57 protein-coding genes, 1 tRNA gene and 1 pseudogene are annotated in these 90,005 nt (G+C 68.3%); 27 read left to right on the top strand and 32 right to left on the bottom strand.

The window, feature by feature from the left end:
* Positions 1-189: 189 nt before the first annotated feature.
* From G6O54_RS18910 to secA, 7 genes are all read right to left on the bottom strand, one after another.
* Positions 190-4,281 carry a protein kinase domain-containing protein gene (locus tag G6O54_RS18910; RefSeq protein WP_165227218.1) on the bottom strand — a complete coding sequence of 1,364 codons (4,092 nt, stop codon included), beginning with the start codon at positions 4,279-4,281 and terminating at the stop codon, positions 190-192.
* A gap of 100 nt (positions 4,282-4,381) precedes the next feature.
* Positions 4,382-6,439 carry an endo-beta-N-acetylglucosaminidase gene (locus G6O54_RS18905; RefSeq protein WP_165227217.1) on the bottom strand — a complete coding sequence of 686 codons (2,058 nt, stop codon included), beginning with the start codon at positions 6,437-6,439 and terminating at the stop codon, positions 4,382-4,384.
* A 467-nt stretch (positions 6,440-6,906) separates the two neighbouring features.
* Positions 6,907-7,869, bottom strand: a complete 963-nt coding sequence (locus tag G6O54_RS18900; protein ID WP_165227216.1) for a DUF1559 domain-containing protein — start codon at positions 7,867-7,869, stop codon at positions 6,907-6,909.
* Between the two features lie 1,247 nt (positions 7,870-9,116).
* Complete coding sequence (locus G6O54_RS18895; protein WP_165227215.1) at positions 9,117-13,799, bottom strand: hypothetical protein; 4,683 nt, start codon at positions 13,797-13,799, stop codon at positions 9,117-9,119.
* Positions 13,800-14,289: 490 nt separating this feature from the next.
* On the bottom strand, positions 14,290-14,673 hold the full coding sequence (locus G6O54_RS18890; protein WP_250846975.1) for a DUF3467 domain-containing protein: 384 nt from the start codon (positions 14,671-14,673) through the stop codon (positions 14,290-14,292).
* Positions 14,674-14,815: 142 nt separating this feature from the next.
* Positions 14,816-16,120 carry a 3-deoxy-D-manno-octulosonic acid transferase gene (locus G6O54_RS18885; protein ID WP_165227214.1) on the bottom strand — a complete coding sequence of 435 codons (1,305 nt, stop codon included), beginning with the start codon at positions 16,118-16,120 and terminating at the stop codon, positions 14,816-14,818.
* A 314-nt stretch (positions 16,121-16,434) separates the two neighbouring features.
* The gene (gene secA / locus G6O54_RS18880; protein WP_165227213.1) at positions 16,435-20,088 is read right to left on the bottom strand and encodes a preprotein translocase subunit SecA; all 3,654 of its coding nucleotides are present in this window, start codon (positions 20,086-20,088) and stop codon (positions 16,435-16,437) included.
* 371 nt (positions 20,089-20,459) lie between these two features.
* Here secA and G6O54_RS18875 point away from each other — a divergent pair, with 371 nt between their 5' ends.
* The 9 genes and pseudogenes from G6O54_RS18875 (at position 20,460) to G6O54_RS38005 (ending at position 30,151) form a co-directional block, all read left to right on the top strand.
* Positions 20,460-21,284 (top strand): menaquinone biosynthetic enzyme MqnA/MqnD family protein, encoded by an 825-nt coding sequence (locus tag G6O54_RS18875; protein ID WP_165227212.1) that lies wholly within the window; start codon positions 20,460-20,462, stop codon positions 21,282-21,284.
* Complete coding sequence (gene mqnC, locus G6O54_RS18870; RefSeq protein ID WP_165227211.1) at positions 21,244-22,365, top strand: cyclic dehypoxanthinyl futalosine synthase; 1,122 nt, start codon at positions 21,244-21,246, stop codon at positions 22,363-22,365. Before G6O54_RS18875 ends, mqnC begins: the two co-directional genes overlap by 41 nt.
* 73 nt (positions 22,366-22,438) lie before the next feature.
* Positions 22,439-23,215: an ABC transporter ATP-binding protein gene (locus G6O54_RS18865; protein ID WP_165227210.1), complete on the top strand. Its 777-nt coding sequence runs from the start codon at positions 22,439-22,441 to the stop codon at positions 23,213-23,215.
* A gap of 48 nt (positions 23,216-23,263) precedes the next feature.
* Positions 23,264-25,447 carry an ABC transporter permease subunit/CPBP intramembrane protease gene (locus tag G6O54_RS18860; protein ID WP_165227209.1) on the top strand — a complete coding sequence of 728 codons (2,184 nt, stop codon included), beginning with the start codon at positions 23,264-23,266 and terminating at the stop codon, positions 25,445-25,447.
* A 75-nt stretch (positions 25,448-25,522) separates the two neighbouring features.
* Complete coding sequence (locus G6O54_RS18855; RefSeq protein ID WP_165227208.1) at positions 25,523-26,788, top strand: amidohydrolase family protein; 1,266 nt, start codon at positions 25,523-25,525, stop codon at positions 26,786-26,788.
* A gap of 22 nt (positions 26,789-26,810) precedes the next feature.
* Positions 26,811-27,557 carry a DUF1559 family PulG-like putative transporter gene (locus G6O54_RS18850; RefSeq protein ID WP_165227207.1) on the top strand — a complete coding sequence of 249 codons (747 nt, stop codon included), beginning with the start codon at positions 26,811-26,813 and terminating at the stop codon, positions 27,555-27,557.
* A gap of 114 nt (positions 27,558-27,671) precedes the next feature.
* Positions 27,672-28,055, top strand: a complete 384-nt coding sequence (locus tag G6O54_RS18845) for a BlaI/MecI/CopY family transcriptional regulator (protein ID WP_165227206.1) — start codon at positions 27,672-27,674, stop codon at positions 28,053-28,055.
* A pseudogene (locus G6O54_RS38875) lies at positions 28,052-29,002 on the top strand (M56 family metallopeptidase); the annotation flags it as partial. The gene G6O54_RS18845 and the pseudogene G6O54_RS38875, both read left to right, overlap by 4 nt.
* A 6-nt stretch (positions 29,003-29,008) precedes the next feature.
* Positions 29,009-30,151, top strand: coding sequence for a hypothetical protein (locus G6O54_RS38005; protein ID WP_250846974.1), 1,143 nt, complete (start codon positions 29,009-29,011; stop codon positions 30,149-30,151).
* 12 nt (positions 30,152-30,163) lie between these two features.
* Here the strand turns inward: G6O54_RS38005 and G6O54_RS18835 are convergent, their stop codons facing one another.
* The 7 genes from G6O54_RS18835 to G6O54_RS18805 form a co-directional block, all read right to left on the bottom strand.
* Positions 30,164-31,396, bottom strand: a complete 1,233-nt coding sequence (locus G6O54_RS18835) for a cofactor-independent phosphoglycerate mutase (RefSeq protein ID WP_165227204.1) — start codon at positions 31,394-31,396, stop codon at positions 30,164-30,166.
* Positions 31,397-31,442: 46 nt separating this feature from the next.
* Positions 31,443-32,762, bottom strand: a complete 1,320-nt coding sequence (locus G6O54_RS18830; RefSeq protein WP_250846973.1) for a homoserine dehydrogenase — start codon at positions 32,760-32,762, stop codon at positions 31,443-31,445.
* Between the two features lie 117 nt (positions 32,763-32,879).
* The gene (tatC, locus tag G6O54_RS18825; protein ID WP_165227203.1) at positions 32,880-33,905 is read right to left on the bottom strand and encodes a twin-arginine translocase subunit TatC; all 1,026 of its coding nucleotides are present in this window, start codon (positions 33,903-33,905) and stop codon (positions 32,880-32,882) included.
* 166 nt (positions 33,906-34,071) lie between these two features.
* Positions 34,072-34,980 carry an alpha/beta fold hydrolase gene (locus G6O54_RS18820; protein ID WP_165227202.1) on the bottom strand — a complete coding sequence of 303 codons (909 nt, stop codon included), beginning with the start codon at positions 34,978-34,980 and terminating at the stop codon, positions 34,072-34,074.
* Between the two features lie 36 nt (positions 34,981-35,016).
* Positions 35,017-35,691, bottom strand: coding sequence for a Uma2 family endonuclease (locus tag G6O54_RS18815; protein ID WP_165227201.1), 675 nt, complete (start codon positions 35,689-35,691; stop codon positions 35,017-35,019).
* A 126-nt stretch (positions 35,692-35,817) separates the two neighbouring features.
* On the bottom strand, positions 35,818-38,478 hold the full coding sequence (locus tag G6O54_RS18810; RefSeq protein WP_165227200.1) for a U32 family peptidase: 2,661 nt from the start codon (positions 38,476-38,478) through the stop codon (positions 35,818-35,820).
* A gap of 30 nt (positions 38,479-38,508) precedes the next feature.
* Entirely contained in the window at positions 38,509-39,441 is a 933-nt protein-coding gene (locus tag G6O54_RS18805) for a bestrophin family protein (RefSeq protein ID WP_165227199.1), read from the bottom strand.
* 263 nt (positions 39,442-39,704) lie between these two features.
* Between G6O54_RS18805 and G6O54_RS18800 the strand changes: the two genes are divergently transcribed.
* The 4 genes from G6O54_RS18800 (at position 39,705) to G6O54_RS18785 (ending at position 46,304) form a co-directional block, all read left to right on the top strand.
* Positions 39,705-41,243, top strand: coding sequence for a trypsin-like peptidase domain-containing protein (locus G6O54_RS18800; RefSeq protein WP_165227198.1), 1,539 nt, complete (start codon positions 39,705-39,707; stop codon positions 41,241-41,243).
* Positions 41,244-41,784: 541 nt separating this feature from the next.
* Positions 41,785-43,734, top strand: coding sequence for a DNA primase (dnaG, locus tag G6O54_RS18795; protein WP_165227197.1), 1,950 nt, complete (start codon positions 41,785-41,787; stop codon positions 43,732-43,734).
* Between the two features lie 31 nt (positions 43,735-43,765).
* Positions 43,766-45,436 carry an RNA polymerase sigma factor RpoD gene (rpoD, locus tag G6O54_RS38655; RefSeq protein WP_165227196.1) on the top strand — a complete coding sequence of 557 codons (1,671 nt, stop codon included), beginning with the start codon at positions 43,766-43,768 and terminating at the stop codon, positions 45,434-45,436.
* A gap of 127 nt (positions 45,437-45,563) precedes the next feature.
* On the top strand, positions 45,564-46,304 hold the full coding sequence (locus G6O54_RS18785; protein ID WP_165227195.1) for a zinc ribbon domain-containing protein: 741 nt from the start codon (positions 45,564-45,566) through the stop codon (positions 46,302-46,304).
* A 6-nt stretch (positions 46,305-46,310) separates the two neighbouring features.
* Here the strand turns inward: G6O54_RS18785 and cax are convergent, their stop codons facing one another.
* Complete coding sequence (cax, locus tag G6O54_RS18780; RefSeq protein WP_205678913.1) at positions 46,311-47,588, bottom strand: calcium/proton exchanger; 1,278 nt, start codon at positions 47,586-47,588, stop codon at positions 46,311-46,313.
* 99 nt (positions 47,589-47,687) lie between these two features.
* On the opposite strand from cax, the gene trxA reads away from it, so the two are divergent.
* The 5 genes from trxA (at position 47,688) to G6O54_RS18755 (ending at position 52,183) form a co-directional block, all read left to right on the top strand.
* A complete protein-coding gene (gene trxA / locus G6O54_RS18775; RefSeq protein WP_165227194.1) occupies positions 47,688-48,035 on the top strand; it encodes a thioredoxin in 348 nt (115 codons plus the stop codon).
* 12 nt (positions 48,036-48,047) lie between these two features.
* Complete coding sequence (locus G6O54_RS18770) at positions 48,048-48,782, top strand: phosphoribosylanthranilate isomerase (RefSeq protein WP_165227193.1); 735 nt, start codon at positions 48,048-48,050, stop codon at positions 48,780-48,782.
* Between the two features lie 68 nt (positions 48,783-48,850).
* Positions 48,851-49,576 carry a ribonuclease III gene (rnc, locus tag G6O54_RS18765; protein WP_165227192.1) on the top strand — a complete coding sequence of 242 codons (726 nt, stop codon included), beginning with the start codon at positions 48,851-48,853 and terminating at the stop codon, positions 49,574-49,576.
* Positions 49,577-49,591: 15 nt separating this feature from the next.
* Positions 49,592-50,857: a hypothetical protein gene (locus tag G6O54_RS18760; RefSeq protein ID WP_165227191.1), complete on the top strand. Its 1,266-nt coding sequence runs from the start codon at positions 49,592-49,594 to the stop codon at positions 50,855-50,857.
* A gap of 3 nt (positions 50,858-50,860) precedes the next feature.
* Positions 50,861-52,183 carry a YcxB family protein gene (locus G6O54_RS18755; RefSeq protein ID WP_165227190.1) on the top strand — a complete coding sequence of 441 codons (1,323 nt, stop codon included), beginning with the start codon at positions 50,861-50,863 and terminating at the stop codon, positions 52,181-52,183.
* A 22-nt stretch (positions 52,184-52,205) separates the two neighbouring features.
* Here G6O54_RS18755 and G6O54_RS18750 read toward each other — a convergent pair whose 3' ends face one another.
* On the bottom strand, positions 52,206-52,562 hold the full coding sequence (locus tag G6O54_RS18750) for a CoA-binding protein (protein WP_256368992.1): 357 nt from the start codon (positions 52,560-52,562) through the stop codon (positions 52,206-52,208).
* A gap of 35 nt (positions 52,563-52,597) precedes the next feature.
* On the opposite strand from G6O54_RS18750, the gene G6O54_RS18745 reads away from it, so the two are divergent.
* Both G6O54_RS18745 and G6O54_RS18740 read left to right on the top strand, forming a co-directional pair.
* Entirely contained in the window at positions 52,598-54,508 is a 1,911-nt protein-coding gene (locus G6O54_RS18745) for an RNA polymerase sigma factor (RefSeq protein WP_165227188.1), read from the top strand.
* The gene (locus G6O54_RS18740) at positions 54,505-55,521 is read left to right on the top strand and encodes a DUF1559 family PulG-like putative transporter (RefSeq protein WP_165227221.1); all 1,017 of its coding nucleotides are present in this window, start codon (positions 54,505-54,507) and stop codon (positions 55,519-55,521) included. Before G6O54_RS18745 ends, G6O54_RS18740 begins: the two co-directional genes overlap by 4 nt.
* A 129-nt stretch (positions 55,522-55,650) precedes the next feature.
* Here G6O54_RS18740 and G6O54_RS18735 read toward each other — a convergent pair whose 3' ends face one another.
* A complete protein-coding gene (locus G6O54_RS18735) occupies positions 55,651-56,034 on the bottom strand; it encodes a CoA-binding protein (RefSeq protein WP_165227187.1) in 384 nt (127 codons plus the stop codon).
* Positions 56,035-56,219: 185 nt separating this feature from the next.
* On the opposite strand from G6O54_RS18735, the gene deoC reads away from it, so the two are divergent.
* Entirely contained in the window at positions 56,220-56,909 is a 690-nt protein-coding gene (deoC, locus tag G6O54_RS18730) for a deoxyribose-phosphate aldolase (protein ID WP_165227186.1), read from the top strand.
* Positions 56,910-56,937: 28 nt separating this feature from the next.
* On the opposite strand, the gene rpiA is transcribed toward deoC, so the two are convergent.
* The 4 genes from rpiA to G6O54_RS18710 all read right to left on the bottom strand — a co-directional run bounded on the left by rpiA (position 56,938) and on the right by G6O54_RS18710 (position 59,961).
* Positions 56,938-57,657 (bottom strand): ribose-5-phosphate isomerase RpiA, encoded by a 720-nt coding sequence (gene rpiA, locus G6O54_RS18725; RefSeq protein ID WP_250846972.1) that lies wholly within the window; start codon positions 57,655-57,657, stop codon positions 56,938-56,940.
* Positions 57,658-57,747: 90 nt separating this feature from the next.
* A tRNA-Pro gene (locus tag G6O54_RS18720) sits at positions 57,748-57,822 on the bottom strand.
* Positions 57,823-57,840: 18 nt separating this feature from the next.
* Positions 57,841-58,587, bottom strand: coding sequence for an ATP-binding protein (locus G6O54_RS18715; RefSeq protein ID WP_165227184.1), 747 nt, complete (start codon positions 58,585-58,587; stop codon positions 57,841-57,843).
* 492 nt (positions 58,588-59,079) lie between these two features.
* Entirely contained in the window at positions 59,080-59,961 is an 882-nt protein-coding gene (locus G6O54_RS18710) for a ParB/RepB/Spo0J family partition protein (protein WP_165227183.1), read from the bottom strand.
* Positions 59,962-60,345: 384 nt separating this feature from the next.
* Here G6O54_RS18710 and G6O54_RS18705 point away from each other — a divergent pair, with 384 nt between their 5' ends.
* Positions 60,346-61,170: a phosphohydrolase gene (locus tag G6O54_RS18705; protein ID WP_165227182.1), complete on the top strand. Its 825-nt coding sequence runs from the start codon at positions 60,346-60,348 to the stop codon at positions 61,168-61,170.
* 35 nt (positions 61,171-61,205) lie between these two features.
* Here the strand turns inward: G6O54_RS18705 and G6O54_RS18700 are convergent, their stop codons facing one another.
* The 7 genes from G6O54_RS18700 to G6O54_RS18670 form a co-directional block, all read right to left on the bottom strand.
* A complete protein-coding gene (locus tag G6O54_RS18700) occupies positions 61,206-66,326 on the bottom strand; it encodes a carboxypeptidase-like regulatory domain-containing protein (RefSeq protein ID WP_165227181.1) in 5,121 nt (1,706 codons plus the stop codon).
* Between the two features lie 112 nt (positions 66,327-66,438).
* Positions 66,439-71,646 carry a hypothetical protein gene (locus G6O54_RS18695; protein WP_165227180.1) on the bottom strand — a complete coding sequence of 1,736 codons (5,208 nt, stop codon included), beginning with the start codon at positions 71,644-71,646 and terminating at the stop codon, positions 66,439-66,441.
* A 244-nt stretch (positions 71,647-71,890) separates the two neighbouring features.
* Positions 71,891-73,948 (bottom strand): hypothetical protein, encoded by a 2,058-nt coding sequence (locus G6O54_RS18690; RefSeq protein ID WP_165227179.1) that lies wholly within the window; start codon positions 73,946-73,948, stop codon positions 71,891-71,893.
* Between the two features lie 190 nt (positions 73,949-74,138).
* Positions 74,139-75,341, bottom strand: a complete 1,203-nt coding sequence (locus tag G6O54_RS18685; protein ID WP_165227178.1) for a HEAT repeat domain-containing protein — start codon at positions 75,339-75,341, stop codon at positions 74,139-74,141.
* A 243-nt stretch (positions 75,342-75,584) separates the two neighbouring features.
* Positions 75,585-75,920, bottom strand: coding sequence for a hypothetical protein (locus tag G6O54_RS18680; RefSeq protein WP_165227177.1), 336 nt, complete (start codon positions 75,918-75,920; stop codon positions 75,585-75,587).
* Positions 75,921-75,974: 54 nt separating this feature from the next.
* Positions 75,975-76,964: an ROK family protein gene (locus G6O54_RS18675; RefSeq protein ID WP_165227176.1), complete on the bottom strand. Its 990-nt coding sequence runs from the start codon at positions 76,962-76,964 to the stop codon at positions 75,975-75,977.
* Positions 76,965-77,058: 94 nt separating this feature from the next.
* Positions 77,059-77,850: a class I SAM-dependent methyltransferase gene (locus G6O54_RS18670; RefSeq protein WP_165227175.1), complete on the bottom strand. Its 792-nt coding sequence runs from the start codon at positions 77,848-77,850 to the stop codon at positions 77,059-77,061.
* 222 nt (positions 77,851-78,072) lie between these two features.
* Here G6O54_RS18670 and G6O54_RS18665 point away from each other — a divergent pair, with 222 nt between their 5' ends.
* Positions 78,073-78,828 (top strand): radical SAM protein, encoded by a 756-nt coding sequence (locus G6O54_RS18665; RefSeq protein ID WP_165227174.1) that lies wholly within the window; start codon positions 78,073-78,075, stop codon positions 78,826-78,828.
* A gap of 24 nt (positions 78,829-78,852) precedes the next feature.
* On the opposite strand, the gene G6O54_RS18660 is transcribed toward G6O54_RS18665, so the two are convergent.
* Complete coding sequence (locus G6O54_RS18660) at positions 78,853-79,083, bottom strand: hypothetical protein (RefSeq protein ID WP_165227173.1); 231 nt, start codon at positions 79,081-79,083, stop codon at positions 78,853-78,855.
* Between the two features lie 212 nt (positions 79,084-79,295).
* The gene (locus G6O54_RS18655) at positions 79,296-80,126 is read right to left on the bottom strand and encodes a TatD family hydrolase (protein WP_165227172.1); all 831 of its coding nucleotides are present in this window, start codon (positions 80,124-80,126) and stop codon (positions 79,296-79,298) included.
* A 567-nt stretch (positions 80,127-80,693) separates the two neighbouring features.
* Here G6O54_RS18655 and nusA point away from each other — a divergent pair.
* The 4 genes from nusA (at position 80,694) to G6O54_RS18635 (ending at position 87,551) form a co-directional block, all read left to right on the top strand.
* Positions 80,694-82,400 (top strand): transcription termination factor NusA, encoded by a 1,707-nt coding sequence (nusA, locus tag G6O54_RS18650; RefSeq protein ID WP_165227171.1) that lies wholly within the window; start codon positions 80,694-80,696, stop codon positions 82,398-82,400.
* 290 nt (positions 82,401-82,690) lie between these two features.
* Positions 82,691-85,927: a translation initiation factor IF-2 gene (infB, locus tag G6O54_RS38545; protein ID WP_165227170.1), complete on the top strand. Its 3,237-nt coding sequence runs from the start codon at positions 82,691-82,693 to the stop codon at positions 85,925-85,927.
* A gap of 114 nt (positions 85,928-86,041) precedes the next feature.
* Positions 86,042-86,500: a 30S ribosome-binding factor RbfA gene (gene rbfA, locus G6O54_RS18640; protein WP_165227169.1), complete on the top strand. Its 459-nt coding sequence runs from the start codon at positions 86,042-86,044 to the stop codon at positions 86,498-86,500.
* 118 nt (positions 86,501-86,618) lie between these two features.
* A complete protein-coding gene (locus tag G6O54_RS18635) occupies positions 86,619-87,551 on the top strand; it encodes an endonuclease III domain-containing protein (protein ID WP_205678911.1) in 933 nt (310 codons plus the stop codon).
* Between the two features lie 207 nt (positions 87,552-87,758).
* On the opposite strand, the gene G6O54_RS18630 is transcribed toward G6O54_RS18635, so the two are convergent.
* Together G6O54_RS18630 and G6O54_RS18625 are read right to left on the bottom strand one after the other, a co-directional pair.
* Positions 87,759-88,112, bottom strand: a complete 354-nt coding sequence (locus G6O54_RS18630) for an ATP-dependent Clp protease adaptor ClpS (RefSeq protein ID WP_250846976.1) — start codon at positions 88,110-88,112, stop codon at positions 87,759-87,761.
* A gap of 411 nt (positions 88,113-88,523) precedes the next feature.
* Positions 88,524-89,825 carry a DUF1015 domain-containing protein gene (locus G6O54_RS18625; protein ID WP_165227168.1) on the bottom strand — a complete coding sequence of 434 codons (1,302 nt, stop codon included), beginning with the start codon at positions 89,823-89,825 and terminating at the stop codon, positions 88,524-88,526.
* Positions 89,826-90,005 lie beyond the last annotated feature (180 nt).

Genomic DNA, 90,005 nt, shown 5'->3' with positions numbered 1-90,005 from the left:
CACGGCATCAAGGACGAGGCGCTTGTCCCTGGCGACCTTGCCGTGCTGGCCAGGCTGTCCGGGCAGGAGGTCCTTGATCCGGGCCCAATCGTCGTCCGAGATCGCGTGGCGATGTCGCATGGCGGGGCCTCCGTGGTGTCAACGCGTGACCCTCATAAACCGAAATCAGCCAACCGTTGTCCACAAGACCTAACCTGGGGGCATCGCTTTTCGCAACTCGTCCCGGCGTAGCAGGTCCTCGGCCTCTTTGCGAAGTAGGTGGCACTGGACGTAGTAAATCCAGTCGGACCAGATCTTGCTCTTGGGGTCACGAGGCATCTCCTGATCCATGTGGTCGATCGCCGTCGATTCGTCCTCGAGGATCGAGCGAGCTTCTTCACGGCGGCCGGCCTGATGGTGCAGCATGCACTGAAAGAGCCATTCCCAGCCGATGTGGGAGTACTTGGTCTGCTTACTCCATGGGCGCTGAAGCGCCTCGGCAAGGCGGCCCGCACGCAGGAGCGCGGCCACGTGGATGCGAGAATCGCCGTCGTAGCCCTCGGCGGCTCGGACCGCCAGGCGGATCACGGCGTCCCACTGTGGCACTGTGTTTGCTTCGAGCACACAGGTCAGCGCGGTCATCTGTGCCGCCCCTGGGTCCTCGGTGGCCTCGGCGAGCTCGATCATGCGCGCACAGGCATTCCGGTAGCCTGCCTGGTCGTCCAGAGCCAGCCGGGCCATTGCCAGGTCGCGGCGGTAGCCGATGCGATCGGGGGCCAGCGTCACGGCCCGCGTGAAGTGGTCGCTGGCCTCGGCGAAACGGCCCAGGCGCGCTTTACAGTGGCCGATTGCGTCGTGGGACTCGGGGTACTTCGGGTCGGCGGCGACAATCCAGTCGTGAAACCAGAGCGACGCCTCGTGCCGGTGCACGCGCTCGAGGTTCTCCGCACGCTGGGCGCACCAGCCGCGCGCGGATTCGAGCCCGCCGAGTTCACGGGCCCGGTCGAGCTCTCCCCTCGCCTCGGCATCGCGGGAGCTGCGGTGCAACACGGCGGCCCGCCGGGCGTGCAACGACCAGTCGGTGGGACGGGCCTTCGACAACCAGTCGAGGTGGGACAGCGCCGCCCCAGGAGGCCCCGCGACTTCAAATGCCCCGGCCATCCCATCGTGCCAACTGAGGATCGCGTCGGCGCCTGGTTCGAGGTCCGCCGCCAGCGGGCTGCCCATGACCTGTGCGCGCCGCTCACGCCAGGCTGGGGCGTCGAGGACCAAGCCAGCCTTGCCCGTGTCCTGCTGCTCGCCGGTGATCGTTTGCACCCACAACTTGACCAGGGCCGGGTCGCCGGCAACCGGTTGCGGTAAGGGCCAGCGCCGGGCGGCACCGTCGTCGCACAGGGTCAAGAAGCTCCGGCGATCGTCGGCGAAACGGACGCTTGTGACGGCGCCCTCGTGAAGAGCGGGCGGGCCGATGGGGAGGGCGGTGGCCGAGTCCCAGAGCACGACCTCGCCGTTCAATGTGCCGGTCAGCGCGAGGGCCCCATCGTCGCTGAAGCTCACCGAGAGCACTTCCCCGACGTGCCGCATCGGCGGGCCGATCGGTTGGCCCGTCTGGAGATTCCAGAGCCGTGCGGTCTTGTCGCCGCTGCCCGTCAACGCCCTGGTCCCGTCGGGGCTGACCGCCACGCTGACAATTCCCCGCGCATGGTGCAGGGTCGGCGCGGCTCGTTCGCCCGTGTGAATGTCCCAGAGCTGGGCGGTGTTGTCGTGGCTGCCGGTGAGTACGTGCTGGTTGTCCGGGGCAAAGGCCACCGTGCGAACCCAATTGTCGTGCAACAGCGGCTTGCCGATCAGCCGCCCGGTCGCCACCTCCCAGACGCGAGCCGAGTTATCGGTGCTCCCCGTGACGACGTAGCGTCCATCAGGACTGAACGAGGCACAGAGGTACTCCCAGACCCAGTGCGGGATCGGCCGGCCCCGGTCGCCGGTGATCCGGGTCCGGGGGCGACCCGAGACGAGCGATGGGTCCAGGCTGCTCCGGGTCAGGGCGGGATCGCTCTGAGTCAGCGGAATGGCCGTGAGCGCGTGGAGGGGCAGGTCCCAGATGCGGGCGAGTTTGTCTTCCGAGCCGGTGATCACGCGACGGCCGTCGGGGCTGAAGTCCACCGCGATCACGGAGTTCTGATGGAGGAGCGGCGGTCCGACCTGTTTGCCCGGTGACCAGTCCCAGAGGCGGGCAAGGCTATCCTCGCAGCCGGTTGCCACCAGGCCGCCATCGGGGTGGAAGCCGATGGCCTTCAAGAGTCCAGGATGACGCATGGGCGAGCTCACCAGCCGGCGGTCCGGGACCGAATAGACGAACGCCTCGTTGCTGTTGCAGGCCACGGCCAGGTACAGGCCATCTCGGCTCAGGGCCATCGCCACCACCTGCGTCGTCTTGATCGGCTCTCCCGAGAGCTTCCAGGTCGAGGTATCCCAGAAGCGGATCAAGCCGTCGTAGGCACCCGTGATCGCCAGCCCGCCATCCGGTGTGAACACGCCGCCTCGGATCGTCGCGGGATGGGGCAAGGGCGGACTGACCGGCTTGCCGCCGGCAACTTCCCAGACCCGCGCCGAGCTGGCGACCGAGTAATCGGGATAGCCCGTTGCCGCCAGCAGCCAACGACCGTCCGGGCTGAACTCGACGGAGTTCACGAAGTCCGGTTGCGGGATCGGTGGACCGCTCAGCGTTCCTGTGGCGATATCCCAGATCCGCACCGACTTGTCGTCGGTCCCCGTGGCGAGGAGCCGGCCGTCCGGGCTGAAGGCCATCGCGAGGACCTCCCCAGAATGGACCAGGGCCTGGCCAACCGGCTCGCCGGTCAAGGCATCCCGGCGGCGCACGGAGTTGCCCACGGCGGTGGCATAGGTCGCACCATCCGGGCTGTAGGCCACACACGTCACCCATCCTTCGTGGCCGATGAGGGATCGCTGGACGGTCATGGTCGCCCGCCAGGCGGCGAGATTCAAGCGCACCAGGTCGGCAAAGCCCCGGTCTTCCTCCGGATTGACAGCGAGGCTTTCCGGCATCCAGAGCAGCCCCTCGGTCACCTTGCCCTCCAAGCTGAGCTGCAAGCCGCGGTCGAGGGCCAGGCCGGCCGACATCCGCTGCGACTTGAGCTTCTCCGCGTTGGCATCGGCGAGGGCCCGGTTGATCTCGGTATACGACCAGATTCCCAGGCCCAGGAGAGCCGCCAGGCACAGGTGCACGAGGACGACGAGCGCGGCCAGGGCCGGACGGCGCCACGCCCACAGGAGCAATTGCTCCCACAGGGGAACCGGCCGGGCCCGGATCGGCTCCCCGCGCTGCCAACGGCGCAGGTCGTCGGCCAGGGAGTCGGCACTGGAGTAGCGTTTCTCCGGCTCCTTCCGCAGGCACTTGAGGCAGATCGTCTCCAGGTCGGCCGGCACCCCGGCGCGGAGGAGATGAGGGGCGACCGGCTGCTGGCTGCGAACCATGTCCAGGGTGGCGACGATGCTGCTGGCCTGGAATGGCGGTCGCCCCGTCAGGCACTCGTACAGGATGGCCCCCAGGGCATACACGTCCGCCGCCGGCCCGACGTGCTTGGATTCGCCGGCGGCCTGTTCCGGCGACATGTAACTGGGCGTGCCGAGCGTCGTTCCCGTCTGGGTTTGACCGATGTCGCTGTCGAGCTGTCGGGCAAGGCCGAAGTCCGTCACCTTCGGCGAGCCATTGGCGTCCAGCAGGATGTTCGCGGGCTTGAGGTCGCGGTGGATGATGTTGCGGGTGTGGGCCAGGTGCATGGCCCCTGCGAGGGTCGCGATCACCTCGGCGGCCTCGCGCGGGCTCACCGGGCCCCGCTTCAGCCTCTGGGCGAACGTGCCGCCCTCGACGAACTCGAGCGCGGCATAGGGCAAGCCCTCGTGCTCGCCGACCTCATGGACCTGCACGATGTTCGGGTGCTGCAAGCGAGCCACCGCCTCGGCCTCGGCCCAGAAGCGTAGCCGCTCCACCTCGCCGGCATGGCCGCCGCTGAGGATCATCTTGAGGGCGACCACCCGCTTCAGGGCAAGATGCCTGGCCTCGTAGACCACGCCCATCGCGCCTCGGCCGAGCACACCGACGATCTCGAAGCCGGGCACGACGGGGGTGGCTGCGTTGGGGGCCGTGGCAATCGGGCGCTTGTCCTGGCCTTCGGGCCCGAGGGAGGTTCCTGTCACCTGCCGAACGGTGAAGAAGCGAGCAACGTCGTCCGGAGCCGTCTTCTCGAGCTCGTCGATCGGCTCGTGAGACACTTCATCCATGGTTCGCAACGGATCGTCGGGCTCTGACGGTGGCATTGGCTCCCCCGCCCACACAAAGTTCCCTCTTGCCTGCGACGACTGCCCCGGCGGCCCTTCTCTTCTAAGGGTTCCCCTCCCCGGGCCGGACAAGGAGGTCGACATCCTGCGACTGTCCCGCGGCGTTCACCTCCTGGACGGTATATTGACTGAAGTCTGTATAGTGGAAACGAGTGTTGAAGATGTTCTGGTACGTGCTGTACACCGAGTTGTAAGCAACCCCGAGCAGATGCTTCTTCAAACCTTCGCAGTTGCCCCAGATGCGGTAGTGGGACTTCTCGGGGCACTTGTCGGACCAGTTGAGCATCCCGCCGGGCCTGTCGGGGCTCAGGCACCGGTTCTGGGGGGGCTGCGGCATGGTCGCGCTGTCCAGGAGGGCGAGCTTGCCCAGCGAGCAAGAAAAGTTCGTCGACGACGTCCCGCCGTTCCGGATGCTTATTCCGACCGCCGTAATCTGCATGCCGATGTATTGGGTCGGCAATTTGAGGTCAACCTGGGTCCAGCCATTGGTCCCGACGTGGCGATACTCCTTGACTTCCCCCTGCGGGAACGAGAGCATACCACTGATCAGCAGATTGCTCGATTCCTCGACCCTTACGGTCAGCGACAGCGTCTGCGTCCCGGTGGCGGTCACGTCCGTCTTGTAGAGCCAAAACGCGACAAACCCCCCGTTCGGTTCGGCCGTGCCGGTGATCAGGAGACGAGATCCGCCGGTGAAAGCGTCCCCGTAGTCGAGTTCCGCCTTTCCGTCGGCTTTCCTGGCGTGACGGACCACCTGCCATGTGGGCAGCACGCTCTGATCGCTCAGATTGTTCCAGGGCGTGTCGGCCTCCCGCCTGCCGTCCACGTTGTAGAAGTCCCCCTCGCCGGTGTTGAAGGTTGTCACGAACGGAGTGGCACGGACGACGGATCTGAGTTCCAGATACCGTTCCATGAACTGGTCGGGATGGGGATCGAACGCTTCGCCGTCCGGTTCGAAGTCTGGCGGCCCCTTGTCTCGTTGGAATTTGGCCGAACCCGTCCAGAACGCCCGATCATTCTGATGGAAGCGCTCGCGGTCCCGCAGCTTCTTGTCGTTCTCCGTGACTCCCCGGAACAAGGTCCAGCCCGGGGCGTAACACCCAAGGCCCGTGTAGGAGCTGGTAGGTATCGGTGACCCTTGTGTGACGCAGCCGAGGGCGGAGAAGAAGACGTCCTTGTAGTTGCCATTCTTGTCCTTGTGATAATAGGGCTCTGTCTTCCTGTAGCAGTCCATCATCATCGTGACGTCATTCTTGGGACGGCCCCAACTCCGTGCCAATTGCCCGGATTCCTTCGGATAATTCTCCGACTCTTTCTCGTAGGCCGGCCCCCAGGAGTAATTGGATTGAAAATGCCCCGCATCCTCGAAGAACTTCCTGGCGGAGTTCGTGAGCCGGTTTTGAAACTCTCCGTTGCCGCTGATCTTCGAATCGTACCACAGAATCTTCAGTTTATTTGCCCCGGCCGTACTCAGTTGCTTCATGATCCCGCACACGCACTCGCCGATTTTCTCATGATTTAGGCCGGCCCCCCTCCAGGCTTCATAATGCATCAGATATCCGTCAAATTTGAAATAGTTTGCAATGGCATGCATTCTTAGTGCAACATTATCCTTGTCTTGCACGAATTTTAGGACTGATTGGTCATATCCTGGTTTTCCCGGGTCTTCTCCGTTCAGCAGGCTATCCAGATTCAGGGTCGCCAGGCAGTCCACGCCGTTCTTGTGAGCCGCGTTCGTCCACACGGTCGGGGGGATTGTAAGAAGTGTGTCGCCTCCGAAGTAGTAACAGATATCGAGGTACTGCCAATAGCTGAAGTTGTAGACGTTGGCCGCCGTACGATTGCCGTCCGGGGATGTTCCGTGCCCGCCCTGGCACCACTTCGTGAACCAATGATCGTACACCCACTCCCCGTTGTCAAAACCGGCCATCGAGCTCGCAACTTTGTACGAGGATAGGGGGATACGCTCGGCCCTGGGGACGCGAGCCACGCACGCCCGTGTCACCCAATCTAATCCATCAGGACATCTGTAGAAGTCGTCGACGCTCGTGATGGGCTGGATGTACGGCTCGAACGGCTCGGTGGAATTGCCGTAATTCATGGGCTTCCTCTCTTGCCGAGGTGACAACGACGCCGATGCCACCATCGCATCAGCGGGCCATTTTCTGCGGAATCGCCGCACTCCGTGAACCCGATGACGCAAGTCGAATCCGCCAAACATCAAGCGGAGAGGACGAGATTCGAACACCACCCTGCATTTCCAGGGCTGAAGGTGTCGTGCCCCTAGCCCTCTCGCCTATCGCTTAAGCCGTTTGGGAGTTTCGGGTTGCGACCTATCGGATTGGTAAGACCCCCATCTCCTCTTCCTGTAAACCGCAGGTGCGGTTAACGGTACGGCAGATTGTAAACCGCTCGGCCCTTCAAATCACGGAAAGAGTTGGATTTCTTGAGTAACCGTCCGACCAGCCGCGTCCTGAAGAGATGACGCGCAAGCTGGTATCGAGGGCACGGACGAGAGGACGCCGGGCCTCCTCGAAGTCATGGTTGAGCAGGATCGCCCTCCTCCCCTCAGTAGGCGTCGGACGAGATGACCTCGCCGCCGTTGCGAGTTCCCAGCGCCTGCCAGGCAGCGAGGCTTACGGAGTTCATCACGAAGCGGACGCTGCCGTCGGCCAGCGCGATGTTCACTCCGCCGGGGTGCAGGCTGCGAGCGGCTGTGTCGAGCGAGAGGCGATCCCAGGCCGCGTTGGTGGCGTCGCCGAACGGGTTACCGCCGCGGCAGTCGGGTTCGGTGTGATTGGGTGTGCGGTGGTGGGAGTACATCGTATGGTTTGGTGCCCCGTAGATCCAACGGTTGCCCCGCGCCCGGGGGACTGCTGGGCCGTTGGAGCGGCAGGTCACTTCGTAGCTGAGGATGACCTGGTTGACGGTCTCGATAATGTGATTCGTCGTCAGGGTTGACGACCGGGCGAGTTCGCTGAGCATGACCGTCTGCGACGCACCGTCGGGGATGCTGGCAAAGCCAATTCGCGAGTTTTCATAGAGAATCCCGTTGTTGTCGATCACCGAGTGACGGCTCCCGACGCACATCTGGTAATTCGTCGGCGACTGCTCGGGCGTGTCGAACTGCGAGGAGGTATCACTCGGGCAGAGGAACTGGCTGATCCGAACGCGGCGGGCGGTGTCGTTCTGCGGACCGCCGATGCCGCGATCGGCGTTCAGTGAGAAGTTGATCGAGTTGTAGCAGGCAATCTGTTCGATTTGGGGCAGGATCTGCGCGAAGCAACTGTAGACCAACCCCAGGCCCTCGACGCGGCTGCGGACGCGTCCGGGCGGGAAAGTGGCGTGCGTTTCCTGATAGGTGTGCATTCCCAGAACGATCTGCTTGAAGTTGTTGATGCACTGCACACGCCGGGCCGCCTCGCGGGCGGCCTGGACCGCGGGCAAAAGCAGGGCGACGAGCACTCCGATGATGGCGATGACCACCAGTAACTCGATCAACGTGAAGCCACGAGCCGTTCGGCGCACCATGACTCGATTCTCTCCCCCCCTGGGCCGAACCAAAGGTCGAGGCTGGCTGGTGATGACGGAATGACGATGCAACTCAATCTACCTCACGAAGCAGCCTGAATCCACTCTCCGCGCAGCGAGAGCAGCGAGTGGCCCCTCACCCAAGATCGGGAAACCAGGGAGGCGGGATAAGCAGGCTCTCGAGCGGTCCATCAATTATGAACAACATAATGAACAAATGAGTATTATCGAGCCGGTCTCCTTCCCTGGGAGGTCAGGCCGATGGCCACGACGCTTTCCCGGGTCGTCGATGAGTCCGCCACGCCCTGGTATCTCGGCATCTCGCGGTGCGTCCGGTGGGCCAGGCTCTGCGGCGAGGCGACGGGCATCGCAAGGCGTGGATGGTCGACAACCGGCGCGAGCGCGGCGGGCTCTTCGCCGTCGATTGCCGCGGCTTCGCGGTGCGGTGCCCCGTGGCTATTGATGTCGCCCCTTGGATGACCGGCCATTGATGCCAGGTGCCTGGCGATCCATGTTCAGGAGCAGAGATTCGCAGGGGGATTGACCTCTCCGGTCGGACTATGTGGGCGATATAGCCCATTTTTCCCATTTTTGTGAAACCGGCGGCGTCCTTTCAGGGATTGTACTTGGAGAAGGAGGAGCCTTTGCGCGCGGTCGGTGCGCTGATCTCGAGTCGATCTTTGGAAATTCGGTGGTCAGTGGTCCATGAAGCCCGCGCCGGCCTGCGTGGAGGGCGCAGGCCGGCGGGAACTGGGCGAAAAGCGGCCGGCGAAGCGGCACCGTCCCGAGATGGTTAGCTTGAGGGTCCGACGAGCCTGGCAGCTGGCACGGAGCTGCGGGCGGGTGGCCGTGGTGGAACACCACGGGAGAGCAAGCCGTTGCGCCGGACGAGCTTTGCTGTCAGGCCCGGGCGGTCCCGTGGTGTTCCACCACGGCCACCCGGAGGCTTTGCGTGCGTGCGAGGAGTGTCAAGATCGGCCTTCGCGATTGGGGACGGTGCCAACAAAGCCAGTCCTGGATCTGAGCGTAAGGTCCTTAATAATAGGTATATGTGGACTGTCTGCCTGGGTGGCGTGATGACGAACAAAGCCAATGTCCCGGTGGCTGGCCGAAGTGCGTTTGTGGTGGGCTTGGAGTCGGCAGGAAACGAAGAAGCCGGCCTTCACCGAGTGGGGTGAAGGCCGGCCTCGAAGTGCGGCTCAATGACGTCCCGGGCCGAGCCTGAGGGCCCGGCCCGGTCGCTCGTCTCAGTGGAGCGAGCTCCAGAGCTTGTCCCAGAAATTGGTGCTCTTCTTGGCCGCGGCCTTCTGGGCCGCGGCCTTCTTGGTCGCCTGGGTTTGCTGCTGAGCGGCCGCGGCCGTGTCGGTGGACGACGTGCTGCTGGTCGTGCTCGCCGAGGTCTCCGTGGTCGTCGCGGCGGGCGTGGTCGTCGTGGTCGCGGCGGCGGCCGCTGTCGTGGCGGCTGCGGTCGCCCCGGTCGTGTCGGTCCCGAGCGTCCCGGCCGGCGTCAGGCTGGACGGGGTCGTCGTGGTCGACGTGCTCGACGCGTTCGAGCCGCTCTGGGCGAGGTTCTTCAAGGCCTCCAGGATCGCCGCGCTGTTGTCGGTGGACGTCGTACCCGAGGCGGTCGTGGTGGAACCGGTCGCGGTCGTCGTCCCGGACGAGGTCGCCGTCGCGGCCGGGGTCGTTGTCGGGGTCGTGGTCGTCATGGACGACGACATGGTCCCCGTCGTGGTGGTCCTGGTGACGGTGTTCGTCGTCGTGGTCCCGGAGGTCGTCGAGTCGCCCGTGGACGAGGGCGAGTTCACGACCGCGATCGGCGTGGTATAGGCCACCGACAACTTCTGCCCGTTCACCGTCGTCGTCTTCACCTGCGTGCTGCCGGCCGTGTAGCTGACCGTCGAGGTGGAGTTGAAGAGCGTGTAGAACGGCAGGAACGTCCCGGGGACCTTGTTGCGGTCGACGCCGAACTTGGCCGGCGACGTGTTCAGGTACTTCGCCAGCGAACCCCACGAGGCCCTGGCCGACTTCGGCACCCACTGGTACGACGGCAGGATGTGCTGCAGGTTCACGAAGTTCCGCTGGGCCGTCGGATCCACGAGGAAGCCGTTGTAGGAGGCTCGCTGACGATCCACGATCACGTAGGAGTCCGGCTGCGGCAGGAGCGTGTTCGCCAGCATCTTGAAGGAGTTGATGGCGATGCCGCCCTTGAGCTGGCCGTTGGCCAGGTAATCGAAGTAGTTGAACCGCCGCTGGAGGGCGGCCGGCTGGTCGGGGTTCTCGTTGAAGGACGTGTTGTTGACCCCGGTCTCCACCTGGGCATAGCTGGACGTGCCGCCGAGGAGTCGGGCCATGGCCCCGGCTTCCGGCAGGCCCTTGGCCAGCGACGTGTCGGTGAAGTCCTGGATCTCCTTGGCCGTGATCAGGCCGTCGCTGTTCGAGTCGATGATCGGGAAGATGTTGTTCTTGAGGAGGTAGTTGATCGCGATCGTCCCCTCGATGGAGGCGACGGCGTTGCCCACGTCGACGCGGGCGTACGACGGGGCGCTCGTGCTGCCGGTGTAGCCGTACTGCCGGTCGGTCGTGCCGACGAGGTTCGGCGTGGAGAGGGAGCCGCCATCGTTGACGTCCGCGACCGGGACGGCCGTGTACGCCAGGATGCCGTTGATGCCGTCGGGCGTGGCGTAGGCGGAGAGGTCCTTGATCGAGTGCTTCCCGAAGGTAAGCTGATTGGCACCGACCGGCTGGGTCAGGTAGGCGTCCTGGGTCACGCCGCTGGCGCTGTGGGACAGGTTGGTCCAGTAGTCGAGCGCGGAGGCCACCAGGGCATAGGACCCGGTCACGATCGCGGACGACATCGAGGTCCCGACCTGGGTGAAGGTCAGGTGGTTGTTCGGGTCGCCGGCGCCGCTGCTGGTGGTGGTGGTCCCGCTCGACCCGATCAGCGAGAAGGTCCTGCGGAAGGTCGGGACGTCGATCGCGGGGGCCGCGAAGTCGGTCGCCACGCTCCGGTTCATGGATCCCAGGATCCGGTCGCTGTAGAGCGTGAAGTCGGCCGCGGCGATGGCGGCGACGTTGGGATCGACGCCGGTCGCGGTGCCCCCTCCCCCGCCGGCGTTTCCGCCGCCGCCGCCGTTGTTGCCGCCGCCACCGCCGCCGGTGCCGTTATTGCTCCCCGCCGTCCCGCCGATCGTCAAGTTATTGCCGAACACGAGGACCGGGCCGAGCGAGTTCGGGATCACGCTGACGACCGGGTCGTTGGGCGTCGAGCTGGCGTCGAGCGTGTACGGGAACGGATAGGTCCCGGTGACCGAGATCGTCTCGTTGAAGATCGCCGGCATCGACATGCCGTTGACGTCGCCCAGCGACGCATTGTCCGAGTTGTTGTATCCGCCGGCGAGCGTGCCGCTGTTGTTGCCGCCGGTGTTGCCGCCGGTGTTGCCGCCGCCGGTGTTGCCGTTGGAGCTACTCCCGCCGGAGCCGAGGGGGGCGCCGAACTGGCCGGCCGCGGCCACCGGGGCGATCCCGAGCTTGCGGAACCGGCGGAGCTGGTTCTTGAGGGCGATGACGATCTGGGGATATTCCTTGAAGGCCATCGCCTCGCTGGTGAACGTCTCCGGGGTGCCGAAGGCGAACGTCGTCGCGATGACGCGGTTCTGCCGCCCCGGGCGGATCGGGTCGGCCACGTAGGGATGCTTCGTGACGTACTGCATCGCCTGGTAGAGCACCTGGCTGGTCGTCAGGGCATTGGCGGTCTGGCTGATCGTGCTGCTCGAGTTGTTGCCGCCGCCGTTGTTGCCGCCGCCGTTGTTGCCGCCGCCGTTGTTGTTGCCGCCGGTCGTCGTCGAGCTGAGCGTGACCTGGCCCAGGAACGGCTGGAAGATCGCGATCGGCTCGATAGTCGCCTGGGGCACGAACTGGGCCACCACGCCGGCGACTGGCGTCCCGTGGCCGTCGGCCGTGTTCGACAGCGTGTTGCCGCTACTCGTGTTGCCGTTATTGCCGCCCCCCGTGTTGCCACCACCGCCGTTGTTATTGCCGCCGGTGGACGATGTCCCACCGCCGGAATTCGCGGCCAGGTCCTGGTTCCCCTTGCCGCCGGTCCAGAGGCTCTTGCCCTTGGTGACGCGGCCCCGGAACGGGGCGGAGTTGGCGTCCACGCCCGTATCCACGACCGCGACGGCGCTGTTCTGTCCCTCGTAGGGGACGCCCAGGGTCCGCAGGTCGTTGAGCCCGATCAGCGTGCCGCTCGTCGATCCCGCGAGGCTGGCCGTGGTCTTGAACTGCCAGATCGCGTCGTTGTCGGACGCGTAGAACGTGGTCCCGTCCGCGGAGAACGTGATCGAGAGCTCCGAGTCCACGAAGGAGGATGCGTCCAGGGCGGGAGAGACGTCGAAGCCCGTCGCGAACGTGGTCAGGATCCCGTCCTGAGTGATCCGGACGACGCGGCCTCCCAGGCCGAGCGTGCTGGTGGAGCTGCTGTAGTCGATCGGGACCAGCGGATTGGTGACGGGGTCGTATTGCTGTGAGGGATCGGCGAGCGTGATGCCGACCGGCCCGTCGCCGCTGACCGGGACGACGACGTTCACCCCCGCCGGGATGCCCAGGGTCGCATCCGCCACCGAGGTCACCGTCACCGAGAGGCCCGTGCCGAGGTCGGAGACGAACAGGCTACCCGCGTAATTCGGCGGAGTGGTCACCGTGTACGCGGTGGTCGAGGTGTTGGTGGTGGTGTTGTTGGTGGTCGTGCTGGTGAGGGGCAGCGTCTGGGAGAAGTAGCCGTACTGGTCGAAGCTGATGTCCTGGAACCGCCGCAGGTTCGTGCTCGCCACCGCCGACTGATCGAGCGTCAGCGAGGTGGTCGTGAGGGTCGAACCGATCAGCAGCTCGCCGTTGGAGCCCTGGACGCCGCTGAAGCCGGTCCGCGCCGGGATGCCGCCCTGGGTCGGCGTCCCGAAGTCGGTGAAGGCCGAGTAGATGGGCGAGAAGTAGTCGATGTTGGTCTGGGTCATCCCGACGATCGTTCCCAGGGTCAAGGCGGTCTGCGAGACCCCCTTGGGCAGGGAGCTGCCGTTGCTGATGACCTGGCCGGGCGTGTAGGCGTTGCCGTTGAAGTAGAGGGCGGCGAAGGTGTCGTTGGTGGTGGTCAGGCCGCTGCCCGCCAGCAGGCCCCGGAGCGTCGACTGGAGCTCCGGCCCGGGCATCACCATGCCGGTCGGGTTGATGTTGAACTTCGTCGCCGCCTGGCCGTCGGTCAGGGTCACGAACGCCCCGACGAACGTCCCGTTCGGCGAGATCATGTAGATCGCGTTCTTGGCCGGGTCGGAACGGTCAACCGTGCTGACGAGCATCAGCGGATTGCCGTTGATCACGCCCTCGGTGTCGAACGTGATGTCGTACCAGTTGACGAAGCCCGTCGACGACCCCAGCGAGTTCGCGGCCGGATTGACGCCGTCCGTCGAGAGGGCGTTGGGGTCGATCTGGCTCATGACCGTGTTCAGGTCGAAGAAGACCGACGACTTGCCCGTGGCGGGGTCGACGCGATAGATCACGCCCGGGCGGTTGATCGCGCCGGTGTTGCCCCCGGCGCCGCGAGAGATCGCGTAGACGCCCTTGCCGAAGTCGCCGCCGGGGCCCGCCTTGATTCGCACGATGTCGCCGCCGAACGAGCTCACGGGCGTCAGCTCGGAGACCGACGTGATCGGCGCGGGGGAAGAGACGTTCGTGCCCGTCGTCGTCGCCGCCACCGTGACCGTCCCGAGCAACGCATTCGTCGGCGTCGTCGCCGCGGTGAAGGTCGCCGTGAAGGGGAAGGTCGGTACGTAGGGGGCGAGCAGGCAGCGATCCTCCAGGGGCAGCGGGGTGTCGAGCTTGATCGAACGCCGCCGTTTGGCCGGGCCTTGGGCCCGCGGTCGGGATGGCTGAGACATTCCATTATCTCCTAACGCTGGACTCGTCCGTCCTGAACCGAGGCCGAGATGCCCGGCAAGTCACAGTATCGGCGCAAGCGTCACTCGTTGGTGAGTCGAAACATCCGGCAAGACCCCTGATCGGGGCATAACCCGCACGCGCGGATCATTTCTTACCCTCAGCATCGGATGAACGAGGAAGCCGCGATCAACGATTCCGTCGGCAAATCCGGAGAACTCGCCCTTTTCCGGCGACCCGAGTCCTCGAACGCGTCTAGATCGGGAGCACGCGGCCCGGCGGGCGAGACGAGATCCCGAGGCTCAATCCGAGCCGGGTGCCGGCTGATGTGAAAGCGGAGGGGTTGCCGAAGATGGGGCGGCAAGGCCGTGCGGAATGGCCGAGGGGGCTGGACGTGTCGGCGTCGCGGGGGGAAGGATGGGAGCAGGGCTATTCAGCGATCGAGACGCGGGCGGTCGGGCGAGGATGGCTCCTCGCCCGCCGCCGTCAGCATCACTCGACGACGTTGTGCGAGCCGGGGCGGGGCGGCTGGGGATAGGCGACGGGCTGCTGGGGGGCTCCGGTGGCCCGTCGGCGAACGTCCAGCTCGATGGAGCCGAAGGTCCCCTCGTGCCTCTGGATCGTCATGCCCAGCGCCGTGAGGAGGCGCTTCGCGGTGTAGAAGTTCATCACGATCCGCTGGTTCGCCTTCACGTCCTGGCGGCCGGTGGCGAAGGGCTGAGGATTGAGCCCGAAGTCGAGGATGACCTCTTCCGGCGTCGCGGTGACGCGGCAGAAGTTGGAGTAGGACGGAAGCGTGCTCGAGTCGTCCACAACCACTTCGGTCGTCTGGGCCTGCTGAGGCTGGGCGGGATGCTCGATCTCTTTTTCGCTCATCGCGGGGTCCTGACTGCTGAAGATGTGCCGCCGTTCCAGGGATAGAACGGTTCTCGAAAACAAGGGAGAGGCGACGGCGCGCTCGTTCCCAGGGATCCTCCAAGATGGCCCGAGACTAACGCGAAGTCCAGGGCGATATCAATCAATTTCTCGCGGAGGCTCGCGAATCGACGAGTCGGTCAAGCTCGGCCAGGGTCCGTCCCGAGGCGCCGTGCTGTGCCAGGACGAAGCTCCGGCCGGCCTCGCCGCGGGCGGCGGCGGCCTCCGGATCTTCCAGGTCCTCGCGGAGCCGCAGGCCCAGCTCGCGAGCGTCCGCGACCCGCCTCGCCGCGCCCCGGGCCAGGAGCTGCTCGACCGGCTCCCGGAAGTTGGTCGTGTGCGGCCCGAACATCACCGAGGCACCGTAGGCGGCGGGCTCCATCATGTTCTGCCCGCCGCGACCGGGAAGCAGGCTCCCCCCCACGAACGCCACGTCCGCGAGTCCCCAGACGGCGCCGAGTTCGCCGATGGTGTCGATCAGGATCACCGGCGGCGTGCCCCTGTCGACCCCGGTCACCTCGCCGGTGCTTCGCCTGAGGACCGACTCGCCTTGCTGGACGAGCCATCGCGCCACCTCCGAGAACCGCTCCGCATGGCGCGGCACCACGACCAGCCTGAGGCCCGAATGCTGCGTCCGGGCCGCCCGATAGGCGTCGAGCGCGGCCTCCTCCTCGCCTTCCATGGTACTCCCGGCGACGAAGATCAGGTCGGACGGCGAGAGCCCGAGCTCTCGCCGCAGCTCGCGCGTCCGGGCGTTGTTGCGATCGCTCTCCAGGCCGTCGTATTTCACGGAGCCCGTGACGCTGACGCGGTCGCCGGGGACGCCCAGGTCCACGAACCGCCGGGCGTAGTCGACATCCTGCGCCGCCACCGCATCGATCCGCCGCAGGGTCCGGCCCAGGGGGAGCCGCAGGCTCCGATAGCCGCGGAAGCTGCGAGGGCTCAGCCGGGCGTTGATGATCGCGACCTTGGCGCCGGAGCGCTTCGCCGCCCGGATCAGGTTGGGCCACAATTCCAGCTCCACCAGGGCGAGCACGGTCGGCCTGACCCTCTCCACCGCCCGCCGGGTGGCCCAACTGAAATCCAGGGGGGCATAGAAGGTGACCAGGTCCGGATAGGTCTTGCGAGCGACGGCCAGGCCGGTCGCCGTGGTCGTCGAGATCACGATCTCCCAGCCGGGACGGCGTCTCTCCATCTCCCGGACCAGCGGTCGCAGGAGCAGCACCTCGCCCACGCTCACGGCGTGGAACCAGAGGCAGGGCCCGTCGCCGATCCTCCTGGGGGCATCGCCGTGCAGCTTCTCCCACCAGCCTTCCCGATACTTTCCCGCCCGGAACATGCGGTAAGCCAGCACGGGAGCGAACAGGAGGAGGGTCGCAAGATAGACCACGTCGAGGGCGATCGGCATCGCGGGGAATCCTTTCCCGTTCCTATCATTCCATGCGGGGCCGGTCATGTTCCCGGCTCGATGCCATGAGCCTTTCGCAATTCGCATGCCCGGGGACGCCGTTCCTTCGGCAAGCTCCGGCGAGTGACGATCGATCGCCACTCGACCCTCGCGGCCACCCTCGGCCGGCGGCCGGCGAGCCCCGAGGGATGACCGTAAGTGCTTTGAGGGCCTGAATCAGGGCAAGGCCCCGATCTCCTTGACGGCTCCAGGGTCCGGGGGTCGCCTCCGCGGCCCCCGAAACGTGCGCGACCCGGGGACGTCGGGCTGACTGGTCAAAATGCGTCGCCGCCGTGCTTTCGCATGCAGCAGGCTTTGAACTTTTTGCCGGAGCCGCAGGGGCAGGGATCGTTGCGACCCACCTTTTTTCCAACGTTGCGGACGGGCTCCTTCTTCTTCTCGGTCGATCGCTCGCTGCCGGCGATGGCGGCGTCCTGGACCTCGCGGATGCCGCCGCCCGAGGGGGCGGAGACGGCCGCCACCTCGGTGTCCGCCGACTGGTGGATGGTCTTCGCCCGATCGAGCTTCCAGCGCGACCCCAGGTAAGAGAGGAACTCGGGATCGAAGTGCTCGACCCGGAAGATCAGGTCGGTGGCCCGGTCGGCGATGCCGTTCCACATCTCGGCGAAGATCCGCATCCCCTCGCGCTTGTACTCCACCTTGGGATCCACCTGGGCATAGCCCTGGAGGCCGATCGAGGACCGAAGGTGGTCCATCGCGCGGAGGTGTTCCATCCAGGCCGCGTCCAGGATCTGGAGCATCACGACCTTTTCCATCTCCCGCATCTCCGGGCGGCAGCGCGCGTCCAGGGCGGCGCAGAGGGCGGAGCGTGCCTCATCGGCGGGGAGGTCCGCGAGCTCGTCGGGGTCGATCGAGGCGCCGAGGTCGGCGGAGGCCCACGCGGCCAGCTCCCTGAGGGCGGCCTGATCGGGATGCGCGACCGCGGTGCGGCCCGAGGCCGCCGGGTAGGCGGCGTCGAGCCGGCGATTCAGCTCCGATTCGAGCCCCACGCCGCGATATTGCTCGTGGGCCAGCTTGAGGAGCATGGCCTCGATCTCGGCGCGGAGCATCGGGCGGAGCTCCTCCTCGTCGATGACGGTCCGGTAGCGATCCGAGGCCCAGGCGGCGAGCCCCTCGCGGTCGAGCCGCGGCGTGACGTGCTGGTGAGACCCCTGATGCTGTGAACGGTCGCCGAGGAACCGCGTCAAGGCGATCCGCACCGGGAGCTCCGCTTCCTTCCGCGAATAGAGGGTGCGAGCCTGGGCCTGCAACTGGCGGGTCACCTCCGCCTTGTCCTTGCCGGCCCAGTCCGCCGGGTCGATCACCAGGCCGAACTTGTGATGGGCCCAGCCGGCCAGCGATCGTCGGCCCCAGTCGGGCTGGAGGAACTCGCGGCCCGGCTCCAGGTCGAACTTCTCGATCGACGCCTTCGACTTCTCGTGGAGGAACTCCTCGAGCGCGGGGCGGTCCAGCTCGGCGTCGCCCTGGAGCTCGGGGTCGCGGACCAGGAAGGCCCTGAGCTCCTTCTCCTTCAGGTTCAGCTCGAACCGCTTGTTCGCCCAGGTGGTGAGGGCGACCCAGGTCCATTCCGAGGGCTCCGCGTCGGCGGGGAGGTTCTCCTCCATGGCCTCGCGGATGGCGTCGTAGAGCTGACGTTCGGCCTTCTCGTGGACGCGGTCCACCACGTCCTCGAACGACGCGCCGCGGAGGTCGCGGGGGGGGATCTCCACGCCCAGCCGCTGGCCGACCCACTCGGCGAAGCTCGCCGCGCCGTAGTCGTCGGCGAGGAACCGATCGGCGGCATCCTTGATCTGGGCGTCGATCATGTCGAGGATCTTGTCCTTCGGGGGCTCCCCTTCGAGCAGCCCCTGGCGGAACGTGTAGACGCGCTTCCGCTGCTCGTCCATGACCTCGTCATATTCGAGCAGGTTCTTGCGGATGTCGAAGTTCCGCTCCTCGACCTTCTTCTGGGCCCCCTCGATGCGGCGGGTGACCATCTTGCTCTCGATGGCCTCGCCGTCCTGCATGCCCAGGCGGGTGAGGACCGAGGAGACCCACTCTCCGGCGAACTTCCTCATCAGGTCGTCGTCGAGGGCGAGGAAGAACCGGGACGACCCGGGGTCGCCCTGGCGGCCCGACCGGCCGCGGAGCTGGTTGTCGATCCGGCGACTCTCGTGCCGCTCGGTGCCGATGATGTGCAGGCCCCCGAGCGCCGCGACCTCGCGGCCCTCGGCCTTCATCTCCGGCTCGTACTTCGCCACGGCGGCCTGCCAGACGTCGGTGGGGACGTCGAGCCGGGTCTCATACCTGAGCGAGCCCCCCTCGACGGTCTCGCGCTTGAGGTCGGCCCAGGCCATGAACTCGGGATTGCCGCCGAGGATGATGTCGGTGCCGCGGCCGGCCATGTTGGTGGCGATGGTCACCGCGCCCTTGCGGCCGGCCTGGGCGACGATCTCCGCCTCCTTCTCGTGGAACTTGGCGTTGAGGACCTGGTGCTCGATCCCGAAGCGGTGGAGGTAATCCGAGAGCTCCTCGGACTTCTCGATCGAGACGGTGCCCACCAGGATGGGCCGTCCCGTGGCGTGGACCTCCTTGATCTCGTCGAGGATCGCCTGGTTCTTCTCCCGTTCGTAGCGGAAGATCACGTCCGGGAAGTTCTTGCGGGTGAGGGCGCGGTTGGTCGGGATGGCGATGACATCGAGGCCGTAGACCTTGTAGAACTCGTTGGCCTCGGTCATGGCGGTGCCCGTCATGCCCGACAGCTTCTTGTAGAGCTTGAAGAAGTTCTGGAGGGTGATGGTGGCGAGGGTCTGGTTCTCCTCCTTGATCTTCACCCGTTCCTTGGCCTCGACCGCCTGGTGGAGGCCGTCGGACCACTGGCGGCCGATCATGAGCCGACCGGTGAACTCGTCGACGATCACGACCTCGCCGTTGGGCTGGACCACGTAGTCGCGGTCGCGGCGATAGAGGTGGTGGGCCTTCAGCGAGTTGTCGATCAGGTGCGGCCATTCCATGTTGCCGGGCGTGTAGAAGCTCTCGAGCCCGGCGATCTTCTCCGCCTCGCGGATCCCCTCGTCATTGAGGTGGCAGGTCCGCTCCTTCTCCTTGACCTCGAAGTGCACGTCCCGCCTGAGGAGCCGGGCGATCCGATCGGCCTCGGCATATTTCCGCACGTCGTCGAAGGCCGGCCCGCTGATGATCAGCGGGGTCCTCGCCTCGTCGATGAGGATCGAATCCACCTCGTCGATGATCGCGTAATGGAGCTCGCCCTGGCACTGGTACTCCTTGACCGGCTTCATGTTGTCGCGGAGGTAGTCGAAGCCGAACTCGTTGTTGGTGCCGTAGGTGATGTCGCGGGAGTAGATCTCCTGCCGCTCCGAGGACTCCATCTCCGACTGGATGGCGCCGACGGTCATCCCCAGGCCGTGGAAGAGGGGGCTCATCCACTCGGCGTCGCGGCGGGCCAGGTAGTCGTTGACCGTGACGACGTGCACCCCCTTGCCCTCGAGCGCGTTGAGGTAGGCCGGCAGGGTCGCGACCAGGGTCTTGCCCTCGCCGGTGACCATCTCGGCGATGTCGCCGCCGTGGAGCACCATCCCGCCCATGAGCTGGACGTCGAAGTGCCGCATGTGCATGAACCGCCGCCCCGCCTCGCGGCAGAGGGCGAAAGCCTCCGGCAGGAGCGACTCCAGGCTCTCTCCGTCTTCCCTCCGCTTTCGGTACTCGGCGGTCTTCTCCTTGATCTGCTCGTCCGAGAGCGCCTGCATCTGCGGCTCAAGCTCGTTGATCTTCGCCACGACCGGGCGCATGGAGCGAATCCGACGCTCATTCGCGCTGCCGAACAGCTTGACGAGCCCCTCGGACACGTTCTCCGACAGGGCCGTGAACGCATCGGTCGTCTTATCCCAAAGCTCGGTCAGCACTTCCATTGCCGCGGATCCTCTCCCGGATGTCGCCGAGAACGCGTTAAGTCGTTGGAAAATCGTATCTTATAACGGGCCGAAGGATCCCGTCAAGCGGACCAGCCGTCGCCGGAGGTGACCGGGCCTGCTCGGACCTCGCCCCTTCACATTCATGGGACAGCCGAGCCTCGAAGACTCGCCCCGGGTGGCCACAAGCCGACCCGTCGTCAACCCTTGAGCTCCCGAAGGACAAGGCCAGGGCCGCTCACCCCCTTGCGATTCTCCGGGCCCCTTCTACAATTTCAAAGGTTTCCGAAATTTCGACCTTGTTGAAGGATCGACCTGTGTCGTCGTGGTTGGATGGATCGAAATCAGGGCAGAGGCCGGGAGGGCGTCGGGTGGAGCCGATCCGGATCGGAGCCGTCAGCTACCTGAATGCCAAGCCCCTCTATTACCGGCTGGAGGAGTTTCATCCGGGCGTCGAGTTGAAGCTCGAGGTGCCCAGCCTGATGGCGAAGGACCTGGCGGCCGGGGAGCTCGACATCGCGCTGATCCCTTCGGTGGAGTTTCTCCGCGGGGCGGAGCTCGGGTACGAGATCCTGCCGGGGTTCGCGATCGCGGCCCGCGGCCCGGTGCTGAGCGTCAAGCTCTTCAGCCGGGTGCCCTTCGATCGCATCGACCGGCTGGCGCTGGATGAGGGCTCGCGGACGAGCCAGGCCCTCGCGCGGATCTGGCTCGACGAGGCCTGGGGCTGCCGGCCCTCCGCGATCGAGGCCTTGCCCCTGGGGATGGCGGTGCTGGAGAGCACGGCCGACGCGGTGCTCGTGATCGGGGATCGGGCGATGCTGGTCCCGGAAGGGCCGTTCCTTGCGGTGGCGGATCTGGGCGAGGCCTGGCGAGCGCTGACGGGCCTGCCGTTCGTCTTCGCCCTCTGGGTGGCCCGCCGCGGCGCCGATCTCCGCGACCTGCCCGCGGCCCTGGAGCGTTCCCGGGCGGAGGGCCTGGCGAACGCGGATGCGATCGCCCGCGAGCACGGGCCACGGCTAGGACTGGATGTGGCGACTTGCTACCATTATCTGACCCGCGCTTTGTCCTACGACCTCGGCGAGCCGGAGCTGTCGGGCCTGAAGCTGTTCGCCCGCAAGGCGGCCGCGCTCGGCCTGGCGCCCGAAGGAGTGAATCTTGCTTTCCACCGTCCCCGCGATCTTGCAGGCCGCCGCTGAGGGCCGCCGGGTCACGTTCGAGGAAGGGGTCCTCCTGGCCCGCGAGGCCGGCCTCCACGAGCTCGGCCGGGCCGCGAACGCCGTCTGCCGGAGGCTCCATCCCGAGCCCTACCGCACCTACAACATCGACCGGAACATCAACTACACGAACGTCTGCACGGCCGTCTGCGACTTCTGTGCCTTCTATCGCAAGGTGGACGACGCCGACGCCTACGTGCTCGACCGGCCGGTCCTGCTCGACAAGATCCGCGAGACCGTGGAGCTCGGGGGCGACCAGATCCTCCTCCAGGGGGGGCTCCACCCGAGGCTCTCGCTCGCGTGGTACGAGGAGCTCCTCCGCGACATCAAGGCGCACTACCCGCAGGTCAACGTCCACGGCTTCTCGGCGCCGGAGATTTACCACTTCACCAAGGTCTCGAAGCAGCCGCTGCGGACGGTGCTGACGCGGCTCAGGGACGCCGGCCTCGGCAGCCTGCCCGGGGGCGGCGCCGAGATCCTGGTGGACCGGGTCCGCAAGGAGATCACCCGCGGCAAGGTCCTGACGGACAACTGGCTGGACGTCCATCGCGTCTGGCACGAGCTCGGCGGACGGTCCACCGCGACGATGATGTTCGGCCACGTCGAGACGCTGGAGGAGCGGGTCGAGCACCTGGAGCGCGTTCGCCAGCTCCAGGACGAGACGAGCGGGTTCACGGCCTTCATCGCCTGGACCTTCCAGCCCGATCACACCGACATGGCCGACGTCCCCCCCGCGGGCGCGTTCGAGTACCTGAAGACCCAGGCCCTGGCGCGGGTCTACCTGGACAACGTCCCCAATATCCAGTCCTCGTGGGTGACGCAGGGGGCCAAGATCGGCCAGCTCGGGCTCTACTTCGGCGCCAACGACATGGGGAGCCTGATGATCGAGGAGAACGTGGTGTCGTCCGCGGGCACGGTCCACCACCTCACGCTCGAGCAGATCAGGCGGTCGATCCGCGAGGCCGGGTTCATCCCGCGCCAGCGTAACGTATTCTATGAGTACCTGGATCAGGCCACCGGGCCCGCCGAGCTGCCGGCGGGGTCCTCGCTGGCGGCCGGGTGAGGGTGGGCGGGCGTCGTCCTACCGAGCGGGATCCGGTGATGATCCGTCCGAGCGTCCAACCCCGAGCGGCCGAGTGATCCACGTCGAGAACCTCTCCAAGTCGTTCCTGGACTATCAGCGGGGCTGGGTGCCCGCGGTCCGCGGGGTCTCGTTCGATTGCCGGCCCGGCGAGATCTTCGGCCTGCTCGGCCCCAACGGGGCGGGCAAGACGACGACCTTGCGGATCCTGAGCACCGTCCTGAAGCCCACGGCGGGCCACGCGGTGGTCGCGGGGTACGACGTGGTCGAGCAGCCGCAGGCGGTCCGCCGGCACATCGGCTACATGTCGGCGAGCACCGGGATCTACGATCGGATGACCGCCTGGGAGTTCGTCGAGTATTTCGGCCGGCTCTACGGGCTCTCGCGGGAGGCCCTGCGCGACCGGATGGAGTCGATCTTCGACTGGCTGAAGATGAACGACTTCCGCGACCTGCTCTGCTCCAAGATGTCCACCGGGATGAAGCAGAAGGTGTCGATCGCGCGGACGGTCGTCCACGACCCGCCGGTCCTGATCTTCGACGAGCCGACCTCCGGGCTGGACGTCCTGGTGCAGCGATCGGTCCTGCAGAAGATCCTCGAGCTCCGCGACATGGGCAAGACGATCCTCTTCTCCACGCACTCGATGCACGAGGTCTCCAAGCTCTGCCAGCGGGTGGCGATCATCCATCGCGGGGCGGTCCAGGCCGCCGGCTCGCCCCGAGACCTGCTGGATCGGTTCGCCCAGCCGGACCTGGAGGAGCTCTTCTTCACCCTGGTCGAGAAGGCCGATCGGGCGGCCGAGGACGCGGACGCCGTCGCCACGGCCCCCTGAGCGGGAAGACCCGACGCGACTCATCTCACGAGAGGCTGAGCAGCACGCATGATGAGCTGGTCGAACCTGCGAGTGATCTTCCGCCGCGAGCTCCTCGACCAGCTCCGGGATCGCCGCACGCTCTTCATGGTCTTCATCTTCCCGATCCTCCTCTATCCGCTGCTGGGCCTGGGGATCTCCCAGATGGTGGCGGCGATGGAGAAGAAGCCGCGGGTCGTGGTGATGGTGGGGGCGGAGCACCTGCCGGCCGAGCAGCCGCTGCTCAACGCGGCGGGGGACGGCTTCGATCCCAGGCTCTTCGATTCGCCCGCCGAGGCCGCGCTGTTGACGGTGGAGAAGCAGCCTGCCGACGGCCCCTGGGGACGCGAGGCGTTCCGGCAGCAGGCCATCCGCCAGGGGAACGCGGCGGCGATCATGGTGATCCCGGCGGACCTGCCGAAGCAGTTCAAGGAGAAGAACGACGCGCCGATCCCGATCCTCTATCGGAGCGTCGACGAGCCCAGCCAGATCACCTACCTGCGGCTCCGCGAGATGCTCGACCGCTGGAAGCGGGGGATCGTGGAGGCCAGGGCGAAGCAGGACAATCTCCCCGCCGGCTACACCGATCCGATCCAGGTCCGGGGCATGGACGTCGCCACGGAGCAGGAGGTCGGCGGCAGCGTCTGGAGCCGGATCTTCCCGTTCCTGCTGGTGATGATGTCGCTCACCGGGGCCTTCTACCCGGCGGTGGACCTCTGCGCCGGGGAGAAGGAGCGAGGGACGATGGAGACCCTCCTGATCAGCCCGGCGACGCGGTCGGAGATCGTCCTGGGCAAGTTCTTTACGGTGATGCTGGCGAGCGTCACGACGGCCGTCCTCAACCTGGTGAGCATGGGCCTGACCGGGATCTTCATGGCCGCCCGGGGCGGGCACCTCGGGCTCCACGGCGCCGCCCAGGCCGCGGGCGGCCTCTCGCCCCCGAGCGTGCAATCGGCGATCTGGATGGTCGTGCTGCTGATCCCCCTGGCGGCCTTCTTCAGCGCCGTCTGCCTGTCGCTCGCGGTGCTCGCGAAGAGCATGAAAGAGGGGCAGTATTACATGACGCCCCTCTACCTGGTCTGCCTGCCGCTGATCTTCCTGACGCTCCTCCCCGAGATCAAGCTGAACCTCTTCTACAGCCTGGTGCCGATCACGGGCGTCGCGCTCCTCCTGCGTTCGCTCATCATGGGGGACTATCAGACCGGCGTGCGGTTCTTCCTGCCGGTGATGGTGCCGACGATCATCTATGCCTGGGTGGCCCTCCGCTGGGCGGTCGACCAGTTCGAGCGCGAGGGGGTCCTCTTCCGGGAGGCGGAGCGGTTCGACGTCCGCACCTGGCTGGCGCACCTGCTCCGCGACAAGGAGCCGCTGCCCACGGGCGGGCAGGCGATCCTCTGCTTCGCCATCATCCTGTCGGCCTCGTGGTTCCTGATGATCTACATGCTGATGCGCGGGATCGGCGCCAGCCTGGCCGCCATCGCGGCGGGACAGTTCCTGATCCTGATCCCGCCGATCTTCATGGCGGTCATGCTCACGTCCGATCCGGCCCGGACGCTCCGGCTGGCATGGCCCCGGGCAAGGTACGTCGCGCTGGGTGCTGCCTTCCCGCTGGCCCTGAATCCGCTGGTCAACCTGCTGGGGAAGCTCGTCCAGGAGCTCTTCCCGATCTCGGAGACGGTGAAGGGCGCGTACGCTCAGCTCGTGCCGCCGGATCTCGGCCTCCCGGCCCTGGTGGGGGTCTTCGCGCTGGTGCCGGCGATCTGCGAGGAGACGGCCTTGCGGGGCTTCATCCTGTCGGGCCTGGAGCGGGGCCGGCGGATCCGCTCGGCCATCTTCATCTCGGCGCTGATGTTCGGGTTCCTGCACGTCCTGCTGAGCATGTACCAGCAGCTCTTCAACGCGGCCCTGCTGGGCGTGGTGCTCGGCCTGCTGGCGATCCGGAGCCGGAGCCTGCTACCGGGGATCGTGTTCCACTTCCTCAACAACGCCCTGGCGGTCACGCAGCCGCAGCGGATCCGGCTGCTGGAGTCGGCCGGTCTGGCCCGTTGGATCTATCGGGATGCCGGGGAGGGCCTCTATCATGTGGGGTGGATCGTCCTGAGCGCCCTGGCTTCCGCGGTCCTCTTCTATTATCTCTGGAAGCTCGATCGTCCCGGCCGCCGGAACGCGCACCCGGTCGCGGTCGACGAGATGGCGGAGGCCCCCGCCGGTTGACGTGGGGCCTGGGACCCACGAGCTATGGACGCCGCCCGAGCCGAAGGGCGCGGCCCCTGGGACGGGACAGGGACGATGAGGCGAGACACCCTGACACTTCAGGCGCGATTCGTCTTCCCCGTCGAGGGGCCGCCGATCGAGGACGGGGTCGTCGTCCTCGACAAGGGGCGGATCGGCTGGGTCGGGCCGGCCCGCGAGCGGGCCGGGGACCTCGACCTGGGGAACGTGGCCATCGTCCCCGGGTTCGTGAACGCCCACACCCATCTCGAGCTGGACCACGTGGACATCGACTCGGGGACGACTGCGGGGCCCGAGGACGAGGTGGCCTGGCTCCGCCGCGTGATCGACCAGCGGCGCGGGGGCTCGGAACAGATGCTCAAGGATGCGGTGAGTCGCAACCTCGCCGCCTGCATCGAGGCCGGGACGACCTTCCTGGCGGACACGACGACCGCGGGCCTGAGCTGGGACCAGGTGGCCTCGGCCCCGGTCCGGGCGATGGTCTTCGCCGAGCTGATCGGCCTGAAGCGTTATCGCGGCCTCCAGACGAGCGACGCCGCGTGGAACTGGCTGGCGACCGTGACGCGGGAAAAGCAGATCGCCGCCTGCGCCAAGCCGGGCCTCAGCCCGCACGCCCCGTATTCCACCTCGCCGTGGCTCTACCACCGGGCCGCGGCGAGCCGACTGCCGCTCTCGACCCACCTGGCGGAGATGCCCGAGGAGCTGCGGCTGCTCGAGCGTCGGGACGGCCCGCTCCGGGACTTCCTGGAGGACCTGGGCGCCTGGGACGACGACTGGGAGCCGATCGGCTCGCGTCCGGCGGATTACATCCGCAAGGGAGAGCTACGCAATGCCGACTGGCTGGTGGCCCACGGCACGTACTTCGACCCGTCGGAGTTCTGGCAGCTCCGCCCCGAGGCCGGGCCGAATGGCCATCGCGTGGCCGTCGCCTTCTGCCCCCGTACCCACGCCCGGTTCGGCCATGCCCCGCACCCATACCGGACCTTGCTCGAGAAGGGCGTCATCGTCTGCCTGGGGACGGACAGCCTGGCCTCCACCCCCACGCTCAGCGTCCTCGACGAGATCCGTTTCCTCCACCGCCGCGACGGCTCGCTCTCCGGCGAGCTCCTGCTGACGATGGCCACCCTCTTCGGCGCCTGGGCCTTACGCGCGGAGACGGCCACCGGCAGCATCCGGCCGGGGAAGTCGGCGGACCTGGCCGTCATCGGCCTCCCCGACCGAGATGATCCCGACCCCCACCGTTTGATCCTCGAGTCCGACGAGCCCGTCCTGGCCACGGTCTTCGAGGGCGACATCCTCAACGGCCCCTGGAAGGGCCTCTAATTCCACCGATCGAAGCCCCACCATGAACGTCCAGCCCACCCCCCCTCCCGTCCCCCCCTACCCCGCCCGCGCCGGCCGCCCCGGGCGGCCTCTCCGCCTCCGGCCCTGGCACCTCGTCTTCCCGATCGCGATGATCGCCGGCCTCTTCTCCCTGGTCCGGTACTTCGAGCGCGAGCGGTCGCGGCATGAGGTCATCTTCACCGCCCAGGCCGAATGCCAGGAGAACGTCAACCGGCTCGCGACCACGCTGTCCGACTACGTGCGGACCTTCGGCCACTTCCCGCCGCCGTTCCAGGCCGAGCCCGGCGGGGCTCGTCGGGAGTCCTGGCGTGCGACCTTCCTCCCCCGCTTCGGAGGCGAGGTCGCCGCGGGCGAGCGGTACGACTTCCGCAAGCCCTGGGACAGCGACGAGAATCAGCACCACGCCGGCGACATGCCCGCGCTCTATGGCTGCCCCGCCTACCGAACGCTGATGCCGGCCGGCAACGCCTCCTATCGGATGATCAACGATCTCTCATCCCTGGAACCGGCGAAAGCCCCCGGGAACGCCATCCTCCTCATCGAGGCCGCGGGCCTCCCCCTCGACTGGCGAAGCCCCTTCGACGAGCTGACCGAGGACCAGGTGCGCTCGATCACCAGCCGCCACCCCAGCGGCTTCGCCGTCGTCCTGGCCGATTTCACGACCGAGCGACTCGCCGACGTGGATCGGATCAAGAAGGTGGACGGCCTGTTCGTCCTGTCCGAGCCGGCCGCCGCGTCCCCTCGATGAGACACCGCCTCGCCCCGATTTCGACTTGACGCGGCCCCTCCGGACGGTAAATTTGGCAAATCAAATTTGGAGAACCGAATCGGGGTCGGTCGGACGAATCACGGAGGCACACCGATGGCGAGGCCGCGGGCGAGGGACCTGACCGAGCGGGAGCTCGAGGTCATGCACGTCTTCTGGGGCATGGAGGAGATGACCGCGGCGGAGGCCCGCGACCGGCTGGCCGCGGCGGGGCTGGACCGGTCGTATCCGACGATCGCGAACCTGGTGCGGGCGCTCGAGGAGAAGGGGTTTCTCTCGCAGGTGAATGAGGACCGGCCGTTCGTCTACCGGGCGGCTCGATCGCATGAGGAGGTGTCCGGGCGCCTGCTCGGGGACCTGATCGAACGGGTCTTCCGCGGCTCGCGGGCCGACCTGCTCTATCGCCTGGTCGAGCAGCGGAAGCTGACGAAGGAAGAGCGCCGGGTCCTGGAGAAGATCCTCAGGGAGGACGCGAAATGAATGCCATCGCTCCGACGGTCGCCTGGCTCGTCGTCCAGGTCACGGGCTTGCTGGTTCCGGTCGCGATCGGGTACGGGATCGTCTCAGGGAGAAGGCCATCGCTCGGCGCCTTCGTCGCGGCGATGGGCCTGGCGATGACGCTCGCCGTCACGGCGATGGCCCCCTGGATTGGGCTGATCTCGATCGGGCCGATGTTCTCGCATGCCGAGGCGGCGCCGCGGATTTCCCGTGATGTGGAGGGTGAGTCCCAATCGGACACGATCCGATCTGACCTCGAAGCCGCAGCCTCACGCAGCCTCTCGTGGGAAGCGATTGCGTCGCGGTTGCGAACGCTCGAGCATCGCGTGAATGAGATTTCGGCCCCACGCTCGAAGGGGATGCGGTTCGCGGTCTGGGGGCTGCTGGGACTGGCGGCGATCGGCCTCATTCGGCTGGGGCTCGGCCTGCTCGAGGTCCGCCGTTGCCGTCGAAGTGGTGGCGAGATCGATGATCGCGTCTTGCTCGACCAGATCGACTCAATTCGAGCGGCCCTGCATCTTCGAAGGCCGGTCGAGGTTCGTGAGGTGCCTGGCGCGACCTCGGCCGCGACGGCCGGATGGCGGCGGCCGGTCATCCTGCTGCCTTCAGCCTGGCGAAGCTGGCCGGAGACGGATCTCCGAGCCGTGCTCGCGCACGAGCTGGCCCACGTTTGGCGGTCGGATTACGCCCTCGGCCTGATGGCGAGTTTGACGCGGGCGATTCACGCCTATCATCCGCTCGTGACCTGGCTCGCGAACCGGCTCCAGATGATGCAGGAGCAGGCGGCCGACGCCATCGCGGCCGAGCTTTCGGGAGGGGCGCAGGCGTACCGGGCCGTCCTGGCGCGGATGGCCCTGGATCAGGACGGACGCAGTTCATGGTGGCCGGTGAGGCCGTTCTCACCGGCGAAGGGGACGCTGATCAGGAGGATCGCGATGCTGGAATCGAAGGATCGGATGGTCGAACGATCGGGCCTGAGGACAAGTCGCTGGGCGACGGGCGTCTTGCTGGCGGCGGTGGCCCTGGGCCTCGCTATGGTTCCCAATCCGCTTCTGGGAGATCCGCCGGCCGTGGCGGTGAGAAAGGCCATGCCGACGGCGGACATCCCCTCGTTCGATCTCAGTTACATCCCTGCGGATGCGATGGGCATTTACGCCATTCGAGTATCGCAGGTCTTTGAGCGTGCCGGCATGGACGAGCCTGGCCGGGCGCTCTTGAAGGGCCTGGCCGAAAACCAGGCGAAACTTGGCGACACCTTCGTCCGCTTCTGGCGAGACCATCCGCTGAAGCCCGAGCAGATCGAACAACTCATTGGAGCCATCCGACTCGGACGCACTCGGAATCAAGGGAAAGAGCTACGGAGCTTCGGCACGACGGGAATCATGGTCCGAACCAACGATCCTTACGACTGGAACGGACTCATCCGGGCGATCTGGCCAGACGCGACCGAGTATCACTCCCAGGGGAAGACTTACTTGAAAGTGAAATCGTCGTATTTTGCGAAAGACGACTGCTTTTTCGTGGCCGATGAGAGGACCCTGGTCCAGGAGCGTGAATCCGCCTTGCTCTCCGTGCTCCGCCGCCGTGAACCCGCTGCGCCTCCCTTCACCCAACGAGATTCATGGAAGGATGTTGAGCGTGGGCTGGTGGCGGTGGTCCTCGACAACGGCGACGGTCGCATTCAAACCGCCACGAAGCGGGACGACGCAGCCGACAAGGGCGACGGCTTCGCTAGCTTCGCCCACATCGTCGATCGGGTTTATTTCAAGCTGGAGCCCTCGGACGACCTGTCATTCCGACTCATGGCGAATCCTCATCATCCCCAGGACACGGACACACTCCTGGACCTTTTCGTCCAGTTCCAGGATTACACCATCAAAAGTTGCCTCAGCGACGAAAAGCCGGAAGACCTCTCGCCGGAGGAACTGCGCCTCCGAGGTCTCTTCGCGGCCGTGATGAGGAGCATCTCGGCTACACGCGAGCCGTCCGGACTCAGGTTCATCAATCGACCGACGATGCCTGGTGCCGCCGTGAAGCTCTCCGAGTTCCTTCCGCTCTTCGTGAGGGAAGGCCTGTGAGGAGACCCCACTTCACTCGGGCCGACCGCTCCACTTCAGATCAAGAAACCGATCCATCAGCCGGAACCCCTGGGCGAGGAACGGGCCGCCGCCCTCGCGGGCGGCGCGCTCGTCGTAGGTGAGGCCGGAGGCCGGGAGGTTGGTGCCGGCCATCGCCCAGGCGACCGGGGCGCGGTCGTGGGCCTTCGTCTTCAGCAAGGTCGAGTGGTCGGGCGAGATCACCATCCGCCACTCGGGATACTTGCGGAGGGCTTCGAGGACGGGGTTCACGATGTCGTGGTCGATCCGCTCGATGGCCTCCACCTTGGCGTCGGCGCGGCCCTCGTGGCTGGCCTCGTCGGGGGCCTCGACGTGGACGCAAACGATGTCGTGCGTCTCCAGGGCCTCGATCGCGGCTCTCCCCTTGGCGGCGTAATCGGTATCGAGGTATCCGGTCGCCGTGGGGACGTCGATCCGGTCCCAGCCGGCCAGGACGCCGACGCCGCGGACGAGATCGACGGCGGAGATGATCGCCCCCCGGAGCCCGTGGACCTCCTCGAATGGCGGCACGTTCGGGGCATTCCCCTGGCCCCAGAGCCAGATGGCATTGGCCGGCTTCTTGCCGGCGGCGACTCTGGCACGATTCACCGGGTGATCGGCCAGGATCGGCGTGGCGGCGGCCATCAGCTCGCGGAGGAGCTCGGCCCCTGCGCCGCGGGGCAGATGCTCGGCCGCGGGCTGGTCCGGGTGATCATGCGGCGGGTCGGTGATCGTGGAGTCGTCGAACTGTGCCTCGCCGGGCTTGCCCCGGTAGATCATCAGGTTGCGATAGCTGACGCCCGCGTGGAACTCCACATTCGGCCGGCCGAGGGCGGTCTGGAGGGAGTCCATCAGCGGCTTGCCCTCCTCGCTGGTGACGTGGCCGGCCGTGAAGTCGGCGAGCCGGCCGTCGCGGATCGTCATCAGGTTGCAGCGGATCGCCCAATCGTTCGGGCCCAGGTGGATCCCCATGGCCGCGGCCTCGAGCGGGGCCCGGCCGGTGTAGTATTTCTCCGGGTCGTAGCCGAAGAGGCTGAGCGTGGCGACGTCGCTCGCCGGCAGGAACCGCTCGGGGACGTTCCTCGATCGGCCGACGATCCCTCCGCGGGCGACGCGATCCATCGCCGGCAGGTGGGCGGCCTCGAGGGGCGTCTTGCCGCCGAGCAGCTCCGTGGGCTCGTCGGCGGCTCCATCCGGGATCACGATCACGAATTTGGGCCTGGGCATGGGAGGGCTCCGCAAGCACCGTGCTGTCTGAACCTGTCTTCGTCTCTCAATCCTCGACCGCCAGCAAGACGCTCGGCGCGTGGGCGACGTCCAGGCGGTCGATCTCCTCGAGGGCGGCCTCGACCTCGGATTCGACCGCCATGTGCGTCATGATCACGAGCGGGACCGGGCTGCCATCCGGCGCGTCGTCGGTGTCGTGCTGGATCACGCTGGCGATGCTGATCCCGTGGGCCCCGAGGACCTGGGTCAGGGCGGCGATCACGCCGGGGCGGTCGGCGATGATGAACCTCAGATAGTATCGGCGACGGAGCTTGTTCGAGGGCGTCCGCGCAATCGGCCGGTCGGCGTCTCCCCAGGGATCGAGCACCCGCGAGGTGATGAGGGCGCGGCCGGTCACCACGTCGATCAGGTCGCCCACCACGGCCGAGGCGGTGGCCATCATCCCGGCCCCGCGGCCCTGGAAGAAGACGTCGCCGACGGCGTCTCCCACCACGCGGACGGCGTTGTAGGGCCCTCGGACCTCGGCCATCGGCGTCCCCTTCCTCACGAGGGTCGGGGCCACGCGGAGGTCGAGCCCGTCGTCGGAGAGCCTTGCCACGGCCAGCAGCTTGACCGCGTAGCCGAGCTCCCCGGCGTAGGTCAGGTCGGCCAGATCAAGCCGGTCGATCCCCCGGCGGGCGATGTCCCGGGTGACGACATTCGCGCCGAAGGCGAGTTGGGCCAGGACCACCAGCTTGTGAGCGGTGTCGGTCCCGTCCACGTCGAGGGTCGGATCCGCCTCGGCATAGCCGAGCTCCTGGGCCTGCTGCAGGGCCCGGGCGTAGGAGAGGCCCTCGAGCGTCATCTTGGTGAGGATGTAGTTGCAGGTGCCGTTGAGGATCGCCGCCAGGCTCTGGACCTGGTTGGCGGCCAGCGAGACGCCGATGGCCTGGATGATGGGGATGCCGCCGCCGACGCTCGCCTCGAAGGCCACGGCGCGGTGGGCCTTGCGCGCCCGGTCGAAGATCTCGCGGCCCCGCTCCGCCAGCATCGCCTTGTTGGCGGTGACCACGTGCTTGCCGGCGTCGAGCGCGGCGAGGACGACCTCGGCCGCCTGGTCGATCCCCCCCATCGTCTCGACCAGGATCGAGACCTCCGGGTCGCGGATGATCTCCGCGGGATCGGTCGTCATGCGGATGCCGTCGAGCGCCACGTCGCGGACCTTCTTCGGGTCGCGGACCGCGACCCACTTCCAACGGACGCGTTTGCCGGCCCGGCGGGCGATCCGGTCGGCGTTCTCGGTGAGCAGCCTCGCCACGCCCGTCCCAACGGTACCCAGCCCCACCAGACCCACGGTGACGTCTTCCATGTCCCTCGCCGGCATCATCGCGAGCCCTTCGGCACCGGAAAGAAGGCGCGGCGGACCATCACCGCGGCGCATCTCCATGATGTCAGGTTAAGCCCTGGCGGGGGCACTCGCAAGTCGTCGAGTGCCCGCGACGGGTCATGAGATGCTCGCCGGTACCCTGGCCGTCTTCTTGCCGTAGCCGATCAGGATGATGCCGAGCTCGTAGAGGAGGATCATCGGCACGGCCAGCAGGAGCATGCTGATCGGGTCCTGGCCCGGCGTCAGGATGGCCGCGGCGATGGTGATGACCAGGATGGAGATCTTCCGCTTGGACCGGAAGTCGTCGACCGAGAAGACGCCGATCCGCTCCACGAAGAGCATGACCAGCGGCGTCTGGAAGGCGATGCCGAAGACCAGGGGGAGCACGGTGGCGAAGCTCATCCACTCGCTCAGCCGGAGCGTGGGCGCCACGCCCAGCCAGACGTTGAACTCGAGCAGGAACCGCAGGGTGAGCGGCAGGACGAAGAAGAAGCAGAGGAAGACGCCCCCCAGGAAGAGGCCCAGCGAGATCGGCAGGTACTTCTTCACGTAGTGCCTCTCGTGGCGGTAGAGCCCCGCCGCGACGAAGGCCCAGATCTGGTAGAAGACCCAGGGCGAGACGAGGACCAGCCCCGTGACGAGGCAGACCATGAAGTAGATCGTGATCGTCTCGAGCGGCCCGAGGGAGATGAGCGACTGGTCGATCTGGACGACGCCATTCTCGATCAGGCGGATCGCCTGATGCTGCATGTACTGGATCGGGAAGCTGACCGTCTGGCCCGCGAGCGATTCCGCCACCGGCAGCTTCACGTCGGGAGCGACCTTCCTCAGGGCCGCGACGAAGGAATCGGCCGGGATGACGGCCTCGACCGACGGCGAGAGCGCCTGGCTCGCCTCGGCCGCGGCGGCCTTCTTCTCGTATTCCTCCTTGTAGAATCGCTCGAGCGCCCCCTTGGCGGGGGCTTCCATGCTCTTCATCACCCGCCAGCCCAGATCCATGTAGGGGATGAAGGCGATGATGATGCCGACGGCAAGTCCGATGAGGGCCAGGATGAGCCGGACGCGCAGCTCCTCGATGTGCTCGCCGAAGCTCATCGTGGCCATCTGCTGCTCTTCGGTGAACAGGTCGCGATCGCTGGGCATGGACGTGATCCGACGAGGGGTCCGGGGCGATCATTCGCCCGGGGCGGTGGGTCGCGGAGGAGACGCGGGTCGCGACGGCCAGTCCCGAGGCCGGAACCCTTTCTGGCGGCACCGCGCGAGGACCTCGCCGGGACGGTCGTGCGCGCGGGGGCGTTCCTGTTGATGGTTAGTTTATCACGCCCGACGATCGGCCGGCCAGTGCATCATCCCGCAATTCCCGCAGTCGGGCCGTGATCCGGTCCGCCAGCGAGATCGCCACGAAGTGCCCCCCGGGGACGAAGTGGGCCTCGCATCGCGGCAACGCCCGGGTCATCTTCCAGGCCATCCCGGGCGGGACGATGATGTCGTCCAGACCGTGCCAGAGCGTGATCAGATGGCTCGACGGCAGGTCGGCCGGGCGGAAGCCGTAGTTCCGGTAGAGGGCCAGATCCTGGGCGAATGTCTCCGGCCCGCTCCCCTCGACGAAGACCTGCTCGAGGTCGCCAAGGAAGAGGTTGAAGACCTCTTCCCGCTCGAAGAGCGTGCGGTCGGGCTCGCACCAGGTTGAGACCAGATAGCGGAGGAATCCTCGCGGGTCGACCCTGTACCGCTCGGCCCACTTCCGGATCTCCTGCCTGGCGAGCATCGGATACCGCGAGCCGATCTCGAGCGTGAGCCGGCGCCTTCGCTCCATCCCCCGAAGGGCGCCGGGGAGCCGCGTCGGCCCCATGCCGCTGAGGATCGTCACGGTCCGGATCCGCGGGGTCAGCTTCAGGAGACAGCCGAGCGCATAGGGCGTCCCTCCCGAGATCCCGATCACGCTGAAATCGTCGATCCCGAGCGAGGCCGTCAGGTCCTCGACGTCCGGCACCGCCTCCAGCGCGGTCTTCCGCTCGACGAAGGCGGACTTCCCCACTCCCGGACGGTTGGGGGCGATCACACGGAAGCCCGCCCGCCCGGCCGCGTCGCTGACGTAAGCCGCCTGCAGATGCGAACCGATCAGGCCGTGGAAGAAGAGGACCGGATGGCCGTCCGGGTCGCCGTATTCCTGGTATTCCAGCGGGCGGCCGGAGCGGGTTTCGAGGATCTGCGACATCGGGCGATCACCGACTCTCGTTGTCTTCGACGGAATTCAATCGGGCTCGATCCCGAGCTCTCGGAGCTTCGCGGCCAGGCGTTCGGCTCGCTCGCGTTCGGCCTGGGCTCGGCGTTCGGCGAGCTTGCGGGCTTCGGAGTGCTCGAGGGTGGTGAGGAATCGGCCGCCGTCGGGGCCGACGATCCTGAGGAACTCCGGCCCGTCGTCCCTCTCGAACCGAATCCCGAGGGTTGGGCTCGTGCTTCCGTAGGCGTCGGGGATGGCCTTGAGCACCCGTCCCGTCCGCTGCCAACCGAACAGGCTGCCCGTCTCGGGGTCGAAGTCGTAGAACTCCTCGACCCCATGCCGCTCATAGAAGCGGAGCTTCTCCGCCATCTCGGCGTCGCTGTTGCTGGTGGATCGGATCTCGAAGACGACCTGGGGCGCGACGCCGGCTTCTTCCCACTGCTTGAACGAGTCCCGATCGCCCTTGGGGCGGCCGATGGCCACCATGACGTCGGGTGCCGTGACGATCCGGGGATTGCCCTCGACCGGATACCAGAAGAGGTCGCCGGCGATGAACACGTCGGGGCGATCACCGAAGAGGACCTCGAGGTTCTCCTTGATCATGACGATCCAGCGATACTGCCGCGTGTTTTCCGCCATGGGCCGACCATCGGTGTCGGGATAGACGACCTCGAGAACCGGATTGGGCGGGACGATCCTGCTCATGAGACCCTCGGCACGCGACGGCTGGGCCCGGTACGTTTGTCCTCGTCGTCTCCGTCCAGTCTACCGGATCGAGGCGAAAGGTCCAGTGTAGGAATTCGTGGTCGCGGATTGGTGAGTCGAGTCCGCTTATTCCACGATCGCGAGCGCCCCGCGCGTGACGCCGTACTGGCTCGTGGCCTTCAGCTCACGCCAGAGATTCCTCGCCTCGCGGCGGCCTTCGATGACCTCGCGATAGAGGGGCACGATCCGCGAGACCGAGGCCGCGTCGTCGTCGAGGAACTCGATCCGGAAGTTCCTGGCACCGCGGGCGAGGAAGTGGGGCAAGTACTCGACGGCGGTCTGCGGGGTGGCGTTGAAGAGGGTGTTCCGGCAGGCCACGTCCGCCTTGAGCGGGTGCTCGACGCCGACCCGGTCCCTCAGCTTCACGTCGTGATCGTCGCAGGGCCGGCCGCAATCGGGGAAGGGCTTGCCGTTGGACAGATGCGCGGAGAACGCACAAAATTCCATGTGGAACATCGGGATTCGCTGATGGATGACGATCTCCAGCCAGCCCGGCGGCGTCGCCGCGATCAGGTCGGTGAGCTGCGTGGCGTTCAGGTCGTACGAGGCCGTCACGCGGAGGGCACCGAGCTTGCGGAACAGATCGACGGCCAGCGGGTTGGCCGCGTTCAGGGAGAAGTCGGCCACGAACGGGATCGAGTGCTCCTTGCAGAAGGCGATGCCGCCGGCGTTGCGGACGAGGAGGCCGTCGGGGTCCTGTTTCTCGAGGAACCGGAACAGGTTCGCCTCGGCTGGCTTCTCGATCCGAGGGGTGGCCAGGTAGATCCTGGCACCGGCTCTTCGGCAGGCGGCCACGGCTTCGGAATAGAGCTTGATGTCCTGATAATCGGCGTAGATGGTCTCGATGCCGGTCGCGACGGCGGCCTCGATTTGAGGCGTCGTTCGGCAGAGGGCAGAGAGCCCGGGCGCGATGCGCCCCTGGGGTCGGGATGCGACCGAACTTCCTGCGGTCTCCTCGTCGGGCCGAGCCGGTCGCCCCCTCTCCCTGACCCTCCCCCACGCAGGAGTGAGGGGACCAGATGAGTGGGCCTCAGCATGCGGCGAGGGCGGCGCTGAGACAACAAGCTGCCGCGCCCGTTCGGCCTCGATCGGGGCCAGAAGCGAAGGGAGCACGGGGCCTTCGGCGACCCGGGATCGATCCGGTGTCGAGGCGGCCTCGTCCAGCTTCACCACGAGATCCCGGCGAACCTGGTTGAGCAGGCTCCGTGGGATCATGGGATCCCCCTCGATCGTCGCGTCGAGCCCGCGAAGGCGATAGATCGTCCCGCCGAGGCGGCCGAGCTGGTCGCGGAGGAGATCCTCGTCGGCGGGCTTCGATCGGGCGGATTCGAGCGGGACCTCACCGACGAAGCAAGTCCCCTGCCCTGCACTCGTCCTGGCCTCGACGCGGAGCGGTTCGCCGGCCCTCGCGGTCACCCTCAGGTCGAGATCGACGAGCCGGCCGGGAGGGCCCTCGAAGGTCCGCCGCAGCCGGGCGGTCAGCGCGGGGTCGTCGGTCTTCCAGGCTCGCTGGCCGGGTCGGAGCGCGTGCAGGCGGATCGCGTCGCGGCCGAACCGCAGCTCGACGCGTCCGTTTGCGAGCGGGAAGATCTCGTAGACGCGTCCGCCCTGCTCGGAGATCCCCTCGCGGTCGTCGCCGTCGAAGACCAGGCCGTCGCCGGGCTTGACCTCGGTCGCGGGCTCATCCAGGAGGACGCCCTGCCTGGTGACACCGGCCACGCTCCCGATCAGCAGCCCTCGCTTCTTGGCGTAATCGCCGCGGACGAGGACCCCATGGTCGTTGCCGTCCAGGAAGCCGTGGCTGAATCCCCGCGAGAAGCTGAGCTGCATCTCCTCGACGTCGCGGGGGGTGAAGCCGGCCGGCTCGCTCGCGAGGGCCGCGTCGATGGCCCTCCGATAGTGGCGGGTGATGTTGGCGACGTACTCGGGCGCCTTCAGCCGGCCCTCGATCTTCAGGCTCGAGACGCCCATTTCGATCAGCCGGGGGACCAGGTCGTACGCGGCCAGGTCCTGGGGACTGAGCAGGTACTGGACGTTGCCGAGGTCCACGTCCCGCCCATCGCAGACGATCTGGTAGGGCATCCGGCAGGCCTGGGCGCATTCGCCGCGGTTGGCGGAGCGGCCCCCCAGGGCCTCGCTCGTCAGGCACTGGCCGGAGTAGGCCACGCAGAGGGCACCGTGGACGAAAACCTCGACGGGGACCTCGGTCTGGCCGCGGATCTTCCGGATCTCTTCCAGGGAGAGCTCGCGGGCCAGGATCACCCGGGAACAGCCAAGCTCCGCGGCCAGCCGGATGCCTTCCTCGCTGGTGATCGACATCTGGGTCGATGCGTGGATCTCCAGGTCCGGCGAGATCGCCCGGATCAGCCGGGCGAGCCCCAGGTCCTGGATGATGACCGCGTCCACGCCTGCCTCGATCAGCTCGCGAACGGTCCCCTCCGCGTCCGCCAGCTCTCCCGGGAAGATCAGGGTGTTGAGCGTGACGTAGCCGCGGACGCCCCGGCGGTGGAGCGTCGCCATGATCTCCGCCAGGTCGGTGCCCTCGAAGTTGTTCGCCCGGATCCGTGCGTTGTGGCGCTGGAGGCCGAAATAGACGGCGTCGGCCCCGTTCTCGATCGCCGCGATCAGGCACGCGCGGTCCCCGGCGGGTGCGAGCAGCTCCGGGCGAGTCGAGATCGAGGACGCGAGAGCGGGGTGGTCGACGGCGGTGGAGGTCTCGGTGGGCATGGTCCTATTATCGATCGGCGACGAGATTCCTCAAGCCCCGGTCCGCCCCGCGGCGCCATCGCCGACCCGGTCGACCTCGACGTCCGCCCGGCCGGCGGCGAGCGCCAGCAGGTTCCGCTCGATGTTCCCGCAGAGGTCGGTCAGCGGGAGGTGGTTGAGGCGCGACTCGGAGAAGGGGTTCTGGAGCTCCACGCCGATCTCGTCGAGGGCCAGGATCGGGAAGGCGACCAGCATCGTCACGACCGGGGTTAGCCAGTCGAGATCGTCGGCGAGCAGGCCGAACGGGAGGGTGAAGAGGAAGACGAAGATGAACTGGCGGATCTGGATCGAGTAGGCCATCGGCAGCGGGGAGCGGAGGATCCGCTCGCAGCCGCCGAGATGGTCGATGAGCTTCGCCCGTTCGTCCTCGGCCCGGAGGAACGCGAACTGGTCCAGGCCCATCTCGGCCCCCTGGCGGAAGAGCCTCGACATCATCAGGGAGACGGCCGAGGGCATGTGGTCGCTGGCCGCGATCCGCTCCGTTTCGGCCTCGCCGATCAGGGGCTTCAGCTCGCCGAGCTCGCGCTGGTTCCGCAGGCTCCGGCGGCACGCATGGGCGAAGGCCGCGGTCCAGGCCGCGACCTGTCGCTTCCAGGCCACGTCGTCGGGGCCGTGCGCGACGGCCAGCACGACGATGTTCCGGCACTGGTTGACGATCCCTCCCCAGAGCTTCCGGGCCTCCCACCAGCGGTCATAGCCGGCGTTCGTGCGGAGCACCAGGAGCGCGCCGAGCGCGGCCCCGAGGACCTCGTACGGGGTGATCGGGACGGCGACGTTCGGGAACGCGGGATGGAAGTGGATGATCGTGATGAGCGTCGAGACCAGCCCGAAGACGAGCGTCCGGCCCGCCACGCGGGGCGTCGCCGAACCTCGGATGCGATAGATCTCCGACCAGAAGCGCTCACCCCTGGAAAACAACGTCATGCGAGGCACCTTCTCACGAGGAATGCACGGAGAGACCATCGTTACTATAACGATCGTGCTGCCCCGGTTGTTTCCGACGAACCCGTCGATTCGCCGATCTCCGGATTCATGCGGACATGCTACGGATCGGCGCGGGTTGATTTTCGGGCCGACGGTCGCCCAGAATAATCCACCTCGCAGGATGCCGTCCGGTATGGGTCGAGCAGTCGGTCCGCGGCCCGCACGTCACCCTCCTTCGGTCATTTCCCCGGAGACTCTCCCCGATGGCCTCGTTCAATACCCTGGAGCACGGGCTCGACGACGACGCGCCGCCCCCCAGGCCGTCCACACCGCCGGTGCGTCGGGGCTTCCTGCTGATCCTCCTGATCCTGACGCTCTCGGCCCTGATCGTCTATGGCGTGCCGTTCGTCGCCGAACGGACGGGTTACGCGTGGGAAGCGGGCCGGTCCCGGGCGGCGACCGAGGCCATCGCGAAGCTGGACAAGGCGGGGCTGGTGCAGGCGTCGACGCTCTTCCGGATGGCCGTGACGGCCGTCTCGCCCGCCGTGGTGAACGTCCAGTCCCAGCGGGCCAGGCGCGAGGCCGCCGGGCTGCCGGGGCTGCCGGTGGGGGGGAATCCGAACGTCCCTCTGTACCAGGATACCGAGCTCGGCTCCGGCGTGATCATCGACAAGGAGAAGGGATACATCGTCACCAATCATCACGTCGTGAAGGAGGCCGACCGGATCCTGGTCCGGCTCGGCCCGGGCGCGGACGTGCGGGCTCGCCTGGTCGGGGCCGATCCCAAGACCGACCTGGCCGTCCTCCAGGTCCATGCCGCGCTCAAGGTGGATGCAAGCTGGGGGGACTCGGATCAGCTCGACATCGGCGACTGGGTCCTCGCGATCGGCAGCCCCCTCGGCTTCGACCATTCGGTCACGGCGGGCATCGTCTCCGCCACCGAGCGGAATAACGTCCGGCTGGCGGACTACGAGTCCTTCATCCAGACCGATGCCGCCATCAATCCCGGGAATTCGGGGGGGCCGCTCATCAACCTGGAAGGCAAGATCGTGGGGATCAACACGGCAATCATCACCCGGACGGGGGCCTATGAGGGGATCGGCCTCGCCATCCCGACCTCGCTGGCGCGACGCGTCGTCGAGGGCCTGATCAAGTCCGGCAAGGTCGTGCGCGGCTATCTCGGCCTGATCCTCGACCCCAATTCGGAGAACGTGGCCGGCGATCCCCACCTGCCGGACTCTCGCGGAGTGATGGTGGCGGGCGTGCATCCGGGGGGGCCTGCGGACTCGGGTGGGCTGAGGCGGGGCGACGTGATCGTCAAGCTGAGCGGCCGCAAGACCGAGGATTCCGCGACGCTCCGGCTCTTGACCGCGGGGCTGGACGTCGGCTCGAAGGTCCCGCTCGTCTATTACCGGGACGGCCACTCTCGGACGATCGACGTGACGATCGCCGAGCTCCCGGACGTCCCGGAGGCGGCCTTCCTGGGGTTCCACGTCATCGACATCCCGGCCAGGGGCCCGAACCCGACGGCGATCGAGATCGATTCGGTCCGCGACGGGAGCCCCGCCGCGGCCGCCGGCCTGGGCAAGGGGATGCGGGTCATCGGCGTCGGGAACTTCCCCCTCCATAACGTCGCGGAGATGGAGCGAGTCCTCCGCAGCCTGGGACCGGAGGCGGTGCTCCCCCTCGTCGTCTCGGCACCGGACGGGCGATCGATCCTGATCCCGGTCAATCCCCGGCGGAACCGTCCCGGCGACCACGAGCCGCCGGGACCCGCCGACCGCGGTCGGAAGGAGCCGTAGCCCGTCCGCGGGCATCCTCCGGGGTCGTAGAAAGGGAGCCGGACGCTCCCCGCGGCGACTCCGCGGACCGACCCGACTCGCCGCACCCTGCCTGAGGGCGTCTCGATTCCCGATCGACTATCGACGATCGGAGAATGTGCTGCCCCTTGACTTGGACACCTGGTTCGTGGGACAAACCATCGAGTTTGTGAAGAGTTGGCCGGAGAAAGAGGAGAAGCTGGGGGTGGGCCGGGGCCTCGCGACGGGGGGAATTGGGAACCCTGGGGAGGGGGTTGTGGGGATTCTGCGGGATGGCGAGGGAGCGACACGCAAGCCGGTGCAAGGCGAAGGAGACTCGCCGCTTAAGGCGCCGAGGATCGTGTCGGTAGGCGGCCTCCAAAACTTGACCCTTATCGGTCCTGGGTTAGAATTTCTCCGTAGCCGCGAATAAAAGCAATCAGGGCACGGTGAACGCTTCGCGATGGCCTCTCCGACGGTCGTTCGGGCCTTCGTGATCGTAGACCATGGACCCGGGCTCGTACCTGGTGATCAGGAGCTCCCGGTGCCCCTTCACACCGACGTTACCAAGGCTGCAATCAAGAGCGCGATCGACATCGTCGCGCTCGCCGGGGAGACCTTGCAACTTCGTCGAATGGGTTCGAAGTACAAGGCGCTCTGCCCGTTCCATGATGATCACAATCCCTCCCTGGAAGTGAATCCCGAGCGGCAGTCCTTCAAGTGTTGGAGCTGCGGCGCCGGGGGCGACGTGTTTGATTTCGTGATGAATCGCGACCACGTGGACTTTCCCGAGGCGCTGCGCATGCTGGCCGACCGAGCGGGTATCGTGCTGGACCGACCTACGGGGGGGCCCCCCCAGGGGCCCGCTCCGTCGGGGATGTCCAAGTCCGACCTGCTGTCGGTCCACGCGTGGGCGCAGGGACTCTTCGTGAAGGCGCTCGAGACGTCGGACGAGGCTCGCGGCTATCTGCGGGATCGGGGGCTCTCCGAGGAGATGGTCCGCCGGTTCCAGCTCGGCTACGCGCCGACGGACCGGGGATGGCTGGCTGCGGAGGGGAAGCGGCGGGGTTACGGCCTCGATCTCCTCGAGGAGGCCGGACTGATTTCCCGGCCGGAAGAGTCCCCCGGGATGGTCCGTGAGCGATTTCGGGGTCGGCTGATCTTTCCGATCCATGACGAGCGGGGACGAACAGTCGGGTTCGGCGGGCGAATTTTGCCGTCCGTCGAGCGAGGATTCGTCGCCCAGGGGAAACATGTCGCAAAATATCTCAACAGCCCGGAGACGGCGCTCTTCCAGAAACGGAAGCTCCTCTACGCGGCCGACCTCGCCCGAGCGGCCAGCCGCGAATCGGGGTGGGTCGCCGTGGTCGAGGGCTATACCGACGTGATCGCCGCCCACCAGGTGGGGGTCTGCAACGTGGTCGGCACCCTGGGGACGGCCCTGGGCGAGGATCACGTGCAGGGGCTCCGCCGGCTGTCGGACCGCGTCGTCCTGATCTTCGACGGAGATGCCGCCGGGCAGTCCGCCGCGGATCGCGCACTGGATATCTTCCTGGGACATGAACTCGACGTGCGCGTGCTCAGCTTGCCTGCGAACCTGGATCCGTGCGACTTCCTCCTGACGGAGGGGGCCGGGGCGTTCCGCACCCTGGTGGAGAAGGCCGGCGACCCGCTGGCCTTCCTCCTGGACAGGGCGGCGGCCCGCTTCGACCTCGGGTCGATCGAGGGGAGCCGGCGGGCGGCCGAGTGGATCCTCGAGGCCCTGAGCAAGATCCCGGTGGGCAAGCGTGGGGGCGTGGACCTCAAGCTGGAGAAATTCCTGGACACGCTCGGCCGGACGCTCCGGATGGACGTCGCGGCGATCCGCAAGCGGCTGCAGGACCTGAGGCGTGCCGCCTCGGCCCGGACCGCCCGCGCCGCGCGGGCCGCGGCGGCGACCCCGTCGGCCCCCGCGGCCGCCCCCGGCGCCGGCTCCGACGCCGCGCCGGCCGAGGCCGTCGCCGCCGATCGGGGCCCGATCGACCCGAAGGACTTCGACCCGATCGACCGCGAGCTGATCGAGATCATCCTCAACGAGCCGGGCTCGGCCCGGCTCCTGGCCTCGCGGGTCACGGCCCAGTCGCTCCGGGACGAGCCGCTCCGCGAGATCCTCCGGGCGGCGTTCGGCCTGCTGACCGAGGGGGTCGAGCCGACCTGCGAGCAGGTCATGCTCCGGCTCGAGGACCCGCGGCTCCGGTCGCTGGCCGCGGCCCTGACATTCTCCATGGAATCATCGCCCCTGCCCGACGACGTTCGGCCCGCCTCCTGGCGGGATCGGCTCAGGGGATTGCTCGACACGATCACACGGCGGGAGCGGCAGTCGCGGATCCGGGACCTGGGCCTCGCCCTCGACGAGGCCGACGAGAAAGCCGACCCGGAAGCCTACCGCGCCTTGCGTCTGGAATACCTGCGTCTCATGTTTCAGCGGCCGGACACGAAGAAAGACGCGTCCTGATCCGTGGTTTGTTCGCGAGGGAGGACTCTGGATGGACAAGTTGGACGAGGGCATCAAGACGCTGCTTGACTTGGGCAAGAGGCGGGGGTTCCTCACCTTCGACCAGGTCAACGACTTCCTGCCCGACGAGGCCTCGAGCCCCGAACGAATCCACGGACTGCTCGAAACGCTCGACGAGATGGGCATCGAGCTCCTCAATGAGGACGAGGCCGAGGCCCGCATGGTGGCCGCCGGCATCGAGGACGAACCCGAGGACGAGCTCGCCGAGGAGCCGGCCGACGAGGAGGAGGTCGAGCTCACCCCCGAGGAGCTCGACGACATCTCCCGCCGGATCGACGACCCGGTCCGCATGTACCTCACCCAGATGGGCGAGATCCCCCTGCTGACCCGCGAGCAGGAGATCAATCTCGCCAAGAAGATCGAGGTCACCCGCCGCCGGTTCCGTCGCAAGGTCCTGGAGTGTCACTTCGCCCTGGCCCTGGTGGTCGACGTCCTCAAGAAGGTCAACGACGGCGACCTCCCCTTCGACCGCACGGTCAAGGTCTCGGTCACCGAGAACCTCGAGAAGGACCAGATCCTGGGCCGGATGCCGCACAACCTCAAGACGCTCGACCACCTGATGGAGTGCAACGTCCGCGACTTCCGGAACTTCGTCCGCGAGCGCGACGTCCTCACCCGCAAGGGCCTGGTCTCCAACCTCAGGCGGCGCCGGTTCAAGGCCGTGAACCTCGTCGAGGAGCTGTCGATCCGGACCCAGAAGGTCCAGCCCCTCATGAAGCGGCTGGAGCAGACGGCCGTCCGCATGGAAGAGCTGCTCAACCAGCTCCGCGACCTCCGCGCCGGCCGGGCCTGCAAGGAGGACCGCTCCAACCTGGTCAAGGAGCTCAAGGACCTGATGCGGATCACGCTCGAGACCCCGCGCAGCCTGAAGCGCCGGGCCGAGCTGATGAACGCCCGGTTCCGCGAGTACGAGCAGGCCAAGCGCGAGCTCTCCGGCGGCAACCTCCGGCTGGTCGTCTCGATCGCCAAGAAGTACCGCAACCGCGGCCTCTCGTTCCTCGACCTCATCCAGGAGGGGAACACCGGCCTGATGCGGGCCGTCGACAAGTATGAGTATCGCCGCGGCTACAAGTTCAGCACCTACGCGACCTGGTGGATCCGCCAGGCGATCACCCGGGCCATCGCCGACCAGGCCCGGACGATCCGGATCCCGGTCCACATGATCGAGACGATGTCCAAGCTCCGGAACGTCTCCAAGAAGCTCCTCCAGGAGAAGGGCCGCGAGCCGACCATCGAGGAGACCGCCCGCGCCGCCAACATCTCCGTCGAGGAGACCCGGCGGGTGATGAAGATCAGCCGCCACCCGATCTCGCTCGACCGGCCGGTCGGCGAGAGCGAGGACTCCTACTTCGGCGACTTCATCGAGGACGAGGCGGCCGAGAGCCCGATCAACGCCGCCACCCAGGAGATGCTCAAGGAGAAGATCGACTCGGTCCTCAAGACCCTCACCTATCGCGAACGCGAGATCATCAAGCTCCGCTACGGCCTGGGGGACGGCTACACCTATACCCTCGAGGAGGTCGGCCGGATCTTCAAGGTCACCCGCGAACGGGTCCGCCAGATCGAGGCGAAGGCGGTCCGAAAACTCCAGCATCCCGTCAGAAGCCGGCAGCTCGAGGGATTCCTCGAGAGTACCGGTTGACCCGGCCTCACACCGCCGGTCGCCCGAAGGCGACCGGCGGTTTTTTTTTCCCCGGAGGCGACCTGCGGGCATCCGGGACACCCCGCAGCCGCCCCGGATCGAGGCATGCAGAAGGAGCCGATGCCACATGTCCGCGACCGCCGAAGTCCTCCGCGAACTCCACATCCTCCACCAGCGGGCCAAGTCCATCCGCGACCGGCTGGCCTCGGCACCGCGGACCCTGAACGCGCGGCAGAACGCCCTGGCGGCCCGTCAGGCCGACCTGGAGAAGGCCCGCAAGGCGCTCCAGGACGCCAAGCTCGCACTCAAGAAGAATGAGCACACCCTCCAGGCCCAGCAGACCAAGATCGACGACCTGAAGGTCAAGCTCAACCAGGTCAAGAAGAACGAGGAATACCGCGCCCTCCAGAACCAGATCGCGCACGACAAGCTCGCCATGGGGAAGGTGGAGGACGAGATCCTCAAGGGCTACGAGACCATCGAGGCCCAGGCCGCGGCGGTCGCCGCCGTCGAGGCCGAGGTCCAGGGCTTCGCCAAGGAGCTCGCGGCGCTCGAGGCGGACATCGACGCCCAGGCGGTCGGCCAGAAGGCCCAGCTCGGCGAGCTCGAGGCGTCGATCGTGAGCGCCGAGACCTCGATCCCGGCCGACGACCGGGAGCGCTACAGCCGGACGGTCCGCCAGTTCGGCGCCGACGCCCTGGCGACCTGCGAGGCGGGGGCCTGCCTCGGGTGTTTCACGGCCGTTACCCCGCAAATGGTCAATCACCTGATCGTCGGCGACATGCTCGTCTTCTGCAAGAGCTGCGGCCGCCTGCTCTACCTCGGCGAGGAGGAGGCGAAGCCGACCGTCAAGAAGGCCAGGAAGTAGGCCGGGTCACGCCGACCCGGCCGCGAGGCGCCGGGGCGCCGACCCCGCGGAGATGTCGGCCGGCCCCGCCGCGGCCCCGGCGGCGGCCGGCTCCGCGTGCCGCCCATGGGCGCCGCGGGGCTCCCGATGGGGGAGGAAGAAGAAGGCCAGGGCGAGGATCCCGTAGACCATCAGCAGCATCAACCCCTCGAGCCAGTTCGACTCCCCATCCTCCGCGACCATCCGGGCGATGAAGACCCCCAGGATGATGGTCAGGACCTCCAGCGAGGTGAACCGCAGGTCCATCGGCTCCGGACGCAGGTAGCTGGCGAAGATCAGCACCGGGGCGACGAAGAGGGCGATCTGGAGCGCCGAGCCGATCGCGATCCCGACGGCCAGGTCCATCTGGTTCTTGAGCGCCACCAGGACCGCGGTGGAATGCTCCGCCGCGTTGCCGACGATGGCGACCAGGACGACCCCCACGAAGACCCGGTTCATCCCCATGGTCTCGCTCGCCTGCTCCACGGCGCCGACCAGGATCTCGCTCATCCAGGCGACCGCGACCGTCGCCCCCAGCAGGACGGCGACGGCCTTCCTCGACGACCAGGGGGGGCCGTCGCCGTGGTCGGGCTCCGTGTGCTTGGGATTGAAGAGGTCCTTGTGGGTCACCAGGCTGAAGACCAGGTGCGCCACGTAGGTCAGGATCAGGAAGAAGCAGACGCCGATGCTCAGCTCGTGCTCCAGGTCCAGGTCGGCCGCGGTCACCTCGGGAAGCTCGTGGAAGATCGCCGGGATGACGAGCCCGAACGCCGCCAGCACGAGCATCGAGGCCCCGGCCGCCGCGGCGGTCCGATTGAAGTGCTGGGAACGATGCTTCAGCCCCCCGGCGAAGAGGCTCGCCCCCAGCACCAGCAGGACGTTCCCGAGGATGCTCCCGGTCAGGGACGCCTTGACCACGTCGTCATACCCTTTGAACAGGGCGAAGAGGGCGATGATCAGCTCGGCGGCGTTCCCGAACGTGGCGTTCAGGAGGCCGCCGATGCCGGGCCCCATGCGATGGGCGAGCTGCTCCGTCGCCTCTCCCATCAGGCCCGCCAGCGGGATGATCGCCAACGAGGAGGCCACGAACAGCCAGATCGGCGGAGCGCCCGAGAATCGCAGGACGATCGCGGCCGGCAACGCCAGCAGGAGCAGGCGCAGCCAGTTCCCGCCGCGAGGGTCCAGCAGTCCCAGCCACCTCCTCGCCGAGGCGTTCGCGCGACCCGTCCCGGCCGCTCCGTGAGTGTTGACTCGCCCTTGAGCCACCTTATAATGCCTCCATATCAGGGCGGGATTCGACCACCCTGAGTTGCGTAAATCTTTAGTCCACCAAGGCTTTCGCTCATAGTCCGAGAGGCAAGAAACATGGCCGGCAGCGTGAAGGAGTTTACCGACGGCAACTGGAAGTCGGAAGTCCTCGATTCGACGATTCCCGTCGTCGTCGATTTCTGGGCCCCCTGGTGCGGGCCTTGCCGCAACCTGGCCCCGACCATCGAGAAGCTCGCGGGCGAGTTCGAAGGCAAGGTCAAGATCGGCAAGCTGAACACGGACGAGAACCAGGACACGCCGGGCAGCCTGCGGATCTCGGCCATCCCCACCGTGCTCGTCTTCCACCACGGCAAGGAAGTGGACCGCCTGGTCGGCGTCAATCCCGAGGCCAAGTTCAAGGCCGCGCTGGCGAAGCTCGGCGTGGAACACACCGTCGCCTCCTGAGGTCCTCGCGCCGTGACGCACGACGCGGAGCCGTCCTCGACCGATTCGACCGGTGCGGCCCACGCCGTTCGGGTCAAGATTTGCGGCCTCACCCGTGCGGACGAGGCCGCGGCCTGTGTTGAGGCCGGCGCCGACTGGATCGGCCTCAATTTCCATCCGCAGTCGGCCCGCTTCGTCGATGCCGAGCGAGCGGAATCGATCGTCCGCGCCGTGGAGGACCGAGGCCGGATCGTCGGACTCTTCGTCGATCGGAGGCCGGAGGAGGTGCTCCGGCTCGCGACGGGACTGGGAATCACCGCGGTCCAGCTCCATGGTAACGAGCCGCCCGAGGATCTCCGCGCCCTCGGCGATCTCCGGGTCGTCCGTGCTTTCCGGCTCGGGCGTCCGGAGGACGTCGCCGCGATGGCCGGATATCTCCGGCGCGCCGAATGGCTCGGGCGGCTCCCCGACGCGATCCTGATCGATGCCCTGGTGCCCGGACTCGCGGGAGGGACCGGGACGGTCGTGGCGGAACCGGTGCTCGAACGGCTGGAGTCGCTCCGGACCGAGACTCGACTCCCGCCGATGATCCTGGCCGGGGGCCTGACCCCGGCCAACGTTCGCGAGCGTGCCGAGCGCGTACGCCCCTGGATGGTCGACGTAGCGAGCGGGGTCGAATCGAGCCCGGGCCGGAAGGATCCCGGGCTCGTCGCCGCGTTCATCCGGGAGGTTCGCAGGGGGCCGGCGGCCCTCCGGCCACCCGATTGACAAGGGCCACCGGGCCGAGTAGCTTCGATCTGCTGGCCGCACCCTCCTTGTCGCTTATCGGTTCCAATATGCGTTCGACCACCCGCAGGGACGAGACGGACCCGCTCGACGACTGCCAGGGGGTGATCGACTACCAGTTCCGAGAACTCGAGTTCCTGCGCGAGGCGTTGACGCATGCATCGGGCGCGAACCATCGCCTGGCGTCCAACGAGCGTCTCGAGTTCCTCGGCGACGCGATCCTGGGGGCAGTCGTCTGCGACCTCCTGTTCCGCAGATTCCCGGAATCTCAGGAAGGGGAGCTGACCCGGATCAAGTCGATCGTCGTCTCGCGGCACACCTGCGCGCGGATCTCCAAGGCGCTGGGGATCGACGAGTTCCTGGTCATGGGAAAGGGGATGGGCTCGCACGAGCAGACCCCGTCGTCCGTGCTGGCGGACGTGTTCGAGAGCCTGATCGGGGCGATCTATCTGGACGGCGGGATGGAAGGCGCGCGGGCCTTCATCGTCCGCCACATCGGCCCGGAGATCGATGCGGCGGCCGACGGCAGCGGCGGCGGCAACTACAAGAGCAACCTCCAGCAGGTCGCCCAGCGCGAATTCGGCGAGACTCCCACGTACCTCCTCCTGGACGAGAAGGGCCCGGATCACTCCAAGTGCTTCAAGATCTCCGCCCTCATCGGCCGCCAGAGCTACGCGCCGGCCTGGGGACGCAACAAGAAGGAGGCGGAGCAGCGGGCGGCGCTCAACGCCATCTGCCAGCTCTCGGGCGAGCCCATCCCCTTCGAATCGGACTGACGAGGCGAGGTGGCCGTGCGCGGATCGTTCGTTTCCGATCTTGGGCTCAACCCGGAGGTCTGGCTCTTCCTGTCGCTGCTCGGCTGCGTGACGATCTTCTTCAAGTTCAGCCGGATCTGGAGCGTCCGCAACCTGGACCTGCTCCTGCTCTTCGTCCTGGTCCCGGGGATGATGCTGATCGTCGCCGATCAGTCCAATCCCCCCTGGTTTGCGTTCCTCTGGCTCTTCGCCGGTTCGGCCGCCTGGATGACCCGCTGCCTGCTGGACCTGGGGCTGATCCGCCGGCCGTTGCTGGAGCCGAATCTCAACGCCTCCGGGCTGCTCTGCCTCTCCGTGGGCATCCTCGGCCTGCTCCTGGCGGAGACCCTGAGCCTGCCCGTCCACGACGGGGCGCTCCGCAACCCCGCGGAACCGGCCGGCCATGAAGACCTCCAGCCCTCGAATCGGAAGGAGCATTCGACGGATCTCCGGGTGACCCCCATGCTCGGGAAGCTCCTCCCGGACTCGCTCAAGCGGGAGCCCGCCCAGGTGGTCGTCTCGCGGATCCTGGCCGTGCTGGCCCACAGCGCGCTCGTCGCGGCGTTCATGCTGATCGGCTGGAGGACCTTCGAGCGGCCGATCGCCGGACTCTCGATGACGGCGTGCTACCTGCTCCTGCCCTATACGCGGATGATGGTGGTGGATAGCGGACAGTTGATCTCCGCCGCGCTGATCCTGCACGCCGTCTGCTGGAGCGGCGTGCCGTCGCTGACCGGGGCGCTCATCGGCCTGGCCGCCGGTTGGATCCCGGCCTGCCTGGGGCTAATCCCCCTCTGGGCGAGCTTCTATCGCGGGCGAGGCATGATCCGCTTCCTGATCGTCGGCTGCTCCGTCGCGATCGTCTGCGCCCTCCTCGGGGCGACGATCCCCGAGCTGGCCCGCTGGGCGCGGGTGCTCGGCGCCCGGAGCATCGCCGAGGCCGGCCTGCTCCCCTGGTTCGAACCCACGACGCCGGCGAGCTTCTGGGCCGGGATCGACGCGGCCTTCCGCCTCCCCGTGCTGATCGGCTACGCGGCCCTGGTCATCGCCATCACGTTCTGGCCCGCGCGCAAGTCCCTCTCGGAGCTGATCGCGCTTTCCGCCGCGCTCCTCGTCGCCAGCCAGTTCTGGTATCTCGACAAGGGGGGGACGCTCGTCTTCCTCTATCTCCCGATGGTCATCCTGATGATGTTCCGCCCCACCATGACGGCCCGGCGGACCGTCGCGGCGCCACTCCAGGCGGCGACGACGACGAGGAATTGATCGATGGAAGCGACCCCCCACTCGCCGCAGGACGACGGGCCCTCCTGGACGATCGCCTACACCTACGACGAGGCGGAGTTCACGGCCGCCTATCGGGCTGGAAAGATGGTCAGGGATGCAACCTACGGCTCGCGGCCGATTGGTTGCGCCATGGGGTGTGTCCTGCACATTTTCCTCTTCGCGTTCGTCGAGATGGTCGTGTTGGCCGCGATCGGCTTCGAGGGGCCCACCGGCAAGAAACTCCCCTGGTTTGTGACCCTGTTGTCGATCTGCCTCGCTGGCCCGCTGGCTTATTTCCTGTGGACTCGCGTTTATCGCTATCGGGCCTATCTGCGGTCGCGCTTTCGCCGGTCGCCGCTGATGGGAGACCTGATCGTCGTGAAGGTCTCGGCTGATCGGCTCGTCCACCACAGTCGGCTGGGCGATACGAGCAAGGTCTGGCCCCTGGTCGGCCAGGCCGTCGAATTCCGAGATGGCTTCCTGATCGGCACGGATGCGGACTCGCTCTGGCTCCCCAAGAGGAAGCTCGGGACCGAATTCGAGGAAGTCGACCTCTCCGAGTTCCTGCGGGGGAAGATCGCGAACTACCGATTCATCGACAGGTTCGCGCGGCTGGATGCGCCGACCGCGAAAGGAAAGTCGCAGCCGCGTGACGCCGACTTCGGCGAGGCCCTGGTGGATCCCGTCCCGGCGCGTCGGCTGCCTACTGGTGTGGCGTCAGGTCCGGTTGACGGAGCGGCGCCTCGATCCTGGACTCTCACCGTACCCTATGGCGAGGAGGAATTCGTCGCGCATTCGTGGTCGGCATGGGCCGCGAGGACGCGAGGCATGGCTCCCGCCTTTGTGTCGCGTTGGATCGCGGGACTGATACTCGGCCTCCTGACCCTCTCGGCGATCATGGAACTCCTGATACCCCCGGCGAACCCGAATCAGCCCATTCCGCTCGGATTCTACGCCATGCTCGCGGGGCTCTGGGTCGCCTTCTTGATCCTGCATTCCGTCGATCTCTTCTACACCCTCCCTCGAAAGCTGAGGCGAGCGTATCGAGCCGCGGGCGCCAGGATCTGCGACGTCCATTACGAGATAGGCCCCTCGCGGTTTGTGGCACAGGACCAGATCAATGACGTGGACGTGAGCTGGGACGCCGTCCGGTTCGTCTGCGAGTTCCCGGACTGTTTCATCATCCAGGTGGGCCAGCTCTCGCACTGGATCCCGAAACGAGCGTTGCCGGGAGATCTGCCCTCGGAGGTTTTGGCGAGTTTCCTCAGGGATCGAGTTCCGCGGTACAGGGTCAGCACGATGCGGCGAGGGAGGCCTGAAGCCTGAAGGCGGGGCGTGTGGTGAGATCTCAATAGACCCGCGGGTCGAGGATGCTGCACGCCCGGACGACGTTCGGGCCGAGCTTCTCGGCCTTCCGGACGAGCTCGGGGGGCTCGGAGCCTGGGTTGATCCAGACCTCGTCCACGTACTTGGCCGGGACCGCCTCGATCAGATCGAGGCCGACCCCAGGGGGGACATGGAACGAGACCCGGTCGAGGTGCTCGGCGGGGATCGGGTCGATGAAAGTCGGTACGGGAGGAACGTCCCGTTTCGTGGCTGAGACGGGCGAGGTCGGGCCCACCGGAGCGGAAAGGCGAAAAGCCCTGGAATCTTGCAAGGATCTGTTCCCGGCGTGCGAGTATGAAGCAGACTCGCCGTTCGGCACGGCGTGCGGTCATGGGAATCGAGCGGGCCCGCGTCGTGAAATCCACCACGTCCAACTTCGGTGCGGGAGCCGTCGAGGACCTTACGGACGGCCAACTCCTGGAGCGGTTCTCTAGCCGGCGGGGTGAGGAGGCAGAACGGGCCTTCGCGGCCTTGATCGCCCGTCATGGGCCGATGGTCCTGGGCGTCTGCCGGCTGGTCCTGCGCGACGATCACGACGCGGAAGACGCCTTCCAGGCAACCTTCCTGACGCTGGCACGCAAAGCACGGACCCTGCGACATCCCGACCGCGTCGGTTCGTGGCTCTACGGTGTCGCCCGGAATGCGTCGCGCCAGGTCAAGGACGGGAATCGTCGGCGCCTGCGGCAGCAGGAAGCCATCTTGGAGGCTCGACCCGCGATGGAGAGACCGGAGCGCGAATCCCAGTTGGAGATCGTCGAGGAGATCGAGGCCATCCACGCCGAGATCGAGCGCTTGCCGGAGCGATACAAGACAGTCATCGTCTTCTGCGACCTCCAGGGCTTGACTCACGAGGAGGCTGCGCGACGCCTGGGGCAGCCGGCCGGGACGATCAGCGCACGCCTGTCGCGGGGCCGAGAACGCCTCAAGCATCGCTTGATCCGTCGCGGGATCGCGCCCTCGGGCTCGTTCTCGGGCCTCGCCGTTGCGTGCCTGGCGTCGACCATGCCGCCCGCGCTGGTGAACTCGACGGTCAGGATCGCGATGAACGGCCTGACCGGATCGACGACCGGGATGGCACCCGCCTCGATCTCCGCGATCTCTCGAGCGGCTTCCAGGTCGATGCTCATGGCCAAGCTGAAGGCGATTTCGGTGGCCCTGTCCCCGGCCTTCGGGGGGCTTGGAGGCATGATCATCGCCGCGGTGCTGGCGCAGTCGATCGCGGCCTCGCCGGTGATGGATTCGATGCAGGCGGAGATCGAGCGAGCCTGGGGTGATGAGACGCCGGCCAGGGCCCTTCGCACGCGTTGCCTGATGTCGCTCAAGGTCGAAATCGAGGACCCGGCCTTCGGCGACCTCTATTTCCCGAACGCGTTGATCTCGCCCGGGGACCGGGTGATCCACTGGACCGACTGGCTCGAGGACGTGGCGAGGAAGAGAGGCAAGCACTACCAATATTATCGCTTCGTCCCGCCGGGCCTCCGGACGCCTCCGCCGGGCCTGGAGAGGGCGACGGGCTACAACGGCGCAGGCTCGTGGGTCTACACGCACGGGGCACGGAACGCGAACGTCCATCCCGGGGACGACCCCACGGCGAGGCTCGGCATGGATTACTTCGGGGACATGATCGGCTTCCCCGGCGAGCCCTTCGCCCCCAGCCGTACCGTGGCCGGCGAGGCGAAGGAAGTGTATCGGCTGGACCGCCTGATCCCCTCCGGACTGTACACGATCGCGGGAGACGAGGTCGTCGAGGGAGAACCATGCATCATCCTCGACCGTCCGGGCCGGGATCGGGTCTGGCTGGCTCGCGACAAGGGGTGGTCGATCGCCCGGCGCGAATGGCGATGGTCCGACGGCGGGCCGATGAAGCGTCGGATCACGAATCGTGATTTCCGGCCGCTCTGCGAGGGTGCCTGGCTCCCGCATTCGGCCACGATGGAAGTCTTCGGGCTGCCGGATTCTCGGCCCGGCCGACGCGTCGGGGTGCTCAACGCCACCCTTCTGGAGGTCCAGGCGAATGTGCCGGACCTCATCTTCGAGCCGATCTTCCCCGATGGGACCTCGGTCCATGACCTCGGCGCCGGCGAGATGTTCCTCAAGGGGGGGGCATCCGGACCGGCCCGCGATGAGGCGAGAGTGCGGCTGGCGGCCTACCGTCCGGAATTTCGCCCGGAGCCATGGTGGCGATCGGCCTGGTTCGTCGGCGGATGTGTGGGTCTGTCCATGGGCCTGGCGGCGCTCATCTGGCGGAAGGGGTTGTCGCGATGATCCGTCCCAACGCTCCCGCTCCTCGTGGAATGACGCTCCTGGAATTGCTCGTCGTGGTCGCGATCATCGGCCTCCTGATCGCCGTCTTGCTGCCGGCGGTTCAGAACGCCCGCGAGGCGGCGCGACGCGCCAGGTGCATCAACAACCTGCGACAGATGGGGATGGCCATCCACAATTACGTGAGCGTCCACGATGCCCTCCCTTCCGGACGTCCCCGCCGCGTCGTGCCGGAAGACCTCAGGACGGGCCGCAGCGTCTTCGTGGCGATCTTGCCTTTCATCGACGCGATCCCGACTTGCAACGCCTACAATTTCTCCTTGTTCCCCACGGTGGTGGCCAACGCCACGGCGGAGATGGCCCGCCCGGGGATCCTCGTCTGCCCGAGCGATTCGGCCACGTTCGCCCCGCAGCCCGGCGGACCGTACTCGCGCTTCCCCGACCCCGATCCGCTGGCGGGGGAATGGCCGGTCATGCTCACGAGCTATTCGCCGATCTACGGGACACTCCAGTACGGATGGGAAGCGCGACCCGATCCGTCCTACGACCCCCGGGGCCAGATCAACGGCTGCTTCAACGATATCCAGCGAATCCGAATAGCGGATGTCACCGACGGCCTGTCGAACACGGCCTTCATGAGCGAGCGGGCCCTCAGCCGCGTCAACGCCGGCCTTTACGACGTGGCCGGGCGCTGGGTCCAGACCATCGGCACCTCAACCCTGTCCTACGCCATGCTCCCGCCGAATTTCGCCCTCCGACAGTCCTCACCCACGCCCCATTACAGCGTCTTGCAGGGTTCGGCCTCGTCGCTCCATCCCGGTGGCGTGAATGTGCTGCTGGGCGACGGCTCGGTCCGGTTCCCGAGAGAGACAATCGACTGTTGGGCGATTGATCCGGACAAGTTTTCGGTTGCGGGAGCAAGCACGGCGCCCGATGGATATATCAGCGTGCCGCCGAGGAGGGTTTGGCAGGCCCTGGGGACGCGATCCGGCGGCGAGATGGTCGACCTGCCCTGAGCGACGAGAAGACCGAATACGGAGCCCGATCCATGTCACCCACGGGTGGCTTGCGGGGGGAGAATGGCTCGACCGGGCCGCTTGCCTGCCTGCCCGGTCGATCGCGGCGGAATTGGCCACCGCGGCGGCTCAATAGTCGCGAGGGCTCTCGCCGATGTCCAGGATGCTGCACGCCTGGACGACGTTCAGGCCGAGCTTCTCGGCCTTCCGGACGAGCTCGGGGGACTCGGAGCCTGGATTGAGCCAGACCTCGTCCACGTTCTTGGCCGGGACCGCGTCGATCACATCGAGGCCGACTCTCGGGGGGACATAGAACGAGACCCGGTCGAGGTGCTCGGCGGGGATCGAGTCGATGTCGTGATAGGCGGGCAGGCCCTCGACCTGGTCGAGCGATGGGTTTACGGGGAAGACTTGCCATCCCCGGGAGGCGAAGGCGCGGACCGCCTTGTTGCCGTACTTTCGGGGGTCATTGCTGGCGCCGATGACGGCGACCGTGGGACGTCTGCGGGACATTGGAAGAATCTCCTGGCTGGGTGAGGAAGTCAGAGAGAAGCACGGGTACAACGATCGCGGCCTGGAAGGCCGTGAAGAGGCGGGCCTGCGGGGGTCGGCCCCTTGCCTGCTCGTCTCGGGGTCGTCAGAATCGCGGGAGAGTGCGAAGATCTTGCCCGGGAGCCTGTTCGAGGAGTTTGAAAGTCATGGGACAGACGCTGACCTACGACCTGATCGCCCGGCGGATCGACCATTCGCTCCTGGGACCCACGCTCACCGACGCCGAGCTCGCGGCCGGCTGCGAGCTCGCGGCGAAGTACGGCGTCGCGAGCGTCTGTATCAAACCATATGCCGTTGGGCTCGCTTCGAGAATACTGAAAGGGACGAATGTCGCGGTCGGGACGACCATCGGCTTTCCCCACGGTGGGCACGCCACCGCCGTGAAGGTCTTCGAGGCCGAGCGGGCCATGGACGATGGGGCGACCGAGCTGGACATGGTCATCAACATCGGCCAGGCGATCGGCGGCGCCTGGGACGCGGTCGGCCGGGACATCGAGGCGGTCACCCGGGCGGCCCATGCCCGCGAGGCGATCGTCAAGGTGATCTTCGAGAACTGCTACCTGACCGACGTCCAGAAGGTCCGCCTCTGCCAGATCTGCGGCGAGGTCGGGGCCGATTACGTGAAGACCTCCACGGGCTACGGCACCGGCGGCGCGACCGACGCGGACCTGATCCTGATGAGGAAGTCCTCGCCGCCGCACGTCAAGCTCAAGGCGGCCGGGGGCGTCCGGACGCTCGACCAGGCGATCGGCGTGGTGGAGCTCGGCTGCGATCGATTCGGAGCCTCGAGGACCGCGGAGATCCTCGATGAGCTCAAGGCTCGACTCGCGAAATGACGGGCGCATCCTGGTGATCCGCATGAGCTTACCCGCCGCAGCCCCGGTTTCGCAGGCCGGCGGCGGGGACCTGGTCCACGCCCTCCCCGGTCCCCACAATCAGGAGGTCGCAGAGGCCCAGGAATAGCCCCGTCTCGAAGACGCCGACGACGGACTGGAGCGTCGCGTCGAGCTCCTCCGGCTCGAACCGGCCCGTGAACGTACAATCGATGATGGCGTTGCCCCCATCGGTCAGGAACGGGACGCCGGCGGGGACGGTCCGGATCCGCGTCTCCGCCCCCAGGGCCTTCAGCCGCCGCTCGGTGTGGCGAAGTCCGACCGGGCTGACCTCGACGGGTAGGGGGGCCTTCTGGCCGAGGTTCGCGACCCGCTTCTCCTGCGTGATGATCGTGACGCGCTTGCGGGCCACGCACGCGACGATCTTCTCGCGGAGCAAGGCACCGCCTCGCCCCTTGATCATCCGGAACTGAGGGTCGACCTCATCGGCGCCGTCGAGGTTGATGTCGAGCGCGTCCACGTCATCGAGCTCGCGGAGCGGGATCCTCAGCCCTCGGGCCAGCTCCGAGGTGGCCAGGCTCGTGGGGACGCCGACGAACCGAAGCCCCTCGTCGCGGACCCGCTCACCCAGCCTCTGGACCAGGTGGGCCGCCGTGGTCCCCGAGCCCAGGCCGACAGTCATGCCCGATTGGACGAGTTCCGCCGCCGCCCGTGCCGCCCGCAGCTTGGCGGATTCCTCTGTACTGCCCACCGCTCGATACCCCGGCCGTGAAGACCCTGATCGGTGACGAATCCCACCCGCCCGAGGCCGGTCCATACGGCGTCCCGAGCGAGGGAAGAATCGGGGTGACCAGATTCGAACTGGTGACCTCCTGCTCCCAAGGCAGGCGCGCTAACCAGGCTGCGCTACACCCCGCAAGGCGGCCAACGCATCCTAAGCCGATCCATGTCCGGCGGTCAAGGGTGAGCGGCCGGCCGCCTCGGACGTCGACGTTGGTTCGACGGCGGCCCCGATCGGCCAGCCGAACTCGACCCGAAGGCCCGGCGATCGCGACCAGCGGAGTTTCCCGCGATGCGCCGCGACCACTCGCGTCAGGAGCGGGAGTGCCAGGGCGAGCGGACCCGTGGCGGGCGAATCGGGCTCGGGGCCGGCCTCCGCCCACCCCGGCTCGGTCGGCGGCTCCAGGCTGCCCGCCTCATGCCAGCAGGCCTGAAACCGCCCTTTTTCGGTCCGCCACTCCAGTCGGCCTCGGCGGTCCGGAGGCATCGCCACGCTCCGCCAGCTCAGGAAGGCCTCCAGCCCCATGCTCAGCCGCATCGGATCGAACGGGAGGACCGCCTCCTCGGCGGGCGGGCAGAGCTCGAGCGAGCGACCGGACGAGGCGAATCGCTGGCGCCAGGTCGCGCCGAGGTCCCGCAGCAGGACCCCCACCCGAGCGTCGATCGTCGACAGCGGCATCGGGCGATAGATGGCCTGGAGATGCTCGAAGAGCTGTTCCATCCCGCCGTAGCTGGCCTCCATGTCGTCCCACCACGAGGGGAGCGAGTCCGCCCCCGCCCGGCGCACGAAGTAGAGGCTCATCTTCATGCCATTGAGGAGGTTGCGGCAGCGATGGCTGAACCCGCTGAGGCTCTCTCGGAGCTGATCGACGTGGCGTTCATCCTGGACCAACCGGGTCAACGAACATGTCAGTCCTCCCTCCGCAGGTCCATCATGCGGTCGCGGACTCATGGGCAGCACCTGGTTGTCATTCGATGAGTTACGTCCGAGGCGTGGCTCGCCCCGTCACGAGCACCCGCAACGTCCAGATCCGGAAAGGCCACGTGGGGCGTCCGCCTTCGCGACGAGCGCGAAGTGCGACGGAAGCCCGATCATGGCCGCGATTGAAGAGTAACCGCACCGGGAGCAACAGCGATACCAATTCGTGGCCTTCTGGGCCCGGGCCCCGGTTAATCCAGGGAGGAACACTCTTTAGGTGACGAAACCGGGAGGAGAGTCGCCCCGGTGCCCCCGCAGAAAACAGCGCCTGACGTTCTCAAAAGGCATCAAGGGGAGGGAGAACGGGAAGTCCGATTCCTCGATTCCAGGGTGTCCAATCTCGGACAGGGCCCTGGGCGGGGCGGTCGACGCGAGGCGGTGCCGGACCCGCCCGTCCCAGGGCAGGCGCGCGCATCATCCGCGAATCATGGCGGCGACGCGGTCGAACTCCTCCTGCGAGTTGTAATCGATGATGATCTGTCCACGCTCCGGCGTCCGGGCACGGATGAGCACCATCGTGCCGAATCGCTGGTGGAGGTGCTGTTCGAGCTCCACCATGTGGGGCTGCTTCGGGTCCGGGGAATGGGCGGAGTCGCGGCGGACGCGGGTCCGGGCCGGCGTCGGGATGCCGGTCGCCACGAGGGCCTCGGTCTGTCGGACCGAGAGGCTCTCGGCGATGATCCGCCGGCAGGCGGCGATCCGACTCTCCTCGTCCGGCAGCGGCAGCAGGGCCCGGGCATGTCCCTGGGTGATCTCGCCGTTGCGGACGGCGTTCAGGACCTCCTCGGGGAGCTCCAGCAGCCGGATGAAGTTGGAGACCGTGGAGCGGTCCAGCCCGAGCCGGCCGGCGAGCTCTTCCTGGGTGCCGCCATAGCGGGAGAGATACTCACGGAAGGCCGTGGCCTTGTCGACGGCGTTGAGGTCCTCGCGCTGGAGGTTCTCCACCATCGCGAGCTCATGGACTCGCTGGTCGTCCAGGTCCATGACGCGGGCGGGGATCTCGTGGAGCTGGGCCTCGATGCTGGCCCGGAGCCGGCGCTCGCCCGCGATGAGCTGGTAGCGGTCGCCCATCGCGCGGACCAGGATCGGCTGGAGCATTCCATGCTGGCGGAGCGACTCCGCGAGCGAGGCGATCTCGGCGGCCGGGAAGGTCCGACGCGGCTGGTAGGGATTCGGGTCCACCTGATCCACGGCGACGTGGATGAGCTCCGAGGCCTCGAGCGAGCCGGGTTCGAACCCACCTTCCTCGCGTCCCAGCAGGGCTTCCAGCCCGCGGCCCAGGCGTCGCTTGTTCACGGTCGATGACCTCCATGACGAGTACCGGATGCGCCCGGGCGAAGCAGGCCCGGGTGGGCCTCCATCCCCTCCGACTCCGCGACGCGGGGCCTCTTCGACGAGCCCTTCGCGCGACCTCGGCGGGTGATGATCGTCCCACCCCAATACAGTCGGACCGCGCCGTCGACTTCCTTAGCGAGTTCACGGCTCGTGGTGCACGCCGCGGGGACCATGTCGCCACTTTCCCGTCGATGGCGCCCGCCCGCTATAACCTGCCTGGCAATCTCTGTGGGCTGGGTAAAGGCTATCTCCTCCCCGTCGCGACCCCGGCAGCCGGTCCCCGGAGAGGCCGGTGATGTCGCGGGCTGAACGGATCGGATACGATGTGGAGGTCGCGGAGGCTTCATGTACGACAAGTATCGCAAGAAATTCCGAGGGCCGGTCGGGACCGAACGGCTGCGGAGGCAAATCGCGGTCGAAGCGGCCCGCAGGCTGCTGGACTCGGCCCCGGAGGCTCCCTCGGCCGACGCGGGCTGGGTTGCGGACCGGACCGAGGCGGAGCTCTACGCCGCCAAGCGCAAGGCGGCGGCGGTGCTGGGCCACCGGGTCCGGCCGGGTGATCTCCCTTCCGACGGCGAGGTCCGCGAGGAGGCGGCCCGCCTGGGTCGCTCGAGAGCTCGCGTCGAGGGAGCCGCGGACGCGACCACGCCGGATGACGAGGAGCCTGTTGAGGAAGGCGGCGAGGCGGAGCCGCCGGACGGATTCGAGCCCCCCTCCCTGTCCGAGCGGCTCGATCGCTTCACCGTCTACCGGATCCGTCTCGCCCCGCTCGAATCGATCAAGCTGGACCCGAGGGAGCATCCGGAGGGCGATGCGATCTATCACAGCCTCCAGGTGTATGAACTGGCCCGCGAGGCGAGGCCCTACGACGAGGAGTTCCTCCTGGCGGCCTTGCTCCACGAGGTCGGCCGGGCGATCGACCCCCGCGGCTCCGCGAACGCCGCGGTCGACTCGCTCCGCGGGGCCGTGACCGAGCGGACGCTACGGCTCATCGCCAACCTGGACGAGGCCTGCGCGGGCCGCGATCTCGGCGACGACGACCTGGACGACCTGGCACTCCTCCGCGAGCTCGATCGTCGCGGTCGGCGCGCGGGGGCGGCCGTCGGATCGGTCGAAGATGCGGTCGAGTATGTCCGGGGCCTGGAGCGGGAATCGTACCTCGAGTCGTAGCATTCCCGCCGGCCCCATGCCGCCGAACTGCGAGGTCACCTCAGGAGCTCGAGCTTGAGCGAGACGGCCGCGCCGGGGTCGACGTGGAGCGGCTTGTAGTAGAACCGCTTCGAGTTGTCGTTGATGCTGAAGAGCATGTACTCCCCCGGGGCGACGTCCTTGAGCTGGAACTTGCCGTTGTCGTCGGTGACCGTCTCCTTGATGACCATTTTCGCGGGGTCTTTCGGATTCGGGTCGAGGAGGGCGACCCGGAGATTCGGCTGGGCCACGGAGGCTTCGTTCACGGTCCCCTCGACGGTCGCGAGGGCGGGGGGCTCGTCCTTCTTCTTCGCCGCGGCGTCGTCCGCGGCCATCGGCCTGGGCCGGAGCTTCACGACCTCACCCCCCTTGCCGGCCAATCCGACTCCGCTGATCGCCCTCGCCGTGATGAAGATCCGGCCGGTGGCATCCTTCGGGATCACGATGGGCGCGGCCCACTCGCGGTCGTCGTTGCCGGCTCGCCTGGCATCGCTGGTCTTGTTCTCGGCGCGGGCCTTGGCGAACTCCTCGTCGTCGAGGAGCTTCGGGCCGACGATGTAGGCGACCTCCCTGACCCCCGAGATCGGGGGCGTGACCACGATCCGAGCCTCGAAGGGGCGGCCCCCTTCGTCCACCTCGGGCGCGACCTTGATCGTCGGGATGGCCGGCGGCTGGTCGTCGAGGACGATGTCCTCGGCGTAGCTCCTCAGCTCCATGCCCGCCGGGTCCACGAGCCTGGCGATGGCCTGGCGCCGGCCGCGAATATTCAGCGGATAGGGGTCGGTCCAGTCGTCGATGGCCGCCTCGAGGAGCAACGTCCCTCCCTCTCCCAGGGCGAAGCCGACGTGCTGCTGCTTCGGGGGCCTGGGGGCCGCCCGGACGTCCGCCACGAAACCGTTCCCCTCGTCCCGACCGATCTCGAAGGTGAGGCGGGAACGCGGCGGGGCCTTGTCGACCTCGAAGTGGACCTGGAGCAAGGTCGGGCCGCCGGCCCTGACGGTGCGGTCGATACGGAACCGGATCCGCGGGGACTTGCTCTCCGGCTCGGCACGCTGGATGCCCGCCACCTCGCTGAACTGCGCCCGATACCAGAGCGCCCGCTTGACGCCATCCAGGTTGAGGTAGAAGCTCCCGTTCGGTGGCTCCCCGGGATCGAGTCGCAGCCCCTCCGCGGAGAGGGTCAGGTCTCCCCCCGCCGGCAGCGGGCCGGCGTGCTTCCCCTCCGTCTGGGGGCTCAGGAGGGAGGGGAAGAGTGACCGGTCGGCGGGGAGGACCAGCTCGGCCTGGCAGGGCGGGCCGGTCATCCCGGGCATGGTCCGCAGCACCAGCTTCAGCTCATTGGGGCGCCCCTGGATGGCCGGCGTGAACTGGGCCAGTCGGACGTCGACATATTCGGACGGATCGATGATCTCCGGGCGCAGCGGCTGGACGATCGTGAAGCCCTTCGCGCCGCCGGCCGTCGATTCGATCATCCGCAGCTTGAGCCCGGCCGGCGCCTCGAGGAGCGGCTCCTTGTCCTTGGTCGGCGCCAGGCTCGGCGAGCCCGGCGCCAGGGCCTTCACCGCGACCGTCCCGTTCGCCGGGACGGCCACGGGCTTGTCGCCGCTCGTCGCCAGGACGGTCTCGCCCGAGAGGAGCTGGACGGAGACCTCGCGGCTGCGCGGGAAGGGGTTGCGGATCAGGACCTGGAACGACTGCCTCCCCGGGAGCGTCCGGAGGCGGAGCGGATCCGTGGGGATCCCCGCCGGGGGCCCGTCGCCGGTCCCCAGGACGAACGAGGGGAGGATCTGGTCGGACTCGATTCGGATCGGGACCCTCTGATGGAACGAACGGCCGTCGGAGAGCGTGGCCCCGATGAGGAACCCGGGCGGGGGTTCCTTGGCGGCGGCTCCCCCCTGGTCGACCCAGGTCAGGTTGATGCCGACGACGGTCGGGGCCAGGCCGGTCAGCTCCACGGGCCCGGACTCCGGCACGCCGATCTTGAGGCGATCATCCCCCGGGGAGTGGACGGCGATCCGGGCCTTCGCGGGCGTCCCGCGACCGCTGCCGACCAGGCTCAGCTTGACCTCCGCCCGCGTCGAGCTCCTCGACGACGAGAGCGTCGTCGCCTCCGCGCCGTCGACCGCCAATCGGAGCGAGGTTGCGGTCGGGTCCGGGTGGCCGGGGCACTCCTCGGCCGCGTCCTCGTAGAACCGCTCGGGGTCCCCCCCCTCATGGAGGTCCCGCTCCTCGTGGAGGTAACGGGCGGCGAGCCACCGGCCGTGTCGCCGCGCCACCTCGACTCCCATCGCGAATCGGGGGTTGACCGTCGTGTCCAGGAGGAAGGGCGGCGCGATCCAGCCGGCCGGGTCGTCGCCCCGATCGGACCGCTCCAGGAGCGCGTTCAGCTTGCAGGATGCGGAGGAGGCGACGCGTGCCAGGCTCCCCCAGAGCCGGGCGATGCCGTCCTCCGGGCCCGCGGCGGCCGTCGCCGAGCCGCGCGACATGGACTCGATTTCGCTCGTCAACTCCACGCCCGGGCAGAGGTTCCGGGCGAGCGCCGCCTCGCCCATCAGGGAGAGCAGCGTCTGGAGCCGCCTGGCCCGGCGGACGGCCTGAGTCCGCGCCTGTTCGAGGCGGGCCGAAGGCCCCGAGTCGTCCGGGAGCCGCTCGAGGCGGGCGGTGGACTCCGCGAGCCGAGCGTCGAGGGATCGGACGGCGTCGACGAGCCGTGGCCGCCACTCGGGGGCCGGCATCGGGCTAGCGAGCAGGGCATCGATCTCGGCGGCGGCACGCGGGTCCGGTTTGTCGGCCTTGGTTTGGGCGATCGCCTCGCGAAGCGACTCCTCTCGGAAGGGGCGCAGCAGGGCCTCGTTGCTCGCCCGGAGGGAACCGAGCGCCGGCCCGAGCTCGTTGAGCTGCATGTCGATGGCGGAATGTCCGGGATCCGAGGAGGAGTCCGACTCGGTGTCGGGCGGCGTGCCCAGGATCCGCGCGAGCTCTCCGGAGGCCCTGGCCGCTTCCTGCCAGACGGTCTCGAGGCCGGGCCGGCTCGACGCCTGAAGGAAGGGGAGGTAGCCGGAGATGATTGCGCGCGATCGATCGAGCTCGGTCCGGGCGTCCTCGATCAGCTTCTGGGCCTCGGACGCCTTCCGCAGCGACTCGACCGCCGCTGCCCAGGCCTCGCCCGTCTGCTTCCACGAGACGAAGCCTCGGACCTCCTTGAGGAGCAGGACGCGGGCTTCGTGCCGCGCGCGATCGGCCCGGGCGAGGAGGTCCGCCGTCCACGGGAAGGCCGACGGCTGATGGGCGGCCCGCTCGGCCAGGCAGAGGGCATCCCAGGCGACCCGGGCCGTGTCGGCGGCCTCGTCGGGCCAGGGCGCGGGGGGGGCGGCCGACGCGGCCAGGTCCTCGAAGAGCCGCAGCTCGACGATGTTGAGCTTGGTCGCGGTCTGCTTCACCAGGTCATCCAGCAGGCCGAGCGTGTCCGGGGCCACTCGGACGTCCGCGGTGGCCTCGATCAGGATCCCGGCGAGCTCCAGCGACGGCGTCGGCTTGCCCTTGATGGCCTGGGCGAGTTCCCCGACCGCCTTCTTTCGAGCCGCCAGCACAGCTTCATTAGGGGGGTGGCCGGTCCGGGCCTTCAGGTCGTCGAGCAGGTCGCGGAGACGCAACACGAGCGCGCCGTCGGGCTTCCAGCCCCCCGCGACGGCCTGGCCGACCGAGCGGATCGAGGTCGGGGCGGGGAGGGCCCGATCGTGGTCCATCGCGGCGACGAGGGGCGCCATCGCCTCCCTGAACTCGTCCCGGACGACCGTCGGCGATTCGCCGGAACGCCAGGCCGATTCCGACCGGAGGAGCACCCCCTCGAGCTTGCGGAAGGCGCGGGGGGAAGCGGCACCCGGGAATCGGGACGTCGCGGGATCGTTCCACCAGTTGCGACGGAGCTCCCAGCCGGCGATGAGCCAGTCGGGGTATCGGGAGGCGTCGGCGGGAGCGGGCTCATCGGCCCCCCCCTTCTCCGTCGGGGAGGCCTCGCCGGGCCCGTCCGGGCGGGGGGGCTTGGCGGGATCCGCGCCGGCCGCCTTGAGGCCCTCCGCCTTCTTCCCGGCGGACGCCTTCGCGTCCTCGGCCTTCTTCTCGGCCGAGGTTTTCAACGAGTCGGCCGCCGTGCCGGCCGACTTCTCGAGCGCCGCGACCGCACCGCGGGGCGACTCGGTCGGCCTGACGATTCCGGCGATCGAGAAGTCGCCGTTGCCGATCAGGTAGGGACGCTGGGACGTCCCCCGGAGCCGACGCGCGAAGCCGTCCACGTTGGCGTGGAGGTAGTCCGCGAGCTCCTGGACCGAGAGTGTGCCGAGCCCGTCCCTGTCCGCCTTCGGGTCCGTGAAGGCGCGGGCGAAGACGTGGGCGAAGATCGACTCCCCGAGGTGTTCCGACCAGAGCCCGCTCTCTCCCGGCGAGCAGGCCACCAGGACGAGGAGCCCGGGGTCGTCGCCCCTCGGCTTGCCGTCCTCGTCGGTCTCGACCTCACGCCTCACGAGATCGGCGACGCCGTCCGGCGTCCCGCCGAGGTCGAAGGGATAGCTGGACAGCTTGATGATGTCCAGGACCAGCAGCCTGTCCTTCGCCGGGCAGGCCCGCAGGGCTTCGAGCACCTGCCGCAGGGGGAGCTGCGTCCTGGGGGTGAACGGGTCGGAGTCGCTGGCCAGGATCTGGACCGCGCCGGATCCATCCACCATCGAGTACCCGGAGACGTACGCCACGACGGGCGCCTCGCGCTTCTCGGCCCGGAGCCCGTTCAGCTTCGTCTTGAAGTTCTCGAGCGTGAGATCGCCATCGGCGTCCAGGGGATCTTCCCGGAAGCGGAGGCTGGCGGCGGCCATGGCCTGCCGCTCCGCGGCCGCGCCCCGGATCGGTGTGATCTGGGGCTTGCGGTACGAACTGACCCGGAAGGGGATGAAGACGGTCCGGGTCGCGGATCCGAGGATGAAGATCCTGACCAGGAAGCCGACGACCCCGATCATGGCGATCGCGATCGAGGAGACCAGGGCCGCCCGGATCCATTTCCCGGCCCTGGTCGGCCCGCGGGGGCGGGTGCTCCGGGCGTCCGCCGCATCCCGCCATCGGCCGCGTCCGGCCGAGGATGGCTTGCTCATCGTGTCGCTCCTGCAGGGAAGCCTGGCCTCATGATCCCGCCTGGTCCGTGGTCTCGACATGCGTGCTCGTCGCTCGATTCGATTCGACTCGACGGCACGGGGGCCGGCTCGATCAACCCGGGCCGGCCGGCGACGGACCGGGTCGAGGTTGTAGCGCCCGCCGATCGGGCCGCAGCGGGGGGGGCGGCGGCGGGAACTGGCCGCCCCGCTCCGGCGCCGGCAGCTTGACGGTCGCCGTGGTCTGCTGCTTCTCCGCCAGCTTCATCAGCTCGCCGATGGGCAGCAGGCCGATCCGCCTGAGCTTGCTCGCGGACTCCTCCTGGACCGGCCAGAAGAGCCCGGTGTAGCGGTTGGCCCTCATGAAGATCCGCTGCTCCATCCCCTCGGTCCCGATCCCGGCGTCGAGGAGGCTCTTCCGATTGACGATGTGGAGCTGATCCTTCGGATAGGCCAGCCGGATCGCCAGGCAGCGCCTCTCGACGCGGCGGCCCTCGCCCACATCGACGAAGTGGCTCTCCACGTTCAGCCCCTCCAGGACGACCTCGCTCCCGTCATCGAGCCGGAGCCGCCGACTCGAGTCCCCCTCGAGCGAGATCTCGGGCAAGGTGCGCTGGACCTGGCCGGCGGTCAACCACCAGCCGCGGAGGATCGGCCGCGCGGGCCCCTGCCCCGCGGGATCCTTGGGCCAGTTCGGCACGTCGATCTCCCAGGCCGGGGCGGGATACGTGGGGAGGTCCCGCCAGATCGAGGTGAAGGTCTCCGGGGATTCGGCCTCGATGCGGAACCAGGCCGCCTGGGGATAAGCCTGGCGGATCGGCTCCGGATCGGGGAGCTTCATCGCCACCTGCTCCAGCGAGACGAGCGTCCGCAATCGATCTCCGTTCTCCCCGGGCGTGACCAGCCCCGCCAGGCCGCTCAGGCGAGACTCCGAGCGGTCCTCGGATTTCCGGGCCGTGAAGTCCTCGCTGTAGAGCCCGCGCTGGAACTCGATCCTGTCCCCGACGTCGACGAGCTTGATCAGGAGGTGTTCGGACCTCCGGAGATCGACCTTGTGCGAATAGGCCCGATCCGCGAGCACGCTGACCGTGTAGAGGCGATCGGGATCGAGGCCGTCGAGCCACCAGTGGTCCTCCTCGCCCACCCGCGTGACGGGGAGCAGCTCGTCGGAGATGGGGCGATCGTGCTCGTCGTAGACCCGGCAGGCGAGGTCCTGTCGGATTCCCTGCTTGAGGCTGGAGAGCAACTGGCCCAGGTCCTTCACGGCGACGAAGGTCCCGGGTCGATCCAGCCTCCGCAACGGCTCCTCGAAATTCTCCTTGGCCTCCTGGAGTTCCTTCTTGGCCACCTCGTCATCATTCGGGGCGAAGTAGACCATGTTGACCTGGATGGCCGTCTTGTCGAACGCCTTGCCGATGAAGTCCGCGATGTTCGCGAACGTCGGCTTGCCGTCGCGGACGGGGTTGAAGTCCGTGTTCTTCATGAATCGAGTGTCCGCGCCGTCGGTGAGGACCAGCAGGGTCTTGAGGCCCTTCGCCGCGAGCAGGTCGTTGCCGGCCGCATGCCACATGGCCTGGACCAGGGGCGTCTCGCAGAACGGCCTGTACTTCTCGAGCTCGGCGAGCAGCCCGGGACGCTCCGAGAGGCTCCATTCCTTCGGCTCCCGCAGCCGTTTGATCGTGTTCTCCGGGGCGAGGACCCTGGGGTCGCTCTTCAACGGATTGGGCTCATTCACGTCGACCTGGCTGAAGATCCAGAGGCTGAGCCGGGTCCCCTGCGGGATGACCTGGAGGAGCTGGTCCAGGGCGGTCTTGGCCTCGGCGATCCGCTCCCTGCCGGAGGGGGTCAGGCCGGTCATGCTCCCGGACATGTCGAGCACGATGGCGATCGCGCCGTTGCCGGAACCGAAGCGTCGGAGCAGGCGCTCGTCGGCCCGGACGCAGAGGCTGGCGCGGGGGTCCACGGTCGGGGGGCTGATGGAGATCTCGTGGGGCACGGGATGGAGCTCGAAGGCCGTCCGGCTGTCGAACCGCTGGCCGCGGTAGAAGCCCTCCACCACCAGGGGGCAGGTCTTGACCACCGGCCGATTCATGGACTCGTCGGATTCGACGGATCGGATGGTCCGCGACGTGACCGCGAACTTCGCGACGTCCCCCCCCGTCCGCCAGGGGGCCAGCTTGTAGCCGCCGTTCCCGTCCACGAGCTCGAGATCGGCCTCGGTGCCCGCGGCCACCACCGGCCGGATGACGGGGAGGCCGGGGGGGATGTTCTCCGCCGCCCCCTCGGCGCCGATCCGGTACGCGACCTCGCGGAACGGCTCGGTTGTCATGAATTCGTGGGGCGGGCCGTCGATCTTGAGCCGGTCGTTCCGGGCGAGCATCTGCTGGACGCGGACGATCTCCGGATCCTTGGCACGGATCCGCGCCGCATCGCCGACCAGGCGGGAGCCGACGGCGCGGTAATAGGGGACGATCGCCCGGTGATCCTCGTCGAACCAGTGGTCGCGCCACGCCCGCTCGGCGAGCCAGAGGAGGAGGCCACGGATCCGGAGTCGGCGATCGAGGGTCGCCGACTCGGGGTCGGGATCCGGCAGGGCTTCGGCCCCGCCGTCGAGGATCCGATCGAGTCGGCTGGCCGTCGTCATCCGGGTCGCCGCCGCGGCCGGCTCCGCGTCGCGAGCCTCGTCCCGGGTCAGGTCCTCGACCCGGGGCGCGAGGCTCCGCCAGCGGAGGCCGATGGCGTCCCCCGCCTCGGCGATCGACCTCCACCAGGGGCGGTCCCCTCCTTCCTCGAAGGCGCTCTCGATCTGCTTCGAGACCTGATCGAACGTGGGACCCCCCTGGAAGCCCGGCGCGTTGAACCAGGCCTGGCCCAGGGCGGCCATCGCCATCCGGCCCTGGAGCCGGCCGCGACGCCTCAGGACGTCGGTGGCGACGTCCAGGTCCGCCGGGGTGGGTTGGGGGGAATCTCCGCCCCCGGCCAGCTTGAAGTCGTGCAACCGGATCGCGTCCAGCCGGTCCCACAGGGCGGTCCGCTGCGCGAGCTCGGGGTTGTCCGGGAAGGGGACGGCCGCGACCGCCACGGCGGCCTCGCAATCCGCCGGCCGGCGGTCGCCGGCAAGATTGCTGGCGTGATCCCGGAATCGCCGGCCCAGCGCCTCCATGCCGGACGACAGGCCCTGGCGGAGCTTCTCCAGCGAGGCGTCCTGGGCGTCGCCGGCCTCGTCCAGGCGGTCGGCCAGGGCGTGCGCCTGGCCGTAGGTCTCGACGACCGCGTTGGCCAGGTCATCCTTGCCGAGTTCTTCCGGACGGCGATGTCCCATCCAGCGGGCGTAGTCCTGGAGCGAGGACAGGGCGAGGTCCCGGGCCGAGATCGCCTGCCGGACCCTGTCCCCCCCGGCGATGGCGGACCGATAGAGGGCCTCCGAGGCGGCCAGGGACTGCTCCGCGCGATCCCAGGCGGACTCGTCCGAGGCGAGGAGCTGGTCCTCGCCGAGTCGCCGTTGCTCGTCGGCCCGGTCGACAAGTCCCCGCAGCCAGGGCATGAGCCGCTCGCTGAACCCATAACCCGCATCCTTCTCCGGGATCCCCAGCGCCACTCGCTCCGCCAGGCGGCGGATCCGCAGGGCGCGAGCGGCCCTCGGCCAGAATGACGGCGGCCGTGGCGTGGCCGGCCGCAGGAACCCGTCGAGCATGATCAGGAAGTGGGCCTCGGAGGGCTGGGGACTGCGCGAGTCCCGCGTCTGCTGTCGCAACCGGTCGGCCGCGATCGCGAGCCCTTCGCTCGGGTCAGGGTCCGCGATGGCCCGCTGGATGAGGTAGTCGTCGACCCGGCATCGGAGCGGTTGGGCCGGATCCGCCTCGGCCGCGGCGAACGTCTTCTGGATCTCCTCCCAGGCTCGCGACGGGTCGGTGCCCGCGGGGGGCTTCCAGAGTCTCGAGAATTCGGCGTCCGCATCGCGCCGCGCCGGTATGATGGCCCCCTGGACGGAGGACATGACCAGATTGTGTTGGGGCGACTCCGTCAGCTTCGTGAAGTAGCGGTCGGCCCGGATCCGGGCCTCGAGCGAGCTCGTCCGCTCGGCGAGCGGGTCGAGCTGCTGGGGGGTGGCGCCGGACCGGGCCAGCTCCTCGTAACGGATCAGCGTCGCCCGATATTGCCGCCACCGCCGGGGCGAGTAGGTCGAGGGGTGGGGCGACAGCCGGTCGAGCTCCTGAAAGGACCGCCACTGCCGGGCGAGGGCCGCCTGATCGAGGGCCGCGGGGGTATCCTGCGACGGCTGGGGCTCCGCCGTCGCCAGGTGCACGCTCGAGACGGGGGGACGCGAGGGCGTCTTGCCGGCCCGGCCGGCCTCGGCCGCGGCGGCCTCCGCGGGGAGCAGGACGGGCTCCTGGATGGCCCCCCTGGCGTTCCATGCCCAGTTGCGGACATTGCGGCGGACATACTCATGGAGCGACTTCAGGTCGAGTCGGCCCCCCGAGTTGATCGTCCGGTCCTGGAGGGCCTGGATGATGTAATGGAAGAACGCCGACCGCCCCAGCCCTTCCGACGCCCAGCATTGCTGGTCGACGTCGCAGCCGCTGAGGACCCAGAGGTTTTTCACCCGCCGGATTTCCGGCTCGAGGGCCTCCAGCCGTCGCGCGAAATCGTTATAGAGCATCCCCAGCCGCCAGTCGGCCGGCACGAGCGCACCCTCGAGGACGAGGATCTTGTTCTGATCCGGCGGCAGTTCCGCCATCGACTTGATGACGTGCGCAAGGTCCAGCCGATCCGGGTTCGGCCCGGAAGACCGGGCCGGGATCAGGTAGGCGGATTCCGCGGTCGTGCCACCGTGGAGCGCCACCGCGATCAGGAGGGTCCGATAGCCCCTGGCCGAGCCCTTCAGGTCCTCGATGAGCGCGTCCCAGTCGGTCGCCAGGTCGAGCGGGGTCGCCCCCCCCTTGATGAGCTGCAGGGTGGCGGGCGGGAAGAGCGACCAGCGTGGCGGCACCCGAGAGACGGCCTCGAGCCCCTGCAGCCCCCTCCACCCCAGCAGGTTGTGAGGGACCGCCAGGTTGGTGGAATAGTCGGCCCCCACCAGGACCACCGCCGCCGGGTGCGGGGGCCGGAACAGGAAGATCAGGAAGAGGATCAAGGCGATGCAGGCCGCGAGTGCCGTGGCCACGCCGACGACCTTGAAGTTCCTCGACCGAGGCCCCTGGGCCCGATTCGCGGCCGGGAGGTTGCGTCTGCTCCATTCGTGCGACGACGGCTCGGCGGCCCGGGGCTCCGCCCCCGCTCGCTTCCAGGAGGGTCGAGCAGGCCGGGGGCTATCATCCGACATCGACGGTTCCCCTCGAGTGGCTTGGGCCGAGATGCATCACGGAGTCCCCGAATCATAACCCGCGGTGGTTGCGTCCTCGAACTCGAAAACGGCCCGGGTCGGCCATTTTGTTCGGGGCCGGCGCTGGCGGTCGCCCTCTCCCGTCAGGATCATGCCGGGATCGGGATGACCGAAGCGGCAACGCGAGCGGGGGCCGGCACGGCCCCCGCTCGAGTCGATCGCGGCGACTGGGAGGTTATCCGCCTCAGAAGAGGAATCGGACCTCGAAGCGGAACCAGGGGCTTGCCCACTGGCCGGGGGTCGTGGACCAGGTGAGTGCGCCGCCGAGGTCCACCTTGTTGCAGATCGACCACCGCAGGCCCGGCCCGATGTTGAAGTACGACACCCCGCCGCCGGAGGCCACGAACCCGGGGTGCTTCCCGCCCCTGGCGGGATTCACGGGGCCGTACTTGGGATAGCCGTGCGGGCCTACGCCCGTCTGCCGCTGGCGGATGAACGCGGGATCCGAGTAGCCGCCGTCCTGGAACGACCAGCCGTCCATCTCGAGGGTCCCGATCAGCGGGCTATCGGGAGTGGTCCAGAGCAGGACCTGGTTGAGGCTCATGAGCCAGTAGAGGACGCCGCCGCGGATCTGGGGATCGCCGCCGATCGGGATCCACTGGCCGACCTGGGCCTGGTAGAAGGTCTCCGGGCCGATCTTGAGGGCGGCCAGGATCGACGGGTCGAGCGAGATGTGGCCGGTGCCCAGGCCGAGGCTGGCGTTCCCCGTGGGCATGTAGGTCCGGAACTGGAAGGCGACCTGGAGCAGCTCGGTGTCGAAGAGCATCGACTTGGTGCCGAAGTTGATGTCGCCGAAACCGGCCTGGGTCGGGCTGTAGAGCGGGTTGATCTGCCGGTAGGGATACTCCACGAAGAAGCTCCCCTTCTCGCCGGCCGCCTCCTGGTAGAGGTAGAGCTCCGACCAGTTGAGGCTGGGATCGCCCTGCCATCGGTACATCTGGCCGTTGCGCCGGGCCGTCACGTTCTTGGGGAAGCCCGGCCCGGTCTGCATCAAAAAGAAGAGGTTGCGATTGGGGTGCGTCATGTCGAGGCCGCGGTCGACCCGGATTCGCGTGACGGTTCGGGGGCGGGCATAGTCGGCGAAGAGCGACGCGTTGGCGACCGGATCCCACCTGGGCTGGTAGCAGGGGTCCGGGCAGCAGATCGCCTGGTAGAGGTTCTGCATGAAGGCCCCGACGACCGTGTTGCACTCGTTGGCGGGGAGATTGCACGGGGGCCGGCCGGGGATGCAATTGCCGTTGGCACATCCGGTGAAAACATGACCATCCGAGGAGATATGCCGGGTGCCGCAGGTCGTGCAGGTGGCCCGGTCGACCTCGTCGTCGCTGGTCTTCGGCCCCTCCGGGGGCGCCGCCGGGGCGAGGGCCGGGGCCGCCGCCCGACTTGCGGACTCGGCCGGTCCGGCCGGCGGGGCGGCGGGGACCGAGACGGCGAGGGGCTTCTCCTCCCTCGGGGGCGTCGCGACCGGGGCCGGCTCGGCCGGCTCCGCGGCGGGCTTAGCCGGCTCCGCGGCGGGGGGGACTGGCGAGGCCGGCGGCTCGGACTCGACCACCATGGCCGGCTGGGCCTCGAGCTCGACGCGGGCCGCCGGAGGTTCCGGCTCGGCGACGGGCTCCAGCGTGGCCGCCACCCGGGCCGGGGCGTCCTCGGCCGGTTGCGACGGCTCGTCATGGGCCGGTTGTGACGGCCGGTCCTCGGCCGTGGCCGCGGCGGGGGCCGGCTCGGGCTGGCCCTCTTCCTTCGGGGCGACGCCCAGGGAGAGGAGCGCGGCGCTCAGGTTCGCGGGGGGGGCCGCCGGGGCCGTGGGCTCCTCAGGCAGGGCGGCCGCCGGGGCCGCGGGCTCCTCAGGCGGGGCGGCCGGGCCGGACTCGAGCACCAGCGCCGTCGCGGCCGGGGGGGGCGGTGCGGGCACGGGTGCGGGTGCCGGCTGGGGATGATCGGCGACGAAGACCCGAGGCGGCGGGATCGGGGCGGACGTCCGGGCCGGTGGGGCCGCGGGGATCAGGCGTCCGAGCTCGTCGGGGCGGAAGGCCCGCGGGGGCGGAATGGCCGCCCGTCCGTTCGAGCCCGACGCCTTCGGGGCGGAGATGCTGCCGGCACCGGCCGCGGGTGCGGCGAGGGCCTGATCGGCGGGGGGATTTCCGTCCACCGCCGCCGGGCACTCGGCGACGGGGACGAGGGCGGCGAGCACGGCCCATGCCCCGTTCCGAATCCAGTTTCGACGCGAAGCCTCGGCGTTCACGTGAATGACTCCTTTCATCCCTGGGCAGGCCGCCAGCGTCCTGCCTCACGAGCGGTCGAGACCGATTCGGGGAGATATGATTGGGAAGAAGTGAGGGAGATTTGTCGTTCCGGACGTGGATCCGTCGGCGACACGAATGCTGGGTGACCCGGACGGGTCAAGAGAGATGAAGGCGTAGACGGGTCTCGGCTCAGCCGGGATTCCGCGGTCGGACCAGGAGTCCGAAGAGGCCGCGCTTGGCGGGGCTCGAGGACGGGAAGCCGTCGCCGGCCGCCGGGGCGTTCGTCCCCGTCCCGGACGGGACGTAGGAGCTGGGCATCACTGCGTTGTCCGTCGGGGCCGCCGACGTGGCGGGGGCCGCGGCCGGCCTCGGCTGGCGCGACTTGGCGTCGATGTCTCGCCTCGCCTTGGCGAAGGCGTCCAGCACCGACTTCCGGCCGGGCTCCAGCGTGTTCCGGGGCTGCGGATGCTGGGCCATATCCACGAGCGTCCGCCGCGCCTCGGCGACGGTCTGCTCGTAGGTCTTCACGCGCGGACCCTCCTTGGCGGAGCGGACGGACGTGACCACCGCGTCCGGATCGGCCTTGGTGGAGGTGGTACTCTCGGGCTTGGCCCGCTTCTTCGGGTCGGGGAGCGCCCGCGGGAGCGAATCCTCGGGGCTGGCTCGCTCCTCGGTCGCCGGGGGGCCCTCGACCTCGTCCGGCACCTTGGTCAGGCAGTTCTGGAGCGCGGCGAACGCCGCGGCGCGGACCCGGGCCGAGGTCTCCGCCGGTGCCCCCTTGGCCTTCTCGCCCGCGACGCAGATCCTCAGCTTCTCGATCACGTCCTGATCGCAGCAGCAGCCGTTGCCGAGCGCCCTGGCCGCCGCATAGCGGACGCACTCATTGGGGTCGGTGGCCAGCGCCGACATCAGTCCCTGCTTCGCCTCAGGGAAGCGATTGCAGTCCACCGTGCCGAGGTACTCCACGGCCGCGACCCGGGCCTTGGCGTCGGCCTCGCTGGCCTGGATCTTGGCCGCGGCGGCCTGTGCCGCCCCGTTCGGCTTGTTCTCCAGCGCCTGGATCGCGGCGGGGCTCGGGGCCGCGGGGCAGAGGTGGGAGACGAATCCCCCGGTCACGGCTCCCATGGGGCCGGTCATCAGGCTGTTGAGCATCTGCCCGAACTGGCAGCTACAGAGCTTGTCCTTGCAGGCCGCGAAATTCTGCGGCGTCAGGCCCAGGAAGCCCCAGATCGTCCGCTGCGGGGCGACCGCGGCCCCACCCAACGACGAGACCGCCCCCGGGACCGTCCCCGCGCCGGTGCCCGGGATGCTCGGAATCCCCTGGGCCCACGTCTCGGGCGAATAGGTGCCGATGCACAGCAGCCCGAGCCAACCGACCCCCCATCGCGACAATCGGGCGGCGCCTCCGCCCGCCGTCGAACTCCGTGCACCTCGTTCCGGCATGGCCACGTCTCCTCGAGCAGAAGTGATCGATCGCGGCAGAAAGGCGCGACGCGAGATCTCGCAGCCAGAACGGCCGGGATCCCTGTCAAGAAATGGTGACTTCAACGGAATTATCGGGTGGCAGCGGCGCGGACTTTATGGATTCTATCGATTTGTATCGATGCGGATGATTCTCCGGCCTGTGAGGATCGCTCAGCGGCTGCACGTAGGGATCCGGGAATCGGCGGGATATCGGCTCTCGAGATCGCGGAGGAAGCGGGCGAGCTGGTGCCGGCCTTCACGGTGAAGCCGGGGGAAGGCGTGACGAAACCAGCGATCGGCGGGGGAGGCAGCCCGAGGCCACAGGCTCAGGCCGCCGACCACCAGGAAGGGCATCCCGACCGGGCCGGGGAGGAGGATGCCGCCGACCCCCGCGACGATCAGGAGCAGGCTCAACTCCTTCGGGAACGGCTCGGGATCGGGGCGGCCCGCGGGACGTCGATCCGGAACCGCCGCGGCACCCTCGACGGGCTCATTGGCGTCTGCCATGAATGCGTCCTCCGGTTGGCGATCGCGGGGCCTCGGGAGAACCGGGCCCGGTGCTCAGTGGGGACCTACCAGCGCGCCGCGGGCGTAGCCGGCGGCACCGATGAAACCGGCATCGCCGCCCAGAGCGGCGAACTCCACCCGGATGGCTCGAGCCAGCATCGCGAAGGTCATGGAGTGGATCTGGGATCGGATCTCATCCAGGAATGGCCGGCCCGAGCCGATCATGCCGCCGCCGAAGAGGATCAGGTCCGGGTCGATCGTGTGCATCACGCTCACGGCGCCGACCGCCAGGTAGCGCGCCGTCTCCCGCATCAGGGTCGAGGCGAGTGCGTCGCCCTCTCGCCAGGCTCGGTCGATGGCCTGGCTCGTGAGGTCCTCGGGGGCAAGCTCGCGGAGGAGGCTCGGCGCGTCGTCCTCCGCCAGGGCCTCGGCGGCCCGCTTCACCAGGGAGGTCGCCGAGGCGTAGGCCTCGAGGTGGCCGGTCCGGCCGCACGAACAGAGCCGGCCGTCATCGGCCTGGATGATCATGTGGCCGCATTCACCGCCGTGGCTGTGCCGGCCATCGACGATCCGCCCCTCGTGGATGATCCCGCAGCCGATCCCGGTCCCGAGCGTGAACAGGATCAGGCTCGTTGATTGCCGGCCGGCCCCGACCCAGTGCTCTCCCAGGGCCGCCGCGTTGGCATCGTTCTGGAGGAAGGTCCGCTTGCCCAGCCGCTCCGCGAGACGGTCCCGGAGCGGGAAATGATCCCATCCCGGGAGATTGGACGGCTCCAGAAGCATCCCCCGGGAGAGGTCCATGGTCCCCGGGGAGCCGAGCCCGACCGCGGCCACGTCATCCCAGCCGAGGTTGCCGGCGTCGACGGCCATGTGGGCCGCCTCCGCCAGCCGCTCGATCCCGAACTCCGGCCCTCGATCCGCCTCGGTCGCGATCCGGATCGAGGTCAGGGCCGTCCCCGAGTCATCGACGACCCCGCACTTGATGTTCGTCCCGCCAAGGTCGATACCCAGGAAATAAGGCGGCCGTCGACCGTCGGAACTCATGAACCCGCACCCCGTTGCATCCGCTCATCGCCGTGGCTGATCTCAGGATGGCATACTCTACGGCCTGGCGAGGCACGTGGTCAACTCGGCCGGTTCAGAGCCCGTCCCGCCGCTTCCGCGCCAGGACGAAGATCGTATGCGGATCCTTCCAGGGCGACAGGGCGACCGCGATCAGTTTCAGGATCGGAAAGAACGCGACCGTCAGCGGATCGGTCCACTTGCCGAAGACCCGGTGCTGGATCCAGGTCACGGCCGACGATCCGAGCGTGCCGAACCGGAGCCGATCCACGGGTTCGAAGCCGGATTCTTCGAGGACCCGCTCGAGCTGCTCGAACGTGTAGCCGTTGCGGACATGCCAGCCGTCCTCGAACCGCGTCACCCGGATTCGCTCGGAATGGGCCTGCCAGTCGCGATGCGGGGTCGTGATGTAGACCAGGCCGTCCTCCGCGAGCAGGTCGCGAATCTGGCGGAGGGCCTTGGGGGCGTCCAGGATGTGCTCGATGACGTCGAGGAGGATGACCTGCTCGAACGTGGCCCGGCGTTCCGGGTCGGCCGCCAGCGATTCCAGGGTCGCCTGGCGAAACTCGAGGGCCGCCGCGGAGATCCCGAGATAGGCCCGCATCTCCTCGCAGTTCCGCTTCTCCCACTCGTGGATGGTGATGCCCAGGCAGCGCGCGCCACGGCGGACCGCCTCGATCGAGAAGTATGCGTTGCCGCAGCCGCAATCCAGCGTCCGCACGGGCTGGTTCGGAGTCCCTTCCAGGAACATCCGGGCCACCCGAGACTTGTCGCGGCTGACCCAGTTCGTCCCGGGAAACATGAGTTTCTTGAGGCCGAGCCGCGCGCGAGCGGCGAGGGAGAGATTCTCCGTGTAGGCGCGGAGCATGGGATGATCCTCCTTGATGCATCGTCGACGGCGATGACGTCCCCGGTGTTCTCCGGGCCGACACGATAGTCGGCCCGGCCCCGGGCGGCAAGGCCAGTCGTGCCGGGCCCGGCCGTGCGGCCTCTTGTGGGACGGATGGGGTTCTCAACGACTCGGCGGCCGCGATACGCTGGAACGCCCCGATTCCCGAACCTGATCCCACGCCCACAGAACACCAGACCGATGAGTACCGAGGTCAAGAAGCCGAGCCCCGAGGCCACCATCCTCCCCGCCCCCGAGAGCCGGGCCGGGGCCGATCTCGCCCGCCGCCTGAGGCCGCTGATGGGCAAGGCGGCCGGCTCGCTCGTCATCCACGAGATCTACCGCAGCCTCCAGGGCGAGAGCACCTTCGCCGGGCTCCCCTGCGTCTTCATCCGACTCACGGCCTGCCACCTGCGATGCGTCTATTGCGACACGCCCCACGCCTTCCACGAGGGACGCGTCGTCGTCCTCGAGGACGTGGTGGAGCAGGCGCTGGCCCTCGGTGACGACCTGGTTGAGATCACCGGCGGCGAGCCGCTCCTCCAGGCGGAGGTCTTCCCGCTCATGTCTCGGCTTGCCGACCTGGGCAAGACCGTCCTGCTGGAAACCAGCGGCGCCGTGGATACGTCACGCGTCGACCCTCGGGTCCGGATCATCCTCGACCTGAAGACGCCGGGATCGGGCGAGGAGTCCGCCAACGTATGGCATAATCTTGATCGGCTCAAGCGGATCGACGAGGTCAAGCTCGTCCTGTGCGATCGACGCGACTTCGACTGGGCGGTGGCCGTCGTCCGCGAGCATCGAATCCTGGAACGCTGCCCGGTCCTCTTCAGCGCGGTCGCCGGCAAGGTGAACCCGACCGAACTCGCCGCCTGGATCCTCGAGACGAGGCTCCCGATCCGCCTTCAACTCCAGCTACACAAGATCCTCTGGGATCCGATGGCCCGGGGAGTCTGAGTCATCTCGATTCCCGTCGATCGCTCACCAGCCCAGGGTCGGCCGCAGGCCCACCATGTACTGGATGCCGATCAGCAGGACGACGTACCCCACGATCCGCAACGCCATCTGGGATAGATTACCCGCCAATTTGAGGTAATCTTGCCCGGTGCTCAGGCGGGCGACTCCGCTCCGAGACGCGATCCACGCACCGACGGCGATCAGGAAGAGGATCGGGCCGAAGATGAGGAGACGTTCCAGGCCGGCCGAACTCATCGTCATTGGATCCCCCGGGTGGGACATTGATCCACCCGAACCCGAGCCCTGCATCCTGGGGTCGTCGGTCGGCGAACGAACGCCATCGACGGCCCCGCCGGGAGCGTGATTAGATAGGAGATGCCCTTCCGCGTCGAGGCGAAAAACGACCCGCTCGCGGTCGTCCTTGCCCGGATTGACGGTCATGACACCTGCACAGTTTGGGCCAAACGTCAGGGAAGTTCCATTTCCTCGAGCGTCTCCTCGACGGGCAGCCGGAAGAGTGCCCTCGCATTCGCGGTCGTCTGCTCGGCGAATTGCTCGACGGGCGTGCCGCGCAACGCGGCGATGAACGCGGCCGTCCATGCGAGATGGGCCGGCTGATTGGGGCGGCCGCGTGCCGGGCTCGGGCTGAGATAGGGGCTGTCCGTCTCGACGAGGATGCGATCGTCCGGGATCGTCCGGACCGCCTCCCGGAGCCCGTCGAGCGAGCGGTTGGTGAACGTGACCATGCCGGCGATCGAGACGTGGAGCCCCAGCGAGAGGAACGCGGCGGCATGCTCCGCGTTGCCCGTGAACGAATGCAGGACGCCGCGAATCGGCCGTCCCAGTTGGCCCAGTTGGTGGATGATGTCGGCCTCGCAATCTCGGCAGTGGATCACGACGGGGCGATCGAGCTCGATCGCCAGCCGGAGGTGCCGATCGAACCATTCCTGCTGGAGCGGGAACGGGGCCCGGTCCCAGTATCGGTCCAGCCCCGTCTCCCCGATCGCGACGACCTTGGGCTCGCGGGCCAGGTCGACGATCGTCTCCCAGTCTCCGGACGAGGCCTCCGAGACGTGGTTCGGCTGCACCCCGACCGCCGCGAAGACTCCGCGATGCCTCCCGGCGATCGCGACGACGGACCGGCTGTCCGCCGCCGTCGTCCCGATGGCCAGGATCTGCTCCAGCCCGGCCCCCCTGGCTCGCCGCAGGACGTCATCAAGGTCGCCCCGGAGCCGGTCATCGTCGAGGTGAGCGTGCGTGTCCACGAGGGGCCCGTGGTGCGGGATCGGCGGCGTCATCCGTTGCTCCGTCAGTCGCCGACGCGTCGGCACGTCGGCCCGGATCGAGGTCAGGTGCGCCCCGCCCGCCTCGCGACCCCACGTGCCGGGGCGCGAGGGCGCCCCGGTTGGCGGGAGGTCGCCCGAAAGCCAGTGGGCTGGAGACGTTGGGACGACCTGGAGCTTCACGGAGGCGGGACGCGCCCCGGCTCGTGGCCGTGCCGCTTCCGGGGGCGGCCCGCGGGGCACCCCGCGAATTGACCGTGCATTGTTGTGGCGCTTGACAGAGGTGTCAACTCTCAGATAAATTAAGTACGGAGCCGAGGCTGCGAAGAGCCCGTGGTTTCAGCGTCGGCTCCTGCGGGGCTTGGTTCGTTCTCCGCCCTCGATCGAATCCGTGCGATCGATCGAGCCGAGAAGGGCCAGGGGGAGGCGTTGCTCTGCTCGATGGCAATGCGACAGGAAGACCGAGCCCCGCCCGCAAGCCGGGCGCGGCTCGTCGCATTTTCCGGGTCGCCCGGCGTGATCGTTCGCGGTAAGGTTCGGCAACCATCGAGACGGTGGCGAGCAACGCTTCGGAGGGATTGAATGAGTGTTGACCTGGTCCGGATCGTGGATAGCATCCACCGCGACAAGAACATCCCCAAGGAAGTCTTGATCGAGGGGATTCGATCGGCCGTGCAGACCGCGGCCCGGAAGCACTATCCGGATGCCGAGACGATCGAGGTGAACTTCGACCTCGACACCGGCTCGCTCGATGCCACGATGGACGGGGTCCGCATGGACCCCGCCGAGCTCGGGCGGATCTCCGCCCAGACGGCCAAGCAGGTGATCATCCAGAAGTTCCGCGAGGCCGAGCGGGACAGCCTGTTCGACGAGTTCGAGGACCAGCGCGGCGACCTCGTCACCGGGACCGTGGTCCGGTTCGAAGGCGGGGCCGTCATCGTCAACCTGGGGAAGACCGACGCCATCCTCCCCCGCGGCGAGCAGATCCCCGGCGAGAGCTATCATCCCAACGAGCGGATCCGCGCGATCATCCTGGACGTCCGCAAGGTGGGCCAGCGGGTGAAGATCATCCTCAGCCGCACCCATCCGGACTTCGTCCGCCGCCTCTTCGAGCTCGAGATCCCCGAGATCGCCGACCAGATCATCGCGATCCGGGCCCTCGCCCGCGAGGCCGGCTATCGGTCCAAGGTGGCCGTCACCTCGATCGACACCAAGATCGACGCCGTCGGCGCCTGCGTCGGCGTCCGCGGCACCCGGATCAAGAACATCGTCGATGAGCTGGCCGGCGAGCGGATCGACATCGTCCGCTGGAACGAGTCGCTCCTGGTGCTCATCCCCAACGCGCTCCAGCCCGCCGAGATCGACGAGGTCATGCTCTGCCACCTGCTGGGGCGGGCCATCGTCCTGGTCCGCGACGATCAGCTTTCGCTGGCGATCGGCCGCCGCGGCCAGAACGTCCGGCTGGCCTCGAAGCTCGTCGGCTGGGACATCGAGATCATGACCGCGGAGGAGCTCGACGAGGTCATCGAGAAGGCCGTCAAGTCCTTCGAGAAGATCGACGGCGTCGAGACCGAGCTGGCGGAGCGGCTCGTCGAGCAGGGCATCCTCAGCTACGACGACCTCTCCGTCATGGAGATCCCGGACCTGGTGAACACCATCGAGGGCCTCAGCGAGGAGCAGGCCACCGAGATCGTCGCCAGGGCCGAGGTGATGGCCGAGGAGCAGTCCGACGACCTCCCCCGGCGCAAGGGGGGGCGGGCCGCCGCCGCGCTGCTCGAGCAATTCGCCAGCCAGGAGGCCGCCGAGGGGGCCGCCGTCGCGGAGGACGCCCCGGAGGCCCACGCGGCGGAAGCCGAATCCGGAGACGATCCGGATCCGGACCAGGACGAATCCCCCGACCACGAGACCGACCCCGAGAATGCCGGCAACTCGGCCGCCGCAGTCGACTCGGCCTTGCCCGCCGAACACGACGCCGCGGCCGAAGACGACTTACCCACCGACGAGATCCCCGATCCGGAGGCAGACGAGGCGAGCGACGACGAGATTCACGATGTGGCCCTCGCGGAGGAGAAGTACGGCCGATCGCGACATGGCCACGAAGTGACGTCGAGACCCAGCGACGAGGACCAGGGGGCAACCATCCGCATCGTGACCGATGCGGTCGAGAAGGGCGCCGGCGATCGTCCGGCCTCTTCCGAGCCGGACTCCCCCCCCGCCCTCGCCGAGGCGACAACCCCCGACGATCGTGAATCCCCCGAGGTCACGCCGCATGGCGGCGACGTGTCATAGCGAACCCGTTCGGGCCCCCGAGCCCCGTCGCGCCGGGGGCCACCTGCCGTTGCCATCCGAGAATCAAGGTCGTTCCGGGCGTCCCGCCCGGCCTCGGCGAGACGACGCTTCCGGGTCCCCAGCCCGTGGCGGCGGTCGCGGAGGGCCGGCCTTCGCCCGATGCTCCAGGCCGCCGCATCGAACGGGGAATCAGCCCCGCCCCGGCCGGAGCAGCCGCATCGCACACCAGAATTCAAATCGAGGCCGTGAACGCAACGGCCATCCGGAGCCGACTCCGGGAGGAGCTGCCTTTGTCCACGCGTGTTCACGAGTTGGCGAAAGAACTGGGACTCAAGAGCCAGGACCTGCTCGAGCGCATCCAGGGCTGGGGCCTGGACGTGAAGGAGAGCGTCCTGGCAAGCCTTGACCCGTCGACCGTGGAGCGAATCCGGGACCTGATGAAGCAGTCGCCGAAGCCCGCCGAGGGGATCGGCGCCGCCAGGGCGAACCCGGCCGTCGCCCCGGCCGCGACCGCCGCCGCCCCGAGGCCGACACCCCGGCCGGTGGCGACGGCCCCGGCCCAGGCCCCGTCGTCCGGCGCCGTGACCGGTCCGCCGGCCGGCAACCCCGCCGGCGCCCGCCCCCCCGCCGCCGCCGCCGAAGCCGCCGACCCCGTCGCGCGGCCCAGGCCCGCGACCGTCGCACCCCCTGCGCAGGCCGTCCCCTCCGGCCAGTCGGTCATCCATCCGGCCTCGACCCCGGCCGCCGGCGTGTCCTCCACGCCCTCGGCCTCCGGCCAGGCCGGCGCCCCGGCCGCGTCTCGCGGCGTCCCGATGAGCTCGCCGCCCCTCTCCCGGCCCGGCGCCAGCCAGGCCGGGGCCCGCCCCGCCGGCGGCCCGCTCGCCGGCCATACCCCGCATCGCGGCACCGCACCCCGCCCCGGCGCCCCCGCCGGCCCGGGAGGCTCGTCCGCCACGGATCGATCCATCCGACCCCAGGGGCCCTCGCCTTCTTATCCGGCCCACGACGCCGGCGGCGCAACCGGCTCCCAACCCTTGAAGCGGAGCGATTACATGTCCTCGGCGGGAATCCGCCCCCCCATCCAGCGCGGCTCCTCGGCGTCTCCGGCCTCCGCCGCCGGCACTCCGCGACGCCCCGGCGACGAATCCCCCGCCGACCGCGACCGTCGAGATCCCAGCGCCCCGCGCCGGCCGCTCCCCCCCGTGGCCGCCCCCCAGGCCCCCGTCCAGCGGTCCACCGCCGCCGGCCGGCAGGCCCCCCAGGCCCCGGAGGCCAAGTCCCAGCGTCCCGAGAAGCGGATGACGCGCGAGGAGATCCTCAACCTCATGCGGACGGGCCAGCTCGGCTCGTTCCCCGGCGCCCCCCCCGCCGGGCCGGGCCCCCGCCCCGGCGTGCCGGGCGCCCGGATGCCCGGCGCACCCGGCTCCGGCGCCGGTCGGTCACCCGCCGCGCCCGGCCCTCGGCCCGGCCCCGCCGGCCCGCGGATGCCCGGCCCGCCGGGCTCGTCGCCCGCCCCCGTCGCACCCCCCCCGGCCGGCTTCGACGAGGAGGACGATCGCAAGAACAAGGCCCGCGTCGGCTCCTCCGCGGACCGGGCCGGACGGCGCGCACGCCGGACCGAGCGGGCCACCGATCGCCGCTCGTCCTCGCCCCAGCCCGCCAGCGCCCTCCTCAACGACGACGATGACGGCCGCCGCTCGCGCGGCCGGCGGTCCCAGCGCGGCTCGCACCGCGCGGCCGTCGCCCCGACTCGCAAGAGCCAGGCCCAGATCGAGCCCCCCATCTCCGTCCGCAACCTCTCCGAGGAGATCGGCATCAAGGCCAACGAGCTGCTCCGCAAGCTCATGGCCATGGGGGAGATGGCCACGATCAACACCACGCTCGACGAGGACCTGGCCACCATGCTCGCCATGGAGTTCGGGGTCGAGCTCCAGGTAGTCCACGCCCGGACGGCCGAGGATGACCTCCTCGAGTCCCTGGCGCCCCAGGAGGACGCCGAGCACCTCAAGCCCCGGCCGCCGGTCATCACGATCCTCGGCCACGTCGACCACGGCAAGACCTCGCTCCTCGACCGGATCCGCAAGGCGAACGTCGTCGACTCCGAGAGCGGCGGCATCACCCAGCACATCGGCGCCTACCAGGTCGAGTACAACGGCAAGCCGATCACCTTCGTCGACACCCCCGGCCACGAGGCATTCACGGCCATGCGGGCCCGCGGCGCCAACGTCACGGACATCGTCGTCCTGGTCGTGGCCGCCGACGACGGCGTGATGCCCCAGACGATCGAGGCCATCGCCCACGCCAAGGCCGCCGAAGTGCCCATCGTCGTGGCCCTCAACAAGATCGACCTCCCCAACGTCGATACCCCCGCCAACATCAACAAGATCCTGGGCGAGCTCGCGCAGCAGGGGCTCAACCCCGTGGAATGGGGCGGCGACGTCGAGGTGGTCAAGACCTCCACCGTCACCGGCCAGGGGCTCTCCGACCTCCTCGCCACCCTTGAGACCATCGCCGAGCTCCACGACCTCAAGGCCGACCCGGATCGCCCGGCGCGGGGCACCTGCCTGGAGGCGGCACTCTCCGAGGGCCGCGGCGTCCTCGCCACGGTGCTGGTCCAGGAAGGGACGCTCAAGGTCGGCGACGTCCTGGTCTGCGGCGACGGCTTCGGCCGCGTCCGCGCCCTCTTCAACGACCGCGGCCGCCCCATCGAGCAGGCCGGGCCTTCGACGCCGGTCGAGATCTCCGGCCTGGACGTCGTCCCCACCGCCGGCGAGGCCTTCGGCGTCATCGACGACGTCGGCCGGGCCCGCGAGATCGCGGAGACCCGCCGCTTCCGCGCCCGCGAGGCGGCCCAGGCCGAGCGCCAGACCGTCACGCTCGAGAACCTCTACAACCGCATGGCGGAGCAGAAGGTCAAGACCCTCAACCTGATCGTCAAGGCCGACGTCCAGGGCTCGATCGAGGCCCTCGCCAAGGAGCTCGAGAAGCTCGAGAACAACGAGGTGCCGATCCGCATCCTCCTCAAGGGCGTGGGCGGCATCACCGAGAGCGACATCCTCCTGGCGGACGCCTCCCAGGCGATCGTCATCGGCTTCCGGGTCGCCCCGGAGGACCGGGCCGTGACCCTGGCCGACGAGAAGGACATCGAGATCCGCCGCTACGACATCATCTACCAGGTCACCGACGACATCAAGAAGGCCGTCGAGGGCATGCTCGTCCCCGAGGTCAAGGAGGTCCACCTTGGCCGCGCGGTCGTCCGCCAGGTCTTCAGGATCTCCAAGGTCGGCGCGGTGGCCGGTTGCTTCGTCACCCAGGGGACCATCGAGCGGGCCGCCAAGGTTCGCCTGATCCGCGAGGGTCGCGAGATCTACAAGGGGGCCATCGATGCCCTCAAGCGGTTCAAGGATGACGTCAAGGAAGTCCCCCAGAACTTCGAGTGCGGCATCAAGATCGCCAATTACGACGACGTGAAGCCGGACGACGTCATCGAGGCCTATCGGGTCGACATCATCCGCCGCACCCTCTGATCGAGGACGGGCCGGGCCGGGCACGCCGCCCGGCCCGGCCAGGTCGCCCCCGCAGGTCCGCCGGCACGCCGCCGCGTCCCGGCCGGCTGTCCCGCACTTCCCCGAGGTCCCGGAATGCCTTCCCACCGCAGCCTCCGAGTCGCCGAAGCGATCCGCGAAGTCGTGGCCTCGGCCGTCCTCTTCGAGGCGGCCGATCCCCGGATCCGCGGCGTCACGGTCCTCCGCGCGGAGGTCGCCGGCGACCTGAGGAACGCCACCATCTACGTCTCGGTCATGGGCTCCCCCGCCGAGCGGAAGCTCGCCCTCGCCGGCCTCAAGCACGGCACCGGGTTCTTCCAGGCCAAGGTCGCCGCGCGACTCCAGACGAAGGTCACCCCCGTCCTGTCCTTCAAGCTCGACGACAGCGTCAAGAAGTCCGTCGAGATGGGCCGCCTCATCGCCGAGGCGGTCGCCTCGGACCGCAAGTCGGACCCGGACGCACCGGACCCGGACCCGGACGCACCGGACTCGGACCCGGACGACGAGGACGATTCCAGCCCTGCCGGTTCGCCCGCCGAGCCGGACGCCCCCTGAACCGAGTCCCGGCCGTGACCCCGGGCGAGAGACTCCCGGCGGCTCAGGGCGCACCCATCCGCCGGGAACGAATCCCTACACGAAGAGACGCCCCAACCGCATCCGAACAATCTTCCCCATGGCCACACAAAGCAAATCCCAGTTCCTCAACGATATCCACACCCACCTGAAGCGCAGGTACAAGCCCAAGCCGGATCGATCGCCGGGGCGTCTCAGCATCCTCGAGGCCGTCGTCTATGGCGTCTGCCACGAGGATGTGACCCGGGAGCAGGCCAACCAGGCGCTCTCACGCTTCAAGGATGAGTTCTTCGACTGGAACGAGGTCCGCGTCAGTCCCATCGAGGAGGTCCGCGAGGCGCTCGCGGACATCCCCGACCCGGAGGGCCGGGCCCAGCGGATCCGCAGGTTCCTCCGGCAGCTCTTCGAGAAGACCTACGCGTTCAACCTCGATGCGCTCGCCAAGAAGCCGCTCAAGGAAGCCCTCAAGACCCTCCAGCCCTACGAGGTCTTCAAGTCCGATTTCGTGACGGCGACCGTGATCCAGCTTGCCCTCGGCGGCCACGCCATCCCCGTGGACGAGTCCTCACGCCGGGCACTCGGCCGCCTCGGGATCACCGAGCCCGACGTCCCGAGCCTCCGCGCCGTCCTGGAACGCGCGGTGCCCAAGAACCGGGGCCAGGAATTCATCGAGCTGATCGAGGAGCTGGCGCACGACACCTGCCTCCCGGAGACGCCCGAGTGCCCCCGCTGCGAGCTCCGCAAGCTCTGTCCCTACGCCCAGGCCGCCAAGGAGGCCGCCAAGGGGGGCGGGAAGCACCACGCGGCCAAGCCCGCGGATGCGCCCCCGGCCGCGGCGAAGCACGCCGAGAAGGCTGAGGAGAAGTCGAAAGCCGCCGGCAAGGACGGAGCCAGGAAGGCAAGCCACCCGGCCCCGGATCCTTCCCCGGCCCCTGCGCCGGCTTCCTCCAAGAAGCCCTCGGCTCGTGGCCCGGCCGCCCCGGAGCCCCCAGGTCCACCCAAGTCTCCTCCGACCAAGCGCGGAGGGAAATGAGCACGACGGGCGGAAGCCCGCCGTGGCAGAGCGAGCAAGCTCCTTGCCCGAGGCGAAGCTCCCAGACCCTCCCTCGATCGTGAGGGAGGGATGGCGCGAGGGGGCTATCGCGATCGACATGCGACTCCGCCTTCGCGTGAGGCGAGCCAGCTGCCTCACGGCCCGTGCGAAGTCAGCGAGGCGGACACCACAACCACTGTCCGATCATCACCGAGCGGGTCGCGGCTCCAGCGTCACCTTGAGCGGCAGCGCGGAGGCCCTCGACACGTCCGGGTCGGGGCCGCAGGACTGGATCTGTTCGGCCTTCAGCTCGGCCACTTCGAGGGTCCCCAGCCAGACCTCGCTCCGGCCCAGGACATGGGCCGTCAGGGTGAGCCGGAAGGCCTTCGGGCCGCTGTATCCGAAGACGCGCCTCAGGACGCCGACCACGAACCTGAAGCCGTTCACACGGTCATTATGAAGGACGACCGCGTAGGGCGGCTGACGCCGCGGCTTCTCCTTCGTCCCCGGCTCGTTCGCAGGCACGGTGCGGACCACCATGCTCTCGGACAATTCGTCCATCACGGCCGAGTCCCCTCCCCGCTGATGAACCTCGATGCACCCCTCGTCGGCCCCGTCGCCAGTTTATCCTAAATTCTCGCCGGACGACGCCAAAAATCTGGTGATATTCCCTCGCACGGCGATTCCTATCCGCTTCCACTTCACCTTCTCGCCCCCTGGCACGAACGGGAGGGAAGCATCCGCTCCGCCCGGCGCCTTGATCGAGGCGTGGCCGTCGCTCTGGCCCCTCCCCCGGTCCGGCCCGGTGGGCGCCGCCTTCGTCTGTGACGGTGTTCGGCACGGGACGGTGATGACCAGCGTTCCCCTCATTTGAACTCGGGGGCTCGAGACTCACCGATGGCCCCGCTGAGGGGGCCAGGGGCATTCCTGCCTGTCCCGCAGCGAACCCGAAAATCAAGCCGTGACAGGGCTCTAGCGGATCGGATTGAGCACCAGGCCGCTGAGGAGCTTGGGATAGAAATACGTGCTCTTGGGGGGCATCGTCTCGAGGTTGGAGGCGATGGCCTCGACGTGCTGCATCTGGGCCGGGGGCACGAGGCAGGCGAGGTCGCAACCACGGGCCGCAACGTCGTCGAGGACCTCGCGGATCAAGTGGACGTAGCGGCACTGGGCCTTTCCGCCCGCTCCGCCCAGCAGGTGATCGACGGCCAGGACGTGGAGGATGCTCACGCCGAGGGCCCGCCAGTCGGGGCTCTGCTTCGGGGCCAGGCGATCCATGGCGTCGTCCGAGCGGAGCCGGGCCAGCGCCCAGGCGCCGTCGGCGACGGTGCCGAAGCCCAGCACGTCCTGCTCGCCGCCGGCCTCGATCTCCTCCCAGGCGGCGCGGCAGCCGGCTTCACCCTCGCCCACGCGGCGGACCTCGAACTCGGCGCCCAGTGCCTCGGCGAGGGTCTCGAACGTCAGGCCGGGGAGGCCCGTGACCAGACGATGGGTGGGGAGGATCAGGAGGCCGGGGTCGCTCATGCTCACGAGCATCATCAGGCAGAAATTCGCCGGATCCTCGGGACCGGCGAGCTCCCCTTTCTCCTCGAGGCGGTCGCGGTACTTGAGCGCGGTCTCGTAGCGGTGATGTCCGTCCGCGATGAAGACGGGGCGATCGGTCATCAGCCCCTGCACGGTGGTGAGGGTCTCGGGATCGGTGACGACCCAGAGCCGATTGGTCACGCCCAGGTGGTCGGTCGCCTCCAGCGGGGCCCGGTCGCGGATCCGACGCTCGAGAGCCTGGAGGGCCTCGTTCGTGGCGTCCGGGTAGAGTCCGAATACCGGGCTGAGGTTGAACCCGGTGGCCTCGTAGAGGGCCAGCCGGTCCGCCTTGGGGCCGGCGAGGGTCTGCTCGTGGGGGTAGATCTTCCCCTTGCCGAAGGGCTCGAGCCGGACCCGGGCCAGGAAGCCCTTGCGGGTGTGCGTCTGCCCCTCGACCTCGAACGTCTGCTCGTAAAGATACAGCGCCGGTTGATCCTCGGCGCGAAGGACCCCCTTCCGGAGCCAGTCGCGAAGGAAGCCGGCGGCCCGGGTGTAGCGATTGGAGGTCTCCGAATCGCCCTCCTCCGGCCGGTTCAGCTCGAGGCGGATGATGTTGTACGGGCTCTCGTCGTAAAGCCGTTGCTGGAGCGAGGCGTCGATGACGTCATAGGGGGGGGCCGTCACCTCGGACAGCGCGCCGATCTGGGCCACATCGTAACGGACGCCGCGGAACGCTCGGACTTCAGGCATTTCGTGACCTCGGGCTGATCTACGGGAGGCGGGAGATGCGGATCGACGCATCGCCGGCCCATGCGATCGCGGTCGATCGCGGAACCTCAGGCGCCTGAATAGGACGCGTCAAGGAGAGGGGAAACGGTAACACAGCCGGGGCGATGCCCTCAAGGGATGTTGGCCGGAAGCCACCCGCGG

This window comes from Aquisphaera insulae (assembly GCF_011064615.1).
In the GTDB taxonomy this organism is placed as follows: Bacteria; Planctomycetota; Planctomycetia; order Isosphaerales; family Isosphaeraceae; genus Aquisphaera; species Aquisphaera insulae.
This window is presented reverse-complemented; position numbering and strand designations above follow the sequence as displayed.

Coding starts and splice junctions, on each gene's coding strand:
- G6O54_RS18910 (WP_165227218.1), bottom strand. CDS start 4,281: ATGGATGAAGTGTCTCACGAGCCGATCGACGAGCTCGAGAAGACGGCT.
- G6O54_RS18905 (WP_165227217.1), bottom strand. CDS start 6,439: ATGAATTACGGCAATTCCACCGAGCCGTTCGAGCCGTACATCCAGCCC.
- G6O54_RS18900 (WP_165227216.1), bottom strand. CDS start 7,869: ATGGTGCGCCGAACGGCTCGTGGCTTCACGTTGATCGAGTTACTGGTG.
- G6O54_RS18895 (WP_165227215.1), bottom strand. CDS start 13,799: ATGTCTCAGCCATCCCGACCGCGGGCCCAAGGCCCGGCCAAACGGCGG.
- G6O54_RS18890 (WP_250846975.1), bottom strand. CDS start 14,673: ATGAGCGAAAAAGAGATCGAGCATCCCGCCCAGCCTCAGCAGGCCCAG.
- G6O54_RS18885 (WP_165227214.1), bottom strand. CDS start 16,120: ATGCCGATCGCCCTCGACGTGGTCTATCTTGCGACCCTCCTCCTGTTC.
- secA (WP_165227213.1), bottom strand. CDS start 20,088: ATGGAAGTGCTGACCGAGCTTTGGGATAAGACGACCGATGCGTTCACG.
- G6O54_RS18860 (WP_165227209.1), top strand. CDS start 23,264: ATGATGAGCTGGTCGAACCTGCGAGTGATCTTCCGCCGCGAGCTCCTC.
- G6O54_RS18855 (WP_165227208.1), top strand. CDS start 25,523: ATGAGGCGAGACACCCTGACACTTCAGGCGCGATTCGTCTTCCCCGTC.
- G6O54_RS18850 (WP_165227207.1), top strand. CDS start 26,811: ATGAACGTCCAGCCCACCCCCCCTCCCGTCCCCCCCTACCCCGCCCGC.
- G6O54_RS18845 (WP_165227206.1), top strand. CDS start 27,672: ATGGCGAGGCCGCGGGCGAGGGACCTGACCGAGCGGGAGCTCGAGGTC.
- G6O54_RS38005 (WP_250846974.1), top strand. CDS start 29,009: ATGCTGGAATCGAAGGATCGGATGGTCGAACGATCGGGCCTGAGGACA.
- G6O54_RS18835 (WP_165227204.1), bottom strand. CDS start 31,396: ATGCCCAGGCCCAAATTCGTGATCGTGATCCCGGATGGAGCCGCCGAC.
- G6O54_RS18830 (WP_250846973.1), bottom strand. CDS start 32,762: ATGATGCCGGCGAGGGACATGGAAGACGTCACCGTGGGTCTGGTGGGG.
- tatC (WP_165227203.1), bottom strand. CDS start 33,905: ATGCCCAGCGATCGCGACCTGTTCACCGAAGAGCAGCAGATGGCCACG.
- G6O54_RS18820 (WP_165227202.1), bottom strand. CDS start 34,980: ATGTCGCAGATCCTCGAAACCCGCTCCGGCCGCCCGCTGGAATACCAG.
- G6O54_RS18815 (WP_165227201.1), bottom strand. CDS start 35,691: ATGAGCAGGATCGTCCCGCCCAATCCGGTTCTCGAGGTCGTCTATCCC.
- G6O54_RS18810 (WP_165227200.1), bottom strand. CDS start 38,478: ATGCCCACCGAGACCTCCACCGCCGTCGACCACCCCGCTCTCGCGTCC.
- G6O54_RS18805 (WP_165227199.1), bottom strand. CDS start 39,441: ATGACGTTGTTTTCCAGGGGTGAGCGCTTCTGGTCGGAGATCTATCGC.
- G6O54_RS18800 (WP_165227198.1), top strand. CDS start 39,705: ATGGCCTCGTTCAATACCCTGGAGCACGGGCTCGACGACGACGCGCCG.
- rpoD (WP_165227196.1), top strand. CDS start 43,766: ATGGACAAGTTGGACGAGGGCATCAAGACGCTGCTTGACTTGGGCAAG.
- G6O54_RS18785 (WP_165227195.1), top strand. CDS start 45,564: ATGTCCGCGACCGCCGAAGTCCTCCGCGAACTCCACATCCTCCACCAG.
- trxA (WP_165227194.1), top strand. CDS start 47,688: ATGGCCGGCAGCGTGAAGGAGTTTACCGACGGCAACTGGAAGTCGGAA.
- rnc (WP_165227192.1), top strand. CDS start 48,851: ATGCGTTCGACCACCCGCAGGGACGAGACGGACCCGCTCGACGACTGC.
- G6O54_RS18755 (WP_165227190.1), top strand. CDS start 50,861: ATGGAAGCGACCCCCCACTCGCCGCAGGACGACGGGCCCTCCTGGACG.
- G6O54_RS18740 (WP_165227221.1), top strand. CDS start 54,505: ATGATCCGTCCCAACGCTCCCGCTCCTCGTGGAATGACGCTCCTGGAA.
- G6O54_RS18735 (WP_165227187.1), bottom strand. CDS start 56,034: ATGTCCCGCAGACGTCCCACGGTCGCCGTCATCGGCGCCAGCAATGAC.
- deoC (WP_165227186.1), top strand. CDS start 56,220: ATGGGACAGACGCTGACCTACGACCTGATCGCCCGGCGGATCGACCAT.
- G6O54_RS18705 (WP_165227182.1), top strand. CDS start 60,346: ATGTACGACAAGTATCGCAAGAAATTCCGAGGGCCGGTCGGGACCGAA.
- G6O54_RS18700 (WP_165227181.1), bottom strand. CDS start 66,326: ATGAGCAAGCCATCCTCGGCCGGACGCGGCCGATGGCGGGATGCGGCG.
- G6O54_RS18695 (WP_165227180.1), bottom strand. CDS start 71,646: ATGTCGGATGATAGCCCCCGGCCTGCTCGACCCTCCTGGAAGCGAGCG.
- G6O54_RS18680 (WP_165227177.1), bottom strand. CDS start 75,920: ATGGCAGACGCCAATGAGCCCGTCGAGGGTGCCGCGGCGGTTCCGGAT.
- G6O54_RS18675 (WP_165227176.1), bottom strand. CDS start 76,964: ATGAGTTCCGACGGTCGACGGCCGCCTTATTTCCTGGGTATCGACCTT.
- G6O54_RS18670 (WP_165227175.1), bottom strand. CDS start 77,850: ATGCTCCGCGCCTACACGGAGAATCTCTCCCTCGCCGCTCGCGCGCGG.
- G6O54_RS18665 (WP_165227174.1), top strand. CDS start 78,073: ATGAGTACCGAGGTCAAGAAGCCGAGCCCCGAGGCCACCATCCTCCCC.
- G6O54_RS18660 (WP_165227173.1), bottom strand. CDS start 79,083: ATGAGTTCGGCCGGCCTGGAACGTCTCCTCATCTTCGGCCCGATCCTC.
- G6O54_RS18655 (WP_165227172.1), bottom strand. CDS start 80,126: ATGACGCCGCCGATCCCGCACCACGGGCCCCTCGTGGACACGCACGCT.
- nusA (WP_165227171.1), top strand. CDS start 80,694: ATGAGTGTTGACCTGGTCCGGATCGTGGATAGCATCCACCGCGACAAG.
- rbfA (WP_165227169.1), top strand. CDS start 86,042: ATGCCTTCCCACCGCAGCCTCCGAGTCGCCGAAGCGATCCGCGAAGTC.
- G6O54_RS18635 (WP_205678911.1), top strand. CDS start 86,619: ATGGCCACACAAAGCAAATCCCAGTTCCTCAACGATATCCACACCCAC.
- G6O54_RS18630 (WP_250846976.1), bottom strand. CDS start 88,112: ATGGACGAATTGTCCGAGAGCATGGTGGTCCGCACCGTGCCTGCGAAC.
- G6O54_RS18625 (WP_165227168.1), bottom strand. CDS start 89,825: ATGCCTGAAGTCCGAGCGTTCCGCGGCGTCCGTTACGATGTGGCCCAG.